Origin of the sequence: Legionella nagasakiensis, assembly GCF_900639915.1 — a bacterium.
Taxonomy (GTDB): Bacteria; Pseudomonadota; Gammaproteobacteria; order Legionellales; family Legionellaceae; genus Legionella_A; species Legionella_A nagasakiensis.
Window position 1 is genome coordinate 1 of sequence record NZ_CAAAID010000008.1, and the last position, 115,343, is coordinate 115,343.

The following is a 115,343-nucleotide window of genomic DNA, read 5'->3' on the forward strand; positions in this document are numbered from 1 at the left end:
AAGGCTGACACGGTTTGTGATGCGTTAACCATGGCAATTTGGCAAAGAAAGCCCAAAGCAGGCCTTATCGTGCATTCCGATAGAGGCTCACAATATGCCAGCAAACAATATCGTGACTTGCTCAATCAGCATGGTCTTGTGGGCAGCATGAGTAAAAAAGGCGATTGCTGGGATAATAGTGTTGCTGAGAGCTTTTTCAGCCGCTTGAAAAATGAATTAATTCATTGGCGTAATTATCAAACCAGACGCGAGGCAAAACAGGATATTCTGGATTACATGACCATGTTTTATAATAATCAAAGGTTGCATTCGTTTTTAGATTATCAAAGTCCGAATCAATTTGAAAACAGGTTCTGGGGGTTAATGAAAAACGTCGCTTAACTGGGGTGTACAAATTTGCTTGACCACATCAAAGTTTTCTCGGAATACCCTTCATCTCATCTAGCTTGAATTTAATACATAAAATAGCTTAAGCCTCAAAATTGTGGGCATCATTACCATTAGGACTTCTGAATCCGATACAAGACATGTTTCGATAATCGATGATCAGGCGGAAGTTTAGGATGGGTAAAAGAACCATCAATGTCTTGTACCATGCCAATTTTTTCCATGACTTTTCGCGAGCGGAGGTTGTCTGGTACTGTAAATGCGACTATTTCATTGATTCCAAGCTGATTAAACCCATAATCTAGAGAGGCCAAAGCCCCCTCCGTTGCATAGCCAAAACCCCAGTATTGAGAACCTAAACGCCAGCCAATCTCAACAGCTGGGGAAAAGTGTGCTGGCTTGTCAAAATAATTCAGTCCAACAAATCCAATGAGGTCGCCAGTGTCTTGTAATTCTGCTGCCCATAACATGTAATAACGGTTTTCTAATTGTTGATTTTGACATCTCATAAAGTCTTTGATTTGTTCCTTAGACATTGGTCCAGGCAAAAACTCAAGAACTTTATGATCCTGATTAATTTGAAAAAATGGCTTTCTATCTTTTTCATGCCATCGTCTGAGTATCAAGCGAGAGGTTTTGAGACATTGCATGAGTAGAGATTCCTATGTTTGATTTGCTAACCAATCTTCAAAAGTTAACGCAAAACGAAAATGATCTTGCCAGATGTCATTAATTTTTAAATAGCGAGGAGAAAAACCTTCTTTTAAAAAACCGTTTCTTGTTGCCAGATGGATGGACGCAGAATTGTCTGGTTGAATGTTTGCTTCAATTCGATGTAAATCTAAAGAGGTGAATATCTCTTTAAGGACAAGCCTTAATGCCTGACTCATTAGGCCCTTTTTAGCATGATCTACAGATGCATAATAGCCTAAGTAGGCACTTTTAAAGACGCCATGCATGATACCACTGATATTAAAAACCCCGATAATCTGTTGGTTGCTATCCCAGGCAATATAATATTGTTCGCTCTCCAGTTGGCTTTTAATTAAATAAGTTTGGAATTCTTCGGAAGAACAGGGAGCCGTTATAAAAGGAAAATGAAAATCGCGGCTATTTTGCATTGTAGAAACAAATATAGCTTCATCCTGGACGGAGGGTTCACGGAGTGTAATCATTTCTAACTCAGTTAATATTGAGAGGTTTTAGTCATATACTTTTTAAGAGCTATTTTTCCAGGTAATAAAAGGAGAATAGAATGTCTAAGAAGCGTAGTTATTATACTTTATCAAAAAAATCAAAAATAGCCGTAAACTAAATTCATCATTAAAATTGAATATATTAATTTGCGCTACAGGCTGACAAAAAAATCTCAAAAGACTTTTACTGAAACAATAGACTTGATTTGTAAAACGATGCTATTGTTTGTTGTTGTATAACACTTATTGTATAGTATATAATCAGTTTTTTAATGCATTATGGAAATAGTCTGAATGTATCACTGCCTTTCCTACCTCGAGCAATTATATGGCGCTGCATTAGTTCGAGCCTTTCACACCATTCCTGCTCAAGTGACAGAGCTTGATTTGAGGGATAATGAGCTCGGCAATAAAACCGGCGCCGAATTAGCTGAAGCCTTTCGTGCCATTCCTGATTCCGTGACGGTGCTTTATTTGGGCGAGAATGATCTTGGCAATAAAACCGGCGCCGAATTAGCCGAAGCCTTTCGTGCCATTCCTGATTCCGTGACGGTGCTTTATTTGGGCGGGAATGGTCTTGGCAATAAAACCGGTGCTGAATTAGCTGAAGCCTTTCGTGCCATTCCTATTTCCGTGACAATGCTTGATTTGACCGGGAATAATCTTGGCAATAAAACCGGCGCCGAATTAGCCGAAGCCTTTCGTGCCATTCCTATTTCCGTGACAATGCTTGATTTGAGGGATAATGAGCTCGGCAATAAAACCGGCGCCGAATTAGCCGAAGCTTTTCACGCTATTCCTGCTCAAGTGACAATGCTTGATTTGAGGTGGAATGATCTCGGCAATAAAACGGGCGCCGAATTAGCTAAAGCCTTTCGTGCTATTCCTAATTCTGTGACAATGCTTTATTTGGGGCAGAATAACCTCGGTAATAAAAAAACGGGCGCCGAATTAGCTGAAGCCTTTCGTACCATTCCTGCTCAAGTGACAGAGCTTGATTTGAGCGGAAATGGTCTTGGCAATAAAACCGGTGCCGAATTAGCTGAAGCCTTTCGTGCCATTCCTATTTCCGTGACAATGCTTGATTTGACCGGGAATGATCTCGGCAATAAAACGGGCGCCGAATTAGCCGAAGCTTTTCACGCTATTCCTGCTCAAGTGACAACGCTTTATTTGAGGCAGAATAACCTCGGTAATAAAAAAACGGGCGCCGAATTAGTTGAAGCCTTTCGCGCCATTCCTGCTCAAGTGACAGAGCTTGATTTGGGTTGGAATGGCCTTGGCAATAAAACTGGCGCTGAATTAGTCCAAATATTTGCTGCCATTCCTGCTCAAGTGACAGAGCTTAATTTGTGGAACAATGGCTTTGGTAATAAAACTGGCGCCGAATTAGCCGAAGCCTTCCGCGTCATTCCTGATTCTGTAAACGTGCTTAATTTGAGCGGCAATGCATTAAATCGCATGACTGTAGAAAGTATACAACAACTTCGGCTACCTTCTTCTGTTCGAAGGGTTTATTTAGACTTACATGAAATACAAGCAATGACAGTCGCACAACGCCATGCCTTAAGAGCTGCTATCCCCGAAAGCACAAAAATCTTTCTTACAGATAACGTAGGTTCTAAACTGCCATCAGTCAAGTCTGATTATGAGGTGGAGCGTCTTTTTAATAAAGGTTTGGTATCCCTTAAGACACAGGCTGCATTTTTTATTCATAACATGCTTAAGAACGCTAAGAGAAGTAGGCAAGATGGGGAAACTGTCGAGGATAGAGATGAAATTTTACCTGCAAAGAGAAGCAAACCAGAGGATGCATTAGAAGGAAAGCTGCCCGAGTCATTAAGAGCTTATGTCTGTGGTTTTTAGTCTTTTATTGTGTAAGATTTGTATTTCCAATTCATCCAATAAGCCTGGTAAATTCTAACTAGAAGTGCGACAAGCAAAGATGCTGTATATTCATGTTCTTCGGAAACTGAACAATTAGCAAATGAGCTTGCCGCATGATAGCCAATGATTTTATCCCGAAATTTCCATAAGCAGTTAAATCAAAATATTAGTCCCATTCAATTGCAGGTTTCTATTCTTTGCCGATAGATTAATAATTTATAAAAAATCAATGGGACAAGTGGGACAGATCCTGCCAGCAAAAGCTGACATGGAAAGCAAGGCGAAAGAGATGTCATTTTCTTTTCAGCCTCATTACTCAACCATTGAGAAGGGGTAGGTAACAGCGGCGTACGTTTAATATGCACCATCACCTCCTGGCGCCGCACCAGCTGCATGATCAGGATGTTGTGCCCGCCACTCAGCCATTTGCCTTATATCCCTATCTTCAGGTGGAGAGAAAAATCGTAGGCCAGCTCCAACTTGGTGAGGATCTCTATCATCAGGTACAACTACCGGCAGATCGGACATCATGAAGAACTGCAACATCATGGCTTGTAGTGTTTCAAGCTGGCTTTGTAAAGCCGCTTGATGTTTTTCATAACCCCACATCCATTTGACCTGGAGAAGAATATGTTTAATCTCATATTTTGCCAAAATGACTAATAAATATCTAATTTGTCGAAAGGCGAATGAGCAATTAAATGACTTGATTTAATTAACTGCATTAATCTTGCGCTTTATTTACCAGATATTGTGCACTATACAGAGCATGGACATTGCCTACATTTTAAAAAAGATCAATTGTATATAAAATGTACGGATGCGCCGTGTGTTTGATTACATTCTTATATCTATGTAACACTGAACTGAAACATCATTTCAGACTGAATTTGTTTCTATGTTTTTTATTTTCAAAGAGGCCTGGGAAGGACGAATGAAAGATAAATCAATATTGCTTGTAGAAGATAACGTTAAGTTAGCCAATTACCTCAAAGAAAGCCTACAAGAAGCAGGTTATGATGTATCTATTGAAAAACGTGGTGATAGGGCTGTCTATCGCATCGTTCGTGAGCAACCTTGTCTGGTCATATTAGATATAATGCTTCCTGGCATGAATGGAGATCAAATATGTCACACAATTAGAGAGGACTATTTGGGGAAAATACTCATGTTAACAGCAGTTAATGATATTGAAAGTGAAGTATCTTCTTTAAACTTAGGAGCAGATGACTACCTAACAAAACCTGTTGCAGACGAGGTTTTAAAAGCAAGAATCGACGCATTGTTACGTCGACCTAATTTAGTTAATAATCAAAATCAATTTCAATTTGGCAATTTTTCTATTAATTTTAGTACTAAGAGTGTTCATCTCTTTGATAAAGAAATTTCAATAAGTACCAGTGACTTTGAAGTTCTTGCTTTGTTGGTTAAGAATCATGATAGATTGCTTAGTAGAGATAGCATTATGTATGCTCTTTCTGGGCACGAATATGATGGGGTTGATAGAAGCATCGATTTAAAAATATCACGTTTAAGAAAAGCATTGAATGATAATAATAAAAAACCCTATCGTATAAAAACAATCCATAAAAAAGGATATGTATTTGTATCTGCGGCTTGGGAATAAACACAGATCACAGCCACCCATTTTATGTAGGACAAAAAAGCCCAATCTCTTTGTTAAAAAATTCTTTTGCCTCGACCTTGGGATTTTTCGTAAATCCTGTTATGAGAGCTTCGCGAAATATATTGCAAATCTATAATCATAGCCTTCGACAAAAGTATCATTTTAAAATGAGAATATTTGTACAATTTATATACATTTTGGCTGAGTATTCTTGATAAAATCAACCTATTAGCATGAAGTAATATTGTCGAGTTGAGTCATGAAAGATGCTGCAATAGAAATCTTAATATATAAACCAGATCCAGATCATCCACTGCCTGAAGAGCAAAGAGGCGTGGTGGTAAACCCGCGCCTAAAACAACGGTTTAAGCACTTTCTTCCAATTGGCGTCTATTTAGAGGGCTCCGATTTGAAGTATTATTTTTTCGATCAGTGTGATAAAGCCCCAAAAATCTATAGCAGTTGGGATGAACTCAAACGAGACTTACCAGATGAATTAAACAATATATTCGAAGAAAACCCGAAATTATTTATTATGGGGCATGGGAATGGTGGCTATTATGGTTTGGGTAATTGCCATGGCCCAAATGAGCATTTATATGATCAGAATTTTGATAAATTATTATCTGGTTTTAAACAAGCATTGCCCGAACATCATGGTGAGGTTTTTGTGACTTTAGAAGGCTGTAATACAGACAGTCAGCTTGATGCTGCAGCGAACCAACAAGAAAAAACCTTTTTAGAACGAGTATCAGCAAACCATCCGGAGATCACGTTTGGTGGAACTGGTCCATGGGACACTCAAGATGCGCAAACAGGCTTCCGATCAATTGCGCCGGAAGCCCCTATCACATCGATGGCAGGAAATATTTGGAAGGCTGGAAACAGTGTTATTTTTTATCATGGTCAAGATCAAGTTGCCGTTCGAAAATCTTTATTTGCCTCAACAAAAACGGCTAAGGAATTAAAAGTTAACACCATAGAATATGCACGTGCGCTGCTAGGTAAAGACGGCAGCGAGGAACTGATAGCGAAAATAGCTTTAAGTCGAGATATTCTAACTATTCAAGATTTAGAAAAAATTGATGGTTTTCCAGAATTACAACTTGAAGAAGAGAATGTTGCAAGGTTTGCTGAACAGGAACGTCGAATTTTAGGCAAAGAACAAGAAAATTACTTAACACGTGTCCGTGGTATCTTAGATCGAGCAGACCCTATAGAACAACTGACAGATAGAGACGTACTAGAACTTCTCTTAGGTTTAAAAGAACCGTCTGTATTTAAAGGCCATGAAGACATGCTAGAGTCAATTCTAGCTAATAAAGCCTTGTTGCAGTTAGCAATGGTAAGTTGTGGAAAAGTCCTTATTGGTGGCCCAAGTAATGCTAGTGTCATTGATTTATTATTAAAGCATGGTGCTGATATTAATAGTGCTGATGAAAAAGGCATGACTGCCCTGCACTATGCCGTACAGAATTTTTATAATTATAGAAAAGAGCCACTGAATCTCATTAACAAGTTATTGGACTGTGGTGCTAGTCTTGAAGTGCAAAATAATGAAGGACAAACCCCTATCGAGATAGCGCAAGAACATAGCAAAGATGGAAGGGTGACTGCTAGTGATAAACTTCTAGAATCTTTGAAATATGGCAATTCGCCACCAATTCCCATAGAACTGAAGCAATCCGTTAGACAAATATTTCAAATGAGTCAACACAAGGCGGATGAGCTACTCTCATTACCTATTGAGAAGCGTGAATATAGAAAATGTGGTGAAGGGACTCTTTATATTCCAGAAGATGTAGTGGAAAAATTGCATGAAGTCTTGCAATCTGCAAAGGGCAATAATGAGCTATTATCGACGTTTGAATCAGAGTTGAGTAAGGTTACAAGCGCGCTTGAAAGAGGCCTTGGGACTGGAGAAGTGATTAATGGCGATGAAGATGAATTTATCCCTAAACGTTTTGATGATGCAAAACTCAAACTAGCAGCGGCTATGGACACACTGGTTGATATGAAACAAGAGGTGGCTATATCAAAAGATACAGGAACCGCGTGTCCTCAATTTAAATCTCAATCTCAATCTCAATGTAAGGCCATTCTTAGACGATTGAGAGAAGAATATCAGCCTGGCTATATGAGATCAACAGAATCATCCAGGGCAAAAGAAAGAGAAAAATATAGTCCTTCGGACGACCCCAAACCCTCATGGAAACCATAAGGGAGTGTTCGGAAAAGAACATGTAGTTTTTATGGTTGCCATCGTGGAAGTACCATTGTGAATCTAGCGCCTTTTAATATCGGTGATTGTGTAGCCATGACCTTTCCTGCGTGGAGATTAACAACTTTCTTAACAATAGCTAATCCTAGCCCAATATGTTTATCTCCAATTCCGGCATCTTCGGCGATCGTATATTCAGAAAAAATGTCATCCACGCCATGATCCGGCAAGCCTGGGCCATCATCGTCTACGTGAATTAAAATATGACTATCATCCAGCGAAATGGTTAAAGAAATATGGTGTGCCGCAAATTTCATGGCATTTGTAATCAAATTAGTAACAGCATGCTTTAAAATATTTTCATCTATGTATGCTCTCAAAGAATTTAACCCATTAGCATGAAATGTAATTTCAAATATCGATGAAGAATAAGGCTCTAATAATTCTCTTAACCATAATATTATATCTGTCTTGGACTTTTTTAATTTTAATTCGCTTGAATGCATTTTTGAGTAAATCAAAAAAGTGCTGACGATGCGATCCATGTCTGCAATATCTTCTTGTATGCTGTTCATCTGTTTATTGAGTAGTACATCTTTCGCGTTTTTCCTTTTGATACTATCCATCGCCATTTGTATGGTTGACAAAGGAGTTCTAATTTCATGCGCGACAAAGCGGCACATTTGTTTATGGGATTCAATTAATTCTTTTAATCGCTCACCCATGTGGATGATATTTATATATAGGCCATACAAAACAGAGGTAGTGCCTATTTTCCGATGAAAGTCAAAGTTCCCTTGACTAAAATTTTTAGTTATCTGATATACCTTCTTCATATTCCTCACAAAAAGCAGTGAGAGAAATGTAATAAGACAAAGAGATAAGAAAAAGAAAGACAATATAAAATAATACATTACATCACTGATTCGTGCTGTAATTGGTAGGTAGCTAAGCGGGCCAATTTTGAGTATTCCACCACTAAAACCATAATAGAGAATACCAATTTGTGACGAGTTTTTATTTGTTTCAAATACTAGGCGCTTTGTTGATAACGAATTAATTATATTACTTGGCAAATGTTGGCTCTTGATTTTATAAACATGAAGAGGGAAGCCGTATATTTTTTCTAGCTTTACTATTTCTTTATTCCATGTATTTTTTGACTTTAATAATAAATGTTCAACGATTTGTTTTAAAGCAGGATTCATATAATGAAAAATAACTTGGCCTGGATCTGAAAAATAATAAGCTAATGCGTATGAGGTATTACCAATTTTTTTATACGCTGTATGTTCTACAATGACCAAGTTGAGAAATTGATAAGTTGTACCTGATAAGAAAATTATCTCACCATTATTTAATTGGTTATTCTGCGTCGAGGTAAGTTTTAGAGTGTCGATTGCTATAATATGAACAACATTATCTGTCTTTTTCTTTATTATTGCATCCCAGTTTGATTTCGGGTTGTTAATTAATTCATGTTCTAAACTAATTAAAAGTCCTTGTGACATTGTTTTCCCTGCATTAATAACTATCTTTGTCTCAACTGACTTTAAATATTTAAAAAATGCCAAAACAAAAATTAAAAAAATCACCAAGAACGCAGTCAAAATTTTAATATATACATTAAATTTCATTACTATGTACTCAAAATAAATAGATACCCTTTCACAAGAAAGGCTTTACTCTTTACATCGAATAGCTAATTTATCAAATTCTCCAGTTGCGCATTTGCAATTGAGCTATCATCACAATCAGTTACCAAAGCATAGCAAGGTTGAATTAAATTTGCTGAAACTCTTTATTACCGTCGTTGATATAGAATTCAAAGGCGAATAGGAAGCACGTATGCGACTTAGGGGCTCTACACCAAATAAGGGGCACTTTAATCTCCTTTTGATCGTCAAATCAAGGATTTAGTCTAGACTAAGTTGATTAAAGTGCCCCTTAAATGGGAAAGAGCCAAATTATAGAGTGCGTGTTAAGGTGCTCTGCGGGTGATTAATAGCTGCCCCCTTAAATGGGAAAGAGCCAAAATGTTTGGGATTTAAAATGCCTAAGGAACTGTTTATACAGCAGTATAAAAATGATTGTCGCACTTGGAGCTAGAATGCGCTGGGGCAAATCGATTGTAAGTTATTGATTTCATGGTGGCCAGAGGCAGAATCGAACTGCCGACACGAGGATTTTCAGTCCTCTGCTCTACCGACTGAGCTATCTGGCCCCAAGAGGTTGCTATTAAACTCCGAGAACGGATTTGAGTCAAGTAGGGATCTTCATTTTTTATAAATCTTATAAATTTTTCTGCTGATTTTACTTTTCTGGAGAAAATCCGGCTGGTTTTTCTGAACCTTCACCAAAAAAATAATGTTTCATTTCAGTTTGAAGAAATTCGCGCGCTTTAGGATCAAGAAGATTTAATCGATATTCATTGATCAACATGGTTTGATGATCCAGCCACATTTTCCAGGCTTGCTTCGAAACTTGGGCGTAAATTTTTTCACCCAATGGACCAGGAAAGGGAGGGGCATTCATGCCTTCAGCTTCCTGATTTAATTTAATGCAGAATATATTTCTCGACATAATCGTCTTTAACCAGTTAACAATTGGCACATTATGCGACAAGATGGCTGTATCAGCAACTTTACTGTGTTGATATAGCTTAATCCTATATCGCGCCCAGAGAGGGTAAGGGTATTGATGGAATTGAAGAGAGCAATGGTGTAGGTGGTTCGGAGGGATTCAGAATTTCACTAAGACTGACAAACTGATAACCATGGTCTTTATACATCTGAATAATATCTCCTAAAGCATGACTATTCAGCAAATTTGCATGAATAAGCAAGATCTGTTGAACCACTGGTTGGTCTTTCGCTTTTTTTTCAGCTCTTAATGTTTGTTGCCAGATATAATCAAGATATCGCTTTTTAATTTGATTCAGGTGCTTATCTCTTTCTCGCCAATGAATAGCCAGTAATTGCTCATTGAAACGAAAGTCCTTACTGTCGATTGTGACGGGCGCTATAATATAATCGTTTTCGATGAGAAAATTTTGTACTTCTTGTTTGGCCTCCCCTTTCCCTTCAGCTAGATATGGATATCGGAAATATTTAGGTTTTGACATTAAGGGGGCAAGGATTTGATCGGCACGCGCAATATCATTGATGTATTGTTTAGGAGCAGTACGATTCAAATTTGGATGAGAATACGTGTGGTTTCCGATAACAAATCCTGCTTTTTGAAAGTCTTCCAATAATTGCCATTGGCCTTGTTCAATGGTACCTCCAACCACAAAACCCGTGGCAGGGACACGATGGTCAATCAAACTCTGCATGATTTTCATAAAACGGTCGTGCTCTCGTTGTAAGTTTCCTGGCTTATTATGAGTGGTACCTACAAACGGTAAATCATCGATGGTGATTGCAATCTGACGTACTTGAGCAAAAGTAGTATAGGTAAGAAAATACAGAAATGCTAAAAGCAAAAACCGGTTGATTTTGACCATGGATATTCCCTCATCGCAATATATGTTATATTTAAATAGGTTAGCAAGTTTTATTCAACTTGTGCAATCATGCCATTGATTATTGACATATTTTTACATTTGGATATAAAATAAAAATACATATTGATTTATTATAAATCAATTATGGTCTAATATGGTAGTACCCCCAGTTAGAAATTTATTCAAGGAGGATTTTATGAAACAATCAAACAAGATCCATGGTTGCTTTTGGGTATATAGGTTTGAGATATTGGGGCTTATCCTGTTATTAATCGCAACCATTCTGACAATTCTTACTGCGAATGGTATTGGAATTGCAGCCATGTTTTTAGTTGGTTTGGTGCTTTGTGCTCATAAATGCCTTTGCCATAAGTCTTGTCCTACTTGCCATCCACAAGATGCAGAAACTGAGAAAGCACCTTGGGAAGAAAAAGAAAACACGACTGCGCTTAAAAAAGCAGCCGGTAAGAGAGAAACTGCTAAAAAGACAACTAAAACGCCATAACCAAGGGCAGTTATGATGCATGGTTTGGATTATGCCTTATCTTAGGTATGGTTAAATTCAGGCTATGTTTTTTTAATTGCAACCAGAAAAACCCGGCATTAATCCTGATAGTGGGTTTTCATGACTCTATGGCTCTCGTTAATGGCTGGTGGATTCTTTATGGAATATATCAAGCATTTTAATCAGCAAACAGAAAATTACTTAAGTTACCGGCCAAGTTATCCTGAATCGTTATTTGATTTTTTAGCGACCTTAGTTGGCGAGGATGCTCGTGTTTGGGATTGTGGCACAGGCAATGGCCAAGCTGCATTGTCTTTAGCAAAACGATTCAATTCGATTGTAGCAACGGATATTAATGTTGCTCCGCTGGTCATAGCACCTCGTTGTAAGCGTATTCATTATGTTTGTTGTGCTTCAGAACAAACACCTTTTCCTGAGCATTCTGTGAAATTAATTACGGTTGCTCAGGCATTGCATTGGTTTAATTTTGATAATTTTTATAGAGAAGTTAAACGCGTTGCTCAGCCTTCCTCTGTTTTTGTGGCGTGGTGCTATTCACTTGGTAGAATTAATGAAAAAATGGATGTGCTCATTCGCAAACTCTATGTGGATATTTTGGGTGAGCGTTATTGGCCTTTGGCGCGACATTATATCGATGAACAATATCAAAGTATTCCTTTTCCTTTTCAAAAAATGACAGCGCCTGAGTTTACAATAGAAAAAAATCTTGATTTGTATGCATTATTAGGTTATTTGAATACTTGGTCTGCGGTGAAAGAATATCAAAAGCGTAATCATGAAAACCCCATTGAGCTGATTATAAATGATTTGCAAACAGCTTGGGGAGATCCAAGGGAACAATATATTATGCGCTGGCCTTTGCATCTCCTTGTTGGCTTGATTCATTAACGATGACTGGATGAACTATATGAAATTGATAATAGGGTATTTATTATTTTGTTGTGCATTTATTACTAATGCTGCAGATACAATGACGATGGAAGCTAATAAATCACTCCCTCAATTTAGAGTAAGATTACCTGCCAATCCAACCACTGGTTATCAGTGGACGGTGAAGCAGTATGATAAAAAATTATTTTCATTGATTGACAGCACTTACATCGCGCCAAAAACTCAGCTAATAGGTGCAGGTGGCGAAATGGTGTTTACCTTTGTACTTCAGCCAGACAAAACTTATCCTCAAAAAACGGTGATGATTTTTAAATACGCCCGCCCTTGGGAGTCAAAAGGAGCCAGTTTCAAAAAAGTGATCATTCGATTCAAGTCAAGCATTTCAACAAATAAACAAACTGATTCTAAAGCTCAGAAAAAATTAAATGCTATGGAACCTACTCCAGAATAGGGGATTTTATGAGCTACTCCATACCTGTGGAATGAACATTGGTCTATATTCGTTTGTAGGGTAAATAGCGTGGCACCCAAAAGAATTCCTGCACGAGTTTATTAAGGTCTTTATCTTGGTTACATTGAGCAAGTCCGGTTTCAATGGCAGTGTGAGCTACAGCAACGGCGATGTGTTTTGCTACAATTTGTGCTTCATCCAGTGAAGGCAGAAGAGGCAGATAACTGTCTTTTTTGCTGGGCGAAAAATCACTTAATGCTTGGGTAGCTGCCCAAATCATTGCTTTACTTAACCTGGATGCACGAACTGCCAATATACCAAGGCCGATGCCAGGAAAAACCAAGGCATTGTTGCATTGGGCTATTTGCAATATGCGATTTTGATATTCAATTGCAGGAAATGCAGTACCAGTGGCGATAAGGGCCTTACCGTTGCTCCACGCTAATATATCAGCAGGTTGTGCCTCACATCGCTCATCAGGGTTTGAGAGTGGAAAAATAATTGGACGTTCGCAATGAGTGGATATGGATTCGATGATGTCTTGAGAAAATGCTCCCGGTTGAGCAGAGCAGCCAATCAAAATGGTCGGTTTAATATTGCGAACGGTATCAGCCAGAGAGATGTGTTTTTTATCATGCTCAAACCAGCTGATAATTTCATTTTGTGTGCGGGCATAAGGGAGTTGGGATTCTGTTAAATCTGGGTCGCCTTGAACTAATAATCCCTGGCGATCGATTAACCAGAAACGAGCGTAGGCTTCTTGTTGACTGATACCGCATCGCATCATTGCATCTATAATTTGATCACTAATGCCTGTACCTGCTGAGCCAGCGCCATAAACAACAATGCGGTGATGTTCAAGACTTGATCCAGTTATTTCACAGGCGGCAAGTAAAGCAGCTAGGGTTACTGCGCCGGTTCCTTGGATATCATCATTGAACGTACATAATTCATTTTGAAATTGATTGAGTATACGTCTGGCATTGCCGCGACCTAGATCTTCCCAATGCAAAAATGCATTGGGAAAGTGTTTGTGAATGGCATTTACAAACGTATGAACAAAAGCATCATATTTTTCAGCATTGATGCGTGGATGACGGCAGCCAAGATACATGGGATCAGCTAATAATTCTTGGTTATTGGTGCCAACATCAAGAAACACAGGTAACGTTCGCAGAGGATCGACACCACCACACAGACTGTAAACCATGAGTTTGGCAACAGGGATGTCCATACCACCTATCCCTTGATCGCCAATACCTAATACACCTTCGCCATCTGTTACTACAACCAAGTCAATATTCGGATTAGAACGGTTGCCAATAATTTCATCAATTTGATTTTGATCAGAATGGGCAATATAGAGGCCTCTTGGTTGACGATATTCCCGGCTATAGGATTTCACGGCTGTGCCAACAATCGGTGTGTAAATGATAGGGAGCATTTCTCCCAAATGACGGCTTAGAAGTTTATAAAATAGTATTTGATTTTTATCATGCAGATTATTTAGATAAATATGTTGTTGTAGCCGGGTGGTGTAACTTGCGTATTGCATGTAAGCGCGTTTTACTTGTTCATCCAATGTTTCGACGCGATTGGGTAGTTTCCCAAGTAGTCCAAAGGCTCGACGTTCTTCTTGGGTAAATGCAGTGCCTTTATTAAGCTGTGGGGTTGTTAATAAGAGTTTGCCGCAAATTGAGGTCTCAAGAAACCATTCACCGGTTTGTTCATCGCGAACCGTTTTAAAATCCAGCATGATTGTTTAGGGGATAATAAAAAATGCTACTACGATAGCCAATATATAAGGATCTGTCTATACATAGCCTTAGATAGCAACAGATGATAATATCGACCCAATTAAAGGCAACCTATTATAGGACAAATGATGATAAAATGTATTGCTCTGGCCATGGTTTCATTGGGTCTGACAAGCTGTTCAGCACATGATGAGCATTATTATATTACAAATCCTAAAGCGCTTCAGCAGGCAATGTTGGATTGTCCCGAACGCTCTCATGCAGCGTTGAGCTGTAAACAGTTAGAAGAAATTGCAGCAAGATTGCAGGATATGGGTTATCAACTCCGCGCAAACCCACAAGAATTTGGCAAACGTATTTTGGCTTTACAAGAGATAATAGCTAAGCAAGAGTTGTCTTTAACGCACAATCAGAACCAGCCCGAATTGAAAATTCAGCTTAATCATAATAAACAGCAGCTTAAAGAACGCCTTGCTGTTGTGAAATGGTTGGAATCACCTGAGGGTTGATATGAACATTTTGATAAGTAATGATGATGGGGTATTTGCCCCTGGCATTCGTTCTTTGGCAAATGAATTATCTATGGTGGCGGACATTGAGGTGATGGCGCCCGATAGGAATCGAAGTGGGGCCAGTAATTCTTTGACACTGTCACAGCCTTTGAGAGTAAAAAAGTTGGATAATGGATATCATAGTGTTGAAGGTACACCTACGGATTGCGTTCATTTGGCGCTGACAGGTTTTTTTGAGTTGCCTGCTGATATGGTGGTTTCTGGTATCAATGAGGGAGCTAATCTTGGTGATGATATCTTGTACTCAGGAACCGTTGCGGCAGCGATGGAGGGTCGTTACCTTGGCTTGCCGGCTATTGCCGTTTCAATGGTAGGTGATAATATTCAGCATTACGATACTGCTGCTGTCATAACCCGGCAATTGATTTTAAAGTTGCGAACCCATCGCCTGCCTGCACAAACGATCCTTAATGTTAATGTACCCGATTTGCCTTTAGATAAAATTCAGGGACTTGAAGTGACTCGATTAGGCACCCGTCATGGTGCTGAGCCGGTCATTAAGGAATATGATCCTCGTGGCCGTTCAATTTATTGGATAGGGCCGCCAGGAGTAGAAGCGGATGCAGGTCCTGGAACAGATTTTTTTGCAATCAGTCGAGGGTATGTATCTATTACCCCGCTGCATCTTGATATGACGCATTATAAGATATTTGAGCAGGTATCATCTTGGACGGATGGAATAAAGTGGACGTTATGAAGTTATTTTCTTATTTATATGATAAAACGCTGCTTTGGTCTGGACATCGGCATGCACCCTATTATCTTGCTAGCGTCTCATTTGCCGAGTCTTCTTTTTTTCCAATTCCTCCTGATGTCATGTTAGTTAGCATGGGATTAGCTGCCCCTCAACGGGCATGGTATTACGCTTTCATTGCCACACTCTTTTCGGTATTAGGAGGGGCACTGGGTTATGTAATTGGTTTGTACGGTATGGAGTTAATAGAACCATATCTGGTTTCTTCTTATGCATCTGGTTATTATCAAATTGCGCATTGGTTTGAACAGCATGGTGTTTGGATAGTCATTTTAGCAGGGTTTACGCCGTTTCCTTACAAATTATTTACGATTGCGGCCGGAGCAATGCACATGGCTTTTCTTCCTTTTCTATTTGGTTCTCTGATAGGTCGAGGTCTGAGGTTTTTTTTAGTGTCAGCCATATTGTATTTTATGGGGGCTAGAATTGAAACGCGACTTCGGCATTATATTGATGTGATTGGCTGGTCGACGATACTAATCTTCATTATTATTTATTTTTTAATACAGTGGATGCCTTAACAGCATGCGTTTACTAATGAGGCGATGGGTTTCATATTTGTTATTGCTGACTCTTTGTGCCTGCGCACAAAGAGAAGATTTGGCGCCAGTTGTGGAGTTGAATTGGAAGGCAGCAAGCGGTAAGCATCAACGGCATGTTGTTGTGCGTGGTGAAACGTTATACGCTGTGGCATTTCGTTATGATAAGGATTACCGCGAATTGGCCAGATTAAATCAATTGCAGAGCCCTTATATATTACATGTTGGTCAAGTGCTACGTTTGGCAGGAGCGTCTGTTCCCCCTGTAGTCAGCAAAACAAAGAAGCCTAATGTCTATAAATCAATGCCCAAGACAGTAGCGCCACCTAAGAAGGTAACAAGCACTCAATCTAAGTCATGGGTATGGCCTGTCTATGGCAGGGTGGTGGAAAAATTTATTCCTACTCGGGGGAAAAAAGGCATTAATATTGCGGGCAAGAAAGGCGATAAAGTGCGCGCTTCAGCGGCGGGTGTGGTTGCTTATGCCGGGAATGGCTTATCTGGTTATGGAAATTTAATTATCATCAAACATAATCATCAATTCTTGACAGCCTATGGAAATAATATACGAAATTTGGTACGTGAGGGGCAGTATGTTAGATCGGGCCAGATTATAGCGGAAATGGGGGTGGTAGACAGGCGTTATTGGGGACTTCATTTTGAAATTAGGAAAGCTGGGAAGCCTGTGAATCCGCTTAGTTATTTGCAAAAAGGTTGACAAATAACTTGTTGTTTTACAACAATATAAAATAGCATTATGTATCTGCTTGTTTTAGTAGGCATGAACTTAATTCATCAAGATCACAGGATGCTTTAGCATGAATAGAAAAGGAATTTTTTAAGAATTTCTGATATGCTTATAAATATCATCAATTTTTTCAAATTTTAGTACGTATAGGTCACTAGCGGTGATAATGTGACAATAGAATCAATGAGTTCGGGAGTAGTCGTGCAAATTTGTTAATAACCTCTAAGACCACAATAAAATGTAAAATTGGTTAAACTAAGTAGGTAGAACAATGTGCCCAAATGATGAACCCTTAGAAAAAAGATTAAATCCACAGGAAGAACAGCATCCTAATCATTCTGATGAGGATGAGTCTGTATTAGATGATGATAATCTTATTCTCGATGATGGTGATGAAGATGTGCCAGATTTTAGCGATGAGGAACTTTTTCCCAGTTATCATCGTGGTAAAAATGTGGCTAAGGTCATGGATGCGACGCAAATTTACCTCAGTGAGATTGGCTTTTCCCCTTTGCTTAGCGCTGAAGAAGAAGTGCATTATTCTAAATTGGCATTAAAAGGGAATATTGCGGCGCGTAAGAAAATGATTGAATCGAATTTGCGTCTTGTCGTCAAGATAGCTAGACGCTACTTAAATCGCGGTTTACCACTTCTTGATTTAATCGAGGAGGGTAACTTAGGATTAATGAAGGCCGTTGAAAAATTTGATCCAGATCGCGGATTTCGTTTTTCTACCTACGCCACTTGGTGGATTCGTCAAACAATTGAACGAGCAATTATGAATCAAACTCGCACGATCCGCCTGCCTATACATGTTGTAAAAGAACTCAATGTTTATTTACGAGCTGCAAGACAGTTAACCCAAAAGCTCGATCACGAACCTTCTGCAGAAGAAATTGCTGAGATGGTTGATAAGCCTTTGGAAGATGTTGAAAAATTATTGGGTTTAAATGATAAAGTGACGTCGGTAGATACGCCTATTGGATATGAAGAGAACAAATCATTGCTGGATACTATTCCTGATGAAAACAGCGTTAATCCAGCCGAACTACTGACCGATGAAAATCTGAGAGCACATATAGAATCTCTTTTGGGTGAGTTAACTGAAAATCAGCAGCAAGTTATTGCTAGACGATTTGGCCTCCGTGGTTTCGAAAAATCGACACTGGAAGAGGTCGGTAAAGAAATTAATCTTACACGTGAGCGTGTTCGTCAAATTCAAGTGGAAGCTTTGAAAGCTTTACGCGGATTACTTGAGCAGGTTGGTTTAACTCAGGAAGATTTATTTTAATTGTCTTACGCTCTAAAAATCCTCCTAACCTTTCTTTAAAAAGGGCGGATCATGTTTATGATTTATGCATGAATGTCCTTTGAAAAGAAGGATCTTTAAAATAAGTGTTGATTTTCAAAAAGCTCTTAGGCCAACGTTTTAAAGTTCTGTGTTAATCCTTGCCAACAAGCTGCATAATCCCGCTGGCGTGTTGGGTGATTAAGGGCTTGTTCAGTCACTTGCCAAGGTTTACGTGATTCAAACATAAATGCCAGTGTATTCTCATAGTATTCTGGCTCAAGTTTTTTGGTGGTTGCTTGTTGATAGGTATTTGCATCCGGACCATGCGCTGTCATGTAATTGTGAATGCTGACTCCACCAATAGAAAATCCTTCTTTTTTGGCATCGTATTCTCCTTTAATGAGTCCCATGAGTTCACTCATAATGTTGCGATGAAAATACGGTGGTCTAAATGTATGTTCGGCTACCATCCAGCGTGATGGAAAAATAACAAAATCAAGATTCGCAACACCCACCATTGTACTTTCCGAGGTTAGAACGGTAAATATTGATGGATCGGGATGATCGAAACTTACGGTATTTAAGGTGTTAAATAATGATAGATCATAGCAATATGGGGCGTAATTTCCATGCCAGGCAACAACATTTAAAGGAGAATGTTGGCCTTTTGCGATCCACCATTGGTGTTGGAATTTGCAAATCAATTCAACTTCTTCATTTATGTCTTCAAATGCAGCGTGAGGATAAAGAAAATGGCGTGGATTGGCTAATCCATTGGCGCCTATTGGACCTAGCTGTGGTAAGGTAAGAGGAGAAGCGCTGTTCTCACAAAGATAGCCCGCGGCATAGGGATTAAGCAATTCGACCTTAAATTTGATTCCACGAGGAATGACTGCTATTAATCCAGGAGAAATTTCCATTTTACCAAATTCTGTATGTAATCTTATGGAACCTAAATAAGGCACAAATAATAATTCTCCGTCGTTATCACTGAAAAAACGTGTGCTCATCGATAGGTTGCATTGATAGATGTAAGCGTTTAGCAGAGAATTCCCAGCAAAATGAAATAATCCATCAATGAAATCCTGCTTTTTTTCGAGCATGATTTGGGGTGACCAACGAAACGGTGTAGGGGGTAATGCGTCTGTGTATTGATTTTGAATACTTTGTGGATAAAGTACATAATCTTGTTGCACAACGGATGGTAAAATTCGGTACATCCAGCTAAAGAGATTTTGGTGTCTTGGGCGAGTGAATGCTGTGCCGCTTAATTGTTCGGCATACAGTCCTAGTTCACATCGTTGCGGTGAATTTTGTTTTTCGGGCAAAGCCCCTGGAATAGCTTCGCTTTGATGATGATTTCCAAATCCTGTTAAATACACCACCGTTCTCCTTTGTAAGCTGTAATTATACCCATCCATTTCTGATGGAGATAGTATGGATAGTTTATCATTGTAGTCCATATTAACGAAACGTAAGACGGACTACACTATGTTTTGATGGCAAGGTATAATTCTTTGGCATTATGTAAGATGAGGTTATTATGGCAGGTCACAGTAAATGGGCAAATATTCGGTTTCGTAAAGGCGCACAGGACGCAAAACGAGGCAAGATTTTTACTAAATTAATTCGTGAAATTACGGTTGCAGCGCGTATGGGGGGAGATGATGAAACGTCCAACCCAAGATTACGTGATGCGGTGACGAAAGCACTGAAAGCCAATATGAAGCGTGATACCATTGATAATGCTATTAAACGCGGAGCCGGCGGACTTGAAGGCAATAATATGATGGAGATGCGCTATGAAGGCTATGGGCCAGGTGGTGTGGCGATTTTAGTGGATTGTTTGTCAGACAATAAGAACCGCACCGTCTCAGAAGTACGTCATGCTTTTACTAAGCATGGTGGGAACTTAGGTACAGATGGTTCTGTTTCTTATTTGTTTACTAAACAAGGCGAAATTTTATTGGCACCATCTACACGGCAAGATGAGGTGATGGATATTGCCATTGAGGCTGGAGCTGAAGACGTGGTGGAAGTTGACGGCCAAATTGAAATCATTACTTCACCAGATGCTTATCATGCCATTCTTAACGCATTGCAAGACACTGATTTTGAAATTGAACATTCCGAAATCACTATGCAAGCAACTACGAAAGTTCAAATCAATAACGATACAGCGGAAACGTTAGAAAAACTGATTGATGCCTTAGAAGATTTGGACGACGTTCAATCTGTTCACAGTAATGCAGAATTTCCAGAAAACTACTTTACCACGGCTGACTAATGACAGTGATTCTGGGAATCGACCCCGGCTCACGCATCACCGGCTATGGGCTTATTCGGGAAAGCCAAGGTAGGCAGCTTTATTATCTTGACAGCGGGTGCATACGCACCTCTGAAGGTGAGTTAAGTCAAAAATTGTTGCAGATTTTTAATGGCATTTGTCAAATCATGGATGAATATCACCCACAGGAAATTGCCATTGAACAGGTGTTTATGCATCAAAATGCCAATGCGGCGTTAAAATTAGGTCATGCACGCGGGGTAGCAATGGTGGCTTGTGCTTCTCACCGTATTCCAGTAAGTGAATATTCGCCAAGAGAAATAAAGCAATCGGTGGTGGGTTATGGAGCAGCGCAAAAAGAGCAGGTTAAACACATGGTGGTAAATTTATTAAATCTTACTAGTGCTCCACAAAGTGATGCGGCAGATGCTTTAGCAATCGCCATTTGCCATAGCCACATGCGTCATGGTTTGTTTTCAGTGCGTCGTGGCTTGGCCGCAAACAGGAGACGAGCGCGATGATTGGTTGGTTACAAGGAAAAATTATTGATAAATCCCAGCCGGGAAAATTCGTTGTCGATGTGAATGGCGTGGGTTATGACGTAGAAACTTCGTTGCAAACGTTTGTGCAATTAGAAACACAGGAAGATCTGGTGAATCTTCATATCCATACCATCGTCCGTGAAGATGCACTTCTATTATACGGTTTTATCCATCAAGAAGAGCGTGCTTTATTTCGCGCATTAATTAAAGTCAATGGTATAGGCCCTAAAATGGCAATGACCATTTTATCGAGTATCACCCCGAAGGAATTCAGGCAATGCATTCAGCAACAAAATACGCAAGTATTAAATCGGCTACCCGGCATCGGTAAAAAGACCGCTGAGCGGCTGGTGGTGGAAATGAAAGATATGGTGCAGCATTTCTCTCAACTCACAGATCTGCCTGAGAAAGAGGCCATCAGCGTTCACGCTCAGGAGGAAGCCATCAAAGCTTTAGAGGCATTGGGCTATAAGTCGCAGGAAGCAGCCAAAGCAGTGAAGCGAATTGATGATGGGGAGCAATCCTGTGAGCAGTTAATTAGGCAAGCATTGCAGTTATTGGCTAGCCGCTAATTGCTTATTAGTCTTGTTTTGCGGTGATTGGAAAATAAACTTTTACTATTAAACCTGTTCCTTCTTTTGGTGATTCCAGGGTGACTCGACCATTATGTAAGGCGCATATCTGTTGTACGATGGCGAGTCCAAGGCCACTTCCAGGACTCTTATTGCCAAGTACGCGGAAAAACCGTTCGAAAACACGAGATTGCAGTTCGGCTGGAATACCTGGACCATTGTCGCGAACTTCAAGTATTGCTTCGTTCTGCTCTTGGTATACGCGCACGATGACTTGGCTGCGCTCTTTCGAGTAGCGTATGGCATTATCTACTAGATTACGAATCAATATACTGATTGCTGTGGGATTTCCTGTAAAATTGGGTGTTTGTTCATCATGTTCAAATTCAAGTTCAATTTGCTTTTCGACGGCAGTTGGTGCCAGCATCGCTAATACGTCACGAGCAATTTTTGCCATATTTACTTCATCGAGATCATTGATGGTTTCTGCTTCTGGAACTAACTTGCTCATTATTAATAATTGTTGAACAATATGAGTGCTGCGATTAACGCTGGCAATGAGCTTTTGTAGAGCCACATTTTTTTCATCCATATTATTTGTGTTTAGGGCAACTTGAGCTTGTGCTTTAAGGGCGGCAAGAGGGGTACGAAGTTCATGAGCTGCATCGGCGGCAAAACGTTTCTCACGCTCAAAGCCTTGCTTCAAACGATAAAATAGCTTGTTTAATTCATCAATGACCGGTTTTATTTCTTCCGGAACTTCTTTGATATTAACAGGCTCCAAATGATTTGGGGCGCGGTTAGCCACTTCCTGCGCTACTCTGTCTAAACTATCTAGTCCTCTACCAATAATAATCCAAATTAACAGGCCGGATAATGGGAAAGTGAGCAACATGATGTAGAGATCGTCCTGAGCGATCCGTTGTCCCAGCTCATTGCGGGTATCATAGCGTTCACCTAAGACAGTACGTATTCCTGCTTTATCATTATAAGTTGTGAAGACACGCCATTTTTGTTTATCAAGAAGTTTATCACTGAATCCATCCGTATCTTCAGTCAACGGAAGTTTTGGTGCACTGGATGAGTGCAGTAATAGTTTTCCACCATCAGTCCAGACTTGAAAACTGAATTTATCCAGGTAATGCTCAGGGGCATCATCTTTAATGAGCAGGCGATCGTAATAAGTTTTTACTTTTTTAGGAATCGTATTTAACGTATTTTGTATTTTAAATAAAGGACGTTGATGGACATCATCTCCTAACAGGGCTTGATAGGAGAGCGCTGAAACGGCCATTAATGTATCCAGATGCTCTTGAATGTCTTTTTGATCAAGATAATAGTTTCCTATAGCAGTCAGAGTCGTGGTGATTGTGATTGCCAGCAACAAGTTGATTAATAAAAATTTACGTATAGAAGATTTCACGACCAGGGCCTGTTATGATTTAACTAAATACTCCAAAAAAACAGGTTAAATCCCTTCACTTTTTTCGGTATTTTTTTCTGCCATATAGCCTACCCCTCGTATAGTACGAATATAATTGGCATTAAGTTTTTTCCGTAAATTATGAATATGTACTTCCAGGGCGTTACTGTCTACATCTTCATCCCATCCATAAATACTTTGCATTAACTGCTCCCGCGATAAAACATGACCACTGTTTTCCAATAGTTTTTGCAGTAAGGCAAATTCACGTCTTGGAACATTGATAATGACATCGTCTACGGTAACAGAATGCGCCGCCGGATCGAGGATTACATTGCGATATTGCAGAACGCTGTCTGCCCGCCCTTGCGAGCGTCTTATCAAGGCACGGACTCTTGCGCTGAGTTCATTCAAGTCAAATGGTTTAATTATATAGTCATCAGCACCACTATCCAATCCTTTAACGCGACTCTCTACGGATTCTCGTGCTGTTAAAATAATAACAGGTGTGGTATTTCCTTCATGACGAATCGATTGCAACAGGCTGATTCCTGATAGTTTTGGCAAGCCTAAGTCTAGAATAATCAGCTCGAACGATTCTGATTTCAAGGCGGCACGTGCGGCTTCTCCGTCTTTTAACCAGTCTACAACGTAGCCAAACTGAGTTAAGCCGGTCTTGACGGCATCGCCAAGTAATTCATCGTCTTCAATCAGTAGCAATCGCATTCATGCTCCTCATATTATTTGGTCAACTTAGTGTGAGTCTCTGGAGGGTTGTTGTTCCAGATCTTTCTCAATTAAGTGCCGTGTCAAATAAATTGCTTGAAGAAAGATAAAAAGCAGGGTAAAACCTGCACCACCGAATAGTTTGAAATTAACCCAAAAATCTGTATCGAAATAGTAGGCTACGTACAGATTAAGCGCTCCCATTACCATAAAAAATACGGCCCAGGCGACATTTAATCGACGCCATATTTTAGATGGCAAACTAATATTTCCATCCATCATTTTTTGAATGAGTGGTTTTTTACCAATCATAGATGACCCGAGAAATACCAGTGAGGAAAGCCAATAGATTCCCGTTGGTTTCCATTTAATAAACCAAGGATTATGAAAAAACAGGGTTGCTCCACCCAAGACCATGATTAAGACTAAGCTGATAAGGTGCATTTTTTCATAACACTGGTTTTTTATGCGGTAAAATATCACTTGGATAAGAGAGGCGATCATCGCTACGGCGGTAGCAGTGTATATTCCAAAAAATTTATAACAGACAAAAAATATCAGGATAGGAAAAAAATCAAGTAGTAATTTCATTGTGTTAGATAAGCTCTTATCAATATATTAAGTATAACACACGATTTTATGCCATCTTGCAAGTCAGTTTTTGTCAAAAAATATAGTTATTGCAAAAATAAATCGTTTTTTATTATTATATAAGTTAAATCATTGCACAACCAGACAAAGACAGGCGCCTATCTAACTTTAACCGAGTATTATTTTTTGTCCAGGTTTAAGCAAATGTTTTTTAAGCTGAGGATTTAGCTGCATTATCAAACTAACCTTTGTATGGAAACGCTTGGCGATGGAACTTAAAGTATCGCCTTTCTTAATGATATACGAACCTCTATTGTTGTGTTTCCAAATGATAAGTTGCTGCCCACGGTGCAAAGGATGTGCGCCCAAGTTATTCCATTTTCTGATGTCATGTTCAGTCACACCATATTTTTTTTCTAATTGTGAATATGAATCGTTTTTTTGAACAATATGAATGACCTTATAATAGTTTATTGCACCAAAATTTGAGCTATTTTTAGAAGACAAGGATGACCCCGAAGATGAGGGGAGTGCAGCATGTTTATTACCTGGTACGAGAACAAATTGGCCTTTTTTGACGGAGTTTGTTTTTAACTGATTTAATTCTTTTATCAAATTGACGGTAGTATGGTATCGTTGTGCAATAAGAGTAAGATTATCTCCAGCGCTGACTTGATGACGAGTCCAGCTGACACGTTTTTCTTCTGGCAAATTGGCTAGATTTCGACTGAAATCTTCCACGCGATCAACGGGAATCAATAATTTATAAGGTCGATAAGGTGCAGTAGCCCAACGGTTATACCCAGGATTTAATTTAATTAATTCCTTATAAGAAATGCCAGCAAGTTTTGCAGCATGGCTTAAATCAATTTGACTGCCAATATTGACTTCTTCAAAATAAGGTACATGAGGAATTTCTGGTAACTGGGCGTGATATCGTTGTGGATTTTGAATAATTGCTGCTAAGGCAAGCAATCTTGGGATATAGGCTTTCGTTTCCTGTGGAACCGGTAAGGACCAAAAACTGATATTGCGTTGTTGCCGGCTATTTTTAATAAGTCGGCCAATCGTTCCTTCACCAGAGTCATAAGCAGCGAAAGCAAGCAACCAGTTACCATTAAAAAATTTATTCAAATAGCTTAGATAATTAAGTGCCGCATCTGTAGCAGGGCCAATACTTCGGCGACCGTCATACCACCAATCCTGTTTTAATCCTAGTCCCGTACCTGTTCCTGGCATGAGCTGCCAAAGACCCGCAGCGCCTGCTCCGGAATAGGCAAAGGGATCATAAGCACTTTCTATCATAGGAATCAGTGCAATTTCTCCAGGCATCTTCCGTTTTTTGATTTCCGTGATTATGTGATAAATATAAGGTTCTGAACGCGCTAATTTTTGCAGATAACTTGGATGGGCGATGATCCAGCGAATTTGATTCTGTACTTCAGGACGGGTAACTTCATGGTTAAGTGAGAATTGCTTGCGTAAAACGTCCCATACGTTAGGAGCTGAGTAGGCAAAAGCCGCCGTAACAAAAACATTCAAACTGGATAGAGTGAGGCATAAGTAAAGTATAATAAGTGACTTAAACTTCAAATTAATAATCCAGACTAGAATAAGGAAAAAGCAGTCTACTAAAAAAGTAGGAAGCAATAAACCTTTTTTGAAAAATTTATGATCTTTAAGTGCAAAATTATATCTTTTTGATTGGTTTTATTATTGAAAATTATCCTTTTTTTTGCGTAAGTGCCTAAAGATTGCAAATTGGTCAAAGGGATTGATGCCTTCTTTTTGCGCAAATGTCTGTAATGCCTGAGTGTCTGTCCTTAAAAATGGATTAATTTTTTTTTCTAATCTCAGGGTTGAAGGTAATGAGCATTGATTAGGATGTTTCATAAGATGGGCTCGATAAGACTCGATTGTATGATTGTCAGGTTCAATGATTGCGGCAAATCGCAAATTTTGTCGAGTGTATTCATGAGCACAATAGATTTGGGTATCTTTAGGCAATTTCTTTAACAAAAGAAGAGACCGGTATAAATCTTCCATGGTGCCATCAAATACGCGCCCACATCCTGCTGAAAATAAAGTATCACCGCAAAATAACCAGTTTTTGCTTGGCTCTTGATAACAAATATGAGAGGAGGTATGTCCGGGCGTGCTTAAAATACGAAAATCGTAATGATCAATTGGAATGATGTCTTCATTGCGTACCATGAAATTGATTTGTGGCAGCCTTGCATCATTGGGGCCGTAAACAATCGTTTTTGGGAATACTTGCAATAATTCAGCAACGCCATCGATATGATCGGGATGATGATGAGTAATTAGAAGGTGCGTCAAACTCAGTTGATTATTTTTAGCATAAGATAATATTGGTTTGGCCTCACCGGGATCAATACAAATGAAAGTATGTTTTGATTCATTTATGATCGCCCATATGTAATTATCCTTAAAGGCAGGAAGTGCAATGATGGCCATATTTCCTCCAAGTCTTTTGTCCTAATTTGTGTATTTTTTGTTCATCGATATTAAGTATAACGTTCTGTCAATCCATTTGTAAGACAGATTCTAATTTATTGCACTATACTTTTTATAATCTATAAGAAAAATCCGGAGGCTGTTATGAGCTTGCATAAAGGTTATGATGAGAGCCAAGTTTTCTCTGATTTAAATCACGATGAAGAATTTGAGGAATTCAATCCGGTTGATGAGTCGGAGCATAAAAAACGTATTCGAAAAATGATTGAAGATAGACTGGAGCGTAAACGCCTGAGAGAAGAATTCGAAGACGAATTGGATGGCGAGTTTGATTGGGATGAGCTTGAGCGGTAGATTTTTCACACCGTTTAGGCTACTTATGTAAATCAGTTGTTGCGTACAATGTATTTTTTAATAAGGTGCTGATGGTCATTGGACCTACACCACCAGGCACAGGAGTTATCCATGCCACCTTGTCTTTTGCAAGGGCAAACTCAATATCGCCACGCAAACTTCCATCTTCTTTACGATGTATTCCGACATCAATGATAATTTGTTCTTTATTCAACCAGTTAGTATCAATGACATCGGGTATGCCTGTTGCTATGATAACAACATCTGCCATGCGCACATGACGTTCCAAATGGCGAGTGGCGCGATGACATATGGTGGCGGTTGCTTTAGCAAGTAAAAGTTCAAGTGCCATGGGGCGGCCTACAATATTTGATGCCCCAACCACAACGGCATGCTTGCCTGATACGGTTAATTGATAGTAAGCAAGCATTTGTATAATGCCATAAGGCGTACAAGGCCTAAGCTGAGGATTGCCTTGTGCAAGTCTTCCTAAGTTATAGGGATGGAATCCATCCACATCTTTTGTTGGGTTAATTCTTTCAATGACGGCTGTTGTACGAATGTGGTTAGGCAAAGGCAACTGCACCAAAATGCCATCAATATCCTTGGTTTCATTTAATTGATCGATGAGCGTTAAAAGATCTTCTTCGGTGGTTTGTTCAGGAAGATCATAAGCATAGGAATTAAATCCAACTTCAAGACATGCTTTACGTTTATTGGTAACATAAATTAGGGAAGCTGGGTCAGTCCCAACAAGAATCACAGCGAGGCCTGGTGGACGATGACCTAGCCGTGTGCGCGCTATAACAGCTTGCTTTATATTCTGCATCATAGCAGATGCAACTGGTTTACCAGCCAATAATGATGCGGTCATTTTCTGTACTTTGTGTTGATAAGCCACAGATTATGAAATATCTGCGAGGACTAAGCAACGATTAAAGTCATGCGATTCAATTGACTGATAGGCAAAATCGTATTGAATCTGCTTAATTAAAGCGTATGGTAGAGTTTGTTTGCGGCTGCTAATTCGTCTCATTCGAACGCACAGTGACATTCAATCATCCAACTTTTCGCTTCGCAAAATGAAATGTCAACAGACCCTAATGAATGAGAGTTGAATCGTACATCGTATAATGCTAATTTTATTGAACAATTAATGTGTTAATTGCTTTGAGGTCCAGGGAGCGCTGGTTGAAAAAAATTCTACTGCATACGTTTCTCCTCCTGTTAGCGTTTCCTATCGCTGTTTTTTCTATTGGTTTGGGAGAGATGACCGTCCATTCTTACTTAAACCAGCCATTTGATGCTGAAATCAATTTAATTGATGTAGGGAATACGCCATTAGCTGGAATCAGAGTAAACCTTGCTTCTGTTGAGGATTTTCAACGCATAGGTTTTGAGCGCAATTACATCTTGGATTTATTGACGTTTCGTATGGAAAAAAATCAGTCAGGAAAGCCTATTATACGGGTACAGTCATTAGAGAGAATCTCTGAGCCCTACTTGGAAATTTTGGTGGATTTGGCTTGGGCCAATGGGCAAGTCTATCGTGCTTATACGGTGTTACTTGATCCTCCCGCGTATCAGTTGGTTGCTACCAAAAACATAACGCGCAGTGCAGCAGGAAAACGTCAAACTTATCAATCTACTTCTCATCGCTCTGGAGTCTTGGAGAAAGAAGTTATAAGTTACGTTGATCATGCGCCTGATGCAAGTAAAAAATCACGTGAGACAATGGTGTATGGCCCAACAATGGCTGGAGAGAGTATTTGGCAAATCGCTCAGCGTTATAAAACACCAGATGTTACATTGCAGCAGATGATTCTTGCTATGGTTGGTGTAAATCCCCAGGCTTTTGAGCAAGGCAATTTAAATGGTCTTAAAGCAGGAATTAAATTAATCATTCCCGACAGTGAGGTAGTTAACAAGGTGCCGGAAAAACAGGCAAAATTGGAAGTTTATGCTCATGATAATGCATGGCAATTAAAACAGCCGATACAACATGTTTTATTGCCCCCATATATTGATGGGAAACTTGTTGAAACTGGATCAGTCAAAGAGGAAAGCCATCAAGTTTCAAAATTGCCATCTTTATCGATGACCCCCGAGCCTGCAGCAACCAATGCTTCTATAAATTATGTTTCTTCAATTCTACCTAAAGTGGCTTCATTTTTATCGGCTAGTGATGATGTGGCTCCAGGAACGTTGACTGGCATGAATCAGTCGACACAACGAGGTAATAGAAAGGTGGAGATGGATATTGCTGTGGCTGCGATTGAATCAGTTAGGGAGACGAATGCCTTACTGAATGAGCAATTACGCTTGCTTCAGGCAGAAAATAAACGTTTGCAACAACAGTTAGTGCAACGTGAACAAGAAATGCAGCAATTGCGAGAACAAGTCCGTTCTCTCATGATAAGACAAGGAGTTGCGGGACAGGTTAATGCTGTTCAGCATGAAACAGAAACAAGCTATCAATGGTTATGGTGGTTATTATTGTTAATGTTGGTTATTGCTGGCAGTGGTATCAGTTATTGGTGGTTTTGGTTAAAAGAAGACAAGAAGAATAAGGCGCAATTTTCTGTGGATAATGAGCCTGGTGTTGGTGTCAATGAAAAGGTTCCATCGGTAATGCCTGTGCCGGAGACTGATAAAGAAAAACCGTTATCTTTTGAGCCAGCCTCAGAAGAGAGCCTTGATATGGAAGAACCTGAAGTAAGTGCTGATCCTGAGGAACACTTGCCAGAAATATCCAAATACAATACACCATCAGAAGATTTGAATTTGCATGAAGATACGATGGATAAGCAAGAGAATGACACGCAAAAAGAAGAAGCAGTTCACGATTATGTTATTGAATACGAACCGGTACAGCCGCAAGAAATAAAACCAAGTGTTGATGAGGAACCTGTTCAATTAGCATCAAAGCCAGTAGGTGTCGTTGATGAAAAAGAACAGGATGAAAATACAATTGATTTTGATTTAAATCCGGTTGAACCAGAACCAGAACCAGAACCAGAACCAGAACCAGAACCAGAACCAGAACCAGAACCAGAACCAGAACCAGAACCAGAACCAGAACCAGAACCAGAACCAGAACCAGAACCAGAACCAGAACCAAAACCAGAGCTAGAGCTAGAGCTAGAGCCAGAGCCAGAGCCAGAGCTAGAGCCAGAGCCAGAGCCAGAGCCAGAACCAGAACCAGAAGATCAATTGACAGCTAATTCAGAGATCAAGGAATCAAAACCAGTAAAAAGTAAACGGGCTTTGGACACGTTGCTTGATTTAGCAAAAACCTACATCAGTATGGAAGATTATGCCGCGGCGCGACAATCTTTGCAGGAAGTATTGGATTATGGCAGCGAAGAGCAAAAACAAGAAGCTAAGCGTTTGTTGGATGATCTAGAGTCTAATTAAAAGGCCGTATGTTTCTGTGAATATCTGTTCAGTTTAGCGAAAATACTACAGAATCTAGACAAACTCTTTCCAGTGTTATACATTGGCCGTTTTTAGCGGGAATTGCGGATATGCGTATTGCCTTAATGGTTGAATACGATGGGAGCCAGTATCATGGCTGGCAAGCGCAAGCCGGCCTGCGTACCGTTCAGCAAGTATTAGAAAATGCATTAAGTAACGTCGCTGATCATGATGTCAGCGTGGTGTGTGCTGGCAGAACAGATACCGGCGTGCATGCAACAAGCCAGATTATTCATTTTGATTGCCAAAAAGAACGTGCCATTCGCTCATGGATTCATGGGGCTAATGCATTTTTGCCTAAAGATGTATGTGTGAAGTGGGGCAGAGAAATGCCTGAGCATTTTCATGCACGTTATTCTGCTTTATCACGGCGTTATCGTTATGTTATTTATAATTCTTCCATAAGACCAGCCTTATTGCGCGGCAATGTGACATGGCAGTACCGGCAACTTGATCATCGGTTGATGCATGAAGCAGGCCAGTACCTTTTAGGTGAGCAGGATTTCACTTCTTTTCGCTCAATAGAATGCCAGTCCAAAACTCCGATGCGAAATGTCCACAGTTTACAGGTTTGGCGTCATGGCGACATCATTATTATTGATATTTGCGCCAATGCTTTTTTGCATCATATGGTAAGAAATATTGCTGGCGTTCTTATTGCAGTGGGTTCCAATCGTAAGCCTGTTTCTTGGGTCAAGGATGTTTTACATGCAAAAGATCGAAAATTAGGTGCTGAAACGGCGCCTCCGTATGGTCTTTATATGATCGAAGTAACTTACCCCCAGGAGTTTGGGATCATTAAAAGTCCCTCAGGACCGATATTTCTGTGGGAGTCTTAATCGATGTATCGTACACGCATCAAAATGTGTGGCATGACTCGTGCTGAAGACATTGTTTATGCAGGCATGTTAGGTGTTGATGCAATTGGTTTGATTTTTTATCCACAAAGTGCGCGTTATATTAATCCGGAGCAGGGGAAAGCAATATTGAAAGCATTGCCGCTTTTTGTTGATGTGATTGCTGTATTTGTAAATCCTGAGATTGAATTGGTGAGGCATGTGCTTGCGGAGATGCCTGTCCATTATTTACAATTTCATGGTGATGAATCTCCTGAATTTTGCTCGCAATTTTCACGGCCATATATAAAAGCTGTGCCGGCTATTTCAGTTGAATACCTTCGACAAGAAGCGGAATGTCATCCGCAGGCGGATGCAATATTACTTGATACTCCATCGGGTTCAACCTATGGGGGAAGTGGCAAAACATTTGATTGGGAAATTATTCCGCAATCTTATTCCAAGCCATTTATTCTTGCAGGTGGTTTGAATGCCGAAAATGTAAGGAAAGCCACTTCTAGGGCGGCAATCTATGCGGTGGATGTGTGTAGTGGCGTAGAGTTATCTCCTGGCATTAAAGATCATGTCAAGATGAACCAATTTGTCCGTGCCTGCTGTTCAGCTTAAGCAAATTGACGGATTTAAAAAGATAGTACTCAATAAGAACTTGGTAAAAGAGAGAAGTATTCAACGCTTCTTATAAGTTTTGCTTGGAGTAATAACGTCTTTAATTGCGAGATGATCTATGACAGCCAGCATGAGATTATTGTGATGAGAAGTATAGGAGAAAGGATGAGCAAAATAGAGCTTCCTGATGAAGTGGGCCATTTTGGGCAGTATGGTGGTGTTTTTGTCGCAGATACCTTAATGTCTGCCATTCAGGAATTGCAAGAAGTGTATCAAGCGGTTCGTTGTGACTCAACGTTTTGGGCAGAGTTCACTGCAGAGTTAAAGGATTATGTAGGCCGCTCAACACCTCTTTATCACGCGCAAGGATTAACGAGCTATGCAAACGGCGCACAAATCTACTTAAAGAGAGAAGATTTGAATCATACAGGTGCCCATAAAATTAACAATACGGTAGGACAAGCTTTACTTGCTCAACGTATGGGTAAAAAGCGTATTATTGCAGAGACCGGCGCAGGTCAGCATGGTGTTGCTTCGGCAACCGTTGCGGCAAAATTAGGGCTTGAATGTGTGGTTTATATGGGCGCCGAAGATGTGATGCGTCAATCAAGTAATGTTTATCGTATGAAACTTCTTGGTGCGGAAGTAGTGCCAGTTCATGCAGGTTCAAAAACATTGAAGGATGCATTAAATGAAGCGATGCGTGATTGGGTGAGTCATGTTGATAATACATTTTACATTATAGGGACGGTTGCTGGCCCTCATCCTTACCCACAGATGGTACGTGATTTTCAATCCATTATTGGCCAGGAAGCACGTTCACAATTGTTTGAAAAAACAGGGCAATTACCGGATGCGTTGGTGGCTTGTGTTGGTGGTGGTTCAAATGCTATAGGTTTATTTTATCCTTTTTTACAAGATGAGACGGTGGCCATGTATGGTGTAGAAGCTGGTGGTAAAGGCATTGAAACTGGCCAACATGCGGCATCACTGTTGGGGGGAAAACCTGGTATTTTACATGGCAATCGAACGTATTTGCTATGCGATGAACATGGTCAGATTCAAGATACTCATTCTATCTCTGCAGGTCTTGATTATCCTGGGGTGGGTCCTGAGCATGCTTATCTTAAAGACATTGGTCGTGTGCAGTATGTCGCTATTAATGATGATGAGGCTTTAAGCGCTTTTCATCTTTTATCTAGGATTGAAGGCATTATTCCTGCGCTTGAATCCAGTCATGCAGTTGCGTATGCGTTAAAATTGGCAAAGCAAATGGATAAACAACAGCAAATTATTGTTAATCTATCAGGACGTGGTGATAAGGATATTCATACGGTAGCAGACTTGGAGAAGATATCTTTATGAATCGCATCGATCAAACACTTACCCGGCTGCGTGAATCAGGAAAAAAAGTATTAAGTCCATACATCACCGCTGGTGATCCTGAACCTGATATGATGGTGCCGCTTATGCACGCTTTAGTGGATGCGGGAGCGGATATTTTGGAAATAGGCATTCCTTTTTCCGACCCGATGGCAGAAGGGCCTGTGATTCAGGCCGCTATGGAAAGAGCACTTACTCATGGAATTCATTGCGCCAATGTATTGTCTATGGTGAAAGACTTTCGGCAAAAAGATAATGAAACTCCAATTATACTTATGGGCTATCTTAATCCGATTGAACAATATGGCTATGAAGCCTTTGCTACTCAAGCCAAAGAAGTTGGCGTTGACGGTACAATTCTTGTGGATTTACCTCCGGAAGAAAGCCATGATATTACACTTATTTGGCAAGAGGCTGATCTATATAATATTTATTTATGTTCACCGACAACGACGAATGAACGTATGAAATTGATTACGGCTTATGCTCGTGGTTATCTTTATTACGTCTCGTTGAAAGGTGTGACAGGGGCTGATACGTTTGAATTGAATTCGGTTCAAGAACAGTATCAACACCGAAAAACTCATAGTAAGCTGCCTGTCATGGTTGGTTTTGGTATTAAAACTCCTGACATGGCGGCCCGTGTTTCTCAGTTTGCTGATGGTGTCATTGTAGGGGCAGCATTGATTGAACAAATACAACAGGCATACCTTGAAAATAAAGATGCAATCAAGGCTGGTGCAGCGATCATCAATAACATGCGACAAGCAATGGATATTGGAAGTAAGTCATGAACGAACACAGTGAAAAACGACCTCATTTTATCAGACAATTAATTAATGAAGATTTAGCGAGCGGTAAACATAGAGAAATAGTAACCCGTTTTCCTCCTGAGCCGAATGGTTATCTGCATATAGGGCATGCTAAGTCAATTTGTCTGAATTTTGGTTTGGCAGAAGAATTTAGTGGGCGATGTTTTCTCCGCTTTGATGATACCAATCCCATCAAGGAAGAGGAAGAATACGTCCATGCCATCATTGATGATGTGCGCTGGTTGGGTTTTAATTGGTATGCTTTAACTCACTCGGCGGATTATTATCAGCAATTATATGATTTTGCAGTTATTTTAATTGAGAAAGGATTGGCGTATGTAGATAGCTTAAGCATGGAAGAGATTCGTGTCTATCGTGGAACATTGCAGGAGCCCGGACGTGAAAGTCCGTATCGAAACCGTTCAATGGCAGAAAATCTTGATTTATTTTCACGGATGAAAGCTGGAGAATTTGCGGATGGAACGCATGTGTTGCGTGCACGTATTGACATGCAATCCGGCAACCTGAATATGCGTGACCCCGTTTTATACCGAATTCGTCATGCACGCCATCAACGTACGGGGAATGATTGGTGTATTTATCCAATGTATGATTATGCACATCCGCTTTCAGATGCCTTGGAAAAAATTACCCATTCTCTGTGTACGTTGGAATTTCAAGATCATCGCCCACTGTATGATTGGTTTATTGATCATTTGCCGGTTCCTGCAAAGCCCGTGCAAACAGAATTTGCCCGACTCAATTTGTCGCATACGGTAACCAGTAAACGCAAGCTTAGGCAATTGGTTGAAGAAAAGGTCGTCAGTGGCTGGGATGACCCACGCTTACCTACTCTGCGAGGTATGCGTAAACGAGGCTACCCTCCGGCGGCCATTCGTCAGTTTTGTGAAATGATTGGTATTTCACGCAGCGATTCTATCATCGACATGTCATTACTGGAGGCTTGTGTTCGTGATGAACTGAATCAGACAGCAAAACGTGCTATGTGTGTTCTTGAACCGTTGAAAGTTGTTATTGAAAATTATCCTGAACAAACCGTGGAGAACCTGAGTGCACTAAGTCATCCGCAAAATCCTGAATACGGCAGCCGAGTGATTCCTTTTAGCCGTGAAATTTATATTGAACGCAGTGATTTTATGGAAGAAGCGCCCAAAAACTATTTCCGCTTATCTCCTGGCGCTGAAGTTCGTTTACGTCATGCCTATGTGATCCGTTGCAAAAAGGTCATCCGTAACACTCAGGGCGAGGTGGTTGAGTTACGTTGTACCTATGATGAACATACATTAGGGAAAAATCCTCCGGACAGAAAAGTTAAAGGGGTGATTCATTGGGTGTCCGCTGCGCATGCCCATGCAGTTAGTATTTATCAATACGACCGTTTGTTTAAAGATGAAAATCCGGGGCGCGAAGATGATTTCTTGCAATTTTTAAACCCTGATTCATTTCGGATCTTAAAGGGGTGGTGTGAGCCATCACTGGTTTCACAATCTTTGGGAGAAGTATTCCAGTTTGAACGTTTGGGTTATTACTCAGTCAATGAAATTGAACATGGCCGCGTGACAGCGTTTCATCGTGTAGTGGATTTGAAAGATACGTGGGGACAATCGTAGTTTGGAGCAAGTATGTTACAGATTTATAATTCATTAACACGAAAGAAAGAGGAATTTATTCCCATCTCTCCAGGGAAAATTGGTCTCTATGTGTGCGGCATTACGGTTTATGATCAATGCCATTTGGGACATGCACGCTCTATGGTATGTTTTGATGTGATTGTTCGTTTTTTGCGCACACAAGGATATGATGTTAAATTTGTACGCAATATCACCGACATTGATGACAAAATCATTACTCGTGCCCTTGAACGCGGAATATCCATTCAAGCATTGACAGCGCAATATATTGCTGAGATGCATACGGATACGAAGGCATTAAATATATTGCCTCCTGACCAAGAGCCTCGTGCTACGGAACATATTGCCAGCATCATTCGTCTGATTCAACGGTTGATGGATAATGGTCATGCTTATGTGAGTGATAATGGTGATGTTTGCTTTCAAGTCTCTAGTTTTGCCAGTTATGGCAAGCTCTCGCATAAGGATTTGGATGGTTTGATGGCAGGTGCTCGTGTTGATGTGGTTAAAGAAAAACGCTCCCCCCTGGATTTTGTTTTATGGAAAATGGCAAAATCGGATGAGCCAAGTTGGCCTTCGCCCTGGGGGGATGGACGTCCTGGTTGGCATATCGAATGCTCAGCGATGGCGATGGAAGAGTTGGGCGAGCAATTTGATATTCATGGGGGTGGGGCAGATTTACAATTTCCGCATCATGAGAATGAAATTGCGCAAAGCGAAGGTGCTACTGGACATGCATTTGCCAATTATTGGCTTCATGTTGGCATGTTGCAGGTCAATCATGAGAAAATGGCGAAATCAACTGGCAATTTTTTTACTATTGCCGACGTATTAAAAAAACACCATCCTGAAGTCATACGCTACTTTTTATTAAGCAGCCATTATCGCAGCCCGCTCAATTATTCAGAAGAAAATCTTTTGAATGCGAATAAGGCATTATTGCGTTTATATCAGTCTATTAAAGAAATAGATTGCACTGAGCAGCAACCAGATAAGGATTGGTTGGCGCAATTTGTGTCTGCGATGAACGATGATTTCAATACGCCTGAAGCATTATCCGTGCTTTTTCAGTTAAGTCATGAAATTAATAAAACAAAGTCGTCTGTGCTTGCTGCAACCTTGAAACAGCTTGCAGGAACATTGGGATTGCTGCAGGAGCCACCGGAATTATTTTTACAGGCTGGATTAGCTGACACAGATAAAGAGACTATTGAAAAGCTAATAAAAGAACGGAATGAGGCACGAAAAAACCGTGAATGGACAAGAGCCGATGAAATCAGACACGCGCTTTTAGAGCAAGGAATTGAGTTGGAAGATGGTTCGCAAGGAACCGCCTGGCGGCGCATGACGGAATAACTAATTTTTGCATAAATTATAAACTTATGGGCGTTGTAGAAAATGAAGTTTCTTTGCTGCGCTAGATAGCCTTACTCTGGCTAAGTGCTGGTTACACGCAGTATTTCTGCCAGAGAAGTGTCTCCTGCTAAAACGCATTTAAATCCATCCGTGCGAATGCTTGGCATCGTCGGGCGAATGTATGTTTCGATGGATTGTAGACTCTCATTTCTGTGGATCATGCCACGTAAGGTTTCATCAATGATGATAAGTTCATAAATACCGGAACGGCCACGATAACCGGTCTGATTGCAATGATCACATCCCTGAGGTTCATAAACGTGAGAGATATCTGTGCCTTTATCAATATTCATTAATTCCCGTTCATCATCCCGTAAAACATGCGGAATTTTACAGTGGCTACACAATTTTCTTACCAATCGCTGAGCAACTAGCCCAAGAATGCTTGAGGACAATAGAAAAGATTCTACGCCCATATCATGTAAGCGGGTGAGAGCACCCAAAGCAGTATTGGTATGCAGCGTTGAGAGTACCAGGTGGCCTGTAAGACTTGCCTGCACAGCAATTTCAGCCGTTTCCAAGTCGCGGATTTCTCCTATCATGACAACGTCAGGATCCTGGCGCAAGATGGCTCGTAAACCTTTGGCAAACGTCATTTGTACTTTGGGATTGACCTGAGTTTGGCCAATGCCGGGTAAATCATATTCAATGGGATCTTCAATGGTTAAAATATTTCGACTGACCTGATTTAATTCAGTTAGCATGGCATACAGTGAGGTGGTTTTTCCTGAGCCTGTTGGGCCGGTTACCAACAAAATTCCATGAGGTTGTGCAATTAAATGGCGAATTTTAGTTAAAATGGTTTCTGGCATGCCTAATAAGTTTAAATCAAGTTGGGCTGACTGTTTGTCTAGAATTCTCAATACCACTCGTTCTCCATGATTGGAAGGAAGTGTCGATACGCGTACGTCAATATTATGACCGCCAACGCGCAAAGCAATTCGGCCATCTTGCGGTATACGTTTTTCAGCAATGTCCAATTTTGCCATCACTTTTACCCGTGAAATAACGAGTGGGGCAATACCACGTTGTATCTCAAGTACTTCTTGGAGTACTCCATCGATTCGATTGCGTACTAGAACGCGATTTTCATAGGTTTCGATATGGATATCAGAAGCTTTTTGTTTAATGGCTTGAGTGAATAAAGCATTTAACAAGCGAATAATTGGTGCATCATCTTGATTGTCCAGTAGATCTTCACTGACAGGTAACTGCCCTGCCAGCTGGTTTAAATCCAGTTCATCCTGCATCCCTTCGGCGGCATCGAGGATAGAAGATTGAGATTGATAAAAATTGGCTAAGTGCTGTTGAAACTCTGTTTCGTTAACTTGATGAAGCTTCAAATCACATCCTAGCATGCGTCTGGCTTCAGAAAAAATCTGAAATGGTGTATTGGCTAAGTGATACACAAGTATAGTGCCGTCTTCCTCGACGGCGGCAGCCACAATGCCATGTTTTTTAGCAAATAAATAGGGTAAATGTTGTTCCCGAATATCCATAGCTATTTAGTAACCATCAATGATGGCGGTACAGGGGGTGGTACAGGCGGTTTAATGGGAGGATGACAGAATGGTTTAGGCAAGCGTGCTTCATGCAACGGCGGTAATACAATGTCTTTATTTCTTTCGTTATATTCTTCTTCACGTACAGATTCCAGTTGATACTGACGTACATCGTTGTACTTGCTGCCAGTGACTTGTACGGTATCTCGTTCTGTTCTGAGGATAAGAGGACGAATAAAGACCATGAGTACTTTTTTCTCACGACTGGTAATGTTATGTTGAAATAGTCGTCCAATGCCTGGAATGTCGCCTAAAATAGGTAGGCGATTGTCATCATTGCCTAAGCTGTCTTGCGCGAGTCCTCCGAGGACAACGATATTACCACTTTCCACATGGACGGAGGTGACAATAGCGCTGATGTTAAAGATTGGATTGGTAGAAGAATCAAGAGAACTGCTTGGGTCAAGAGTATCATTTCCCTGATCAATCTGCATTTGAATGCCTTGTCCTCGGGTAATTTGGGGCCTAACGTATAAATGCAAAGCAACGTTGATCCGATCAAACGTGGTAAATGGGCTGCCTGCAGCAGTGCCACCAGCGTTATTGGGATAAGACGATGTGGCGACGGAGACTTGTTTGCCAATAAGAATCTTAGCTTGACGATTGTCTAAAACAACAACGGAGGGAGTCGAAAGTATGTTTGCTTTACGTTCTCTGGCAAGTGCATGAATTTGTGCTTGAAACTGATCCAGAGAAGTTCTGGAATTAACAATGGCAAAGCCTGGTCGGAAGGTGGAATTTGATAATGTTTCCTGATCAACGGTTCCCCATTCAATGCCCAAGTTATTAACATCGCTTTCATTGATTTCTGCAACCAACGCTTCAATCAATATTTGCGCAGGTTTTATATCAAGCTGGCTAATGACGGATTTCAACATGCGAATCAGGGTAGCTGGTGCATTAATAATGATTGAATTTGTATTTGGTTCAGCAATAATCTGTACCGTTGGTTTTGTACTTCCTTCACTTTGAGTTACAGCTCCTGTCGTATTTGGCGTTGCTTGCGGATTAGTGGCCGGTGTAAAACTAGCGCTGGCCGCGGCCGTTTGTCCGCTGCTCGAGGAGCCACTGGCCATATTAGATGCAGGATTGGTGCTATCCAATGCCGGCCTGGTGATCGTACCAATGGTTGTTCCAACTGTACCGCTGAAACTTGCTTGAGCAATGCCTGCAAGGATGGGAACTAAGTCCTCGGCGCGCAAATAATTTAAATAAATAACTTGTGTATTACTGTTGTTCCCATAGGGACCTGATTTGTCCAGTTGAGAAATAAGCAGTCGTAAGCGAATGCGCTCGGTTTTACCGCCACTGATAAGAATTGCATTATTACGATCATCGGCGGCTATCATTGTTTGGCTATGAAGAGAACCAGGTTGTGTTTTAACCAGATCCTTTAATGTATTGGCAATGTCCATAGCCAGAGCATATTTGAGCGGCACCATGTCAATGCCATTCGCACTTGAGCTATCGACTTGCTTGATGATGTTGGCCAATTGCTTAATATTGTTTGCACGGCCTGATAGAATCAGCATGTTGGAAGGTGCGTAGGCGGATATGCTGCTCCATTGTGGCATCAATGGTCGCAATACTGGGACCAGTTGTTCGGCAGGCACGTAATGGACAGGGATGACTTGGACCATCATATCATCTCCTCGCGGCGGGCGGGCCATTTGACTAAGCAAATCTGGTGCTTGCGTTTTGGCATCAATATTCGGAATGATTTTAATCATATCACCCGATGGAACAGCAGCGTAACCGGAGACTTGCAACATGGAAAGGAACGCTTGATATAATTCTTTATCGTTCATCGGCGTGCTGGAAATAATTGAAATTTTTCCTTGAACGCGGGGGTCAATCAAAAAGTTTTTTCTTGTCAACCGAGAAACTTCGGCAATAACAGCACGAATGTCTGCGTTTCTCAGATTCCATATTTTCTCAGTGGATGAAGTCGTATCTGTAGAAGGTTTTGCAGCGATGGTTACTGGAGGCTTATCAACGGTTGAGGAAGAGGGATTCGATATTTTTTTAGTAGAACTCGCAATCATTTTTCTAAGATCAAGTGCAACGGCATAGTCGCTAATAGGTCCAATTTGAACGTAGTAGGTGCTCTTATCGTCTGAGGGCTCTGTTCTAACGGGTTGTCTTAGGGAGGCTGATAATCGTTTCTGAAGTTCTTCAGCTTCTTTTTTTTGCGCAAACGCACCTATTTCAACAAGATAAGCCTGTTTATTGCCTCTAGTGAGGGTTTTAATGTGAATGTCTGTTGCATGAATCACACAAGACCAGAACAGAATAATAAGATAAACAAAAAAAATTCGCATTGAACAACCGTCAAATTCTGATTATGTTCATAATAACTAAAATTAAAAATCTATAACAGCGATTCCTGCTATTGGGAATGAAATTCTTTAAATAGATATCCCGACATAAGGTTCAGTGTTTCTTTAATTAAGAATAAAAAGTATCAGCAGATTCTTTTTAGGTCGAAGGTAAGCAGATAGAAATGTTAGCGATGGTGGCTATGGGTGGACTCGAACCACCGACCTCAGCATTATGAGTGCCGCGCTCTAACCGGCTGAGCTACATAGCCACAAGTGGCGAGGATTTTGTCTTTTTCATGCAGGGATGTCAAGTCCAAAATTGAAAATTCATCCCTATAACAAATAGACATATGAGTAGATATATGAACACAGAATAGACAATTAGTAGTCAAGCTGATAATATTTTAATTTCGCATGTCAACAACGATAATTATAAACGCTTGTTAAAGCGCTTAAGTATCAGGCTTTTTTATAATGAAACAAGGGAGATATGACCATATGGCTTACAGCAATCCACAATCGGCAGCTTCTGATGCGTTGTGCTTTAAAGTACTTATGCCTTGGATTGTGTGGGGTTTAGGATGTCTCTTTTATTTTTATGAATGTCTTTTGCAGGTCTCTCCTAGTGTGATGAGCTCAGAGTTAATGCGCGATTTTGCAGTAACAAGCCATACGCTGGGAATTTTATCTGGAGTTTATTTTTATTCTTACGCGTCCATGCAGCTGCCAGGGGGGGTACTACTCGACTATTTTGGTCCCCGAAAATTGCTTACTATCGCCACGTCTATCTGTGCCGTCAGCACCATTGCGTTTGGATTAACGAATAGTTTTTATATGGCTTGCTTGGCGCGACTTATGATTGGCTTCGGTTCAGCTTTTGCCGCCGTTGGTACGATGAAGTTGGCTGCCAATTGGTTTTCATCGGAACGTTTTGCTTTACTCACTGGAATCATGGTGACGATTGGCATGCTGGGAGCAATTGGAGGTGAAACTCCTTTGGCACTCTTGATTGATGGCTATGGCTGGCGGCAGAGTATGCTTATTATGGGGAGTCTTGGGATTGTTCTTGCTTGTCTTATTTATATGGTTGCTAGAGATGTGCCCAAAGGTCATGGAGAGCGGCAGGCGGATAACTCGCCGCATGCGGATGAAGATCCATTGTTGAAGAGCTTATTGACGCTTTTAAAAAACAAGCAGTTGTGGTTAGTGGCTACTTATGGTGGCCTGATGTATATGGCTACTCCTGTCTTTTGTGGTTTATGGGGTGTGCCTTTTTTGATGTTTAAAATGCAACTTGCCAAGGCAACAGCTGCGAATTACATTTCATTGGTTTTTATTGGTTGGGCAGTCGCAAGTCCATTATGGGGGATATTTTCTGGTCGTATTGGTCGTCGTAAACCACCTATGTTCATTGGGAGTGTTGGTGCGCTTGTTTGCAGTGTTCTTTTCATTTATGCCCCAATTGAATCAGGTCTCATTATGCAGTTTCTCCTGTTTGTTTTTGGTGTCTTTTCGGCTGGATTTTTACCTGCTTTTGCTGTAGCAAAAGAGCTGTGTAATAAACGCTATGTGGCAACTGGTTTGAGTTTTATGAATATGATGAACATGATTGGCATTGCCATTGCCCAACCCGTGATAGGATATATGCTTGATTTACTGTGGAAGGGCGAAATCGTTCATGGTGTTCGAGTCTATCCTATTGAAGCCTATCATATCGCTTTGGCATTATTGCCTGTTGGTATGTTAATCTCCCTATTGGTTTTACCATTGATACGTGAAACGTACTGTAAAAGTGTAGAAGAATAACCAAAAATTAGTGAGCACGACAAAATTGCTCAATATCGAACTTAATTTCAGAATATGAACCGTTAATAAATGATTATGGCAAAAAAACTTTATATTAAAACAAATGGTTGCCAGATGAATGAATATGATTCGTCCAAAATGGCAGAGGTTTTACTGCAATCGCATGGATTGGAAAAAACCGATCAAGTCGAGGAAGCAGATGTTATTTTACTGAATACTTGTTCCATTCGTGAAAAAGCACAGGAAAAAGTGTTCTCCCAGTTAGGACAATGGCGTGAATATAAACGTAATAATCCGCATGTGGTGATAGGGGTTGGTGGTTGTGTGGCAAGCCAGGAAGGTGCTGATATTATTAAGCGCGCACCGTTTGTTGATTTGGTTTTTGGGCCACAAACGTTGCATCGTTTACCAAGCATGCTTGATGAGCGGATGAATACGAAAAAGCCGGTGGTTGATATCAGTTTTCCTGAAATAGAAAAATTTGACCATTTGCCTGCTCCTCGTGCCGAAGGTCCCGTTGCTTTTGTATCCATTATGGAAGGGTGCAGTAAATATTGCAGTTATTGCGTCGTTCCTTACACGCGTGGTGAAGAGATTAGTCGTCCATTTGATGATGTGCTTGCGGAATGTTATCAACTGGCTGTCCAAGGCGTGAGAGAAATCAATTTGCTTGGTCAAAACGTAAATGATTATCGTGGTGGGATGCACAATGGCGATATTGCCGATTTGGCGCTGCTGATTCATTATTTGGCTGCCATTGATGGCATTGACAGAATCCGTTTTACAACCTCCCATCCTGTTGCATTCTCTGATAATTTGATTCAGGCTTTTGCTGAGGTGCCTGAGTTGGCCAATCATTTGCATTTGCCCGTTCAAAGCGGTTCTGATCGAATTCTTGCCTTGATGAAACGTGGTTATACGGCAATGGAATATAAATCGAAAATTCGTAAACTGCGTAAAGTTCGCCCGGATATTCGTCTCTCAACGGATATTATTGTTGGTTTTCCTGGCGAAACAGAACGTGATTTTCAGGATACAATGGATTTGGTGCATGAATTGGGTTTTGATACTTCATTCAGTTTTATTTTTAGCGCAAGACCAGGAACTCCAGCGGCCAATTTACCCGACGACACCCCCGTGATGCTTAAAAAGCAACGGCTAAAGATTTTGCAAGATCGTCTTTTGTTGCAGGCATCACGATATAGTCAATCCATGGTGGGCAGTACACAGCGTATTCTGGTGACGGGTCCCTCTAAAAAAAATACCCAGCAGCTCGCTGGACGCACGGAATGCAATCGTGTCGTTAATTTTGATGGCCCTGTTAAATTAATTGGGCAATTTGCAGATGTTTTAATTACGGAAGCGCAACCTAATTCGTTGCGTGGACGATTAACTGTAGAACAATCTGAACTGGCGTAATACTATTTATAATGCTTATTTTATTCATTGAAACGTCTTATCTTTGCAACGCTGAGTGTTTTTTATCAATATGAATGACAGATTAGACAAAGAGATCATTGTGCCAGAACACTATTGTGGGCAACGTATTGATGTGGTTCTCGCGCAACTTTTTTCTGAGTTTTCCCGGGCCCAACTTAGTCATTGGTTAAAAGAGGGTGTGATTACTATCAATCAACGCTTATTCAAACCAAAAGATAAAGTATACGGTGGCGAGCATGTTTTATTGCGGGCACCAACGTTGCACTTTGAAGAAACATCCTGTTGTGCAGAGCAAATCCCATTAGATATTGTGTTCGAGGATGACTATCTGATTGTGATTAATAAGCCAGCTGGTCTGGTTGTTCATCCAGGCGCAGGAAATCCAAGACATACCTTGGTGAATGCATTACTTAACCATCATCCTGCATTACATCATTTACCAAGAGCAGGAATTGTTCATCGTCTGGATAAAGATACCACCGGCTTGTTAATTGTTGCGAAAACACTTGCTGCCCATGCCTCATTGATACGGCAAATGCAGGTGCGAGAGATACAGCGATGTTATTTGGCATTGGTTTATGGACACGTTATTGCAGGCGGTAAACTGGACACTTTTTATGGCCGTCATCCGAGAAACCGTTTAAAAATGGCTGTGCGCCAGCAAGGCAAGGAAGCCATAACCGAGTTTTCAGTGCGCACGCAATATCAATATTTTACCTTGCTGGAAGTCAAATTGTTAACTGGACGTACTCATCAAATACGTGTTCATATGGCACACATGAATCATCCTATTGTTGGAGACCCGCTTTACGGTGGACGAACACGTTTTCCTGCCGGGACGACTTCGGAGATGCGCCAAATGTTGCAAGCCTTTAAAAGGCAAGCATTGCATGCTTATTTTTTATCATTTAGGCATCCCGATTCACAGGAGGAATTGACATTTTCTGTGCCGTTGCCGGATGATTTTCAAAGATTATTAACACAAGTGGGTATTTATGCTAAATCTAGTAGCTGATTGGCCTGCCCCGGAAAGTATTCTTGCTTTAACAACCACTCGAATGGGTGGTGTCAGTCAGTATCCTTATGACAGCAATAATATGGCGCTGCATGTAGGAGATCATGATGCTCATGTGCAGCAGAACCGTTGTCAATTGATGGCAGCGCTAAGATTGCCAGGTGAACCTGTTTGGTTGGAGCAAACACATAGTAATCGTTGTGTTATCGTTGAAGAAGAGTCAGAGCGTGTAGCGGATGCTGCAATTACTCGGCATAAAATATATCCTTTGGTCATTATGACAGCGGATTGCTTGCCTATTGTATTATGTGATAGGCAAGGCACTGAGATTGCTGCTATTCATGCAGGTTGGCGAGGATTAGTCAGTGGCATTATAGAAAATACGCTTGCAAGAATGCGTAGTTCTCGTGAACATCTTATGGCATGGATAGGGCCCGCCATTTGTCAATCATGCTTTGAAGTGGGTGATGAAGTTCGAGAAGCCTATATAAACTGTTATCCTTATACAAAAGACGCATTTCGTAAACATGCTGAGCGATGGCTTACAAACCTGCCACAAATGGCAGAATTGATATTCAAGGCGTGTGGTCTTACAGCCGTTTATCATGCATCAGCCTGTACATTGGAGCTTAAAAAACAATTCTATTCCTACCGTCGGGAGTCGCAAACCGGTAGAATGGCAACTTTAATTTGGTTTAAACAGGAATAATAGTATGACTTGTAATTTCAGATATTGGTTGAGTGGCGTATTTTTGCTGCTTACCTCGCTGACGTATGCGGCAGACGATTTAAAGCAAATGCCCACTTTGGCTCCCGTTTTAAAATCTGCAATGCCTGCTATCGTTAATGTGGCCGTGCAAGGTATCATTCCAGGAAATGTCCCTTTACCTGATGAGGATGATAATCAGGACAAATCACAAGGTGGACCTGAAAAGCCAAAAAAATTTCAAAGCATCGGATCGGGTGTGATTGTTGATCCTGAAAACGGCATCATATTGACCAATGATCATGTCATTCGAAATGCAACGTTGATTACCGTTACCTTAAATGATGGACGGCGTCTGAAAGCAAAATTAATAGGTGGTGATAGTGAAACGGATGTTGCGGTACTTAAAATTGATGCCAAGAATTTAAAAAGCTTGCCTATTGGTGATTCCGATAAGATTGAAGTGGGTGATTTTGTTGTGGCCATCGGAAATCCCTTCGGCCTCAATAGCTTTGGTAACAGCCAATCGGCGACGTTTGGCATCGTCAGTGCAATGAAACGAAGTGATTTGAACATTGAAGGCATAGAAAACTTTATTCAGACTGATGCAGCTATTAATCCGGGCAATTCAGGCGGTGCTTTAGTGAATGCGAAAGGGGAACTAATTGGCATAAATACTGCCATCATCTCGCTTTATGGGGGTAATGTGGGTATAGGCTTTGCCATTCCAATTAATATGGCCAAAGACGTTGCCGAGCAGATTATTAAGTATGGTTCAGTGCATCGTGGCTTGATGGGAATTTTTGTGCAACATCTTACTCCAGAACTTGCTCAGGCACTTGGATATGAAGAAAATTTTCAGGGTGCTTTGATATCTCAAGTTAATGAAAACTCACCGGCAGAAGCGGCTGGTTTGAAATCAGGCGATGTCATTGTGCAAATTAATGATACCAAAATTACGCAAGCATCCCAGGTAAAAACAACCATCAGTTTGCTGAGGGTAGGTAGTACAGCCAAAATCAATATTAAACGTCAAGGTAAGGATATGACCTTTAATGTGGTGGTTACCGACGTCAAAAAACATGAGCAGAAGTTGCAGTCCAAAAATCCATTTTTGTATGGACTAGCCTTGCGGGATTTTGAACAAGACTCACCATTGCATGGTCATATCGTCGGGGTTCAAGTGGTTGGAGCGTCTGAAAATAGTTCAGGATGGCGGGCTGGATTAAGGCCGGGAGATATTATTGTATCCGCGAATCATCAACCAACAAGAACAACCCGCTCACTGCAGGTTGAGGCTCAAAAGAAAAACAAGCAATTGCTGGTCCAAGTGTTACGAGGAGCAGGAGCGCTTTATATTTTGATTATTTAGAGCATTTTCATCAAAGTGTAGCACTGGATAGTGCGAAGCAATATCCGGGATATAATGCCCAGACAAAAAACCCGGTTACCGCTGGCGTGTTAACCGGGCTACAATTCATCCAATCTATAGCCTGGTTATCATAAAGTGACGACCAGGTTTTTTTATGCCCCCCTGTCTTGATTAAAATGGTTTTAAAAAAGGGCTTAGATCCGGTTTTTCATGCATGCGATATTGATAAACAGCATAAAACGCTATGATGTTTTTCAGGTAATTACGTGTCTCGTGCCAGGGAAGCGTTTCGATCCAAATGTCAATTTGCTTGGGCGGATGATTCTTTAACCAATAATTAACTTGTCTTGGTCCGGCATTGTAGGCGGCCGCGATTAATACTGGATGATTGTCAAAGCGTTTTGCTAAATATTGGAGATAGGCAACGCCAATATTTATATTTTTCTGCGGTGAAAATAATTGTTTTTTTTCTTCATAAGGGATGTGTTCATGTTTGGCAATACTTTGGGCAGTCGTTGGCATCACTTGCATTAATCCATGTGCACCGGCAGCAGAAATGACTTGTTCACGAAACATGCTTTCTTGGCGGATAATAGAAAAAACTAATGTTTTTGGAATTTGATAATTTTTAGCGTATTTTGTTATGGTTTTTTGATAAGCAACTGGGAATCTTAGAGATAATTGATTATTAAGTTCATCATTATTACTAAGATACAGTGATTTGTCATACCATTGCAGCTCCTTTGCTAGCCAGTATGCCAGAGCGCTTTTTTCTTCTTTAGGCAGTTCGATAACAAAATCACTCAATAACCGTGAAGCTTCTAGGCTTTGATTTGAGGTATACAAATCCTTAATTTGGTCGGTAAAGGGTTGATATGGTTGTAATAACTGTAGATTGGTGACCGCGTTTTCATTTTCGAAACTGAATTTTTTATTAATTCGCAAGCTTGCAAGAAAGCCATAATAGTTTCTTGTTTTAGCAAGATGCTCATAAATAGGAAGTGCTTCAGCTTTTTTTCCTTGGGCTTCTTTCGCACGGGCAAGCCAATATTGCCAGGAGGGATTTTCGCCATCCTGTGATAGTTGAATCAAACGCTCAACATCTCGCCAGCGGTGTTGTTTTAAAGCAAAACGAATTTGCCAATCCAGTAATGCATCGTTGTAAAACTCAGGCTTTACCTTGGCAAACCATTGCAGGGTATCTTCATGATTTCGCATGGCTTTGTATAGTGCGACATGCACTAAAAAGGCTTGCTGTTGTCTTTTACTTAATAATTTTTTTGTTTTCACATGTTGCCAATATCGTATGGCCTGATCCATATTGATGGATACCATGCGTTTAAGACCGTACAAATAATAGTCATCATGTAACTCCCCCGTTTCCAGCTGGGTGATGCGGGAGGGGTTATGATAAATCTCATTAAGTATTTTAATATCATGATGCCGTGGATTTTTGTATTGTTTTAGAAGATATCGGGCGAGCGATAAATTACGTTTTTCCAAAGCCAAGACAATGCGCTGGGTTATTAAACTCTCATTTAGTTCATTGCTGTTTAATAACAATTTAAATAATTCATTGCATTCAGAAGGTTGGGAAAGTCCGATCAGCCATAGTGATTTTGCAGATTGCATGGCTTCTTGTTGTTTGCCTTGATGGTAAAGAGCTGTTAATGCATAACATTGCAGACTGACATCATCGAAGTTTTGATAATATTGCGTATATATCTCCCAGTTTTTATCTCGCGCCAATTGATGGAGCCATTTTTTTCTTAATTTTTGAGCAAGAGGTGTATTCGTATTAATGAAAGCAAGAAATTCAGGGTCGGGAGACGTTGGTAAGTTTTTGCTCCAATAGGTATAGGTTTGGAATTTTTCTAAATAAGCTTCTGCAGATGCGGCAAAGATCGGTATGTTTAAACATAATCCACATAAAATGAGTTGTATTTTATTCATGGTATTTCAACGGGATTTAATGCTACTTAATTGTTGCCGCATTTCCGCAATAATTTTAGTGTAATCAGTAGAATTAAATATAGCAGAACCCGCCACGAATTGAGTAGCACCTGCTGAAGCCAAACGTGTAATATTTTTTGTATTGATACCACCATCCACACAAATTGGCAATTGTGGGTATTGTTGACGAATAACAGCAATTTTTTTTATTACCTCAGGAATCAGCGTTTGTCCTCCAAAACCAGGATTAACGGTCATGACCAATAAAAAATCAAGCCGGTGAATGCACCATGGCAGATATTCGGTAGAAGTAGATGGATTTAACACAAGTCCAGCCTCGCACTTATATTCATGAATGAGTTGCAGACTGCGATCAAGATGGATGGTAGCTTCTGGATGAATACTGATGCGTGTTGCGCCAGCCTCAGCAAATTGCTGAATCAAGGCATCCACTGGCGATACCATTAGGTGAACATCGATGGGAAGGTTAGGGAAACGATCCCGCATTTTTTGGCAAATCACTGGACCAAAGGTAAGGTTTGGGACGTAATGATTATCCATCACATCAAAATGGATCATGTCTGCACCAGCCTGGGCTACAGCAGTTACTTCCTCACCAATGCGCATCATGTCAGCAGAAAGCAGAGAAGGCAGGATTTGGAAATGCATCAACTTCTCCTCAAACTCCTAAAACCCTTTAGAGACAATTAAATACACCATTAAATGAAAGATTGATGGTATGTACTTGTACTCGTGAGTCTAGAATGTTGTTAAGTTCTTTCGTGGTAATATAACGATAATCCAAACCAAACCAGGTGAAATCATCGAGATAATAAGCTGCGCCAACAATGCCTTGCCCTATAGGACTGTTGGTGTTGGAAGATAGGCTTGTACAGGATATCAACTGGTTATTGCAGTAAAATTTAATTGTATTTTGTATATAGGCATACCCCACACCGGCACCCAGATAAGGAACGAAATTTGAGGCTCCACCTGGTGTGTAAAAATCATAAAAACCATTCAGCATGACCCCTACGGTCGTAGTATCTCCTTTCAGACGTAAGCCAGCACTTTGATTTGGGCTTGTATAGGTTACTCCATTCACGGTTATATTCTGATAGGGGTTGTAATTGACAACGGGTTCTAATTCGGCGCGAAAATGATTACTGCGAAAACCGATTTGACCCCCTATATTGCCGTATCCAGAATAAGAAAAAGAACCAGTTGTATTGGTAGAACACGTGGCACTAAGAGAGCAAGAGCCAGAATTTGGTGTGTTTGGTAAATTGAAAGTTAGGTTTGCATTTGGTGCATAACTGCCGCCAAGAATAATGCCTGCATACCAGCCATTGATTGGGTTAAGGGCGTGTATGGGATTGTTATGCAGCATCAATACTGCCAAACCAATTTTTAACGACTGCTTCATATCCTATCCTTATTTATAACGACTTTCATCAAAACGATAAATGATCCCCACATTGGCCAGATGGGCTTGAAAGACTTTGCCTAAATCATCAGCTTTTTCCGTCGCAACGTAACGATATCCTATATTTAATGCATAATTTTCTGCAAAATTGTAAGTTAAGCCCGCTGTTGCCTGGTAGGCAAACACACTGTTTGAACCGGTAAACCGAGTTGCGCCATTAGGTCCTGCGCTGTTTAATTTTGCATTAACCCAGGCATAGCCAAGGCCTAGACCTAAAAAGGGTTGAATGGGGGCAACAATGGCCGGAAAATCATAATAGGCGTTGGCCATTGCTAAAATGGCATTTGAATAACCGCTTGGACTGATTTGACGAATGCCATTAATTTCGAAATTTTTAATGTTGGCATTGAGGTAAGTAAGCTCTCCTTCATAACGCATGGGATTACTTTTATAGCCAATACTTCCTCCCGCATCAAACCCTGCTTGATAAGAAGCATCTGTTCGTGTCAGGCCATATTCGGTTTTGCTGATGTTATTGGGGATATAGGCATAACCGCCGAAGACGCTTGTGTATAAGCCATCAATGGGGGTTGCTGCTGCCGCAATATGAGTGGCGAGTAATGCGGTAGAAACAAGAATAATTCTCATGACACTCCTTGTTATCCATTGTTAAGTTACTCCATGTTAGCGATTTGGCTTTTTTTTGCAAGCGGCTATGCCTGAGTTTTTATTATTTTGTTGTGAATATTGATTACGAGCAACAGAATTATTTCATAAATCCCGAAGTAATAGGGTAACGCCAATCACGTCCAAAGGCACAGGAGCTGATTTTAATGCCAGGAGCTGACTGGCGCCGTTTGTATTCATTGCGTGTGATAAGTTTAAGCACGTGTTGAACCATGTCCAATGGATAGCCGCGAGCACTAATTTCTTCAGCGCTTAAATTGTATTCCATGTAATAGGTAATGATGCCATCCAGAATTTCATAATCAGGTAAGGTATCTTGATCGGTTTGATTTTCAGCGAGCTCTGCAGAGGGAGGGCGAGTCAGCACTCGTTCTGGAATGACGGGTGAAATGGAATTACGATAGCGGGCTAGGGCGTAAACTTGAGTTTTCAATACATCCTTTAAAATGGAAAAACCGCCCACCATGTCGCCGTATAGGGTTGCATACCCTACTGCGGCTTCACTTTTATTACTTGTGGTGACGACCATTTTACCCGTTTTATTAGAAAGTGCCATTAACAAAAGTCCACGTATACGCGCTTGGATGTTTTCTTCAGTAACATCGGGCGGTAACCCTATAAAAGAACTTGCAAGGGTTGTAAGAAGGGTATTGAAAGCAGGTTCTATGGATAATGTGGTGTGCTCTACTTGCAATACGTTCAGTTGCTGTAAGGCATCTTTCGAGCTGATTGATGCAGTATAGCGTGAAGGCATCATCACGGCATGAACTCGGGCTGCACCAAGAGCATCAACAGCAATGGCAAGTGTGAGAGCCGAATCAATCCCTCCCGATAAACCAAGAAGTACACCAGGAAACCCATTTTTTTCAACATAATCACGTAAGCCGCAGACTAAAGCCTGATAAATTAATGCTTCTTGTGCCAAGAGAGGTGTGATGGTGCCATCCAATTGTTTACCTTGAAGTTTAACGGATTGCAGTTGTTCTAGAAAGGCAGGTGCTCGGCCTATGACCTGTCCCTCCCGGTTCATAGCCACTGATTGACCATCGAACAAAAGCTCATCTTGCCCACCTACCTGATTGACATAAATAATGGATAGGCCTTGTTGTGCATAGTGGCGGAGTAAAAGCTCGCGTTGCATGTATTTTTCATAATCAAAAGGAGAGGCATTAATACAAATCATGACGTCAGTTTTAGCCTGAATCAGTTGTTCAACAGGCCCTGTTTGCCATAAGTCTTCGCATATACACAACCCTAAGCGGTAGCCCTTGACGGTAAAGACACAGGGCTTTGCTTCTCCTGCTATAAAATATCGCTCTTCGTCAAATACGCCATAATTAGGCAACATTTGTTTATGATAAGTGGAAATACGCATTTTTTTATACAAGATACTGGCAGCATTAAAGCGATTATTATTCTCCAGTGATGGATGACCGATCACAACATAGCAATGATTGGTTTTTTCCTGGATAGCTTGCAATGCTTGTTCAACTCGTTTGTATAATTCATGACGAAAAAGAAGATCTTCAGGTGGATAACCAGTGATGGCCAGTTCCGGAAAAACAATAATGTCATGTTGGTGTTGATGGTCGGCGATGATGTTGATTATTTTTTCAGTATTGGCTGCTATGGCACCCACTGTAGGATTTATTTGAGCCATGAGTAGAGTTAATGCTTGAGACATGCTGTATTATCAAATAATGAAATTGCTTATTTTATACTAAACAGAATTAATTTACCCAAGGATGTCTATTTTTTGTTAAAATAAATGGTTTGACTTAGAGTCCATTTTAGAGCCTGTTCAAAGTCTCCAATCTTGGCCATAAACCGTTGATTTTTTATACTCCGCTGCTCATGTACTTCTATGTACACTGCGCTTCGGTGCTCAAAAATTAACACTTTCTGGCTCAAGCTCGAAGACTTTGGTCAGGTTCAAAGGCTCTTTAATTCAGGTTTTTTTGTTATGTTGAGAGCAGCTTTGGCCCGGATGGCTGATGTATTTCCGCATTTTATATTAAGTCGGGGACAAGATTATCAGAAAAAAGGTTATGTGCTAAACGTGCGTTTAAGCGATGGTCTAATCAAGGCGCGTGTCAAAGGGGATTCCAATCAAATTTATAATGTGCATTTTGATTTAAAAAACTGGCCTGGTAGTTCTGCTCAATGCGGTTGCTCTTACCACACGAACTGTGAGCATGCAGCTGCTTGTCTATTTGAGTTGCAGGTTAAAGAAAATCAAAACATCGTACCTTCGTTGCCATCATTGAATTATTCGGTTGATAATGAAGTTTTTAATGCTGAGGACGTCGAGTGGTATTCTCGTCTTGATGATCATGGCCATGATTTTTTTTCTTATCAGTTAGGCATTCTCATCGAAGGGAAACCGTTCAGTATTGTGCCATTAGTGACTGATTTAATTACTCGTTGGGATGAAAAAACGCTTGATGATTTATCCGATAATCTGATCGTTAAATTGCCATTAGGAGAAGGAAGAACATTAAAAATTAAGTTGGGACGTGTCAAACCTTTATTACGTATTCTGTTGCAATACAGTTTAGATAGGACAACCGGACAACAAGATTTATCCATCAAACGATACCAATTATTGCTGATGTTGGAAGCAGAGCAGGCATTAGTTGTAGCAAAAGGTCGGTGGCAGGCAACTGAAGCGTTGCGAGAGAAACTACAGCAGCTGGCGAATGTTAATTCTTTGCCTGAAATATCCATTCCTGCAGGATTAAAAGCAGCATTACGAGATTATCAACAACAAGGGTTGAATTGGTTGCAATGTTTATCTAGATATCAGTTTGGTGGTGTGCTTGCCGATGATATGGGATTGGGGAAAACGGTACAGACACTTGCTCTTTTACAATACGAAAAGGAACAAGGCCGCCTTAAGAGAGCAAGTCTTATTCTTGCACCAACGAGTCTTATGGGAAATTGGCATAACGAGGCAAAGCGCTTTACGCCAGATTTGAACGTTTTAATATTTCATGGAACGGAGCGTCATCGAGATGATTTTGATGATTATGATTTAGTTGTTTCAACCTATGGTTTGGTGCAGCGTGATAAAAAGCGTTTTCTTAATTATCCATTTTATTATCTTATTTTAGATGAAGCTCAATTTATTAAAAATGCACGAGCGAAAACGACTCAGATCGTTCAACAGTTTCAAGCAACTCATCGACTTTGTCTATCGGGTACGCCATTGGAAAATCATTTAGGTGAACTGTGGTCGCTTTTCCATTTTTTAATGCCTGGCTTCTTAGGAAGTGCGAGACAATTTAAGCAAATCTTTAGAACCCCGATTGAAAAATACGGTGATCATGAGAAGAAAGAATTATTAACTGGCAGGATACAGCCCTTTTTATTACGTCGTACAAAAAATGAAGTAGCGAGCGAATTACCGCCGAAAACAATTATGACTCGCATCGTGGAGCTAACCGGTTCACAGCGGGATTTGTATGAAGCAATCCGATTGAGTATGGAGAAAAAAGTAAGAGATGCCATTGCAAAACAGGGCTTAGGTAAAAGTCATATTATTCTGTTGGATGCTTTATTGAAATTACGCCAGATATGTTGTGATCCAAGATTGTTATCATTGCCCCAGGCGGAAATTGCTTATGGACAGTCTGCTAAACTTGAGGCATTAATGGTATTGCTTGAAAATCTCATGGAGGAAGGACGAAGTGTTCTGGTTTTTTCGCAATTTACTTCAATGCTTCAACTGATTGAGAAAGAGTTACAGAAACGTCGGTTTGGATATTTAAAACTGACTGGCAATACTCGCAATCGCTCTCATGTTGTGCAAGATTTTCAGCAAGGTAAAGCAGCCATTTTTCTCATCAGCTTAAAAGCGGGTGGCACAGGATTAAATTTAACTCGAGCAGATACAGTCATTCATTATGACCCATGGTGGAATCCTGCGGTCGAAGATCAGGCGACGGATCGTTCTCATCGTATTGGCCAGGAAAATCCGGTATTCGTTTATAAGTTGATTACCGAAGGAACGGTAGAGGAAGCTATTTTGCGAATGCAGGAAAAAAAACGAACCCTGGCTGAAGGTATTCTGTGCATGCAAGATTCAGGAAAATTGATCCTTACAGAAGACGATATTGCTGCCTTTTTTTCTCCACTTTGAATATTGGTTCTGAGAATCTGTCTTCAGAGTCTAGGAGTTTTGGGTTTTCAGATTGAAAAAAAATCCATCATCATCTATTCTCTTATCTCTATCCTATTCTTCTGAAGAACACTTGGAGATTACTTTATGAAACAGTGGAAACGATGCGCTTTGCTGGTTTTGGCTGTGTTATATCTGCCAGCTGGTGTTGCCCAGTCTCTGGCTGGTCTTTGGACAACAATTGATGATAAAACGGGTAAGAAAAGAGCAGTGGTTCGTCTTACTGTTTCTAATGGTATTTTAAGCGGTACAATTGTTCGCGTATACAAGCAATCGGGTGATACAGGCATTTGTTCTAAGTGTCCTGGTAAATTTAAGAATCAACCCATTAAGGGACTAACATTTCTCTGGGGGGTGAAAGACAAAGGTAAAGGTGTTTGGGACGGTGGCGAAATTCTTGATGCGAAATCTGGTAAAATATATAAAGTGAAGCTTACCGAGAAAGGCAACAAGTTATATGTTCGTGGATACGTTGGCCTTTCTATGCTTGGACGAACCCAGGTTTGGTTACGTGCAAAGGAATGACTTGGATGTATTTGTTCCTAAGGTGAAACGGTTCAGAAAAAGATAGAATTCAGGTTACAATAGCTTATGTTCGCTATCAGTAGTCATTAATGTCATGTTAGATGTGCAAGCGCGGAAAAAAACATCCAACCCCTTGAAACGGCCACCTCATTCAATGGAGGCTGAACAATCAATCATCGGCGGTTTGATGCTTGAGAACCAGGCATGGGACAAGGTTAACTCTAAATTATGTGAAACAGATTTTTATCGCACGGAACATAGAATTTTGTTTCGTGCTGTTCTTGATCTTGCCAATAAAAATCAGCCCTTTGATGTTGTTACCTTATTGAATGCATTAAAGTCAAATAATGCTTTAGATGAAGCAGGTGGCGAAGCTTATCTATTTGAACTGGCAAATAATACACCTAGTGTTGCAAACATTTCGGCTTATGCCGATATTGTTCGTGAAAAATCCGTTCATCGTCAATTAATAGCTATTGCTAATGAAATTGCTGATTTAGCCTATAATCCTGTGGGAAGGGAAGTCGCTGAGTTGCTAGACTTTGCAGAAACCAAAGTCTTTGCGATTGCCGAACAAACAGCGGCTGAGGGAGGTCCTGAACCTATTAAATCCATTCTGGTGAAGGCCGTTGAGCGAATTGATGAGCTTTATCATAGTGGTGATTCAATTACGGGATTGGCGACGGGACTCGCTGATTTGGATAAACTGACCTCAGGATTACAACCCTCCGATCTCATTATTGTGGCTGGCCGTCCTTCGATGGGAAAAACAACGCTTGTTATGAATATGGCTGAACATGTTGCTATTAAAGCTGGTAAACCAGTTCTTGTGTTTTCTATGGAAATGCCTGCCGACTCATTGGCTATGCGTATGATGTCGTCGCTGGGGCGGATTGACCAGCATCACATTCGTACTGGTAAACTCGATGATGATGATTGGCCTAGGGTGACGTCCGCTGTGCATATGCTATCGGAGGCGCCACTATTTATTGATGATACACCTGCATTAAGCCCAGTGGAAATGCGTGCGCGGGCTCGGCGTTTAATGAAAGAGCATGGGCAGCTAGGATTAATTGTTGTTGATTATCTGCAGCTTATGAAAGTCCCTGGCTTTAAAGCCGATAACCGCACGGCAGAGATTTCCGAAATCTCCCGTAGTCTGAAATCCTTGGCTAAAGAGCTCAATGTACCAGTCATTGCCTTATCCCAGCTTAACCGCAGTCTGGAACAACGGCATGATAAACGTCCCATCATGTCTGATTTGAGGGAATCTGGTGCGATTGAGCAAGATGCTGATTTGATTTGTTTTATTTATCGGGATGAAGTTTATAATGAAGACAGCCCTGATAAGGGTACAGCGGAAATTATTGTGGCAAAACAGCGTAATGGCCCGATTGGTAAAGTCCGTGTTGCTTTCTTGGGTAAGTATACCCGATTCGAGGATTTAGCGTTTAATGGTTATCAAGGGATAGACTAACGTGACTAGACCGACCCGTGTTTATATTGATTCCATGGCATTATTACATAATGTCCGACGGGTAAAAGCGTATGCACCAGGTAAACAAATCATTGCAATGGTGAAAGCCAATGCTTATGGTTGCGGATTGGCTTCTGTTTTACCTGTTCTTGATGGGCGGGTTGATGCATTTGGTGTCGCTTCATTGGAAGAGGCAATGAAACTTCGAAGCTTAGGAAGTCGCAGCGAATGTGTGCTTTTCCAGGGTGTTTTCGGTGTTGATGAATTGCATTATGTTGCCAGCCAGCGATTGCAATGTGTGATTCATCAGGAGCAGCAGTTGCAGTGGATTCTTAATACACCGCTTTCTGCAAAAATCCGTGTATGGGTAAAAGTAAATACTGGCATGCATCGTTTGGGATTTTTCCCCGGTGAAGTGCCTGATATTATGGCCGCTTTGCTTGCTTGTCCGTGGGTTGATACAAACATTGGTTTAATGACTCATTTAGCTTGTGCTGATGAGCCTGCTAAAGACAGTAATCATCAACAACTGCAAGTATTTCAGGGGTTATCTTTGGCTTTTTCGCAGTATTCGCGAAGTATTGCTAATTCTGCAGCAATCATGGCTTTGCCGGAATCCCATGCAGACGTTGTACGTCCTGGCATCATGTTATATGGGGTTTCGCCTTTTGCTGATAACACGGGAAGGGAGCTTGGGTTGATGCCAGTCATGCATTTTATCTCTTCAATCAGTGCAATTCATAGGTGTCCTCCTGCATCCCCTGTTGGTTATGGAGGTACATGGCAAAGTGATAAGCCTTCCATGATTGGTGTTGTGCCAGTGGGTTACGGGGATGGTTATCCACGTCATGTCATACAGGCGTCAACCTGGGTGAACGGTTTTACGGCACCGGTGGTTGGACGTGTTTCAATGGATATGTTGACGATTGATTTGACTGACTGCCCTAATGTTCAAGTGGGTGATGCGGTGGAGTTATGGGGCAAAAATATTGCGGTTGAACGAGTGGCACAGGTTGCGGGAACAATTGCCTATGAATTGCTTTGTCAGGTGTCTCCGCGGGTGCGTTTATAAGTGGAAAAATTTCTCAAAAATTGTCTATAGTTCAGCATTGCACCCTTGCTTAAGGTGATGGATAATTTCTATCCTTGATGCTAGAATGTCCATCGTTTTTGCAAACAATTAAACAGGTGAACTAAAATGAAAAAATTAATAGTAGCCTCATTGTCTTTATCAGTCCTTCTTGCCGGTTGTGCGCAAGTGACCAATGAAGGCGTTGGTACGGTAACTGGCGGCGTGGTAGGTGGTTTGTTAGGCAGTCAATTTGGCGGAGGTTCCGGTAAAGTGGCCGCGGCCGCGGGTGGTGCCTTACTAGGAGCGTTTCTTGGTGGGAAAATAGGCCAATATATGGATCGTCAGGATAGAATGGAAATGCAACGTGCGTTGGAAACAGCACCCACCGGCAAAGCAATATCCTGGAAAAATCCGGACACAGGCAATAAATACACAGTGAAACCAACTCGTACTTATTACAGCAATCAGCAACCTTGCCGTGAATACATAACCAATGCAATCATTGGTGGCAAGAGCCAGCAAATCTATGGAAAAGCTTGCCGTCAGGCAGATGGTTCATGGCGAGTTGTTAGCTAAGTTCGTCGTTGAGTTTTCTGTTATGAAGCAAAAGTTCCTGATTTTATTTAACGTAATGTTCAAAAAAATCAGGAACTTTTTATCTTGTGTGTATCCTTCTTTTCTTTTCTCAAACAGTCATCGTTGCAATGTGATTACTTAGCTTGTATTTTGTGCTAAAATTTAAACATTAAGATTAATTATTTTTCATTTTTTGTTTGGACTAAGTTTGGTATTGGTTCAATCCACTTTTGTTGATGCAGTGTTAATCCATTACTGATTCATACAAGGAGTATGGCATGTCTCAGTTATTACATTCAATTTTGCCACAGCCAAGACGTCCTATTGTTTATATTCATCCCGATGTAAATGTTGCCCAAGGTGTGGAGTTAATGGTGCAGGAAAATATTGGTGCGCTCGTTGTCACCGATGATGAAAATTTACTTGGTATCATGAGTGAAAGGGATGTTGTTCGTTCTCTTGTTTATCAGGGCCGTTCTCCGGAATCAACCATAGTCTCTGAAATTTTATGCGCAGACATCAGCGTATTAGACGTCACTGATACGGTAGAAAAAGCGATGGAAGTGATGACCTTAACGAAACGCCGTCATATTTTGGTGACAGAAGAGGGACAACTGGCAGCCATTGTGTCTATTGGTGACCTCTTGTTTAGCTTGTTGGCTGATAAAACTCGGATGATTGAAGAGTTGCAGAATTATATACACACTTATTAGTTAGACAAAATTATGACATGGAATCTACAAAGCAAGGATATAGGGGGCTGTTTTGAAACCGAATGAGATACCAGATATTCCTCAGGAAATACCAGATACAATACCCGTTGAATCACCGTCTTTACCGGAGTCAACAGAGCCATTATCACCCGAGACACCTGAGCCCGAACCTGTCGATACCCCGGAACCTTCTCCTATAGAAACACCAGAAGATCCCGGCTAGTAGACTGAAAATAAATTGAAGACATCCCCTAAGGTAAGGCGAAATGCCAGTTCATGGTTTTGGATAATTCTTCCAGCATCATTTCCCCTCGAATGCTGTTGCCTTTGGCGTTTACACGCGGGCTTAAGACAACAATACCGGCTTTGCCAGGAAGTACGGCGATGATGTAACCTGAGACTCCGCTTTTGGCAGGCATGCCTGTGCGTACCATATGAGTGCCTGTTTCATCGTATAATCCGCAGGTTGCCATAATGGCCAGAGTAATTTTACAAGTCTCTACGGATATGATTTGTTTGCCGGTGATGGGATCTTTGCCATAATTGGCGAGTAAGCTTGGTAGATACAAGACTTGTTCTATAACTGCTTCATAAGAACATAAAGAAAAATATAAATCGAGCGTTTCATGAACGTTGGTTGCTAAATTATGGCGACTATGTAGCAAATAAGCGAGAGAGCGGTTACGATCGCCGGTGCGTTTTTCGGAAGCAAACACCAAAGGATTGATTCGTAAACGCTGATTGAAGAGTTTTTCGGTCCAATGCTCCAACCAGGCAAATTGTTGTTCCCCTGTGCCTGGAATGTGTGAGCAAAGAGTAATTGCCCCGGTATTAAGCATTGGATTAGATGGCTTGGGTCCAAACTGTTCCAGACGTGTGATGGATGCAAAATCATCGCCTGATGGTTCTACCTTCACCCATTCAAATAATTGTTCGGCGCCAACGTCTTCAAGAAGCCCAATCAGAGGGATCAATTTGGCTGTGCTTTGCAAGGTCACCGCGGGCAAAGGTGCATTGCTGTAGACTATCGGTTCACCGCCAACGGGGGTCACGGCAATCGCAGTCATTTCGTTATCCACATTGGCCAGTTCAGGAATGTAATTTGCTACATGACCTTCCTGGTTTTTCTCTGCGTGATTGACTAATTTCTTAAGCAGTGTTGTCGTGAGTTTGTACTGCGTCATAACCCCTCGATGTTCAAAATGTTTTAGTTTGATGTGAAAGCAATGTCTGTAGTAAAGCACCAATATCGTTAGATCGCATGAGCGTTTCACCAATAAGAAAGGCATGTATGCCATGAGATTGTAAATGCTCAATGTCTTTATGGGTATGAATACCGCTTTCGCTTATCACTATTTTTTCAGAAGGAATGCAAGATTTTAAATCAATGCTGCGTCTAATATCGGTATTAAACGTGTGTAGACTACGATTGTTTATCCCTATCAGTGGGGTGGGCAACAGTAATGCTCGTTCCAGTTCTTCCTGTGTATGACTTTCAACAAGTACTGCCATATTTAGTTCTAATGCCAGTTGACAATATTCTTGCAGTTGAACATCATCCAGCATGGCTACAATCAATAAGATGCAGTCTGCTCCTAACGCACGGCTTTCATATAATTGATAAGGATCAACAATAAAGTCTTTGCGAAGTATGGGCAGAGAGCAATGAGACTTGGCAATAGCCAGATAAGAAGGGTCACCCTGGAAATAATGAATATCGGTTAGCACCGACAGACAGCTGGCGCCATGTTGTGCATACAGTTTTGTAATAGTGGCTACATCAAAGTCTTCACGAATGACTCCTTTACTTGGTGAGGCTTTTTTTATTTCGGCAATGATGGCTGGTTTGTTTGACTGCAGTGCGGTCACAAAATCACGCACGGGCAGAGGTGTATTATCAATGAATGTTGCAAGTGGTCGAAGACACTTGGCTTTTGCTACTTCTTCTTTCTTATGAGCCGCAATTTTATTAAGAATGCTATTCATGGTTATTATCACATTGAGTTAATGCTTTTAATTGCATAAATCGTTTATAAGCTAAGCCGCTATCAATAGCTTCTGCGGCTTTATGGATGGCTTCCTCATAGGTCGGGCAGTGGTTAGCACAATACAAAGCTGCGGCGCTGTTTAGTAAAATAATGTCGCGGGCGGGTCCTGGTTCTCCTGCAAAAACAGATTCTGCCAATGTCAGACTTTGCGCGGGAGTTTCAATCACAATGTCATCCAAACTGGCATGTGCGCAATGATATTTTTTGGGATCAATGCTCCATTCTTTAAATTCTCCATGCACGTATTCTACGACGTCGGTGATGGCACAGATACTGATTTCATCCAGATGATCTTGAGAATGGATGACCAAGGTATGCTCACTGCCTAAATTGGCCAGTACGTTCGCCGTAGGTTTCAGCCAATGATGGGCATAGACGCCAACGACTTGTTTTTTTACTCTGGCTGGATTTAATAATGGACCCAGCAAATTAAACAAAGTACGTATGCCTAATTGTTGGCGGGCATGGCGCGCATGTTTTAAAGCCTGATGAAAATGGGGGGCAAATAAAAAAGCAATGCCGCATTCTTGCATGCATCGTTTTAACCCATTGTCTGATAGATTGAGTTTAAACCCCGCCTGCAATAATAAATCTGCACTGCCGCTTCGGCTTGAGACAGAATGATTGCCATGTTTGGCAACGGGCACGCCTGCGGCGGCTGCCACAAAACTGCTGACGGTTGAAACGTTAAATGTATTGCGACCATCGCCACCTGTGCCAACAATGTCAATGAGATCATTGCCTAAATCAATGGAGTGGGCGAATTGCTGCATGACATGAGCTGCCGCGGTTAATTCTTCGGCGGTTTCACCCTTCATCCGCATGAGTGCCAGGAAGGCAGCGATTTGGATATCTTGTAACTGTCCTTCCATGCAATCTTTGATGATCTCTTGCATCTGAGATGTCGATAAGTGTTTGCCGCTGATCAATTGTTCAAATACTTGCTTTATGTTCATACTGCAAAAAATTGGTTAATAACTGCATGCCATATTCACTTAAGATGGCTTCTGGGTGGAATTGTAGACCATATAATGGATATTGACGATGAGAAATTGCCATAATAGTTTCATCGGCCCAGGCGTCGATAGCAAAGCATGTCGGTAATGTATTGATATCAGCGATCAGGGAATGATAGCGAGTTGCACGAAAATGATTGGGAACTCCTTGAAACAAACCTTGTTTGTGATGATAGATATTGGATGTTTTACCATGCATAATGGAGGGTGCTTGGATGATTTTTCCACCAAAAGCGTGTGCAAGGCATTGATGGCCGAGGCAAATACCAAGAATAGGAATTGTTTGATAAAAATGTTTAATGGCAGGTAAAGAGATACCAGCATCTTCCGGTGCTTTTGGACCAGGTGAAATCACTAAATAATCAGGGGATAAACGTGCAATGTCGCTAATGGCGATTTTATCATGCGGGTAAATGACTACCTCTTGTTCAAGGCATTGAAAATATTGAACAAGATTATAGGTAAAAGAATCATAATTATCGATAATCAATAGCATGATTTAATTAAAGATATCACTAATGTCTATAGGGTAATAAGCATTCCATAACTGGATGATTAAGTCATCCAGATAGGCAGGGAAAGCATGGTATCCATTGGCGTAATTATTCTCAAGGAGCAGTTGAGCCGATAGATTATGAGCATAAAAAATAGGGTCAATAAAATGCAAGAGAGTAGGGTGTTTTAAGGAAAAATTAATGGCCATGCGCTGACAGAGCACTTTTTCGCCGCTAAAGGCTTCTCCTATTTCATCATCAGCGCCCATATTGGCAAGATAGGCATGTTTACAATCTTCCTGTGTTAAAAATTGTGATAATACCTTGGGACTTCCTGTAGCGGTAACAATACAAAAAGCTTCTTTTGCGCTATCTTTAATGGCATCGAAGTGAGAGGTATGCAATGTTTGCACGTCTAAATTCTTTGCTTTTTCCAAGCGCTCCCATGATTGGTCAATGACTGTAATTCGTGATGTTTCTTTTGAAAGATACTTAACGATGCCGTGACCAACTTTACCAAAACCAAATACTACAAATGATTGATGGGTAATATCTTGCTTGGTTTTTTCTTTGATGGCACGTATAAATCCTTCACCCGTACCGTACATGCCTTCCAATTTTTTTAAATTAGAATCATCTATATTGATAACTGGAAAAGGAAGAGTCATTTGTTTATAACGTTCACCGCCGCTTTGTGTTAGTTCAACGACGCCTTTCTTTATGGTGACTTTTGCCATTTCCAGGACTTCAGCACAACAATCCAGAGCAATATCAAATTCTCCTTCCACGTTGGCATGATCCTCAATAAAAGGAATGCCAAGTTGTGTGAGCAAGTTAACAATGGATTGTTCTGGAGGAATGGGTAAAAACTTCGTGTGTGTCACAGTTAGCTGTGCTCCTGCAACCAAAAGAGATTCCAGTTTTACAAGTGTTTCGTAGGTTAAAGGAATATTATGTAATATCTTCACACCAGTTAAAGGGGATGTCTTTGACCACTGTTTTTTTAAGTTGGCTAAAAATCTTGCTTCTTTTTCGGGAAAAATGGCGAGATTATGCTGAGTCAATAAAGAAAAATCATTCTGCTGATGCATACTAAATGGCCTTACTAAATATTGATTGCAAATTATATGTTCTTGCAATTGTTTAGGCAAATAAGCTGGAAACCCTTATGATACTATCGTCATTTTCTATTTTAAAATAGCAAGGGATTATAGTGAAAATTCTTCACCAAGATACACGGAGCGCACTTGTTGGTTGGCAAGAATGGTTTCAGGAGCACCCTCGCAAAGAATTCTCCCTTGACTGACAATATAAGCCCGCCCACAGATATCCAGTGTTTCACGGACGTTGTGATCGGTGATTAATACGCCAATATTTTTATCACAAAGATGTAGAATAATTTTTTTAATATCGAGTACAGAAATGGGGTCAACGCCTGCAAAAGGTTCATCAAGCAGAATAAACGCAGGTTCTATGGCTAGCGCGCGGGCGATTTCAACGCGTCGTCGCTCGCCTCCCGACAAACTCATGCCAAGACTTTTTGTTAAGTGAGAAATATGAAATTCCTGTAGTAACTGTTCCAGTTTATCCTGGCGTTGCTTGTCATTTAAATCGCGGCGCAGTTGTAAAATGGCCGTAATATTTTCAGCCACGGTCATTTTACGGAAAATGGATGCTTCTTGCGGCAAATAACCAATACCTAGACGGGCACGTTGATGCATCGCTGTTTTGGTGATGTCTTCTCCATTTAAAAGAATCTGTCCTTGATCACAAGACTGTAAGCCGACAATCATGTAAAAACAGGTGGTTTTACCTGCTCCATTAGGACCCAATAATCCTACGCATTCTCCTCGGTCAATACGTATGCTTATATCATTGACTACAGTCCGGGATTTGAATGATTTTTTTAAATGCAATGCTAATAATTCACTCATGACTTTTTCTCTGGATAAATCGTAATAACCGTACGGGCTTTTTTATCGCGTTGAGTAAGTACATGTTGACGCTCGGTATCATAAGTGATTTTAGGCGCTGAGAATGAGTTTTGACCTTGCTCAATGCGAGCCTGGCCAATGAGTTCAATAAGATGGCTCTCCGGATAATAGTAAATTTTATCAGCATAAGCATGAAGCGGAGGTTTATCTTCGGCAGTAAGCGTCCAATAATGGGCTTGTTCCTCTTGGTTGCCTTTTGCAATGGCCCGTATTAATTTATTGTCTGAATTGCCTTCGGTGATGGCTTCGGCGGCGCGTAAATGAGTGCTGCCCTGATCTAACTCCACATGACCAATATAAATTCCACGGTGCTTTTCCTGATTGAGATCAGCGGAATCTGCTTGTAGCTGCAATACTTGCTGGCGATCTTCGGGCAAGGCGAAAACGACGTTGGTCATGATAAAAAAGAGAAAAAAAAGTAGACTTACTGTTCGGGATTGTACGAAAATCCCATGGGCATTCGAGATGGCTATACAGAATCTAGCCATGTTTGGGGTCATAGATACCTCTGGCTCGGTTTAATAATTGCACACGCTTTTCTGCAAGGTAAGCTTTCATTCCTGTTGATTGCACAATATTTCCTGGTTGTTCGTACGTTACTTCTTTTTCGGTCATTGCCAATTTTTCTTTCGGGAAGTAAATCATCTCTTCTGTTTTCAAGGTGCTTTCCGGGGTGTGCCCATCTTTAGGTTGATGGATAACCACACTTTTACTAAAAGTAATTTTTTCGCCGCCATGCAGTGAAATCGCTTGTTTGGAGCGAATTTCCCAGGGAGGCTCTTTTGCTTGGGTAATAATAATATGAGGTGTTTTTAACCAATGCTTATTGTCTTGTGGAATATGGCGTAATAAGGGGGTTTGTAAATAATTGACCAACTTCCCATGGGCATCGTATTGATAAACGGTCAATTGATGGATGGTGGTGTCAACGGTCGTGGATAATGTTTTATCATCCAGTTTTTGGGTGGCAGGTGTGCTGGCAAAATACCAGCCTGAGCACGCAAGAGAAATGAGTGCTATAAATAACCATGCAGCCTGTTTGCTGGCATTCATGAACTAAAATATCCTTTTAATGCGTCGTCAAGTTTGCCTTGCGCATTCAGAATATAATCACAAACTTCACGCACGGCACCAAGTCCGCCATGTTGCTGAGTCTGCCATATAGCAAATTCTTTCACTTGATTGACCGCATTGGCTACGGCAATGCCCAAACCAACCTTGCGGATGATGGGTACATCTGGAAGATCATCGCCAATATAGGCAAATGCTTCATCATCTAGACCAAGTGAAATTTTTAGTCGTTGATAGGCATCTTGCTTTTCAACCTGGCCTTTAAAATAGTGATGTATACCTAGCTGTTGCATTCGGTGTTCAATCACCGCATTTTGGGAGGTGGTAATCACCGCAACTTCAATCCCTGCCGCCATTAATAATTTTAAGCCCATGCCATCTTGGACATGAAATGCTTTTAATTCATTCCCGTCATTATCAACATAGAGACGTCCGTCCGTTAAAACACCATCGACATCACAGATAACACATTTGATTTTTTTCGCTTTTTCCAGTAATTCTTTCATCTCATTCTCATTGGTTTAGAATACACCTGCTCGCAGCAAATCGTGTAAATGTACAACGGCTAATGGTCGTTTTTCTTCACTTACGACAATTAACGAGGTGATGCTGTATTTTTGCATGATGGCCAGCGCTTCAGCAGCGAGCATGCCAGGGTGGATCGTATGGCAGTTTTGGGACATGACATCCTTTAACAGGGTAGTATTGATATCACGTTGTTGGGTTAGCGTTCGGCGCACGTCCCCATCCGTATATATGCCAGCTAAATATCCCTGCGCATTCACCACACAAGTCATTCCTAATTTTTTGGCGGTTACTTCTATCAATGCTTCACATACCGTGGCATCTTCATGGACAATAGGCAGTTCATCTCCCTGATGGCTAATTTCATCGATGCGTAATAAGAGACGCTTGCCAAGAGTGCCGGCAGGATGAGATAAGGCAAAGTCTTCAGCGGTAAATCCCCTGGCCTGCAATAAGGCAATGGCCAGTGCATCTCCCATGACTAAAGAGACGGTTGTACTGGTAGTAGGAGCGAGTCCAAGTGGGCAAGCCTCCTGGCGAATACTAATATCCAGATGGACATCTGCTGCTTTTGCTAAGGTAGAATCCGGATTGCCACTAAGAGTAATCAGAGGAATTTCCAGGCGTTTCAATAAAGGAAGCAAAACAACAAGTTCGGCTGTATTTCCCGAATTAGAAATGGCAATAACGGTATCTTGGCGAGTGATCATACCAAGATCACCGTGGCTGGCTTCTCCTGGATGCATAAAAAAAGCGGGGCTGCCTGTACTTGCAAAGGTGGCAGCAATTTTACTGCCAATATGGCCTGATTTCCCCATGCCGGTTACAACGATTCGGCCTTTACAGGCAAGTAATAATTCACATGCTTTTTCAAAGCGTTCATCGATACGCTGGGTTAGATCGAATACAGCCTGTGCCTCGGTTTCAATAACCGCAAGTCCAAGTTTGCAAAAATTCATACCTTCATCTAGCTTATAAGCGCTGATTGAAGATATTAACATAGAATCCAAAAAAAAGCAGTGATTGAGGACATGCCCTAATAACTCTTAAAGGTAAAAATTAAGTTGAATTTGCTATCTCAGAAGAATTCTCGCTATAAATGACATTCAGGGTATATAATTGCCAAAGATGATAATTCGGAAGAAACACACTCATGCGCGATAACTTGGTGGAAATCACAAATCTGACGTTTTCTCATTTTCATGAGAATCGAGTGATTTTTAAGGATATAAATATTCATGTACAACGCGGAAAAATAACTGCAATCATGGGTCCAAGCGGTAGTGGTAAAACTACTTTATTGCGTTTGATTGGTGCGCTTTTAACGCCGGATAATGGACAAGTTTTGGTGGATGGTCACGATATTCACCGGCTTTCACGTAAAAAACTATATAATGTTCGGCGAAAGATGGGGCTATTGTTTCAGACGAGTGCTTTGTTTACTCATTTGTCTGTTTATGACAATGTGGCGTTTCCTCTGCGAGAACATACTAATTTAAATGAATCCATCATCCGTGATGTTGTTTTAATGAAACTTGAAGCAGTTGGTCTACGTGGTGCCGCTCATTTGATGCCCGATGCATTATCAGGCGGCATGGCAAGACGTGTTGCTTTAGCCAGAACCATTGCTCTTGACCCTCAATTAATGATGTATGATGAACCATTTACTGGGCAAGATCCGATTTCTATGGGCGTCTTGGTGCGATTAATTAAACGTTTAAATCAACTGTTGGGAACGACAACGATCATTGTTTCACATGATGTGGATGAAACCTGTTCTATTGCCGATTACGTTTATTTAATTGCTGCAGGGCAGGTGATAGGTCATGGCAAGCCACAGGAACTGCAACAATCTTCGAATCCACACGTCAGACAATTTATGCATGGTGAAGCCGATGGCGTTGTCCCGTTTCATTATCCGGCGCGGCCTTATATGGAGGAATTATTCGATGCTTGATATGATCGCGCGCATTGGGCAAAGCAGCCTCGGAATGATTCAAATGATTGGTCATTCTGCTCGATTTTTACTGCAAGTTTTGCTTAGAAAGCCAGATGTTTCACGACTTTGGCCTGATTTAAGAGCCCAGCTTTATTACGTTGGTGTTTTATCTTGTCTAATCGTCATCGTTTCTGCTTTATTTATTGGTATGGTCGTTGGCTTGCAGGGTTATAACACACTCGAAAAATTCGGTGCTGGCAGCCAATTGGGTCAATTGCTTGCTTTAAGTATTGTGCGTGAGTTAGGGCCTGTAATCAGTGCTTTATTATTCGCAGGGCGTGCTGGTTCGGCATTAACGGCTGAAATTGGCTTAATGAAAGCCACGGAGCAAATCGCAAGCATGGATATGATGGGGGTTGACCCTTTAGGACGTATTATTTATCCACGATTTCTTGCCGGACTTATTGCATTACCAGTGTTGACTTTAATCTTTTCCGCCGTTTCTATCTATGGTGGGTATTTAATTGGAGTAGAATGGTTGGGCGTTGATGGAGGTAGTTTTTGGTCTAATATGCAAGCGGCAGTGAATTTTCACATGGATGTGGTCAGTGGAATGATTAAAAGTGTTGTGTTTGCTTTTTTAGTCATATGGATTGCAGTGTATCAAGGGTTTATATGCATGCCAACGGCAGAAGGGATTAGTCAAGCAACGACGCGGACTGTGGTTTTTTCTTCGCTGGCCATATTAGGATTTGATTTTTTATTGACTGCGATGATGATTGGAGATTGGTAAATGAATAAGCAGCGATACATTGATATCAGCGTAGGTCTTTTTATACTGCTCGGTTTGTTGGCTATGTTAGTTATGGTAATGAATGTTAGTGGCATGTCTGATTTTTCTTCTACGAATGATTATCAGGTTACAGCTGATTTTACTGATATAGGTGGTTTAAAAGTACGTGCACCCGTGACTGTTGCAGGCGTTAAAATTGGTGAAGTGACTGCAATCGAGTTGCAGCCTCAGCAGCTCAATGCCAAAGTGACCATGTCTTTACGTCGTGATAAACCCATCCCTTATGAAGACACTTCTGCACGTATCTTAACGGAAGGTTTGCTTGGCTCAAACTATATTAGTATTGTGCCCGGTTTTGAGGACGATGGTAACAAGGAACATCCCTATTTACGCGACGGTGATGTTATTGGCAAAACACAGGAGGCCATTATACTTGAAAATTTGATTGGCCAGCTTTTATTTAATATAAAAAAATAACCAGCAACAATTTAGAAAAATAGGTGATCCATGAAGCAAATTAAAACCATGATAAGCATTCTAATTCTATTATTTGTGTCAGGAGTTTGGGCACAGACTTCACCGATTCCCATGCTTGAGAATGCTGCCAATCAAATTATTGCAACGTTAAATCAACATAAATCTAGCTTGAAAAATAGTCCGACGGTTATCTATCAAGCGGTGGAACGCCATTTGTTGCCTATCGTTGATGTCCAGGGGATGTCTCGTTCTGTTCTTGGTCGGCAAGCTTGGAATAAGGCAACAGCTAGCGAGAAAAAACAATTTACGCAAGAATTTACGCAATTGGTTATTCGCACTTATGCGAGTCCATTGGCCGAATATACCGATGAAAAAGTCAAGTTTTTGCCCATGCGTGGTCCTGTGGATGGACGTTTTGTTCGGGTAAATAGCGTTATTGTTCGTTCAAATGGTCAGAATATACCTTTAAGTTACAGCTTAGTGGCAAAACAAGGTCAATGGAAGATATATGATTTGAGTGTTGAAGGTGTTAGCTTGTTGCAGAGTTTTCGCTCTCAATTTGGCCAGGTTTTGCAAAACTCAAACATGAAAAATTTAATCACTCAAATGCGTCAACATAAGGCCGCCTGAATATGCAGCAAGTGCTCGAATTTAAGTTTTCAAATAAATTAACATTTGATACGGTGCAGTCAGACTATAAGCGCTTGGTTAAAGCAATACAAGACAGTGATACAGAACGTTTTCAACTTGATTTGCAACAAGTGACTGAATGCGATAGCGCTGGATTGGCTTTACTAATTGAAGCTAAAAGATTGTGTAAGCAATATCGCAAGTTGCTGTCGATCGAAGGCATGTCACAGGACATTTATGCATTGGCAAAATTTGGTGGTGTGGAAGTAATAATAAATGATAAGTAACGAACAATTAGAGCAGTGTTTACTTGCGACCGGTGAAGTAGATTATGTGCAAGCGAAAGGAGATGGTTATCATTATCAGCTTACCATTATATCCGACGTGTTTCTTGGCAAATCAAAAGTCGCTAGGCAACAATGGGTATATAGTCAACTTAAAGATTACATTACGACAGGTCATTTGCATGCATTAAGTATGAAGACTTGGACGAAAAAAGAATGGGAGAAGCAACATGGATAAGTTAATCATCAATGGCGGTAGAGTATTACAGGGCGATGTGTTGATTTCAGGCGCTAAAAATGCGGCCTTACCCATTATGGCAGCCACCATATTAGCCAATGATAATGTGACCATCTCCAATGTACCTCATCTTAAAGATGTGACAACCATGATGGAGTTGTTGGGTCAACTAGGGGCGCACTTAACCATTGACGAAAAAATGAATGTTCAGGTTGATGCCAGCCATATTAATGAATTCGTGGCGCCTTATGAATTAGTCAAGACTATGAGAGCTTCTATTTTGGTGTTAGGTCCATTACTTAGTCGTTTTGGTCAGGCTGATGTTTCTTTACCAGGGGGGTGTGCCATTGGAACTCGGCCCGTTGATTTGCATTTAAAAGCATTGAAAGCCATGGGAGCCGATATTACGGTTAAAAATGGATTTATCAAGGCACGATGCCGACAGGAACGCTTACAAGGGAAAACCCTGGTGTTTGATACCGTTACTGTAGGGGGCACAGAGAATATTATGATGGCTGCGGTGCTTGCAAAAGGGAAAACAGTTATAAAAAATGCAGCTCGTGAACCTGAAGTTGTTGATTTGGCTCATTTTCTAAATCAAATAGGGGCCAGTATTTCTGGTGCTGGCACCTCAACCATTGAAATTGAAGGGGTTGAATCTCTTGGTGGCGGTACTTACTCTGTTATGCCTGATCGCATTGAAGCAGGTACTTACCTTGCAGCGGGTGCCGTGACTCGAGGCCAAGTGACGGTTCGGCGGGTAAAACCGGATAATTTATTGTCTTTGCTGTGTAAATTTGAAGAAGCGGGTGCATCGATTACAATTGGCGAAGATTGGGTGACGTTAGATATGCATGGACTACGGCCTCAAGCTGTAAATATTGCCACGGCTCCGTATCCAGCATTTCCTACGGATATGCAAGCACAATTTATGGTACTGAACTCGATTGCAGACGGTTCATCAACCATTGTTGAAACCATTTTTGAGAATCGTTTTATGCATGTTCAGGAGTTGCAGCGGATGGGTGCTCATATTCGATTGCATGGAAACACTGCAATGATCACGGGCATTGAAAAATTAACTGGAGCCCCAGTGATGGCTACGGATCTTCGTGCCTCGGCTAGCCTTATTCTCGCAGGATTGATAGCAGAGGGAGAAACAAGTGTTGAGCGTATCTACCATGTGGATCGTGGCTATGAACGAATTGAAGAAAAACTTTCAACATTGGGGGCAGACATCAAAAGGTGTTCATTGTCGTGATTACACGTGAGGAATTGACAGGATATTTGCAAGATTATCTTGCGTGCGATGATTTCAATGATTATGCCCCAAATGGGTTGCAAATTGAGGGCAAAGAGAACATCAGTCTGATTTGTACTGCCGTTACTGCTGCTGAGGACATTATAAGCAAGGCTCTAGCTTTGCAAGCTGATGCGCTTTTGGTACACCATGGATATTTTTGGCGGGGAGAAGCTCTGCCGATCATTGGTATGAAAAAGCGACGTATAGGGCAGCTGTTGAAGGGAGAAATTAATCTGTTTGCTTATCATTTGCCATTGGATTGCCATGCCGATGTAGGGAATAATGCATGTATTGCTGAACTATTAAGCATAGAAGCAGTCGAAAAGCATTACGCTGGAAAAGTCTCTAATCTTTTGTGGTCAGGAAGGTTCTCACACCCAATGGCACCTGATGAGTTGTCTCATCGTATTACTGAAAAGTTGAAGCGAGAGCCGTTATTAATCACAGTGAATGATAAACCGATTACGCGGTTAGCATGGTGTACTGGTGCTGCGCAAGATTTCATTGAGGAGGCGTCTCGGTTGGGCGTAGATGCTTACTTAAGCGGTGAAATTTCCGAGAGAACTTATTATCAGGCTCAAGAGTTGGGAATTCATTATTTTGCATGTGGTCATCATAGCAGTGAGCGTTATGGAATACAGGCTTTAGGTCAACATTTAAGTACAAAATTTGGTTTGCGGCATCAATTTATTGATAGTGCTAATCCAGCTTAAGAATGTGTTAACAAGCTCTAAATCATTGTGTATTCTACAGGCGGCGTTAAAGCCTATGGGTTGCAATAAAATACCTATAGGACAATACATGTTATCCCTATGATAATAGTTTCTAGTTCTTTGTATCATGGTCATGTTTTAATATGAAAAAATCGATTTCCTTTTGGCAAAAAATCTATGCAAAATTACCTGTTTTGGCTTTTGATGCAGCCTCGATTCCAGTCGCGTGGTATGCTGCTTATTGGCTGCGCTACAATATGCAACCTTTCCCAAGCCATCTTACCACTCTGTATTCACTAGCCTCTTTGTCTGTTCTTACGATTGTCCAAATTATCTGTTATTACCATTTTAAAGTATATCGTGGACTTTGGCGGTTTTCTTCACTGGACGATGTGGTACGTATTATAAAAGCAGTTCTTTGCGCAACGTTTATCATTATTCCTGTTTTTTATTTAACCGCACTACTTCAGCATATTCCACGTTCTGTTTTGCCTTTATATAGCTTGATTTTGATCACACTGCTTTGTGGCGGTCGAATGTTCTTGCGGCAATATTGGGACAAGCGCAACCGATATGGTGATGTAACAGACATAAAACGTGTGCTAATTATTGGTGCTGGACAGGCAGGAGAAGGATTGGTTAGAGACTTAAAACGAACTCGTTCTTATTTGCCCATTGGCTTGATTGATGACAATGTGGGAAAGCGAGGACTTGAAGTTCATGGTGTCCGTGTTTTAGGGACGGTTCGTGAAATGTCGGATTTGGTGGCGGAGCATGAGGCTGATTTAATTTTCATTGCCATCCCTTCGGCACGTTCTGCTGCAATGCGACGAATGGTCAGTCATTGTGAGCGTTGCAACATTCCTTTTCGTACTTTACCAAGTATCCAGGCCTTGGCATCTGGGCGAGTGGAAGTCAATGCATTGAGAGAAGTCAATATTGAAGATTTATTAGGTCGTGATCAGGTGGCCCTGACTTGGGATAAAATTGCAGCCAGTATACAAGGTAAGTGTGTACTCGTGACCGGTGGCGGTGGTTCTATTGGATCCGAATTATGTCGACAGATTATGCAGTTGAATCCTAAAAAGCTTCTTATTATAGATAATAGTGAATTTAATTTATATAAAATTGATTTAGAGTTAAAAGAACGTTTTCCCAAGATTCCCATTGAACTGTCTCTAATCAGTGTTACGGATTTGGTAGCGATGGAAGGATTATTTCAACGATTTAAGCCCGAGCTTGTTTTTCATGCAGCTTCTTATAAACATGTGCCCATGCTTGAACATCAAGTGCGCATCGCTGTGCAAAATAATGTCATTGGTACGAAAATTGTGGCTGAAATCAGTGTGGCTTTTGGCGTGGAAAAATTTATTCTTATTTCTACAGATAAAGCAGTTAATCCGACCAATGTGATGGGTACGACCAAACGTGTGGCAGAAATTTATTGCCAGAATCTAAATGCTCGAGTCAATACACAATTTATAACAGTACGATTTGGCAATGTTTTAGGATCAGTCGGCAGTGTTGTGCCTTTATTTCAAAAGCAGCTACAACATGGCGGTCCTTTAACCGTAACACATCCAGATATTCAGCGTTATTTTATGACGATCTCAGAAGCTTGCCAGCTTATCTTGCAGGCTATGGTAAATGGTCGAGGAGGCGAAATATTTGTATTGGATATGGGGGAACCTATTAAAATCCGCTATTTGGCTGAACAAATGATACGTCTAGCGGGGAAAGAACCTGAAAGAGATATTCAAATTAAATACACCGGATTACGCCCAGGTGAGAAATTGTATGAAGAATTATTTCATATTTCTGAACGATTGGAACAAACTGAGCATGAAAAATTATTCAAGGCAACCTTCCGGCAAATGGATTGGGATGAATTGATGGAGGCAATGCGTATGCTAGATGCATCATGCACATCCTACCAAAATGATGAGCTGTTGGTCTTATTAAGAAATCTCGTACCGGAATTTCGTTGTGATGCCCTGGCAGCAGTTTAAGTGTTCACATTTAAAGGAGTAGCCATGACAATAAGTTACGACGAATTTACCAGCGTTGATCTGCGAGCTGGTACTGTGGTCAAAGTCGAAGAGTTTCCACGGGCAAAAAAGCCTGCTTATAAGGTTTGGGTTGACTTTGGCCCTGTCTTAGGAGTTTTACAGACCTCTGCACAAGTTACCGCTCATTACACACCAGAATCTCTTTTAGGAAAGAAGATCATTGGCTGTGTCAATTTGGGTGAAAAAAATATCGCAGGATTTACTTCACAATTTTTATTGGTAGGGTTTTCCGATGTAAATGGGGATATTTCACTTGCCACTGTTTTACATGATGTGCCCAATGGCAATAAATTGCATTAGCGCTTTGGAAATATGTTGTTGAAATGGGCATGTTCATTTTCTTCCATTCGACTTTCTCTATGTTTGTGCAAGCCAAAATATTTGTAGATGAATATCGGCGCAACCAAGCTAATAAATCCGATAAAGAAAGCCACTTTATAGCTTGGATCCTCATTCATCACTAAAAAAATCAGGCAAGCGAGCATCAAAATGATAGCGACAATGCCTGTATAGGGTGAGCCGGGGGTCTTATAGCGAAGATCGGCGGTTGTATAGCCAGCTTTATACAGACGCCGACGGAAATTAATTTGCGACCAACATAGAGAGATCCAGGCAATAGCTCCGGTGAATCCTGAAACCAGCAAGAGAGCAATGTATAACATGGATTGGCCGAAAAAATAACCCATGAGTAATAAAATCCAGATGGCAATTAAGGTAACAATACCAGCATTTTGCGGTACAGCATTGTGGTTTAGTTTAGCCAGTTTTTTAGGGGCCATGCCATTGCGGGCCAGGGCATGTAATGAGCGAACAATGCCATATACTCCAGAGTTCGAGCAAGATAGAGTCGCTGTAAGCGTGACAAAACTGGTTACCGCACCAGCCCATTTTAAACCGTAAAAATTAAGAGCTTCAGCAAAGACAGAATTGCTTAAATTAGCTTTTTGCCAGGGGAAAATTAATACTAGGCAAAATACAGGAATGATATAGATAAATAAAATACGAAACGTGACATTACGTATGGCACTGGGAATCATACGGGCGGGATCAATGGATTCACCGGCGGCAAGCCCAATAATTTCTGAACCCTGATAATTGACTAACAGAAGAACCATCGCTGTGAGAAAGGCCATACCACCATTAGGAAAGAGGCCACCTTGGCCAAATATATATTTTCCGCCAATAATCCCTGGGGGTTGTGGGCCATGAATGAGCCCAAAGAAAATTAATAGAGAAAGAACCACAAAGCTGAAGAGAGCAAGAATTTTAATCAGAGCCAACCAGAATTCAATTTCACCGAAGGTTCCCACTTTAGCGATGTTAATGTAAGTAATTAATAACCCAAATCCTACAGCCCATATATACCCATTAATGCCGGTAAAATGCTCCATGATAATTCCGCCGGCAACACATTCAGCCGGAATGTAAGCAACCCAACTGATCCAATAAGACCACCCAACTCCGCAAGCCAGCGCGGGAGATATAAAATCAGCGGTGTAATTAATAAAAGAACCGGAAATCGGAATTGCAACAGCAAGTTCTCCCATGCATAACATGGTTAAATAAATAATTAATCCTCCTAGCATGTAAGCAAGGAAGACGGATGGCCCTACCTGGTTAACCACTTCTCCTGTTCCCAGAAAGTAGCCAGATCCAATGATTCCACCCAATGCGATTAGTTGCACATGACGGATCTTTAATGCCCGTCGAAATTCTCCATCAGGAAGTGGTTTAGTATCGTTCTTTTTTCTATAGGTCACTGGCTGTTTTATTCCTTAAAAATAGATATACTTTTTGGAGTTGCAGAGGTATTTTTTTCAATTGCCTGAAGCTTTAAAATCAAAGCACGAATTGTAAAATATTTTTATTTTTTGTCCATATTTTTAAATAGAGTTTTCTAAAAAATTTTACAGTATGTAATTTATTAGATTGACGAAACAAATTCTAAGTTCTGTGTACCTACCAACAGGTCTTAGTAAAAAATTAAACAGAATATTTGTTAAGGTTAAATCAATGAAACGATGTAGATGGGCAGAAAACGTTAAGCCATATTATGAACAGTATCATGATACAGAATGGGGTGTCCCTGTGCATGATGACAACAAATTGTTTGAAATGCTCGTACTTGAGGGGGCCCAGGCTGGTTTAAGTTGGGAAACAATATTAAAGCGGCGTGATGAATATCGCAAGGCATTTAAGCAATTTGACCCCCAGAAAGTAGCTAATATGACGGATGAAGAATTGGAAATTTTATTGAACAATCCTGATATTATCCGCAATCGCCTTAAACTATTTTCTGCCCGTAAAAATGCTTTAGTATTTTTATCGATTCAAAAAGAGTTTGGTTCGTTTGATGCTTATGTCTGGCGTTTTGTGGGCGGAAAGCCAAAAGAAAACGCTCCTTTAAAAGATGATGAAGTTCCGACTCGAACACCGGAATCAGATGCGTTATCGAAAGATTTAAAAACACGTGGAATGAGTTTTGTAGGTTCTACTATTATATATGCTTATATGCAGGCTATTGGCATGGTAAATGACCATACCATGGATTGTTTCAAAGCGCATAGCCGAACAACGTGAGGGGGTAACTGGCGGAGAGAGAGGGATTCGAACCCTCGATACGTTGCCGTATACACACTTTCCAGGCGTGCGCCTTCGACCGCTCGGCCATCTCTCCCAAAGTGGGAAGAGTATACTTGAATATAGAAAAAATCAACTTGAAGTAGTACACTTTTGCTTAAAATTAGAAATTGCCTATACTTTTATAAAAGCCACACAGGATGTGAACGATGATTAGAGGCTTGGTATTATTGCTTAGCATGAGTTGCGCGGTTGCAGTCTATGCATTTCCATGCTTTGTTACCGTTGTAAAAGACAATTGCTGGGCTGACTATAATGTTACTGTCAATGTTCTTGATGCCTCAAATAATAATAATCTGTTGGTGACGGTCATTGTCCCGCAGGGTAGCTCATGGGATAGACAAAAATTCACTTGCCAGCCTGGCCAAAAATTAAAGTTTCAAGCACAATTTACACCAGTATTTTGGGAGAAAGACGAGGGTAAAACTTATGATGGACAGCATTATTGGATACTTCCTGACCAAGTAAAAAAAGATGAAACGGCCTGGAACCTAACGATTTGTTACCCAGAACAGTTTTCAGAAGTACCTTTTCCGCCGACAGCCACTGCACAATGTAAATGCGATACTAAAAACATTCCTCCTGTGCCGCCGCAATAATGTTATTTTTCGCAACAATGTATTATTTTATTGTCTGCAGATTTCTGCGTCAGCTATTCAATGTTTTTATTCTGAGGTACACATGGCTAGTTTAAGAAATAAAATTGGTCAAATGCTCATCATGGGGTTTTCAGGGTGCGTAATAAATGATCATAGTCCGGTTGTGGAATGGCTGCAATCTGATGGTCTGGGTGGTGTGTTATTATTTGACTTTGATTTAATGACAAAGTGTCATGGGAAAAATCTTAAGGACAAGATGCAAATTAGGCAATTAAACAAGCAATTAAATGATTATTCCAAAGAGATAAATACAGGAAAAAGTTATCTGCCTCTTTTTATTGCATTGGATTATGAAGGAGGTGCAGTTGATCGTTTGGCAACGATTGATGGATGTATGAGCACATTAAAAGCCTGTGAGCAGGCCACTCTTGCAAAAGATGCTTTATACACTGAATTTGAAAAAATGGCTCTTACCTGTAAGGATCTGGGATTTAATCTTAATTTTGCTCCGGTTGTTGATCTTAATTTAAATCAAACACAAGGAATTATTGGCAATCTTGGTCGTAGTTATTCTGAGGATCCGAATGAAGTTATTCGTGTAGCCAGCCAGTTTGTAAAAGTATTTAATCAACATGGGATTGTTTGTGCCTATAAGCATTTTCCAGGTCATGGCAGTGCTGTGGGAGATACTCACGAGGGATTTGTTGATGTAACTGCTCATTACCAGCCGTGCGAACTTAAACCCTATGAAACAGTGTTAAGAGATAATGCTCTCATGATGGTGATGACAGCTCATGTTATTAATCGTCATTTGGATGCTGATGGTTTACCGGCGACTTTATCATTTCCAATTCTAACAGGTCTTTTGCGGCAGAAACTTGGATTTAATGGGGTTATTGTCAGTGACGATTTGCAAATGCAGGCAATCAGTAACCATTATTCAATGGAAGAAGCTGTTCGTATGACTATTAACGCTGGCGCTGATATGTTGATATTTGCGAATCAACTAGGAGAGGTTACCGCTGTGGAAGTGATTGATTGTATTGAGCAACTCGTGCAATCAGGTGCAATTAAAAGGTCGCGGATTGATGAGTCGTACCAGCGGATATGTCATTTAAAAACAAATACAAGTTCTGAGTAGGAGTTTTATGGAATAAACAGAGGCATATAACGTTGACATGACGAAAAATTATGTTAAAATGTAAACTTAATGTTCAAAATTAATACTAAAATACATGGCTTATTTAATTCCTGCAATAAACTATACAACTCCGTCTGTTTTTTCTTGTGGCGCAATTCATCCTTGTTGTTGCTGTTAAAGATAACAAATTTATTTTTCCAATTGTTTGATGGTTATCAGTTATTATTTAAGGATTGCAAATGTGCGCACAACACTCAATTCAAAAAAGGAAGTTTTTATTTAGTACCCCTGTTTTGTATTTTTTGATGATCTTATTAGGTATTTTCAGTGGACTATCTGATATCGGCTTGTTAAAAAATTTGGGTCTTTTTATTGCAGATGTGTTTATTAAAATTTTCAAATGCATTAGTCTGCCGATTATCGCACTATCAATCATTGTTACTTTATCCGGTTATCGAACGGATGGAATGATGAAAAGCATTTGGCGTCGAACCATGTGTTATACGCTAGGTACGACATTAATTGCCGCTGCGGTTAGTTGCTTATTGTATGTATTGATTCATCCAGCAATGACGGGTGTTGTTTCTCATTCTGTTTCCCTGCCAACAAGCCAGGTCAATTATTTTCAGCATGTTGCCAATCTTATTCCTTCTACTATTTTTTCACCATTTCTTGAACATCAAGTCTTAAGTGTCTTGTTTTTAGGAATTGTTATTGGTATTGCCATACGATTTATTCCAGATGCCGAAGCAAGACAAACAATTACGCAGTTTTTTCGTGGCGCGCATGGGTTATTTATGGTGATAACTCGATGGATAATTGCGATTATTCCTCTTGGGCTATATGGTTTTATCACGACATCCGTTGTGCAATTACGTGGCGGTACTCCCATCAAAGGCATAGGAGAATATCTATTAATTATTGTGCTGGCCAACTTAATTCAAGGCTTTGTCGTTTTACCTCTTTGGCTAAAATCACATGGTATCAAACCCTTTGTTGCCATGCGCGGCATGCTTCCGGCATTATCCTTGGCTTTTTTCTCTAAATCATCGGTAGGCAGTTTACCAGTGACCATGGATACCGTCGAAAAATCATTAAATGTAAAACCGGAAATCAGCCGTTTTGTATTGCCTCTATGCACGAGCATTAATATGAACGGGTGTGCAGCATTTATTTTTGTTACCGTTATTTATCTGATGCAAAATAATGGTATGGATATATCACTCGCTTCGATGGTATTGTGGGTTGTGGTTGCTACGGTGGCAGCCATTGGTAATGCTGGCGTGCCTATGGGTTGTTTTTTCCTCAGTGCAAGTTTGCTTGCCAGCATGAATGTACCAATTACTCTGATGGGAATTATTTTACCTTTTTATAGCTTGATTGACATGTTGGAAACCTCTCTTAATGTGTGGTCTGATTCTTGTGTGGCTAAGGTGGTGGATGAGAAACATAAGGCAATGGCGATGGGCGAAGTGCAAGAGGGAACACCGATGCAAGTTGCTTCTTGAACATTGGATAACTTCCCCTTTTTAAAGCGCTGTGTTGTTAATACGCCCTAATTTCTCTCTTTTAGTAAAGAAGACGGCTTATACATCTTGATTACACTAAGAGTTCTTTGCAGATTAAATAATATATCTCAGAAAGCGTTGTTAAATCGGCAAGAGCAACGTTTTCATTGATTTGATGTATGGTTTTATTAACTGGCCCAAGCTCAATGACTTCTACCCCATAGGGTGAAATAAAACGACCATCCGAAGTGCCGCCACTGGTTGATAACTCTGGTTCTTGACCGGTTCGTGAGCGGATGGCCTTTATACAGGTTTCCAATAGACGACCTTGTGAGGTTAAAAAAGGCTCACCGTTTAATCGCCATTCAATAGAGGGTTGAATGCTGTAATGTTTAAAACACGCTTCCACAGCCTGTTTTAATGTATCGGCATTTTGTTCCGTTGAATAACGGAAATTAAATTGCAGAATAAGTTCACCAGGAATAATATTACTGGCTTGTCCGCCGGACTGAATATGGGTGACTTGTAATGAGGTAGGGGGGAAAAAATCATTTCCTTTATCCCATTCAGTGGATACTAATTCCGTTAAAACGGGGCTTAATCGGTGAATGGGATTTTCGGCCAGATGCGGATAAGCGACATGACCTTGTTTGCCATGCAGCGTTACTTTGGCGGTTAATGAACCGCGGCGGCCAATTTTGATAACATCTCCAATCTGCTTGCTGCTCGATGGCTCCCCCACAATGCAATAGTTCGGATGAATGCCTTGTTGCTGTAATTGTGACATTACATAAGGCGTGCCTAAGTCAAAATAGTCCCCTTCTTCTCCGCTGGTTATAAGAAAGGCAAGCCGGCCAGAAAAGGTGGGGTGTGCTTTCACAAATCGAGAGGCAGCGATAAGCATGCAAGCAAGACTGCCTTTCATGTCAGCGGTACCACGACCATATAAAAAACCATCACGCTGATGCAACACAAATGGATCGTGCAACCATTTTGCCGGATTCCCGCATGGCACAACGTCTGTATGCCCGGCAAACATCAATAAGGGTCCACTATTGCCAATGACAGCAAAGAAATTAGCAACAGGAGAATTGTCAAATTTCTGACAATGAAAACCAGCCGCTTGCAAATAGCGAATCATGAAACCCTGACAGCCTTCGTCTTGGGGTGAAACGGATGGATAGTGAACCAGGGAGGCCAATAGTTCTTGAATGGCGTTCATGTTTTAATATCTCTTAATAACTCATTAATACTGACTTTAGCACGTGTTTTTTCATCCACTTGTTTAACGATAACTGCGCAATATAAGCTATGGCTTCCATCTTTACTGGGCAAGTTGCCTGGCACAACCACCGAACCGGCAGGAATCCGGCCGTAACTGATATTTCCGGTGAGACGATTGTATATTTTCGTACTTTGTCCTAGGAAAACGCCCATAGAAAGAACCGAACCGCGTTCGACAATGACGCCTTCCACGACTTCAGAACGTGCACCAATAAAACAATCGTCCTCAATGATGGTGGGATTTGCTTGCAAAGGTTCTAATACGCCTCCAATCCCCACGCCACCGGATAAGTGAACGTTTTTGCCGATTTGTGCGCAAGAGCCGACGGTTGCCCATGTATCAACCATCACATTCTCATCAACATAAGCACCAATGTTGACGTAAGAGGGCATGAGTACGCTATTTTTCCCAATAAATGCACCACGACGAACCATGGCATGCGGGACAATTCTTACTCCAAGCTTATTATATTCTTCAGTGCTTAATTTATTAAATTTAAGAGAAATTTTATCATAAAATTGACAGAAACCTGATTCAATGATTTGATTTGGATAGAGTCTGAAAGACAAAAGCACGGCTTTTTTTATCCATTGATGAACAGCCCATTCTTGATCTATTTTTTCGGCAACGCGCAAATGTCCAGTATCGAGGCCGTTTAAGACTTCTTCAATGGCATTGATAAGTTCAGGAGAAGTTGTGGCTTTTGAGAGTTGTTGCCGTTGTTCGAAGTAGTATTCAATGATTTGTTGTAATGATGACATCTTTTGACCTTCATGGCGGTAAAGATGCAAGTATAACCGTATATGAGCCAACTTTTAAATGGAGCGAAGTTACGAAAAACCGTCAATTTTAACGTTAATAAAGAAACTTTACTGCATCAAAATTTCTTTTTGCTTTAACCTTAGCGATTTTTGTAAGTTCTGTTGATATAAGAAGTTTGCACAGAAGATAAGAGGGGGTATACTGCAAGGATTATAAGTATAAGGTTTTATAATGCAGTTGTTAATTACTGGAAGTGCAGGATTTATTGGTTATCACTTGGCTCAAGAGCGTTTACAGCAAGGGGACCTTGTTGTTGGTATTGATAACCTGAATGATTATTATGACGTTCGTCTGAAGCTGGCGCGCTTAGAGCAATTACAGCAATATGAACAGTTTATTTTTTATGAAGCAGATATTAGTGAGCAAAGAAAAGTCGATGAAATTTTTGCGAACCATCGGCCACAACGGGTTGTTAATTTGGCAGCCCAGGCAGGCGTTCGTTATTCTCTGAAAAATCCACATGCTTATGTTCAGTCCAACGTCGTTGGTTTTACCAATGTCATCGAAGCTTGCCGTCATCATCAGGTTGAACATCTTGTGTATGCATCAACCAGTTCTGTCTATGGTGCTAATAGTAAGCAGCCTTATTCGGAAAGTGATGGGACAAATCATCCGTTGGCTATTTACGCGGCGACTAAAAAAGCGAATGAATTGATCGCACATTCTTATGCCCACTTGTATCAATTACCAACCACAGGACTTCGTTTTTTTACGGTATATGGGCCATGGGGAAGACCCGATATGGCGTTTTTTTCATTTACTCGCGATATTCTTGCCGGTCATCCAATTAAAATTTATAACCATGGCCATATGCAGCGTGATTTTACATACATTGATGATATTGTGGCTGGTATTTCTTTAGCGATTAATAATCCGGCGACGTCTGATCCAAGTTGGTCGGCTGAAATACCTGATCCGGCAAGCAGTCATGCGCCGTATCGAATTTATAATATTGGTCATGGAAATCCTGTAAATTTAATGGATTATATTCATGCAATTGAATTAGCAACTGGGAAAGAGGCTATTAAAGAATTCCTGCCTATGCAAGATGGCGATGTATTGGCAACGCATGCAGATACAGCGAAACTAGAACGAGATTTGGGATATTTGGCGAAAATCGATATTAAGGAAGGCATTGCACGTTTTGTAAAATGGTATTTGGATTTTTATCACTAAACAGGAGAGGTTTTACATGAAGTTAACAACACTATTTGTTTCTATGGCATTTGCAAATGGCAGTGTATTTGCAAGCAATGTTGAAATTGTGGGGACTATCCATCAGCCAATCCAACCTGCTCAGATTCGTAGTCATTCAGGTTCAGAAGAAGTGACCTTATTAAAAATTAAGTTGTCCAATGAGGCATTGCAAGTCATTCATAATCGCGCACAAAATCAAAGCAAGCATCATGACTATCTTCTTTCCTCATCGAAGTACCCACCTAGAATTCAGTTAGGGATGAATGACGTTCCCGTCTTAAATCAAGGAAATCATGGTTCCTGTGTTACCTTTGCCAATACAGCAGCGGTTGATGCGGCGTTGGGTAAGGGTGATTATGTGAGTCAATTATGTCAATTGCAATTAGGTCGTCATCTTGAATACAACGCCTATGGGCGCAGTGGTTGGAATGGTTCTTATGGCGCGAATGTATTAAATCAAATGGTGTTATTTGGCATTGTTAATAAAGAGCAGCAAAGAGCCTATGGTTGCGGTGGTTTAACGGAATATCCTCTTTTGGATGCTGATCCAGAAACAGAAATGTCTTTATCCGATTATCATAAAATTAGTGAACCGCTGCCAAGAGAGCAGATTACGTGGTCGCCGATTCTTGATGTTGACTCTGCCACGAGAGATAGAACAGATACAAACAAAACGCTTGAACATATTAAGAAAGCCCTCAATGCAGGTGATCGAGTGACTTTTGGTTCTTTACTGATTGACGTTGAGTTAGGAACAGCAGGTGCTGTGGGTAAATATCATGCAAATAATGATACTTGGGTGTTAACTACAGAAATTGCACGTGATGTCTATTTAAGTGATAGTGTGGCAGGGCATGAAATGGTTATTACTGGTTATGATGACGATGCCATTGCCATCGATGAAGAAGGACGTGAATACCGAGGTTTACTCACTTTGCGAAATTCATGGGGAGAAAAGCGAGGTAATCATGGCGACTTTTACATGTCTTATGATTATTTCAGAACGTTTGTATTGGAAGCGCAGCGGATTAGAGATCTAAAGAAAGATTGGATCGATTTGTGAGCAAATGTCTCTTTACGCAAATTAAACTTATTCCTCCCTTTCATTAAAGGGAGGTTGGTATTTTTTAGGAAAGAGAAAAATCAAGTCAAAGCATAGGCAAGGTCAGCCTTAAGATCTTCTATATATTCAATACCAACTGACAGACGGATGAAGCCGTCTTCAATTCCTAATAATTTACGTTTTTCAGCGGGTATGGAAGCATGAGTCATGATGGCTGGATGCTCGATTAGGCTTTCGACTCCACCTAAACTTTCCGCTAAAGTGAATAATTCACATCTGGATAAGAAGTGCTTTGCACGCTCAAGACCTCCATCAATGACCATAGAAATCATACCACCAAACGCATGCATTTGCTCTTTAGCCAGAAGGTGTTGTGGATGACTTGCAAGACCCGGGTAGATTACTGTTTGAATGCCTGGATGGCTCTCTAACCACTGAGCTAAAGCCATGGCATTTTCGCAATGCCTTTGCATGCGCAGCGACAGTGTTTTTAAACTTCTGAGGACCAAAAAACTATCAAATGGTGCCGCTATTCCACCGCAGGAATTCTGGAGAAAGGCCAATTTTTCAGCCAGTTCCGGATTATCTCCTACGATAATGACGCCACTAATAACATCTGAATGACCATTTAAATATTTTGTCGCAGAATGCAATACCAAATCATAACCCAATTCTAATGGTCGTTGAATCCAGGGGGTGGCAAAGGTATTGTCAACCACGCTAATAAGATTATGGCGTTTGGCAATGGCTGCAATTTTGCGTAGATCAGCAAGCTTAAGCATGGGATTTGAAGGGGTTTCCAGCCAGATCATTCGAGTTTGTGGGCAAATGGCTTGCTCAATATATTCTGGATGACGCATGTCTACAAAAGAAAAAGAAAGATTGGATGTACGGGTTTTTACTTTATCGAATAGACGATAGGTGCCTCCGTAGAGATCATCCATTGCAATGACATGATCACCTGCATCAAGTAGATCAATCACCGTATTAATGGCCGCCATGCCAGAGGCAAAAGCAAATCCTCTGAAACCTGATTCAAGACTAGCGATACAGGCTTCATAAGCAGTACGAGTCGGGTTTTGTGTGCGTGAATATTCATATCCCTGATGGACCCCTGGCGAAGTTTGTCTGTAAGTTGATGTTGCGTAAATTGGTGTCATGACTGCACCTGTGTTGGGATCTGGTTCTTGACCGGCATGAATTGCACGTGTATCAAAGTGTTTGTTGTCCATAAAAACTCCATTCTGAGATCTATTATCATTCAAGATGTTTAAAAATAGTATAAAATTAAATCAAGTATATTTGTTTTTAATCACTAAAGTGTGACTGCTCGTGCACCTTTAATAGTTAAAGAATATCATTCTAGGGAGGGATGAATGGGTAAGCAAGAAATCAATTTTGAAAAAGTTGCAGCCATTGCTGCACGTATAAAAAAGCAAGGGAAAGAGCCTTCATTAATAAACATTTGTGAAGAGATGGGGTTATTGTCAATTCTTTCGGAAGTCGCTTCTTTGCTAGAACAATGGTATGACAAATCGGAACTGAAACAAGGACACGATGAATCATTGAGTGAACGTTTGTCGATTAATTCACTGTTCCCAGTAAACACGCCTGAACTTGAACATTCCTTATTGCTGTTGTGTACTTTTTTTGAATCAACAGTCAATAGCATAGAAACCAATCGATGCACAACAAATCAAATGCAAATAGAACATGCTTTAAAACACGCCTTGCAAAATTCTGAATTTTATCTTGTTTATCAGCCGCTGATTGACATAAAAAAACATTGCTTAATCGGCTTTGAAGCGTTACTGCGCTGGGACAATCCAGTTCTTGGGAATATTTCTCCATTAAATTTTATTCCTGTTGCAGAAAAAAATGGTTTGATTATCGATATTGGTGAATGGGTGCTTGAGGAAGCTTGTATGCAAATCATGCATTGGCATAAACAAGGCTTTACTGATTTAACCGTGGCCGTAAACATTTCAGGTCGACAGTTACACCAACCGAGTTTCCCACAGTTGATTGATCATATGTTGCAAAAAACAGGACTGTCACCAAAATATCTTGAATTGGAGTTGACAGAAAGTTTGTTTATCAAAAATATTGCTCAGGCAGTTAAGGTCATGCATCAGTTTAAAGAGATTGGACTTAAGCTTGCGATAGATGATTTTGGCACAGGTTATTCTAGCTTGGCTTATTTAAAGCAATTTCCTCTTGATAAATTAAAAATTGATAAATCGTTTATTCATGATTTAGCGAGTGATGTACATGACGCAGCAATTGTTAAAGCCGTGATTAATCTCGGACACAAACTTAATTTACAGGTTCTGGCAGAAGGTGTGGAGAATGAACGTCAAAAAAGTTTTATTATCAAACATGGCTGTGATTTTGCGCAAGGATTTTATTTTAAGTCACCGACCAGACCAGAAGCACTAAACGATTATTTAAACAATAGTAACGTCTAAAAGTTTCTTTGCATACCAATCTGATGGCAAGTGGGGTATGATGAGAGTGTTCTCCAAGATCTTTATATCGGGATGAGCAGTTACGAGCTTGTTAACAAATTCCAAAGGAAAAATAGGTGTTCTCAGAAATAAAAGCAGTTTTATTGAAACCTGAGGTGCCCAAATTATTAGCGATTGGTTTTATCGTATTGATTGCGTGGCAAATAATAGTCGGTATTAGGCCTGTTATCTTCCCTAAAGACTCCACGAGTTTTCAGATGATAGCACCTCAAATAAAACGTGGTGAAGTCAACCAAGACTCGTTAGCAAACCGGTTAAATACGCCTTTTTTTGGTGAATACGTTCCTGCTAATTTAAACGATGCTGACATTAAACAGTCGATGTTAAATCTTAATGTGGTTGGTATTATTTTTGCTGAAAACGAGCAGGATTCAAAGGTAATTATCAGTACAGCAAGTGGTAAGGAGCAAGTGTATCATATAGGAGATTCTTTACCAGGCGGCGTTGTGATTAAACGGATTACACCTCAGGGAGTTTTAGTCAGTCATCATGGAACAATTGAAAGTTTAAGTTTACCTAAAAATGAATTAATCTTTGAACCACCTGCTAAGCCGCTAATAAAGGAATAGAGTGTATGTTTCCTAGATCCCGGATTTTTATTTTTATCAGTTTTGTGTTTTTGTTAAATGGTTGTACGGTGACTCAACTTAATTTGCAAGAAGGAATTAAAAGTTTTCAAGTTCAGGATTACCGCCAGGCATTTATACGACTAAAACCAGAAGCCGAAAAAGGACAGCCAGATGCCCAGTACGCTGTTGGGTATATGTATTATTATGGACAAGGTGTTGTTGAAGATAGGAAAAAGGCGATTTATTGGATTAGGTGTGCTGCCAATGCCGGCCAGCCAGATGCGATTGCCGCCTTGAAAATATTAAGCCAAGCAAAATAATTCTAAATATATTTACATATTAGAGCCAAGTATATTGCCAACTGCAATATCATCTAAGCGTTTAAATGCCGCTACTAATGACCTGGGATAAAAAATATTGTCATGCTCACTCCCACAAAAAATCATCACCATTTTTCGCCTCATGCACATGGTTGTCAACAGGTTCTGCAAATGATCAACTAATTTTACAAATTGGTTTTTATAGACTAGATGTTAATTATGTCATCAGAGAATTATTGAATGTGCTATGGTGCTTTCTAGGCAAGATGTTCGTGCAGAATTGGAAGTTACAGCTGAAGCTACTTCATCTCGTATTCCTAAACCAAAAGCTATTTTAATTGCAGTAAGTGATGGTTTTGGTGGTTATGGAGATTTTTTATTTGCCTTAAAATTATCGGAGCAATTAAGAAAGCAGTATGCTGATGCTGGTGCAACCGTACCGCCTGTTTATCTGGTTACTCAGCCAAGTGGACAACAAAAAATTCGCTCTCTCAAGGGTGATGTTGAATTTGGCGTGGATGTTTTAACACCAGATGAATTGCGAGTAAAAGTAGACACAAAAGAAATTGAAGTGGGCACGCTCATCGAAGCGCCCGTTTTTCAGGCTGAGTTGATGGAAAGAATTGATGGCGCCTTAGAGAATACGGACGGTCGAGTACCACTTATTATGATACCAGAATATGGCTATAATAGTGAATCAAACAGGGCGGGAATTGCTTTTCATCGCCGCTATCGTCAACGGCAGTGTTCTCACCTTGAATACGCTAGTACCATTTATTCAGGATTTAAAGAAGACGCTGCCGAGTGTGGAATCTTGCTTAGTGACGCCTTGGTTCATCCTGCGCCTCCTGAAGAATTGGTAAGCCAATTAGATGAAAAGGTTCGTAGACCTCTTTTATGCGCCGTAGACATTGCTCGCTATCAGGAAACAACTGAACTGTGTATGCAATACAGTCATGATACTTATACCTCTGGTAAAAAACCAGCTGCCCATTTTCTGCAAATTCATCGTGAATTCTGTAAAACCAGCGACAAAAACCAAGACGTTGTGATGGTGGGTAAAAGCCAGGCTGATAAACGCGCTGCTTTGGAAAGCATTAAAGACAAACTTATTGCCGATGGGTTTAAACGCATTAGCTTTTATAATTCAGAGAGCGGTGCAGAAGAGGTTTTGTATGATGCCGGAGAAGGCGGCAAAGCCTATCGGGTTATTTATGCCAGTGGTATGTCACATACCTCTATGATTGCTTGTAATGCTTTATCTGGTCCTTTAACGGGTGCTACTGGAGACCAATCTTTTGGTGAAGCATTAAGTAGCGGTAAAATGATGGTGTATGAATGTCTCAGCCATAAGCAAACCCTAATACAAAATTATGATGCAGCAATACGGGAAGCATCTAGAAATGACCCAGATATTGATGAAACATTGCGCCTTTTACGCGAGGCAACCACAGAGGCTGAGTATCAACGTTTAGGTGAACAGTTGCGTTCTTCTGCAATCCAGGAAAAATTTCAACGGCTTAATAGAGACGTCTTAGAAAAATTTGATTTTGTATCACAGGTGGTTCGTGCAAATTACCACTGTGAGGTAATTCGTCTTTTAAAAGCAGGAGAGCAAAAGAAGGCGCTGGATATTATGATGGCTCATGAGAGCCTCATAAACATGGATGATGAATTTGCAGGAAAACCCCTTTGGCAACATGCCAAAGACTATGATCAAGAAGGTGTTTTTGTTCACTACTATTATCAATCAGAAGTTGTCCGCTTTTTACAATCCGGGCAAGAAAAGGAAGCGTTTGAGTTGATTGTTAAACATAACATAGGCATGTCCAGTGAATTTAAAGGAAAATCCCTGCACCAATATGTCATAGATGATTATCCACGTGGTCTTATTGTTCAGCATCTTAAACGGCAGGAGTTTCTCTGGCATGTTTCAGTTAAGCAATTTGATAAGGCATTAACACTATTAGAAGAATTTAAATTTGACCCTTTTTTCAAGCTTGGGAAAAAAACATTATTAGCTAAGCTTTTAACGGCTGGAGCATATGAAATTACAGATCGCATGATACTAGAGGTTAAAACGGCAGAGGAACAGCAGAAATTATGTGCGGTACTGCAAAGCAAAAGTCATAATGGTGAAACTTATCTTGCAAAACTCAGGCGCGAGCATCCAGTGGTTGATTACCCTGCTACGGGGCAAGCAAGCTTTTTATCTACTTTAAATCAGCTTGCTAAATACCATCCAAAACCAGGAACAAAAAGGGCAGAAATGCATCAGTCATTTCAAGAGCTTGTTAAAACTTTTACTGATTTATCCACTTATGATGATAAAGCGTTTATTGGTCTTTTGTTGCTTAATAAAAAAAATATTGCTTCAGAATATGGATGGCTTTCACCGAGGAAAGGAGTTTTCTTTGGCAGTCGGCTTTATTCAATCTGCGAGGATGCACTGAAAGATTTGGGCGTTGATCTGCGGCATATTACACCAGAACAAGAACAGGAATACTATCAGGCATTAGCGAATGTCATCCATAAAAAGCCGGAGTATCTTGCTAATGACTATATTTTGCAATCGTTAAGCGAGCAAGCGGGAATTGAAGGACTTCCCAGGGTTGAACCTTTAGTTTCTGAGACAGCAGCAAGGAAAATATTGGCAGAAAGCCCTAGAAAAGATGATCCCACAATTTTGCGTACTAGTACAGGATTTTATAAATTAAATCCTGAGCCACTTGGTGCAGGTAATTGGGGTAGTGTGTATGCTGGTCGGCATTATTCTCTTGTTGATGATAAAATTGTCATTAGCGAGCCAGTTGCAGTCAAAAAAACAAGCATTGAGAATGCCCTCAGCCTAGATAAAGAACATCAAAATTTTAGAGCAGCTTATCCAGATGGTCATTTTGAGCGCTTTGAAAAGGGGCGTTATAGTTATTTGGCGATGCCACTCATTCCAGGCGTGCAATTGGATAAGTACTTAAGTTCTCATCAGGGATTAACACGTCATGAAAGATTGTGTATGGCCAAAGATCTTTTGGCAAATTTAAAGAGCGTTCATGACGGAGGTATTACTCATAATGATTTAAAATTACCTAACATATTATTTGATCCTGTCGAGAAGAAAATGCGTATTATTGATTTTGGCTGTGCTGAAACTCATGGTACTCATATGAAATATGAGAATATTTATACTTCTATTTTTGCGTTTGAAATGCCTCCTGAATATTTGAGAGGTACAATTTCACAGCCACAGTTAGATGTATTTGCCGTGACCTCTATTGTCGCCGAAATATTGGGTCTTGATAAAAATGAATTGGTTAAAACTAGAATGTTAAAAGTATTTGAAACGCTCGATGATCCAATATTGCGGCGGGATATGCAAATCGCTTTTGAAAGAGCAAAAAATTTAGGCGATGCGTTTTTCACATCACCATTATCGAATCACCATTCTAATCCTAATTTAGAATTATTTGTTGCACAGTATGTTTCACAACCTTATGATTTTTCACCTTATCAAGATCAGCTTGGGGATGACATCATTGACTTATTAAATGGCATGCAGGCGCAAAATCCGGATGAGCGACCATCGTTGACTCATTGTCTTGCACAACTGGAGCATGCAATTGCTTCATCACCAGCGCCTATTTTGCAGGAAGGTGATGAACTTGATTATCGAGCTGAAATGGAGAGAATGCATCGTGAGGATGAGTTGCGCTATGAAGATGTTGGATTATCTGCTCGTCATTAAGGAATAATGTTTAATAATAGCAAAGAGAGAGCTTTCATGATGAATATTCGAGATACTGTAAGACAAGTAATAAGAAATACATTTAATTTAAGTGAACGTGATGACATGCAGGCATTAAGAGATGATGCCAGAGTCAAGTATACAACGCACTTACCTGAATTAATTTCCCTAGTCACTGCCGATCGCTTTGAGCCAAAGGTCGTCGCAGAAAAATTAGAAGCAGTTGTATTACACATTAAGATGGAAGATGAACAAACAGAAAGTGAGCGAAAATTTTTAAGAGAAGTTGCGCGGCTTGTTTATGAACCACAATATACTCTTGAAGCAAGCGCTACTCCTGAAGAAGATCATAGTCCTGACCATCGATTGTAATTTATTTTTATCATTTTTTATTTTTTAATCATTCTATTTATGATGAAATTTGGTCATTAAAAATGATCAATAATAATTCGTATAGGTTTTGCAAGTCCGAGGTGATTGATGTCTTGCGCTGCAAACTAATGTCCAGGAGATTCTGCAAGAATCGTATTATTGGATTAGGTGTGCTGCCAATGCCGGCCAGCCAGATGCGATTGCCGCCTTGAAAATATTAAGCCAAGCAAAATAATTCTAAATATATTTTATCGCTCATCATGCATGAACAATGAGCGATAAAATATAGCATCCATAAATGAGAAGCAGTAAGCCGCCATGCCAACGAGTCATCGTTTTTTTCTCCCGATAATTCAGTACTAGCAATATTCCAGTAATAAAAAACATAATAGGAATGTCCCGCCAAAGAATGGCATGATTAATGGCCGATGGATTTAGAATTCCAGGAAAAGCCATCACTAATAGCAAGTTATACATATTAGAGCCAAGTATGTTGCCAACTGCAATATCGTCTAAGCGTTTAAATGCAGCAACTAATGACGTGGTTATTTGCGGTAAGCTCGTACCAATGGCAATAATCGTCAGGCCAATTTTCAATTCATTAATACCAAACCAGGTTGCTAATTGTACTGTACTACTCACAACAAAGTGAGCGCTAAGGGGAAGTACAATTAATCCCAGCAAGAAACTTAGTATATTTGCTTTCATGGAACGGGTGGTGACCATGTGTTGTTTGAATTCCCTGGCAAATACATCATGACTTGAATGTTGTGCCATAAAAACAAAATAACCAATTAAAATAATACAAGCCAGTATTAATAAGCAACCATCCAAAACACTAAAATAGCCGTCAATCATTAAAGAATAAGTAAACAGCATGCTTAAAAAAAGCAGTGGATATTCGCGCCGTAAAAGCAAAGAACGTGTTGTCAAAGGCCTTAACAAGATAATAATACCCAGAATCAAACCTATGTTGGCAATATTGGAGCCTACCGCATTCCCTAGTGCCAAATCGTTACGGCCCTCCATAGAAGAAAAGATAGCAATCGTCATTTCCGGGGCAGATGTAGCGAGGGCAACGATCGTTAAGCCCACAACCAATGGTGTGATGCGGTAATGAATAGCGATGCCGCTCGCACCAGTAATCAGATGATTCGCGGCCCAGATTAATCCTGTAAGGCCAAGTAGTAGGATAAAAAATATTGTCATGCTCACTCTCACAAAAAATCATCACCATTTTTCGCTTCATGCACGTGATTGTCAACAGGTTATGCAAATGATCAACTCATTTTACAAATTGGCTTTTGCTTTAGATTGGCATTTTTTATTAGACAAACATATAAATCATTTTTTATTCAAAATGATTTTTTATAAATTATTATGTATATATATTTATAATATAAAATAAATCATAGGAAATCTCATGCCTGGGCACCATATTCAATTAGATGTACCGATGATAGTAGGAACAGATGGTAAACGGTACCCCACCACTGACCATCCACCGATGATTCAAAATACGGCCGTTGGTACCATCGCAACCATGAATATCCTAAATCCCGGGTCGCCTTTGGCGCCTCCAGTAGCACAAGCATTATTTGGAACCACACGTGCATTAGAACCAACCGTTGACGGCAATGAGCGCATGAAACAAATGGCGAGGTATATCTACAAGATGGCTCAGCAGGGTGTTGGATTATTGGCTTTACAAGAAGTTCCTCCTCCAGGTTCTCCAGAATTCACTGCTTTAAAAAAGGAATTAAACCAATTAAATCAGCAAACCGTACCTCCTTTAATTAATGTTGAAAATTTACAAGCCCAATGGAAACGAACAGTTCCCCATAAATTCGGCACCACTATTCTTTGTAACAACTGGCGAAGTGAAATAACAAGTATATTTCCTTACCCAAACAAAGCTCGGAAACAAGCAAAACTTGACGCATTAGAACGATTGTTAAAAATTGAGAATGGTAGGGCTAAAACAGCTGCGAAGGCAGTAGAGCGGGCATTAAGTCCGCTCAGCCATCAACAAAGAAAAGAAATCATGGTTGGGGTCATTAGTACGAGAACCAAAAAACTTCTCGATAAAATTAAGGCAGATAACCCGTCCTCAGATAGAGATTCCTTAATGCCGAACATTTAATAAAAATGAAAATCATTATAGTCTAAGTTATTAAACCATCGCTTTGCTTTTTAGAATGACATTTGGTTGTTAAAAAATGATTGATAATCACTTGTATGGGTTTTGCGAGTCCAAGGTGTTTGATGTCTTGCACTGCGAACCAATGTCCGGGAGATTCTGCGATGCTGTTATTAACCAGTGGCTTTACTTGTAAGGAAAAAGCTTCAATGTTTAAATGAAAATGACTGAACGTGTGCTTCATGGTTAGAAGTTCGTTCATCGTTTCAGTTTCTAAGCCGTAAGTCGTAAGAACATGATTGACTGGACAACTTGTTTTATCAATTCGTGGCATGCACCATAAACTACCCCATAAACCTGAAGGTGGTTGTTTTTCAAGATAAAGTAAATCGTTTTTGGTATGCATGAGTAAGAATTGTTGTTCTTTAACTGGTTTTATCTTTTTTAATTTTTTATGCGGGTAACTGGTCGCTTTATTGGTTTGATACGCTCGACACGTCTTATGTAATGGACAATTTGCGCAATTTGGATTTTTTATCGTGCAGCATGTTGCTCCTAAATCCATAATGGCTTGCGTGTAAGCGGCACAATCATGAGATGGCATGCATTGCTGGGCAAGTTGCCAGAGTTGACGGTTGACGGCAGTTTGCTCTATGGGGCCTGCAATTAAAAAATAACGGCATAAAACTCGTTTGACATTGCCATCCAAAATAGCGGTAGGCTTGTTAAAGGCCAGGGAAGTAATGGCGGCAGCAGTCGATGGACCAATGCCGGGTAGTTTTATTAATGCGTCTACTTGCTCAGGAAAATGACCTTGAAAATCGTTGCAAATGATTTTAGCCGTTTTATGTAAATTTCTTGCACGACTGTAGTAGCCAAGACCAGACCAATGGGCTAATACGTGGTCTTCCATCGCCGCGGCTAGAGCATGCATATTGGGGAAACTATCCATAAAGCGCAGAAAATAAGGAATGACGGTTTTGACTTGGGTTTGTTGCAACATGATTTCGGAGATCCAGACGGCGTAAGCATCTCCTGGCTTTTGCCAAGGCAGATTCTTGCGTCCATGGTGATGAAACCAGGTAAGCAGCGGAATCGTAAAATGCTCGTGGATTTTTTGAGAGTTCATAATGTCTTAATGGTTCGGTTTGAGCATAAATGAAATACGGCCATTGCTCCCGCCACAGCAAATAGGAGTGGCACAAGAAAGCTGAGTTTCATATGAGTGAATTCAAATATGAGTACGATCGCTGTGAGCGGCATCTTTTGTGCGGCTGCGAGAAAAGCTGTGGCACCTACGATTGCAAAAGCATTCATTGAAGAACCAGGCCATAATAAACTCCATAAACCACCAAGGACTACGCCCAATAATGCTCCATTGGCCAATGAAGGGGTCAGTAGGCCACCATGACTGCCTGCTCTGAGACTTGACCAAGTAATTAACACTCTAAGTATGAGCAGTGTGCAACTGAGTCCAATACCTATGGCATCGTCGAATTCCAGTTGTACCGGACTTTTGCCATTTCCGAGGATAGCAGGAAAATAAACCGCCAAAAAACCAATCGCAATAAAATTAAGCAGACATAATAAGGGCAAGGACCACTCGCCTTTGGGTGCTTGGTGACGAAAGACGTTGGCGATGCGAATAAACCAATAAGCAGCCAGGCCAAATACAGGGCCAGAAAGAATCGACCAAATGGTCAAGGTATGACTAACCGTATAAGTCGTGAGGAAATATTGGGGGTTATTTCCAAGACCAATCCAGGATACGACGACAGCGATGGTTGAGGTAGCAAAGGCCGGGATTAAAACGGACCAGTTAAGTGTGCATAACAACACCTCCAAAACAAATAAGGCACCAGCCAGTGGAACGTTATACACTGCTGCGAAACCTGCACCAGCGCCACAGGCAAGCATGATTTTTGTCTCTTTGATACTGAGCCCAGCTTTGGCTGAAAGTTGTTCGGCAAAAACGGCACTGATTTCTCGGGGGGCTGTTTCACGGCCAAGAGGGGAACCCAATGCGATGGTAATGATTTGTAGTAGTGCATGGATGATGGTTGTCCATCTTGGCATGGATTGTTTATTTTTTATCGCATCTCCTATACTGACTAAAGGTTTGCCATAGCGGTATAGTAACCACCATCCGCCGCCAGCAATGATGCCACACAAGGTAAGAATGAAAACTCGTCGTTGGGGAGAGGAAGCAAGGACACCTTCTAGAAAGGTTTCATTGCTGATGACTTGCCAAGGACTGTAACCATATGCTAGATGTTGAATAGAGCGAAGAAGTAAAGCCAACAACATACCACCAATCCCTGAACTGATTCCGACTAGGATAGTGACAACAATAAGAGCAGGTATTCTAGAGTTTGTTTTCATAATCCCTTATCGCAGCCAATCTTCGAGCCCTTTTCTTAGTTGTTTTATTGGTTTATCAAATGATTTTTTAAATAGGTATTTTGATAGGACTGGACTAATTTTATGCAAATCTGGATAAACCATGGGCATTGACAGTTTACCACTGAGTTTAAATGGTAGGCTGTTATCGAATAATTCTTGAATTTTATTAATCGACTTGTCTGCAGTAATTAATTTTACTGACAAGTCGTTGTCAATTGAATGATTGTTTAAATTAATTTGACCATGGCCTTTAACTTGCAATTGTTCCGCTTGTAAGAGTAGGGCATCATCAAATAAAAGCGCATGTTTTAGCTTATATTGCACGCTTAATAATTGAAATTTTGTTTTGCCTTGTTGATGGGCGATGAGATTCATATTATCCAGGAGCGATGTCAGTGTCTTATCAAAGGATGGCTGGGTCATTAAGAGATTAATCTTGTTCGTGATATGGTTCATTAGTTTTTGTATATCGACGAAATTTAAAGTTCCGTCTTTAATGATTATGTTTCCTTTGGTTTGCAGGTTGTTCTGCCAATCGGGTTTGCTTAAATTACCACTGGCATGAAGAGAGAAGTCCAGCTTACCTTTCAGAAGTGTATTGCCCATTAAATCATTGACGAGTTGCTCAGCATTTAGACTTGTAGCTGTTTGGCTGACTGTAAATGTTTTTGAATTTATTTGATAACTTAAATGACCTATTGATTCTCCATGATATAGTGAGAGATTTAAGGGATTGAGGATGAGTTCGCCCGATTTTGATAGGGTATTGGCATTGAGTTTGGTAATTTTCAACTGATTAAATTGCAAATCCTGCATGAAGAGTTGCCCATCCAATGATAGGTTTTGTATGAGTTGCGGCTGTTCTAATAATTCACTGGTTAGACGGGATCTTCCTTTAAAATTAATGGTGGTACTGAATTTGTTGTCGAGCAAAGAGCCGACAACATGACCTTTTAGTTGAATTGAGAAATAATCATTTTTTAAATTCAGTTTATCTATCCCAATTTGCAAATCGGTCAGTACAATTTGATGTTGATGTTCTGTAATCACTAGTTGGCCATGAGTTAAAAGCAGCGTATCAATAGTGAATCTTGTCGCGAGGTGACTGGAGGATTTTATGGCTGATGATATTGGTTTTTTTTCTTTTTTGTCTGGGTTTGATACTTTTATTGCTTCAGGATTAATATTGGCAATGAAACCATCTACTTTAATTTCATTAAAGATCAGTTGACCTTTCATCAATGAAGTTAATTGTAAATTAAAATGCAAGTTATCTATAGACAATGAATAATAAGGGTTTTTCTTGCTTTCGCCAATCTGAATATTGGTTGCTTTTATTCCTGGTTGAGGAAATAATTGCCAATTAACATCGCCATTGATATGACTGTCTTGTCCTGTGAGTGAGGTGAGTTGCTTATTCAGTAATTCTTTGACTGATTCTGGCTTGATGAAGTGAACGAGGGCCCACAATGCAACAATGACCATCACAAGGAACATCAGTAAAATCAAGAGGGCTTTTTTAATCAGTTTCATCATGGCTACAGCAATTAAAAAATACTCATTACAAATAATAGGAAAGAGTTCTGGAATCAAATCACAAGCATATAGCTATAAACGTCGTAAATCAATTTGATCAAAATGATTTTTAAGATTAGGTATATTGCAATTTTCCGTAAGAAAATGTTAATCTGATAGCCTTCCCCAATGAAAAAAGTAGTTGATTTAGCTTTTCAAGTTGTACTCAGGACGAGACAATAAATTAAGGAGAGCATTATGCAACCAAGTCAATGGGAAGTTGTTATCTTAAAACCAACATCCGTTTTCCAATCTTTTTTGGCTTCACAGTTATCAGACATTGAATTACCAGCCCTCAAAGTATTGCAAACAGATACGACAGCCTACACCATCCGTAAACATGATAATGAAGAAGCGACCCTGGATGAAATTGAACGACATTTTTCCTCTATGTTTCAACATGAAATTAGCCGATGGCTAGGAAAAGATGCGCGCAATGAAATTGAAGGTAGTTTTCTCGACTTTCTCTGCTGTTTCAAATTTGAATTACACTCACAAATTGTACTGATGGAACCATCCATTCAGGAAGGGCAACAACTGATTTGCATCAAACCAAGATCGGTCTTGTTAAAATGGATGAAGTCTGCTGTAGAAGAACAAAGCGATTTAGCAACGGTGTTGGAGCAGGTCAATCTTTCGCGTTTGGCCGAAAATGCAACGGTTGTCGTGAAAAATTTTAAGGAACTGTCAGAAATTAAACCTTTTATTAAACATTATTATCGACCCATCTATAAGGCCGAAATGCTCCGTATGTGTGATCGAGCAGAGCAGTGGCCTGAGGTGGATTCATTTCAGGCATTTAGTCGATATTTTGCCGTGGAAATACATACCCAGTTGATTCATTTGCACTAAGGAGGGTGGAGCTATGGAACCAGTCACTATAGCTATCATTGGTACGGTGGTATTTGGTGCGGTGACCGCTTTATCCATATTTGTCCGTCAGCTTTTGTTGAGCCGGGATAAAATGTTAAATGATAAAGCACAACAGAGGGCACTGGCACAAGAAACCCACGAATTGGAAAAAATGCGGATGCAGATGGAAAACGGCAGACGGTTCGATTCTCATTACCAGGTTCTTGGAGCAAATAAGGATGCTATCCAATATCTTGATCAAAAAATTGAAGAAGTTCTAAATAAAAAATTGGCTTTGATTCATCGCTATTCCGAGATGGCAGCGAAGCAGTCCTCCGCTATTGTTGAGGGTGAAACATTTGCAGATCGTAAAGCCATCTGTGATAGATTAAGGCAGGAAGTTGATTATGAGATTGAATTTTATAATAAAGAATTAGAGCAATTGCAGGCACGTCGTGCTTCTATATGGGATTCGCACGCTGATCTACAGGAATATTTATTGGAGCAGGAAAAATCCCGTAATCGTCAACTGGATGGTATTTATCGTCGCCACACAAGTGTTCTGGAGAAAATCTATATTCGTCATAATGAAAATGCAGAACATGTAGCGACCACGTCCATTGATGCAGGAACACAATCTTTTAAACTGTTGACTGAACCATTGCAGTTCTTGTTGCAATTTTTCAGGCTATCTTCAAATATTACCCCACAAAAAGCGAAAGATGAGGCCGCATCTAGGCATGATGTTGAAGATGCTGAAAGTGATATTAACTCGGATGATTATGAGGATGATTATGAGGATGATTATTATGCATCTGAAGAATCTGCTTCAGAATTGGTGACTTGATGCATGACTACTGTCTGTTCATGTTATCTTCCGGCTTAGCCGGAAGATTTACAAGACTGTTCTCTGTTTTTTAAAATTGTTGCGTGCAGTATTAACTCCTCCCTTTTGGTCAGTTTCTAAAAAAATTAACGATTTGACAGGTTGCTTATTATTAAAGCATAATCAAGCTGTTTTTATTGTTTAAGAGCTTGTTAAAAAATTCTACTAAACATGAACACTATTCGTCATTGTCCTGTGCTCCGCTGCTCATGTACTTCTATACACACTGCCACGTGCTCGAAAATCACGGCTATTATTCTATCTTTAGCGAATTTGCTAACAAGCTCTAAGATTGTACCTAATTCACGCCATAATCTTTATGATGGAGGATTATAATGAAACTCAATGGATTACGTTTTCTATGCCTGCTATTTGCCTATTGTGTTTCCATGTCTGCTTCCGCTGCCAAAATGGATGAATTGCTTCCTAATGAGAGAAATACCATTGATATCTTTCAAAAGGCTTCCTCTAAGGTTATTTATGTTCACCGCATAAAAACGGTGGTGAATGGTTCTTATGAGCTGTTGCATATTCCTTCAGGAGCAGGGTCAGGAATTATCTGGGATAAACAAGGACACGTGGTGACTAATTTCCATGTCATTAATGGGGCTGACAATTTAGCCGTCAGCATTGGAAAATATACGTTCCCGGCAAAAGTTATCGGGGCAGAACCACGCAAGGACATCGCAGTACTTGCTTTAACCTCACCAAAAGCGATTGAACTGTTGCAGTCATTTTCACCGTTTGCAATCGCCCATACTGATGAGTTATTGGTGGGGCAAAAAACTATTGCTATTGGTAACCCTTTTGGCTTGGATCACAGCTTAACCACAGGAGTAATTTCAGCCCTTGGTAGGCAAGTGCCAGGTATAGGTGGGGTGACCATTCGGGATATGATTCAAACGGACGCTTCTATTAATCCTGGCAATTCGGGTGGACCATTGTTAGATAGTTCAGGACGACTTATAGGATTAAATACAGCCATTTATTCGCAATCTGGATCTTCTGCGGGCGTGGGATTCGCTGTTCCTGCTGATGAGATTTCACGTATTGTCAGTCAGATTATAAAAAACGGGCGAGTGGCTTTGGCAGGCATTGGGGTGCAACGTGTTGAGCCCAATATGGCTGCGCGCTTAGGCGTTAAGAAAGGTATCTTAATTTCTGATGTATTGCCTAACTCACCTGCAGCTCGTGCAGGATTACGTGGTACATACCGCGATCGATGGGGGCGTATTCATTTAGGTGATGTCATTGTGGCTTTAGATGGGCATCCAGTAGGAAATTACGATACTTTATATAACTTGCAGACGAAATTGAACATAGGCCAGGAAATTACGTTAACGGTATTGCGGAATGGGAAACGTATTAATTACAAGATGAAAACCATCGATATTGCTGCCTATTGAAAGATAAGTTAAGAATTTTTAAACGGGGAAAATGAATGAGACATGAAGAATTATTGGTTACATTGGATGGTAAGCCGCAAGGATTGTCCGCAGATGCTATGCAATTATTTGCGGCACTAGATGCCGCTGAATTGCGGGCGATGGCTCAATATCGTTCGCCTAAAATGAATCGAACAATTTTGCATCGTTTGGTGTTGACAGAAGGTGCTTGCCCTGAAGAAATAAAAGAACAATTTTTTAGGAATCTTGCAACATTATTATCTTTAATGAAGCCGTTATTAACGGAGGATGATGCAAAGCGCTTGACTCATTATGTTCTTGGGACGGCTAATGCACCCTATGTGAAGGAACTCGTTCGTATAGGTGCTGAATATGGATTAGAGGTATTTTCGAATCGAGCGGTTATTGCAACCTATTTGGATTCACAAGAGTATTCCCATCGAGCAATACGATGTAGGGAGCTTGGTATAGTCATTCCCTCAAGGGAGGCAATCAGACAATATAGTCAAAAAACGTCTCGCACAGAAGTTTCTGTAGCCAGCACTGCGGCTGCATCATCAATAGTCGCGCAAAAAGAGCCTGAGTTTCTGCGCGAAATGTTATATTCTGTAGAAAGAAAACTCGCTCGCGTCGAAGGAGAAAGAACGACGGCCGTAGAAGCGCTTAAAAGGCTACAAGCACAATACGCTGAAACCCAGGCTTTATTAATACAGGCGCAAGAACGTCTGGCTAAATTAGATAGTTTGGAAGGTGATTTGGCAAGCGAAAAAGAGCAACGAGAAGCATTGCATGTACAATTACAGAGAACACGGGTAAGACTGCAACAAACCAAAGACAGGGAGGCACTTCTTAATGAAAATTTGGATAAAGCTAACGAAAAAGCAGCCAGCCTGGAGGAAGAATTGAGCCAGGTAGTAGCTGAAGCCAGGGAATTGCAACAATTGAATCAACAGTTAACGTCGGAACGCGGTGAGTCTCGCCGTCGAGAAAGAGCCGTTTCCATGCAATTGGAGCATGCCCAGCGAGCGCAGACTTTATTCCGGCAAGGCATGAGTGCCTTGGCTATGGCCAATGGTGCCAGACCTGACATTTCGGAAGCTGATGTTGTGTCCGCGGCAACAGGCGCAGTACATGAAGCAGCCCACTCTGAGGTCGCACAGTCTCCAGACAGAAGGCCTTCGCATAAACGTCATGCTGAGCAACCATCTGATGCGTTAGAAGCGGCTAGCAGACGAGCTCCTACGGCTGCGGCGGCATCTGCTGCTCATTCTGTAAGCGGTATATTTGCTACTCGTAAACGCACTGCAACACCTCTGGCATTGCCTGGCGCACCAGAATTTAAGCGAGCTTCTGGCCCCAATTGACAAGAAGTGCTTGAAGAACTTATAAGCCGATACTCCGTTTATACGGAGTATGCGGTCAATAGCCATATTGTCTTTGATAAGAAAGCAATTTTTCAACCTGCTGATTTTCTTCTTGTTTTTTCAAATAATCAATCAAGTCAAAAAGGGTGATGATGGAATATACTTGTATTCCTTGCTGCTGAATTTCCTGTATTGCTGATTGATTGCTTATGCCTCGTTCGCAGCGGTCAAGGGCAATCATAACCGTCGTTAATTGACCGCCATGCTCCTTAATGAGTTGCTGAGCTTCGCGAAATGCAGTGCCGGCGGTGATAACGTCATCAACAATCACCGTTTTGCCGCTCAGTGGCGCTCCAATCAATTGCCCACCCTCTCCATGATCTTTGGCTTCTTTGCGATTAAAGGTTACTGTGGCAGCAACGTTCATTTCTGCAAGTGCAATGGCGGTTGCTGTAGCCAACGGAAGCCCTTTGTAGGCAGGACCAAAAAGATGTTGAAAATCAACTTTATGTTGGATCAAAACATTCGCATAAAATACCCCAAGACTGCGTAATGCTTGACCTTGGTAAAATAGGCCGGCATTGAAAAAATAAGGACTCAAGCGGCCTGATTTCAAAGTGAATTCACCAAATTTTAATGCATTACATTTCAATGCTAATTTTATAAAGGCTTCTTTCGATGTGTCCATGGTTTGTCCTTTAGCGTTGTGGATTGTCTCTATGGATTCAAAGAATATTGTCCCATATTAAGAAAAATCATTAATAATCAATAAAAAAAATGATATGCTGGCATTGTTTAAGTCGTAATAAAAATGGTATTTTAACGCAAATTTGTTCATTGTTTTAAATTGAGCGAATTAAAATGGAATTTATAATTTCGAAGAGGCAATTAAAGTATAAGGAAAGACATCTTTGTAATCAGTCTTTATAGCTTATAATCTTGTTTTCTTAGATAATTATACCTAGGAACTATTTGTAGTTTTACTTTTAGCAGATTCAAGATCAAAAGAAGGGGAATAGCGAAATGTCGCAGAGAGAAACTGGACAGGTAAAATGGTTTAATGAAAAAAAAGGATTTGGTTTTATCATTAATCAGCAGGGAGATGATATTTTCGTACACTACAAAGATATTCAAGGCGTTGGTTTTAAAACTCTGCGTGAAAATGATATAGTAAGCTTTGTTCTTGATAAGGGCCCGAAGGGCTTAAAGGCTCAAGACGTTATAATTATGAATGAATGATAATAAACAGGTTGCGGTAATCACTGGTGCTGCAAGCGGCATTGGTTTGGCTCTGGCAAAAATTTGTCTGCAGAAACAAATGCATGTGGTCATGGCAGATCGCGCGGAAGAAAGTTTGCTTGCTCAAGTCAAAGCGTTGGGTCACCAAGCTACGACGGAAATTATTAGTGTTGTTTGTGATGTTAGCCAGCAAGATGATGTTAGACGATTGGCAGAATGCAGCATAAACCACTTTAAGCATATTGATTTGCTTATTAATAATGCTGGGATCAGTGGCCGTTTGGCACCAGTATGGGAGTTGCCTGCAGCAGAGATTCATCAGGTACTGGATGTTAATTTATTCGGCGTGATTTATGGAGTACAAGCCTTCCTGCCGTATATGCTTCAACAACGGTGTTCTTCTCATATTGTTAATATGGCAAGTCTTTATGGGTTATGTAGTGGGTCAAATTTGTCTGCCTATGCCATGTCTAAACAGGCCGTAATTGCTTTATCAGAGGCATTGTATTTTGATTTGCAAGCAGTGAACCAATCCGTTTATGTCTCAGTTGTATGTCCTTCATTTGTAAGCACCAAATTATTGGTTAACTCCTTTTCTTCCAATTCAGATTCTGTACATAAAAAAATGATGGGGCTGATGGAGCGTAGCCGACCAGTAGAAGAAGTAGCCCAGCATATTATGAATGAAATAGATAAAAAAACGTTTTATATTTTGCCGGATAAAGAAGTAAAGGATTATTGTACGCAACGTACTCAAGCCATCATCGATCAAACCATGCCTTACGAGCATAATCTGGAAAAAATTATGAAAGCGTTAATGAAGCGGAATATCTTGTAGCTTCTTTCTCATGGTCAAAGGCGTTATTGCTCAAATCAAATAATCACTCTCTTTTTTAAGGGGGGGAGGTTAAGAGGGATTTTAAAAACCATCCGTCAAAAATGAATGGTTTTGTTATAAATTAATCAACAGATACTATAGCACGGAATAGGCATGGGACTATTGCAGCTTTTAAGAAAGAAAAATTTCTTTCCTCTTTTTTGTACTCAATTTTTTGGCGCATTTAATGACAATGCTTATAAATTGGCAATGTTAACCCTCATTAGCTATTTTTTAAGTTCCTCACAAGCGCAATCTGAGAGTTATCAGGCGATTGCTGGAGGATTGTTCATTTTACCCTTTTTTCTGTTTTCGGCTACTGCTGGTCAAATGGCGGATAAGTTTGATAAAGCGCATATGACACGTATTCTTAAATGGTTTGAAATGTTATTAATGGTTATTGGTGGTTTCGGTCTTTATTTGGGTAATGTCATGATAATGATGGTTATTTTGACTGGTATGGGGATTCATTCAACTTTTTTTGGACCGATTAAATATGCCATTTTGCCTACCCATTTGCCCAAAAGGGACTTGCTAGGAGCAACGGCGTTGATTGAAGGAAGCACGTTTCTTGCCATACTTCTTGGCACCACTTTAGGGACGTTAAGTATTGGTGGTCCAAAAGGAGGAGCAATCTATGCTATTGTTTTAACTTGCATGGCGGCGATTTTCGGATTAATTGCAAGTCTTTTTATTCCGCCAGCGTCATCGAAAGCAAAAGATTTACAGATTGATTGGAAGTTACTGCGCGCTACCTGGCGAATGCTTAAAGATATAGTACGCAATAAGCGAGTCATTCCTGCACTTTTAGCCATATCCTGGTTTTGGTTGATAGGGACAGTGATTCTGACTAAATTGCCTGATTATACAAATTATGTTTTAAACGCTGAAACCTCCGTATTTGCAGTATTTCTTGCTTTATTTTCTATCGGCATTGCGGTTGGTTCTCTGGTCATCAGCCAATTGTTAAAAGGTGAGATAACGTTAAAATATGTCCCTCATGCCATGGTTATATTGTCGATTTTTGCCTGTGATATATATTGGGCAACGCCACCAGCCGAAACAAGAGATTCTTTACAATTACTTTATGAGTTTTTTAGCCAGGCAGCTCATATACGGGTGGCGGTGGATTTGTTTTTTATTGCGTTTTCAGGGGGAGTATTTATCGTCCCGTTGTACACGTTTCTGCAAGTTGTCAGCGAAGAAGGGTTTAGGGCGCGAACCATTGCGGCAAATAATATCTTAAATGCATTATTCATGGTAGCAGGTACTTTATTGGTGATGATACTCTTATATTTTCGTATTGCAATTGCAGAAGTATTTCTCATCCTGGGCATTTTAAATGCTTGTGCAGCCGCAATCTATTGGTATTTATTTACGAAATCCGCCTGAGCATCATAGACTACCCTTAGGTTTTCCAAGTTGCCAATATTCTATTATTCTATTGATAACCAGTTGCGTGCAGGCAAGAAATCGGTATACAGTGCTGCTTCGGCACTATTTTCTTCCGGTTGCCAGTTATAATGCCAGTGTACTTGCGGAGGCAGAGACATTAAGATCGATTCTGTGCGTCCGCCTGATTGCAAACCAAATAATGTGCCTCGGTCATAAATAAGGTTAAATTCTACGTAACGTCCACGGCGATAGAGCTGAAATGCTTTTTCTTTTGCACCGAAAGGTAGTGATTTACGTTTTGCCACGATAGGAGCGTATGCTTTAATGAAATGTTCACCTATGCTTTTCATCAAACCAAAGCTTTGTTCGAAGCCCTGCTCATTGTAATCATCAAAGAAAAGACCGCCAATTCCACGTGCTTCGTTGCGATGGCGAAGATAAAAATAGCGATCGCACCATTCTTTAAAACGAGGATAAATGTCTTGGCCGTAAGGTTCGCATGCCTGGCGTGCTATGGTGTGCCAATGTTGACAGTCTTCTTGAAAGCCATAATAGGGCGTTAAATCAAATCCACCACCAAACCACCAAACGGGAGGACTATCTTTTTTTTCAGCAATAAAAAAGCGAACATTGGCGTGTGAAGTGGGCACGTAAGGATTATCGGGATGAATAACAAGAGAAACGCCCAACGCTGAAAAGTGGCATCCAGCCAGTTCTGGACGAATGGCACTGGCTGAAGGAGGAAGTTGTTCACCATTGACATGGGAAAAATTTACTCCGGCTTTTTCGAATGTTGCACCTGCAGAAAGCACACGTGAAATACCTCCCCCGCCTTGTGCACGAGTCCAGGAGTCTTCCATAAATTGAGCGACTCCATCCAGTGTTTCCAACTCACTACAAATGCTGTTTTGTAAATGTAAAAGATAACTTTTAACTAAATCGATTGCATTATTCGGTAAATGATGTTCGCAAGTCATTGTCATATAACCCCTAATGTAAAATCAATTTTTAAAACATACATGTCTTGAGCGGTCAAATAAACCTCAGTGCTGCTCCTGCCATTATACCATGTTTAACTGCAGTAACTCTCTTTGTTTATTATTCATAAAAGAATTCTTCGCTGCGCCTGTATTTATACGCAATAAGTATATATTTTAGCCAAAAGAGGAATGATGTATAATCGTTTATTTGTTGGAAATTTATTTCGTGTCCACCGAATTTTGTTCGCAGTTTTCCCTAATCTCTTCTCTGGCCATTGCGCCAATGATTGATTGGACTTATACCCATTTTAGGGTTTTTATGCGCATGCTTGCTCCCAAAGCGCTTTTATATACGGATATGCAAACACCAGGGGCTGTTTTTAATCATTCATCCCGAGCTTTAGGATTTCATCCCATGGAAAATCCTTTGGCTCTTCAGCTTGGTGGCGCTGATAAAGAAGCTTTGGTTTTATGTGCAAAAAAAGCAGAACAGCAAGGCTTTAATGAAATAAATTTAAATTTGGGATGCCCTAGTGATCGGGTTCAGGCGGGACGTTTTGGTGCCTGTTTGATGTCGGAGCCTGAGCATGTTGCCGATTGTATTGCAGCGATGAAACAAGCGGTATCAATTCCAGTGACTGCCAAGACTCGTATTGGTATTGATAATCAGGATAGTTATGATTTTTTTTCAGCGTTTGCACATGGCTTGATTGAAGCTGGATGCGATAAATTGGTGGTTCATGCACGCAAAGCATGGCTGCGGGGATTAAATCCGAAACAAAATCGCACGATACCCCCTCTGCATTATGAGTATGTATACAACATCAAAGAAGCGCTGCCTTTAGTGCCTATTGTAATTAATGGTAATATTAATACATTAGAAGAAATTAATGCACATCTTCAACGAGTGGATGGTGTTATGTTGGGAAGATTGGCTTGCCAAAATCCTTATGCAATTGCCCTGATTCACCATGGTTTGTATCCGCAAATCCCTTTACTAAAGCGCTCGGTTATTTTGCAATGTTATTTTGAATATCTGCAAACGGATTATGCATGTGATGTACCAATGAGTGTTTTGCTCAAACCCATCTTAGGGTTAGCTCATGGGTTGCCAGGTGCGAAATCATGGAAGGAACTCCTCATGAATGCCCAGCGTTTTGGGATGATCCCAGAGATTAAAAAAGCGATTTTAATGCTCGAGGAAATAGAGCAGCACGATGTCAGCTATGTATAGGTAGTAAGTCAAACAGTCATGCGAAGCGATGAATAGCAGCATATTTGTTAACAAATTCTTAGTCGATAATTGTTTTAGGAACGTACCCTTTCAATCGCTGGGCAAATTGGTGCAATACATCTAGCCCTGATTCTTCCGCCTGCTTGCACCATTGTTGTAAAGCGTCAATCAGCTCAGTCTGTGAGGAGGCGGTTTTTAACCATGTATGCTGTAGAGACTGCCGAAATGTATATACAAGTCGTAATTGTTCAAAACGATTTAACAAGGCTTGCAAACGAGAGTTAGCTCGCGGCGATAACAGCGCTTCTTGTCGTCGCAGCAGGCGTCCAGCATGGTGAAATAAGTGTTTATCTACTTTGTTTTCAATGTTGTTGCGTTTTTCATGATACAAAATTGGACATACCACACGTTTGTAATAATCAGACATAATTTGAAAGCGGTTTGCAATGACTGCTTTTACGGTATCCAAGTCAATATGCAGTTTCTCTTCATCTCTTGCTAATTTTGGGGGTAATTTTTTAACTTTAGCAAGCCCTAAGAAAGACAGGCAGCGGATATAAAGCCAGCCTAAATCAAACTCCCACCATTTGACTGAGAATTTCGCAGAGGAAGCAAAAGTATGATGATTATTATGTAACTCTTCACCACCAATCAAAAATCCCCAGGGGAAGACGTTGGTTGATGCATCAGAGCATTCGAAGTTACGATACCCCCAAAAATGACCTATCCCATTGATAACTCCAGCTGAAAGGGGAATCCACATCATTTGTATTGCCCATAGGGTAATGCCAGGAATTCCAAATAACAGCACATCAATTAAGAGCATGAGGAATACGCCTTTGGAGCTATAACGTGAATACAAAGTACGTTCAATCCAATCGTTGGGTGTACCATGTGAATATTTGCCAATCATTTCTTTATCATGACGTGCTTTACGATATAATTCAGGGACTTGCCAAAATACTTTTTTCAGGCTGAGTACAATAGGGCTGTGGGGGTCGCCTTCAACATCGGTGGTTGCATGATGTTTTCGGTGAATGGCAACCCATTCTGCAGTAATCATGCCTGTGGTCAGCCAAAGCCAAAAGCGGAAAAAATGGCTGATGATTGGATGTAGAGTCAAGGCTCGATGGGTTTGACAACGATGCAAATAAAGTGTGACTGATGCCGTAGTGATTTGAGTCAATATAAGGCCGGCTATAATATAACCCCAAATGGATAAGTTTAAAGCACCAAAAATCATGAATACTCCGCAGGCTATTAATTACATTCCATCAAATAAATGACCACTTGTATGGTAACATGATTTATCCAATTTTGTATTACTTATATCCATGAGTGCGATTAAAAGAGCTCTATTTTTCCTCCAACACTGGGTAATCCGTATAACCTTTTGCAGCGCCTCCATAGAGCGTTGTTCGTTCAAGCCCATTGAGGGGTGCGTTTTTTTTAAACCGTTTGACCAAATCCGGATTGGCAATGAATGGTCGGCCAAAGGCGACTAGATCGGCATAGCCTGAGGAAATGGCATGAACAGCCATGTCGCGCGTGTAATTATTATTCACCATCCATGGACCATGAAATTCTTTGCGTAATAAGTGAAAATCAAACTCATGAAGTTCGCGCGGGCCTTGAGTCGCTCCTTCAATCACATGAATATAAGCAAGATTGAATTGATTCAGTTCACGCACCAGTGGGAAATAAACTGCGGTGGGGGATGAGTCCGAAATACCATTGGAAGGAGTGACTGGCGATAGGCGAATGCCTGTGCGATGGCCACCGATTTCTGTTGTGATTGCTTCGACCACTTCTAGGGCAAAGCGTAAACGATTGGTGATGGAGCCACCATAGCGATCAGTACGATGATTGGAACCATCCGATAGAAATTGTTGAATAAGGTAACCATTTGCTGCGTGGATTTCGACGCCATCAAATCCTGCTTGCAATGCATTGTTCGCTGCTTTGCGATAGTCTTCTACGATGTGTGGAATTTCTGCTAATGCAAGTGCACGTGGTTTTCCAATGTCTGTAAACATACCGGTTTCTATAAACGTTTTTTGGCCGGTTGGCATAATCGCAGATGGTGCGACCGGTAGTGTACCCTCTGGCTGCAGTGTAGGGTGTGAAATACGCCCAACATGCCATAATTGTGCATAAATTGCTCCGCCTTGTGCATGTACAGCGTTGGTTACTAATTTCCATCCGGCAATTTGCTCAGGGGAATAAATGCCTGGTGTCCAAGCATATCCTTTTGCGGTTGGTGAAATTTGAGTGGCTTCAGAAATAATCAGTCCGGCAGAAGCGCGTTGACCATAATATTCAGCATTTAATGCGTGTGGGGCATCGGTACCATGAATCGCACGATTGCGGGTAAGAGGAGCCATGACTATACGATTTTGCAGTGTTAAGCTTTGTAAATTAAAGGGGGTGAATAAAATATCGGCGTTGTTATGATTCATTTGAATATCCTTGCAGAAATTGCCTGAAAGACTTAAATAGTGGCGATAATGATTTGTATTATGGTTATTCTTCCCGAGATATAGCATACTGAATAATATGATCTTAAATGGTTTGTTGCATGTCAAATAGGCACTTTTAAAAAGAAGTATGGTAAGGAGAAGTCCAGGATTTACGTAACAATGTTTGCTGAAGAGAGAGGATATGAGAGAAGAATTAAAAATGATTGTACTGGCTTTAAGGAGTATAGCTATGAGATGGATTCATTGGGGGGTATTGATAGGTTTTTTCTCATCCGTTGTTTTCGCTGCTAATCATCAGACTATTCAGCCCAATCTTAATTTAAAGCAGATAAAAGTGATCAAAGAAGGGGAGTGGCTTGGAGACAATTTATATTTTGATATAAGCGTTTTAAAAGCTAATCAGCCAACCAAATATCTTCGGGTGCCTAAATTTCCGTTGCGTTGGCCATCTGCAAAAATAGATTCTCTTAAGCCAATTACGTTATGGTCTGAGCCTATTAAAAATAGAGAAAAAGTTTCTCTAATTGTTTCTCTTGTGGATCAAGATTCAAAACCCATGAATCCTGATGATGTCATTGGCTTGATTCGAGTTGAACTAAAAAATGAAAATGGCAATTTGCAAGCTCGCTGGAGCATGCCTAATCAAAAATGGACACCAGTGGTTAGTGGTGTTAATAGCATGCAAAAATTTGATTTATCGAATGTCAATGGTCATTATGAAGTGTTTTTATCTTTAGACAAGTCGTGAAAAAGTACTTTGACTGAGTAGTGGCTTGCAAATGAAAATACGTTATTTGTTACTGCTTCTATTTTTTTTATTTTCTGATTTTGTTTTTACTAAAACATCGGAAAAAATCCGTGAGTCTCACTTTAAAAGCAGTATCAAATCTATAACAACAAGTACTAAAATGCAGATGATGAAATCCACCTGGAATTCACATTGCCCTGTATCATTGAACGATTTGCGAGAAGTTGAATTAACTTATTGGGGCTTTGATGACAAGTCTCATCAAGGTATTTTGATTGTCCATAAAGAATTGGCAAAAGAAATTGTTGCTATTTTTCGCATGCTTTATGTTCATAAGTTTCCTATCCAGCGAATGGAATTAATGGACGTTTATTATGGTGATGATGTTGCTGCCATGATGGCAAATAATACTTCGGCTTTTAGTTGTCGGGAAGTCACTGGCCAGCCAGGTGTTTTTTCTCAACACAGTTATGGACGTGCTATTGATATTAACCCTTTAATTAATCCGTATGTTAAAGGAGAGCAAGTATTGCCAATTGCTGGTAAACCATTTATGGCAAGGAATAAAACGCATCGAGGGAAAATTACAAAAAATAGTATTATATACAATGAATTTATTAAATATGGTTGGGATTGGGGAGGGGATTGGTTTGACGTTCAAGATTATCAGCATTTTGAAAAAAGAGCTCATAATCAAAAAAGAAATCGATACGGCTACCAAAAATAAAATGGGCACTAGGTTATTCCCAAACATCAAAACAGAATGGTAAAAATCATCAATAATCGCTAGAATTATTTTTTATATAAAACATATGGACTTGGAATGAATTGTCTACACAATAATAAAATAATGGTATGTTCCATCGTTTTTTTATCTATTCTGTGCCAAGCGGCCATGGCCAGGCCTGTTGTGCTGATTTCTTATTATCCTACGAGTTCGATGGATGTGATGGCCAATGCGATTGCTCAGGGAGTAAAAGCAGTCTCCGGGGTTGATGTTAGAATTTTGCCCATTGAGAAAGTAACCTTTAGTGATGTCAAGAATGCCTCTGGTGTGATTCTTGGCAGTCCTGTTTATAATGCAAATGTAGCGCCGCAAGTTCAGCAATTTATTAATACTTGGCCTCTTCATGATCCTTCTTATAAAGACAAAGTGGGTGCAGCCTTTGTCACAGCTGGTGAAATCTCTGCCGGTGAAGAAGCAACCCAGATGAATCTTCTTCGAGCCATGATGATTTTTAATTTTATTATTGTGGGGGGAGCAAGCCAGCATCAGCCTTTTGGCGCATCTGCTATTGTTAATAATTCGTTGATTCGCGGTGAAACCCCTCAGCGGACGATTAACTCGAAGTTTTTAAAACAAGGAGAAGCATTGGGACAACGAGTCGCTGAAATTGTTCTGCGTCTTTATCTGACAAAATACAGCAGCAGAAAAAGCACCACACTGGTTTTTTAGAGAATTTTATAATCCTAACCAGCGGATAAATTGATTGGTTGTTTTCAGGCGAATCGAAGGATGTTCTTGAAAGTGAATCGTATAATTCGAGTGGTGTTGTTGTGATGTTTCGGTATTGGGGGCAACTTCTTTTATTTTTCCAAGTTGCACAATTTGCATTTCTGTTGCGTAGTAACCGCGCACTTTCTTAACAACGGGTATTACAAAGCATATTTCATTCAAACCATCTTTTTCCACTGAATTTAAACGTTCAGGATTATCCGCAATGTTTTTAAATTCCTCATTATTTAATGCAACGTATTCTGTATGATTAATTTGACGACGGAGCATACGTTTTAAGGGAACTTTTGTATTAAATATTCGTTGATAACTGTCGGCGGCCATAACGACGATCGGTTCGTTTTCTTCACGTTTATTATTGTTATTTTTTTCTGCAAAGAGAATGTCATCCCTGTTTTCCAATGGTTCTATTGAGTTGGTTTCCAATTGAGCTACTTTTGGAAGATGAGAGTAATTATCGCAATTGAGATATTTTGATTTTAAAAACCAGTTTTCATTTGGATAATAGG

At 40.5% G+C, this 115,343-nt stretch carries 111 protein-coding genes, 3 tRNA genes and 1 pseudogene (1 of these 115 running past the window's edge); 68 read left to right on the plus strand and 47 right to left on the minus strand.

Annotated features, from left to right (window positions below; all coding sequences use genetic code 11):
* Nucleotides 1–381, plus strand: a 381-nt coding sequence (locus tag E1O52_RS07815) for an IS3 family transposase (protein ID WP_133128158.1), incomplete at its 5' end; no start/stop codon positions are given.
* A gap of 119 nt (nucleotides 382–500) precedes the next feature.
* On the opposite strand, the gene E1O52_RS07820 is transcribed toward E1O52_RS07815, so the two are convergent.
* Nucleotides 501–1,037 (minus strand): GNAT family N-acetyltransferase, encoded by a 537-nt coding sequence (locus E1O52_RS07820; protein WP_133128159.1) that lies wholly within the window; start codon nucleotides 1,035–1,037, stop codon nucleotides 501–503.
* Nucleotides 1,038–1,049: 12 nt separating this feature from the next.
* A complete protein-coding gene (locus E1O52_RS07825) occupies nucleotides 1,050–1,562 on the minus strand; it encodes a GNAT family N-acetyltransferase (protein WP_133128160.1) in 513 nt (170 codons plus the stop codon).
* Between the two features lie 315 nt (nucleotides 1,563–1,877).
* Here E1O52_RS07825 and E1O52_RS07830 point away from each other — a divergent pair, with 315 nt between their 5' ends.
* A complete protein-coding gene (locus tag E1O52_RS07830; RefSeq protein WP_133128161.1) occupies nucleotides 1,878–3,449 on the plus strand; it encodes a leucine-rich repeat domain-containing protein in 1,572 nt (523 codons plus the stop codon).
* 375 nt (nucleotides 3,450–3,824) lie between these two features.
* Here the strand turns inward: E1O52_RS07830 and E1O52_RS07840 are convergent, their stop codons facing one another.
* The gene (locus tag E1O52_RS07840) at nucleotides 3,825–4,079 is read right to left on the minus strand and encodes a hypothetical protein (protein WP_133128163.1); all 255 of its coding nucleotides are present in this window, start codon (nucleotides 4,077–4,079) and stop codon (nucleotides 3,825–3,827) included.
* Nucleotides 4,080–4,404: 325 nt separating this feature from the next.
* Between E1O52_RS07840 and E1O52_RS07845 the strand changes: the two genes are divergently transcribed.
* Together E1O52_RS07845 and E1O52_RS07850 are read left to right on the plus strand one after the other, a co-directional pair.
* Nucleotides 4,405–5,097 carry a response regulator gene (locus E1O52_RS07845; RefSeq protein ID WP_133128164.1) on the plus strand — a complete coding sequence of 231 codons (693 nt, stop codon included), beginning with the start codon at nucleotides 4,405–4,407 and terminating at the stop codon, nucleotides 5,095–5,097.
* A 259-nt stretch (nucleotides 5,098–5,356) separates the two neighbouring features.
* Nucleotides 5,357–7,318: an ankyrin repeat domain-containing protein gene (locus tag E1O52_RS07850; RefSeq protein ID WP_133128165.1), complete on the plus strand. Its 1,962-nt coding sequence runs from the start codon at nucleotides 5,357–5,359 to the stop codon at nucleotides 7,316–7,318.
* Between the two features lie 29 nt (nucleotides 7,319–7,347).
* Here E1O52_RS07850 and E1O52_RS07855 read toward each other — a convergent pair whose 3' ends face one another.
* From E1O52_RS07855 to E1O52_RS07875, 4 genes are all read right to left on the minus strand, one after another.
* Complete coding sequence (locus tag E1O52_RS07855; RefSeq protein WP_133128166.1) at nucleotides 7,348–8,955, minus strand: sensor histidine kinase; 1,608 nt, start codon at nucleotides 8,953–8,955, stop codon at nucleotides 7,348–7,350.
* A gap of 511 nt (nucleotides 8,956–9,466) precedes the next feature.
* Nucleotides 9,467–9,542 (minus strand) — tRNA-Phe (locus E1O52_RS07865).
* An 89-nt stretch (nucleotides 9,543–9,631) separates the two neighbouring features.
* Nucleotides 9,632–9,901 (minus strand): oxidative damage protection protein, encoded by a 270-nt coding sequence (locus tag E1O52_RS07870; protein ID WP_133128167.1) that lies wholly within the window; start codon nucleotides 9,899–9,901, stop codon nucleotides 9,632–9,634.
* An 85-nt stretch (nucleotides 9,902–9,986) separates the two neighbouring features.
* On the minus strand, nucleotides 9,987–10,823 hold the full coding sequence (locus E1O52_RS07875) for a polysaccharide deacetylase family protein (protein ID WP_133128168.1): 837 nt from the start codon (nucleotides 10,821–10,823) through the stop codon (nucleotides 9,987–9,989).
* Between the two features lie 196 nt (nucleotides 10,824–11,019).
* Between E1O52_RS07875 and E1O52_RS07880 the strand changes: the two genes are divergently transcribed.
* The 3 genes from E1O52_RS07880 (at nucleotide 11,020) to E1O52_RS07890 (ending at nucleotide 12,691) form a co-directional block, all read left to right on the plus strand.
* Nucleotides 11,020–11,328: a hypothetical protein gene (locus E1O52_RS07880; RefSeq protein WP_133128169.1), complete on the plus strand. Its 309-nt coding sequence runs from the start codon at nucleotides 11,020–11,022 to the stop codon at nucleotides 11,326–11,328.
* Between the two features lie 120 nt (nucleotides 11,329–11,448).
* Complete coding sequence (locus tag E1O52_RS07885; protein WP_133128170.1) at nucleotides 11,449–12,237, plus strand: class I SAM-dependent methyltransferase; 789 nt, start codon at nucleotides 11,449–11,451, stop codon at nucleotides 12,235–12,237.
* A gap of 19 nt (nucleotides 12,238–12,256) precedes the next feature.
* Nucleotides 12,257–12,691, plus strand: a complete 435-nt coding sequence (locus tag E1O52_RS07890; RefSeq protein ID WP_133128171.1) for a protease inhibitor I42 family protein — start codon at nucleotides 12,257–12,259, stop codon at nucleotides 12,689–12,691.
* A 43-nt stretch (nucleotides 12,692–12,734) separates the two neighbouring features.
* On the opposite strand, the gene E1O52_RS07895 is transcribed toward E1O52_RS07890, so the two are convergent.
* Nucleotides 12,735–14,447 carry an NAD-dependent malic enzyme gene (locus tag E1O52_RS07895; protein WP_133128172.1) on the minus strand — a complete coding sequence of 571 codons (1,713 nt, stop codon included), beginning with the start codon at nucleotides 14,445–14,447 and terminating at the stop codon, nucleotides 12,735–12,737.
* A gap of 126 nt (nucleotides 14,448–14,573) precedes the next feature.
* Between E1O52_RS07895 and E1O52_RS07900 the strand changes: the two genes are divergently transcribed.
* The 5 genes from E1O52_RS07900 to rpoS all read left to right on the plus strand — a co-directional run bounded on the left by E1O52_RS07900 (nucleotide 14,574) and on the right by rpoS (nucleotide 18,352).
* On the plus strand, nucleotides 14,574–14,957 hold the full coding sequence (locus tag E1O52_RS07900) for a hypothetical protein (RefSeq protein ID WP_133128173.1): 384 nt from the start codon (nucleotides 14,574–14,576) through the stop codon (nucleotides 14,955–14,957).
* A 1-nt stretch (nucleotide 14,958) separates the two neighbouring features.
* A complete protein-coding gene (surE, locus tag E1O52_RS07905) occupies nucleotides 14,959–15,717 on the plus strand; it encodes a 5'/3'-nucleotidase SurE (RefSeq protein WP_133128174.1) in 759 nt (252 codons plus the stop codon).
* Nucleotides 15,714–16,295 carry a YqaA family protein gene (locus E1O52_RS07910; protein ID WP_133128175.1) on the plus strand — a complete coding sequence of 194 codons (582 nt, stop codon included), beginning with the start codon at nucleotides 15,714–15,716 and terminating at the stop codon, nucleotides 16,293–16,295. Before surE ends, E1O52_RS07910 begins: the two co-directional genes overlap by 4 nt.
* A 4-nt stretch (nucleotides 16,296–16,299) precedes the next feature.
* Entirely contained in the window at nucleotides 16,300–17,031 is a 732-nt protein-coding gene (locus tag E1O52_RS07915) for a peptidoglycan DD-metalloendopeptidase family protein (RefSeq protein WP_133128176.1), read from the plus strand.
* 301 nt (nucleotides 17,032–17,332) lie between these two features.
* On the plus strand, nucleotides 17,333–18,352 hold the full coding sequence (rpoS, locus tag E1O52_RS07920) for an RNA polymerase sigma factor RpoS (RefSeq protein ID WP_133128177.1): 1,020 nt from the start codon (nucleotides 17,333–17,335) through the stop codon (nucleotides 18,350–18,352).
* 125 nt (nucleotides 18,353–18,477) lie between these two features.
* On the opposite strand, the gene hmgA is transcribed toward rpoS, so the two are convergent.
* On the minus strand, nucleotides 18,478–19,734 hold the full coding sequence (hmgA, locus tag E1O52_RS07925) for a homogentisate 1,2-dioxygenase (protein ID WP_133128263.1): 1,257 nt from the start codon (nucleotides 19,732–19,734) through the stop codon (nucleotides 18,478–18,480).
* Between the two features lie 161 nt (nucleotides 19,735–19,895).
* Between hmgA and E1O52_RS07930 the strand changes: the two genes are divergently transcribed.
* The 3 genes from E1O52_RS07930 to ruvA are packed head-to-tail and all read left to right on the plus strand — an operon-like array spanning nucleotide 19,896 to nucleotide 21,753.
* Nucleotides 19,896–20,639: a YebC/PmpR family DNA-binding transcriptional regulator gene (locus E1O52_RS07930; RefSeq protein WP_133128178.1), complete on the plus strand. Its 744-nt coding sequence runs from the start codon at nucleotides 19,896–19,898 to the stop codon at nucleotides 20,637–20,639.
* Entirely contained in the window at nucleotides 20,639–21,160 is a 522-nt protein-coding gene (ruvC, locus tag E1O52_RS07935; protein WP_133128179.1) for a crossover junction endodeoxyribonuclease RuvC, read from the plus strand. The genes E1O52_RS07930 and ruvC overlap by 1 nt, the downstream gene beginning before the upstream one ends.
* On the plus strand, nucleotides 21,157–21,753 hold the full coding sequence (gene ruvA / locus E1O52_RS07940; protein WP_133128180.1) for a Holliday junction branch migration protein RuvA: 597 nt from the start codon (nucleotides 21,157–21,159) through the stop codon (nucleotides 21,751–21,753). Before ruvC ends, ruvA begins: the two co-directional genes overlap by 4 nt.
* A gap of 7 nt (nucleotides 21,754–21,760) precedes the next feature.
* Here ruvA and E1O52_RS07945 read toward each other — a convergent pair whose 3' ends face one another.
* The 5 genes from E1O52_RS07945 to gloB form a co-directional block, all read right to left on the minus strand.
* The gene (locus E1O52_RS07945; protein ID WP_133128181.1) at nucleotides 21,761–23,176 is read right to left on the minus strand and encodes an ATP-binding protein; all 1,416 of its coding nucleotides are present in this window, start codon (nucleotides 23,174–23,176) and stop codon (nucleotides 21,761–21,763) included.
* A gap of 45 nt (nucleotides 23,177–23,221) precedes the next feature.
* Entirely contained in the window at nucleotides 23,222–23,902 is a 681-nt protein-coding gene (locus tag E1O52_RS07950; RefSeq protein ID WP_133128182.1) for a response regulator, read from the minus strand.
* Between the two features lie 27 nt (nucleotides 23,903–23,929).
* Nucleotides 23,930–24,493 carry a septation protein A gene (locus E1O52_RS07955; protein WP_133128183.1) on the minus strand — a complete coding sequence of 188 codons (564 nt, stop codon included), beginning with the start codon at nucleotides 24,491–24,493 and terminating at the stop codon, nucleotides 23,930–23,932.
* 168 nt (nucleotides 24,494–24,661) lie between these two features.
* Nucleotides 24,662–26,095: a lytic transglycosylase gene (locus E1O52_RS07960; RefSeq protein ID WP_423202723.1), complete on the minus strand. Its 1,434-nt coding sequence runs from the start codon at nucleotides 26,093–26,095 to the stop codon at nucleotides 24,662–24,664.
* Between the two features lie 111 nt (nucleotides 26,096–26,206).
* The gene (gene gloB / locus E1O52_RS07965; protein ID WP_133128184.1) at nucleotides 26,207–26,971 is read right to left on the minus strand and encodes a hydroxyacylglutathione hydrolase; all 765 of its coding nucleotides are present in this window, start codon (nucleotides 26,969–26,971) and stop codon (nucleotides 26,207–26,209) included.
* 144 nt (nucleotides 26,972–27,115) lie between these two features.
* Between gloB and E1O52_RS07970 the strand changes: the two genes are divergently transcribed.
* A complete protein-coding gene (locus tag E1O52_RS07970; RefSeq protein ID WP_133128185.1) occupies nucleotides 27,116–27,325 on the plus strand; it encodes a PA3496 family putative envelope integrity protein in 210 nt (69 codons plus the stop codon).
* A 19-nt stretch (nucleotides 27,326–27,344) separates the two neighbouring features.
* On the opposite strand, the gene folD is transcribed toward E1O52_RS07970, so the two are convergent.
* Entirely contained in the window at nucleotides 27,345–28,199 is an 855-nt protein-coding gene (gene folD, locus E1O52_RS07975; protein ID WP_133128186.1) for a bifunctional methylenetetrahydrofolate dehydrogenase/methenyltetrahydrofolate cyclohydrolase FolD, read from the minus strand.
* A gap of 317 nt (nucleotides 28,200–28,516) precedes the next feature.
* Between folD and E1O52_RS07980 the strand changes: the two genes are divergently transcribed.
* The 7 genes from E1O52_RS07980 (at nucleotide 28,517) to cysS (ending at nucleotide 37,468) form a co-directional block, all read left to right on the plus strand.
* Nucleotides 28,517–30,742 (plus strand): motility hub landmark protein FimV, encoded by a 2,226-nt coding sequence (locus tag E1O52_RS07980; RefSeq protein WP_133128187.1) that lies wholly within the window; start codon nucleotides 28,517–28,519, stop codon nucleotides 30,740–30,742.
* 110 nt (nucleotides 30,743–30,852) lie between these two features.
* Complete coding sequence (truA, locus tag E1O52_RS07985; protein ID WP_133128188.1) at nucleotides 30,853–31,641, plus strand: tRNA pseudouridine(38-40) synthase TruA; 789 nt, start codon at nucleotides 30,853–30,855, stop codon at nucleotides 31,639–31,641.
* 3 nt (nucleotides 31,642–31,644) lie between these two features.
* Nucleotides 31,645–32,265: a phosphoribosylanthranilate isomerase gene (locus E1O52_RS07990; protein WP_242602202.1), complete on the plus strand. Its 621-nt coding sequence runs from the start codon at nucleotides 31,645–31,647 to the stop codon at nucleotides 32,263–32,265.
* A 165-nt stretch (nucleotides 32,266–32,430) separates the two neighbouring features.
* A complete protein-coding gene (trpB, locus tag E1O52_RS07995; protein ID WP_133128189.1) occupies nucleotides 32,431–33,630 on the plus strand; it encodes a tryptophan synthase subunit beta in 1,200 nt (399 codons plus the stop codon).
* Nucleotides 33,627–34,442 carry a tryptophan synthase subunit alpha gene (trpA, locus tag E1O52_RS08000; protein WP_133128190.1) on the plus strand — a complete coding sequence of 272 codons (816 nt, stop codon included), beginning with the start codon at nucleotides 33,627–33,629 and terminating at the stop codon, nucleotides 34,440–34,442. The genes trpB and trpA overlap by 4 nt, the downstream gene beginning before the upstream one ends.
* The gene (locus E1O52_RS08005; RefSeq protein ID WP_133128191.1) at nucleotides 34,439–36,091 is read left to right on the plus strand and encodes a glutamine--tRNA ligase/YqeY domain fusion protein; all 1,653 of its coding nucleotides are present in this window, start codon (nucleotides 34,439–34,441) and stop codon (nucleotides 36,089–36,091) included. Before trpA ends, E1O52_RS08005 begins: the two co-directional genes overlap by 4 nt.
* A gap of 12 nt (nucleotides 36,092–36,103) precedes the next feature.
* A complete protein-coding gene (cysS, locus tag E1O52_RS08010; RefSeq protein ID WP_133128192.1) occupies nucleotides 36,104–37,468 on the plus strand; it encodes a cysteine--tRNA ligase in 1,365 nt (454 codons plus the stop codon).
* Between the two features lie 80 nt (nucleotides 37,469–37,548).
* Here cysS and lspE read toward each other — a convergent pair whose 3' ends face one another.
* From lspE to E1O52_RS08025, 3 genes are all read right to left on the minus strand, one after another.
* Nucleotides 37,549–39,027 (minus strand): GspE family T2SS ATPase variant LspE, encoded by a 1,479-nt coding sequence (lspE, locus tag E1O52_RS08015; RefSeq protein ID WP_133128193.1) that lies wholly within the window; start codon nucleotides 39,025–39,027, stop codon nucleotides 37,549–37,551.
* A 2-nt stretch (nucleotides 39,028–39,029) separates the two neighbouring features.
* On the minus strand, nucleotides 39,030–41,411 hold the full coding sequence (lspD, locus tag E1O52_RS08020; RefSeq protein WP_133128194.1) for a GspD family T2SS secretin variant LspD: 2,382 nt from the start codon (nucleotides 41,409–41,411) through the stop codon (nucleotides 39,030–39,032).
* A gap of 192 nt (nucleotides 41,412–41,603) precedes the next feature.
* A tRNA-Met gene (locus E1O52_RS08025) sits at nucleotides 41,604–41,680 on the minus strand.
* A gap of 229 nt (nucleotides 41,681–41,909) precedes the next feature.
* On the opposite strand from E1O52_RS08025, the gene E1O52_RS08030 reads away from it, so the two are divergent.
* From E1O52_RS08030 to E1O52_RS08050, 5 genes are all read left to right on the plus strand, one after another.
* Nucleotides 41,910–43,217, plus strand: a complete 1,308-nt coding sequence (locus E1O52_RS08030; RefSeq protein WP_133128266.1) for an MFS transporter — start codon at nucleotides 41,910–41,912, stop codon at nucleotides 43,215–43,217.
* Nucleotides 43,218–43,292: 75 nt separating this feature from the next.
* On the plus strand, nucleotides 43,293–44,636 hold the full coding sequence (gene miaB / locus E1O52_RS08035; protein WP_133128195.1) for a tRNA (N6-isopentenyl adenosine(37)-C2)-methylthiotransferase MiaB: 1,344 nt from the start codon (nucleotides 43,293–43,295) through the stop codon (nucleotides 44,634–44,636).
* Between the two features lie 70 nt (nucleotides 44,637–44,706).
* A complete protein-coding gene (gene rluD / locus E1O52_RS08040) occupies nucleotides 44,707–45,672 on the plus strand; it encodes a 23S rRNA pseudouridine(1911/1915/1917) synthase RluD (protein WP_133128196.1) in 966 nt (321 codons plus the stop codon).
* On the plus strand, nucleotides 45,653–46,381 hold the full coding sequence (gene pgeF / locus E1O52_RS08045; RefSeq protein WP_133128197.1) for a peptidoglycan editing factor PgeF: 729 nt from the start codon (nucleotides 45,653–45,655) through the stop codon (nucleotides 46,379–46,381). The genes rluD and pgeF overlap by 20 nt, the downstream gene beginning before the upstream one ends.
* A gap of 88 nt (nucleotides 46,382–46,469) precedes the next feature.
* Nucleotides 46,470–47,750 (plus strand): Do family serine endopeptidase, encoded by a 1,281-nt coding sequence (locus E1O52_RS08050; RefSeq protein ID WP_242602209.1) that lies wholly within the window; start codon nucleotides 46,470–46,472, stop codon nucleotides 47,748–47,750.
* A 171-nt stretch (nucleotides 47,751–47,921) separates the two neighbouring features.
* Here E1O52_RS08050 and E1O52_RS08055 read toward each other — a convergent pair whose 3' ends face one another.
* From E1O52_RS08055 to E1O52_RS08075, 5 genes are all read right to left on the minus strand, one after another.
* Nucleotides 47,922–49,703, minus strand: a complete 1,782-nt coding sequence (locus tag E1O52_RS08055; RefSeq protein ID WP_133128199.1) for a transglycosylase SLT domain-containing protein — start codon at nucleotides 49,701–49,703, stop codon at nucleotides 47,922–47,924.
* A gap of 6 nt (nucleotides 49,704–49,709) precedes the next feature.
* Entirely contained in the window at nucleotides 49,710–50,372 is a 663-nt protein-coding gene (rpe, locus tag E1O52_RS08060; RefSeq protein ID WP_133128200.1) for a ribulose-phosphate 3-epimerase, read from the minus strand.
* Between the two features lie 28 nt (nucleotides 50,373–50,400).
* Nucleotides 50,401–51,129, minus strand: a complete 729-nt coding sequence (locus E1O52_RS08065) for an outer membrane protein (protein WP_133128201.1) — start codon at nucleotides 51,127–51,129, stop codon at nucleotides 50,401–50,403.
* A 9-nt stretch (nucleotides 51,130–51,138) separates the two neighbouring features.
* Nucleotides 51,139–51,777 carry an outer membrane protein gene (locus E1O52_RS08070; protein WP_133128202.1) on the minus strand — a complete coding sequence of 213 codons (639 nt, stop codon included), beginning with the start codon at nucleotides 51,775–51,777 and terminating at the stop codon, nucleotides 51,139–51,141.
* Between the two features lie 118 nt (nucleotides 51,778–51,895).
* Complete coding sequence (locus E1O52_RS08075) at nucleotides 51,896–53,500, minus strand: NAD+ synthase (protein ID WP_133128203.1); 1,605 nt, start codon at nucleotides 53,498–53,500, stop codon at nucleotides 51,896–51,898.
* A 492-nt stretch (nucleotides 53,501–53,992) separates the two neighbouring features.
* Between E1O52_RS08075 and E1O52_RS08080 the strand changes: the two are divergent.
* From E1O52_RS08080 to E1O52_RS13175, 7 genes and pseudogenes are all read left to right on the plus strand, one after another.
* Nucleotides 53,993–55,957, plus strand: a pseudogene (locus E1O52_RS08080) (DEAD/DEAH box helicase); the annotation flags it as partial.
* A gap of 126 nt (nucleotides 55,958–56,083) precedes the next feature.
* Nucleotides 56,084–56,521, plus strand: a complete 438-nt coding sequence (locus E1O52_RS08085; protein WP_133128205.1) for a DUF2147 domain-containing protein — start codon at nucleotides 56,084–56,086, stop codon at nucleotides 56,519–56,521.
* Between the two features lie 94 nt (nucleotides 56,522–56,615).
* Entirely contained in the window at nucleotides 56,616–57,998 is a 1,383-nt protein-coding gene (dnaB, locus tag E1O52_RS08090; protein ID WP_133128206.1) for a replicative DNA helicase, read from the plus strand.
* A 1-nt stretch (nucleotide 57,999) separates the two neighbouring features.
* The gene (alr, locus tag E1O52_RS08095) at nucleotides 58,000–59,070 is read left to right on the plus strand and encodes an alanine racemase (protein ID WP_133128207.1); all 1,071 of its coding nucleotides are present in this window, start codon (nucleotides 58,000–58,002) and stop codon (nucleotides 59,068–59,070) included.
* 126 nt (nucleotides 59,071–59,196) lie between these two features.
* On the plus strand, nucleotides 59,197–59,646 hold the full coding sequence (locus E1O52_RS08100; RefSeq protein WP_133128208.1) for an RT0821/Lpp0805 family surface protein: 450 nt from the start codon (nucleotides 59,197–59,199) through the stop codon (nucleotides 59,644–59,646).
* A 278-nt stretch (nucleotides 59,647–59,924) separates the two neighbouring features.
* On the plus strand, nucleotides 59,925–60,359 hold the full coding sequence (locus tag E1O52_RS08105; protein WP_133128209.1) for a CBS domain-containing protein: 435 nt from the start codon (nucleotides 59,925–59,927) through the stop codon (nucleotides 60,357–60,359).
* 52 nt (nucleotides 60,360–60,411) lie between these two features.
* Nucleotides 60,412–60,582 (plus strand): hypothetical protein, encoded by a 171-nt coding sequence (locus E1O52_RS13175; RefSeq protein WP_165474747.1) that lies wholly within the window; start codon nucleotides 60,412–60,414, stop codon nucleotides 60,580–60,582.
* Nucleotides 60,583–60,610: 28 nt separating this feature from the next.
* On the opposite strand, the gene glsA is transcribed toward E1O52_RS13175, so the two are convergent.
* The 10 genes from glsA to E1O52_RS08155 all read right to left on the minus strand — a co-directional run bounded on the left by glsA (nucleotide 60,611) and on the right by E1O52_RS08155 (nucleotide 68,466).
* A complete protein-coding gene (glsA, locus tag E1O52_RS08110; protein WP_133128210.1) occupies nucleotides 60,611–61,543 on the minus strand; it encodes a glutaminase A in 933 nt (310 codons plus the stop codon).
* A gap of 13 nt (nucleotides 61,544–61,556) precedes the next feature.
* Nucleotides 61,557–62,345 carry an indole-3-glycerol phosphate synthase TrpC gene (gene trpC, locus E1O52_RS08115; RefSeq protein WP_133128211.1) on the minus strand — a complete coding sequence of 263 codons (789 nt, stop codon included), beginning with the start codon at nucleotides 62,343–62,345 and terminating at the stop codon, nucleotides 61,557–61,559.
* Nucleotides 62,338–63,363, minus strand: coding sequence for an anthranilate phosphoribosyltransferase (trpD, locus tag E1O52_RS08120; RefSeq protein WP_133128212.1), 1,026 nt, complete (start codon nucleotides 63,361–63,363; stop codon nucleotides 62,338–62,340). Before trpD ends, trpC begins: the two co-directional genes overlap by 8 nt.
* Nucleotides 63,341–63,919: an aminodeoxychorismate/anthranilate synthase component II gene (locus tag E1O52_RS08125; protein ID WP_133128213.1), complete on the minus strand. Its 579-nt coding sequence runs from the start codon at nucleotides 63,917–63,919 to the stop codon at nucleotides 63,341–63,343. The genes trpD and E1O52_RS08125 overlap by 23 nt, the downstream gene beginning before the upstream one ends.
* Nucleotides 63,920–63,922: 3 nt before the next feature.
* Nucleotides 63,923–65,008: an NAD(P)-dependent oxidoreductase gene (locus E1O52_RS08130; protein WP_133128214.1), complete on the minus strand. Its 1,086-nt coding sequence runs from the start codon at nucleotides 65,006–65,008 to the stop codon at nucleotides 63,923–63,925.
* A gap of 117 nt (nucleotides 65,009–65,125) precedes the next feature.
* Nucleotides 65,126–65,851, minus strand: a complete 726-nt coding sequence (gene lptB / locus E1O52_RS08135) for an LPS export ABC transporter ATP-binding protein (protein WP_133128215.1) — start codon at nucleotides 65,849–65,851, stop codon at nucleotides 65,126–65,128.
* Nucleotides 65,848–66,309 (minus strand): lipopolysaccharide transport periplasmic protein LptA, encoded by a 462-nt coding sequence (lptA, locus tag E1O52_RS08140; RefSeq protein ID WP_242602210.1) that lies wholly within the window; start codon nucleotides 66,307–66,309, stop codon nucleotides 65,848–65,850. Before lptA ends, lptB begins: the two co-directional genes overlap by 4 nt.
* A gap of 82 nt (nucleotides 66,310–66,391) precedes the next feature.
* Nucleotides 66,392–66,964, minus strand: a complete 573-nt coding sequence (lptC, locus tag E1O52_RS08145; protein WP_133128217.1) for an LPS export ABC transporter periplasmic protein LptC — start codon at nucleotides 66,962–66,964, stop codon at nucleotides 66,392–66,394.
* Nucleotides 66,961–67,488, minus strand: coding sequence for a KdsC family phosphatase (locus E1O52_RS08150; protein ID WP_133128218.1), 528 nt, complete (start codon nucleotides 67,486–67,488; stop codon nucleotides 66,961–66,963). The genes lptC and E1O52_RS08150 overlap by 4 nt, the downstream gene beginning before the upstream one ends.
* Nucleotides 67,489–67,503: 15 nt before the next feature.
* Entirely contained in the window at nucleotides 67,504–68,466 is a 963-nt protein-coding gene (locus E1O52_RS08155) for a KpsF/GutQ family sugar-phosphate isomerase (RefSeq protein ID WP_133128267.1), read from the minus strand.
* A gap of 194 nt (nucleotides 68,467–68,660) precedes the next feature.
* On the opposite strand from E1O52_RS08155, the gene E1O52_RS08160 reads away from it, so the two are divergent.
* The 10 genes from E1O52_RS08160 to E1O52_RS08205 all read left to right on the plus strand — a co-directional run bounded on the left by E1O52_RS08160 (nucleotide 68,661) and on the right by E1O52_RS08205 (nucleotide 76,253).
* On the plus strand, nucleotides 68,661–69,464 hold the full coding sequence (locus E1O52_RS08160) for an ABC transporter ATP-binding protein (RefSeq protein WP_133128219.1): 804 nt from the start codon (nucleotides 68,661–68,663) through the stop codon (nucleotides 69,462–69,464).
* Nucleotides 69,457–70,239, plus strand: coding sequence for a lipid asymmetry maintenance ABC transporter permease subunit MlaE (mlaE, locus tag E1O52_RS08165; RefSeq protein WP_133128220.1), 783 nt, complete (start codon nucleotides 69,457–69,459; stop codon nucleotides 70,237–70,239). Before E1O52_RS08160 ends, mlaE begins: the two co-directional genes overlap by 8 nt.
* Nucleotides 70,240–70,716, plus strand: a complete 477-nt coding sequence (gene mlaD / locus E1O52_RS08170; protein WP_133128221.1) for an outer membrane lipid asymmetry maintenance protein MlaD — start codon at nucleotides 70,240–70,242, stop codon at nucleotides 70,714–70,716.
* A 30-nt stretch (nucleotides 70,717–70,746) separates the two neighbouring features.
* Entirely contained in the window at nucleotides 70,747–71,346 is a 600-nt protein-coding gene (locus tag E1O52_RS08175; RefSeq protein WP_133128222.1) for an MlaC/ttg2D family ABC transporter substrate-binding protein, read from the plus strand.
* A 2-nt stretch (nucleotides 71,347–71,348) separates the two neighbouring features.
* Nucleotides 71,349–71,633, plus strand: a complete 285-nt coding sequence (locus tag E1O52_RS08180; RefSeq protein ID WP_133128223.1) for an STAS domain-containing protein — start codon at nucleotides 71,349–71,351, stop codon at nucleotides 71,631–71,633.
* Nucleotides 71,623–71,868, plus strand: a complete 246-nt coding sequence (locus E1O52_RS08185; protein ID WP_133128224.1) for a BolA family protein — start codon at nucleotides 71,623–71,625, stop codon at nucleotides 71,866–71,868. Before E1O52_RS08180 ends, E1O52_RS08185 begins: the two co-directional genes overlap by 11 nt.
* Nucleotides 71,861–73,129, plus strand: coding sequence for a UDP-N-acetylglucosamine 1-carboxyvinyltransferase (murA, locus tag E1O52_RS08190; protein ID WP_133128225.1), 1,269 nt, complete (start codon nucleotides 71,861–71,863; stop codon nucleotides 73,127–73,129). The genes E1O52_RS08185 and murA overlap by 8 nt, the downstream gene beginning before the upstream one ends.
* On the plus strand, nucleotides 73,126–73,884 hold the full coding sequence (locus E1O52_RS08195) for a Nif3-like dinuclear metal center hexameric protein (protein WP_133128226.1): 759 nt from the start codon (nucleotides 73,126–73,128) through the stop codon (nucleotides 73,882–73,884). The genes murA and E1O52_RS08195 overlap by 4 nt, the downstream gene beginning before the upstream one ends.
* Nucleotides 73,885–74,027: 143 nt before the next feature.
* A complete protein-coding gene (locus E1O52_RS08200; RefSeq protein ID WP_133128227.1) occupies nucleotides 74,028–75,893 on the plus strand; it encodes a polysaccharide biosynthesis protein in 1,866 nt (621 codons plus the stop codon).
* A gap of 24 nt (nucleotides 75,894–75,917) precedes the next feature.
* The gene (locus E1O52_RS08205; RefSeq protein ID WP_133128228.1) at nucleotides 75,918–76,253 is read left to right on the plus strand and encodes a tRNA-binding protein; all 336 of its coding nucleotides are present in this window, start codon (nucleotides 75,918–75,920) and stop codon (nucleotides 76,251–76,253) included.
* Here the strand turns inward: E1O52_RS08205 and E1O52_RS08210 are convergent.
* A complete protein-coding gene (locus E1O52_RS08210; protein ID WP_133128229.1) occupies nucleotides 76,250–77,713 on the minus strand; it encodes an amino acid permease in 1,464 nt (487 codons plus the stop codon). The genes E1O52_RS08205 and E1O52_RS08210 overlap by 4 nt on opposite strands.
* 253 nt (nucleotides 77,714–77,966) lie before the next feature.
* Between E1O52_RS08210 and E1O52_RS08215 the strand changes: the two genes are divergently transcribed.
* Entirely contained in the window at nucleotides 77,967–78,533 is a 567-nt protein-coding gene (locus tag E1O52_RS08215; RefSeq protein ID WP_133128230.1) for a DNA-3-methyladenine glycosylase I, read from the plus strand.
* Between the two features lie 9 nt (nucleotides 78,534–78,542).
* Here E1O52_RS08215 and E1O52_RS08220 read toward each other — a convergent pair.
* Nucleotides 78,543–78,630: transfer RNA gene (locus E1O52_RS08220), tRNA-Ser, on the minus strand.
* 112 nt (nucleotides 78,631–78,742) lie between these two features.
* Here E1O52_RS08220 and E1O52_RS08225 point away from each other — a divergent pair.
* The 3 genes from E1O52_RS08225 to E1O52_RS08235 all read left to right on the plus strand — a co-directional run bounded on the left by E1O52_RS08225 (nucleotide 78,743) and on the right by E1O52_RS08235 (nucleotide 81,841).
* Complete coding sequence (locus tag E1O52_RS08225) at nucleotides 78,743–79,192, plus strand: hypothetical protein (protein ID WP_133128231.1); 450 nt, start codon at nucleotides 78,743–78,745, stop codon at nucleotides 79,190–79,192.
* Nucleotides 79,193–79,274: 82 nt separating this feature from the next.
* A complete protein-coding gene (locus tag E1O52_RS08230; protein ID WP_133128232.1) occupies nucleotides 79,275–80,333 on the plus strand; it encodes a glycoside hydrolase family 3 N-terminal domain-containing protein in 1,059 nt (352 codons plus the stop codon).
* A 239-nt stretch (nucleotides 80,334–80,572) separates the two neighbouring features.
* Nucleotides 80,573–81,841: a dicarboxylate/amino acid:cation symporter gene (locus tag E1O52_RS08235; RefSeq protein WP_133128233.1), complete on the plus strand. Its 1,269-nt coding sequence runs from the start codon at nucleotides 80,573–80,575 to the stop codon at nucleotides 81,839–81,841.
* A gap of 91 nt (nucleotides 81,842–81,932) precedes the next feature.
* Here the strand turns inward: E1O52_RS08235 and dapE are convergent, their stop codons facing one another.
* Nucleotides 81,933–83,063 carry a succinyl-diaminopimelate desuccinylase gene (gene dapE / locus E1O52_RS08240; protein ID WP_133128234.1) on the minus strand — a complete coding sequence of 377 codons (1,131 nt, stop codon included), beginning with the start codon at nucleotides 83,061–83,063 and terminating at the stop codon, nucleotides 81,933–81,935.
* Nucleotides 83,060–83,887 (minus strand): 2,3,4,5-tetrahydropyridine-2,6-dicarboxylate N-succinyltransferase, encoded by an 828-nt coding sequence (dapD, locus tag E1O52_RS08245; RefSeq protein ID WP_133128235.1) that lies wholly within the window; start codon nucleotides 83,885–83,887, stop codon nucleotides 83,060–83,062. The genes dapE and dapD overlap by 4 nt, the downstream gene beginning before the upstream one ends.
* A gap of 232 nt (nucleotides 83,888–84,119) precedes the next feature.
* On the opposite strand from dapD, the gene E1O52_RS08250 reads away from it, so the two are divergent.
* Nucleotides 84,120–85,124, plus strand: a complete 1,005-nt coding sequence (locus E1O52_RS08250) for an NAD-dependent epimerase (RefSeq protein WP_133128236.1) — start codon at nucleotides 84,120–84,122, stop codon at nucleotides 85,122–85,124.
* A gap of 16 nt (nucleotides 85,125–85,140) precedes the next feature.
* Nucleotides 85,141–86,208: a C1 family peptidase gene (locus E1O52_RS08255; RefSeq protein WP_133128237.1), complete on the plus strand. Its 1,068-nt coding sequence runs from the start codon at nucleotides 85,141–85,143 to the stop codon at nucleotides 86,206–86,208.
* 80 nt (nucleotides 86,209–86,288) lie between these two features.
* Here E1O52_RS08255 and E1O52_RS08260 read toward each other — a convergent pair whose 3' ends face one another.
* Nucleotides 86,289–87,440 (minus strand): trans-sulfuration enzyme family protein, encoded by a 1,152-nt coding sequence (locus E1O52_RS08260; RefSeq protein ID WP_133128238.1) that lies wholly within the window; start codon nucleotides 87,438–87,440, stop codon nucleotides 86,289–86,291.
* A 144-nt stretch (nucleotides 87,441–87,584) separates the two neighbouring features.
* On the opposite strand from E1O52_RS08260, the gene E1O52_RS08265 reads away from it, so the two are divergent.
* The 5 genes from E1O52_RS08265 to E1O52_RS08285 all read left to right on the plus strand — a co-directional run bounded on the left by E1O52_RS08265 (nucleotide 87,585) and on the right by E1O52_RS08285 (nucleotide 93,739).
* Nucleotides 87,585–88,676, plus strand: coding sequence for a putative bifunctional diguanylate cyclase/phosphodiesterase (locus tag E1O52_RS08265; protein WP_133128239.1), 1,092 nt, complete (start codon nucleotides 87,585–87,587; stop codon nucleotides 88,674–88,676).
* 116 nt (nucleotides 88,677–88,792) lie between these two features.
* Nucleotides 88,793–89,305 carry a type II secretion system protein N gene (locus E1O52_RS08270; protein ID WP_242602206.1) on the plus strand — a complete coding sequence of 171 codons (513 nt, stop codon included), beginning with the start codon at nucleotides 88,793–88,795 and terminating at the stop codon, nucleotides 89,303–89,305.
* Nucleotides 89,306–89,310: 5 nt separating this feature from the next.
* On the plus strand, nucleotides 89,311–89,625 hold the full coding sequence (locus E1O52_RS08275; RefSeq protein ID WP_133128240.1) for a tetratricopeptide repeat protein: 315 nt from the start codon (nucleotides 89,311–89,313) through the stop codon (nucleotides 89,623–89,625).
* A gap of 247 nt (nucleotides 89,626–89,872) precedes the next feature.
* Nucleotides 89,873–93,367 (plus strand): protein kinase domain-containing protein, encoded by a 3,495-nt coding sequence (locus E1O52_RS08280; RefSeq protein WP_133128241.1) that lies wholly within the window; start codon nucleotides 89,873–89,875, stop codon nucleotides 93,365–93,367.
* Nucleotides 93,368–93,403: 36 nt separating this feature from the next.
* Complete coding sequence (locus tag E1O52_RS08285) at nucleotides 93,404–93,739, plus strand: hypothetical protein (RefSeq protein WP_133128242.1); 336 nt, start codon at nucleotides 93,404–93,406, stop codon at nucleotides 93,737–93,739.
* A gap of 258 nt (nucleotides 93,740–93,997) precedes the next feature.
* Here the strand turns inward: E1O52_RS08285 and E1O52_RS08290 are convergent, their stop codons facing one another.
* Nucleotides 93,998–94,948 carry a calcium/sodium antiporter gene (locus E1O52_RS08290; RefSeq protein WP_133128243.1) on the minus strand — a complete coding sequence of 317 codons (951 nt, stop codon included), beginning with the start codon at nucleotides 94,946–94,948 and terminating at the stop codon, nucleotides 93,998–94,000.
* 214 nt (nucleotides 94,949–95,162) lie between these two features.
* Here E1O52_RS08290 and E1O52_RS08295 point away from each other — a divergent pair, with 214 nt between their 5' ends.
* The gene (locus E1O52_RS08295) at nucleotides 95,163–95,882 is read left to right on the plus strand and encodes a hypothetical protein (RefSeq protein ID WP_133128244.1); all 720 of its coding nucleotides are present in this window, start codon (nucleotides 95,163–95,165) and stop codon (nucleotides 95,880–95,882) included.
* 22 nt (nucleotides 95,883–95,904) lie between these two features.
* On the opposite strand, the gene mutY is transcribed toward E1O52_RS08295, so the two are convergent.
* Genes mutY through E1O52_RS08310 form a run of 3 tightly spaced genes read right to left on the minus strand, consistent with a single transcriptional unit; the run spans nucleotide 95,905 to nucleotide 99,818 of the window.
* Nucleotides 95,905–97,008: an A/G-specific adenine glycosylase gene (gene mutY, locus E1O52_RS08300; RefSeq protein ID WP_133128245.1), complete on the minus strand. Its 1,104-nt coding sequence runs from the start codon at nucleotides 97,006–97,008 to the stop codon at nucleotides 95,905–95,907.
* A complete protein-coding gene (locus E1O52_RS08305) occupies nucleotides 97,005–98,261 on the minus strand; it encodes a chloride channel protein (protein ID WP_133128246.1) in 1,257 nt (418 codons plus the stop codon). Before E1O52_RS08305 ends, mutY begins: the two co-directional genes overlap by 4 nt.
* Before the next feature lie 6 nt (nucleotides 98,262–98,267).
* Nucleotides 98,268–99,818 carry an AsmA family protein gene (locus E1O52_RS08310; protein WP_133128247.1) on the minus strand — a complete coding sequence of 517 codons (1,551 nt, stop codon included), beginning with the start codon at nucleotides 99,816–99,818 and terminating at the stop codon, nucleotides 98,268–98,270.
* Between the two features lie 237 nt (nucleotides 99,819–100,055).
* Here E1O52_RS08310 and E1O52_RS08315 point away from each other — a divergent pair, with 237 nt between their 5' ends.
* The 4 genes from E1O52_RS08315 to E1O52_RS08330 all read left to right on the plus strand — a co-directional run bounded on the left by E1O52_RS08315 (nucleotide 100,056) and on the right by E1O52_RS08330 (nucleotide 104,365).
* Nucleotides 100,056–100,709 (plus strand): hypothetical protein, encoded by a 654-nt coding sequence (locus tag E1O52_RS08315; protein ID WP_133128248.1) that lies wholly within the window; start codon nucleotides 100,056–100,058, stop codon nucleotides 100,707–100,709.
* Between the two features lie 13 nt (nucleotides 100,710–100,722).
* Entirely contained in the window at nucleotides 100,723–101,556 is an 834-nt protein-coding gene (locus E1O52_RS08320) for a hypothetical protein (RefSeq protein WP_133128249.1), read from the plus strand.
* Between the two features lie 374 nt (nucleotides 101,557–101,930).
* Nucleotides 101,931–103,001 carry a S1C family serine protease gene (locus E1O52_RS08325; RefSeq protein WP_133128250.1) on the plus strand — a complete coding sequence of 357 codons (1,071 nt, stop codon included), beginning with the start codon at nucleotides 101,931–101,933 and terminating at the stop codon, nucleotides 102,999–103,001.
* A 35-nt stretch (nucleotides 103,002–103,036) separates the two neighbouring features.
* Nucleotides 103,037–104,365: a hypothetical protein gene (locus E1O52_RS08330; protein ID WP_133128251.1), complete on the plus strand. Its 1,329-nt coding sequence runs from the start codon at nucleotides 103,037–103,039 to the stop codon at nucleotides 104,363–104,365.
* Nucleotides 104,366–104,420: 55 nt separating this feature from the next.
* On the opposite strand, the gene pyrE is transcribed toward E1O52_RS08330, so the two are convergent.
* On the minus strand, nucleotides 104,421–105,053 hold the full coding sequence (gene pyrE / locus E1O52_RS08335) for an orotate phosphoribosyltransferase (RefSeq protein ID WP_133128252.1): 633 nt from the start codon (nucleotides 105,051–105,053) through the stop codon (nucleotides 104,421–104,423).
* A gap of 335 nt (nucleotides 105,054–105,388) precedes the next feature.
* On the opposite strand from pyrE, the gene E1O52_RS08340 reads away from it, so the two are divergent.
* From E1O52_RS08340 to E1O52_RS08350, 3 genes are all read left to right on the plus strand, one after another.
* On the plus strand, nucleotides 105,389–105,604 hold the full coding sequence (locus E1O52_RS08340) for a cold-shock protein (protein WP_133128253.1): 216 nt from the start codon (nucleotides 105,389–105,391) through the stop codon (nucleotides 105,602–105,604).
* The gene (locus E1O52_RS08345) at nucleotides 105,597–106,442 is read left to right on the plus strand and encodes an SDR family NAD(P)-dependent oxidoreductase (protein WP_133128254.1); all 846 of its coding nucleotides are present in this window, start codon (nucleotides 105,597–105,599) and stop codon (nucleotides 106,440–106,442) included. The genes E1O52_RS08340 and E1O52_RS08345 overlap by 8 nt, the downstream gene beginning before the upstream one ends.
* A 147-nt stretch (nucleotides 106,443–106,589) precedes the next feature.
* On the plus strand, nucleotides 106,590–107,873 hold the full coding sequence (locus E1O52_RS08350; protein WP_133128255.1) for an MFS transporter: 1,284 nt from the start codon (nucleotides 106,590–106,592) through the stop codon (nucleotides 107,871–107,873).
* Between the two features lie 44 nt (nucleotides 107,874–107,917).
* Here E1O52_RS08350 and hemF read toward each other — a convergent pair whose 3' ends face one another.
* Nucleotides 107,918–108,853, minus strand: coding sequence for an oxygen-dependent coproporphyrinogen oxidase (gene hemF, locus E1O52_RS08355; protein ID WP_133128269.1), 936 nt, complete (start codon nucleotides 108,851–108,853; stop codon nucleotides 107,918–107,920).
* Nucleotides 108,854–109,082: 229 nt separating this feature from the next.
* On the opposite strand from hemF, the gene dusA reads away from it, so the two are divergent.
* On the plus strand, nucleotides 109,083–110,090 hold the full coding sequence (gene dusA, locus E1O52_RS08360) for a tRNA dihydrouridine(20/20a) synthase DusA (protein ID WP_278043947.1): 1,008 nt from the start codon (nucleotides 109,083–109,085) through the stop codon (nucleotides 110,088–110,090).
* A gap of 58 nt (nucleotides 110,091–110,148) precedes the next feature.
* Here dusA and E1O52_RS08365 read toward each other — a convergent pair whose 3' ends face one another.
* Together E1O52_RS08365 and E1O52_RS08370 are read right to left on the minus strand one after the other, a co-directional pair.
* Nucleotides 110,149–111,333 carry a DesA family fatty acid desaturase gene (locus E1O52_RS08365; protein ID WP_133128256.1) on the minus strand — a complete coding sequence of 395 codons (1,185 nt, stop codon included), beginning with the start codon at nucleotides 111,331–111,333 and terminating at the stop codon, nucleotides 110,149–110,151.
* A gap of 112 nt (nucleotides 111,334–111,445) precedes the next feature.
* Nucleotides 111,446–112,549: an alkene reductase gene (locus tag E1O52_RS08370; protein WP_133128257.1), complete on the minus strand. Its 1,104-nt coding sequence runs from the start codon at nucleotides 112,547–112,549 to the stop codon at nucleotides 111,446–111,448.
* 250 nt (nucleotides 112,550–112,799) lie between these two features.
* On the opposite strand from E1O52_RS08370, the gene E1O52_RS08375 reads away from it, so the two are divergent.
* From E1O52_RS08375 to E1O52_RS08385, 3 genes are all read left to right on the plus strand, one after another.
* Nucleotides 112,800–113,318 carry a hypothetical protein gene (locus E1O52_RS08375; RefSeq protein WP_133128258.1) on the plus strand — a complete coding sequence of 173 codons (519 nt, stop codon included), beginning with the start codon at nucleotides 112,800–112,802 and terminating at the stop codon, nucleotides 113,316–113,318.
* 31 nt (nucleotides 113,319–113,349) lie between these two features.
* Complete coding sequence (locus E1O52_RS08380) at nucleotides 113,350–114,045, plus strand: M15 family metallopeptidase (protein ID WP_133128259.1); 696 nt, start codon at nucleotides 113,350–113,352, stop codon at nucleotides 114,043–114,045.
* Between the two features lie 96 nt (nucleotides 114,046–114,141).
* Nucleotides 114,142–114,774 carry a flavodoxin family protein gene (locus E1O52_RS08385; RefSeq protein WP_133128260.1) on the plus strand — a complete coding sequence of 211 codons (633 nt, stop codon included), beginning with the start codon at nucleotides 114,142–114,144 and terminating at the stop codon, nucleotides 114,772–114,774.
* Nucleotides 114,775–114,780: 6 nt separating this feature from the next.
* Here E1O52_RS08385 and E1O52_RS08390 read toward each other — a convergent pair whose 3' ends face one another.
* Nucleotides 114,781–115,343 carry the end of a murein L,D-transpeptidase catalytic domain family protein gene (locus E1O52_RS08390; protein WP_242602207.1) on the minus strand. The gene runs 706 nt beyond the window's last position, so 563 of the gene's 1,269 nt are visible here — the last part of the coding sequence; the start codon falls outside the window, past its right edge — the gene reads right to left on this strand; it ends in the stop codon at nucleotides 114,781–114,783.

What these genes read in the sequence shown, in the direction of transcription:
- E1O52_RS07820 (WP_133128159.1), bottom strand. Translation starts at nt 1,037, where the DNA reads ATGCAATGTCTCAAAACCTCTCGCTTGATACTCAGACGATGGCATGAA.
- E1O52_RS07825 (WP_133128160.1), bottom strand. Translation starts at nt 1,562, where the DNA reads ATGATTACACTCCGTGAACCCTCCGTCCAGGATGAAGCTATATTTGTT.
- E1O52_RS07830 (WP_133128161.1), top strand. Translation starts at nt 1,878, where the DNA reads ATGTATCACTGCCTTTCCTACCTCGAGCAATTATATGGCGCTGCATTA.
- E1O52_RS07840 (WP_133128163.1), bottom strand. Translation starts at nt 4,079, where the DNA reads ATGTGGGGTTATGAAAAACATCAAGCGGCTTTACAAAGCCAGCTTGAA.
- E1O52_RS07845 (WP_133128164.1), top strand. Translation starts at nt 4,405, where the DNA reads ATGAAAGATAAATCAATATTGCTTGTAGAAGATAACGTTAAGTTAGCC.
- E1O52_RS07850 (WP_133128165.1), top strand. Translation starts at nt 5,357, where the DNA reads ATGAAAGATGCTGCAATAGAAATCTTAATATATAAACCAGATCCAGAT.
- E1O52_RS07855 (WP_133128166.1), bottom strand. Translation starts at nt 8,955, where the DNA reads ATGAAATTTAATGTATATATTAAAATTTTGACTGCGTTCTTGGTGATT.
- E1O52_RS07870 (WP_133128167.1), bottom strand. Translation starts at nt 9,901, where the DNA reads ATGTCGAGAAATATATTCTGCATTAAATTAAATCAGGAAGCTGAAGGC.
- E1O52_RS07875 (WP_133128168.1), bottom strand. Translation starts at nt 10,823, where the DNA reads ATGGTCAAAATCAACCGGTTTTTGCTTTTAGCATTTCTGTATTTTCTT.
- E1O52_RS07880 (WP_133128169.1), top strand. Translation starts at nt 11,020, where the DNA reads ATGAAACAATCAAACAAGATCCATGGTTGCTTTTGGGTATATAGGTTT.
- E1O52_RS07885 (WP_133128170.1), top strand. Translation starts at nt 11,449, where the DNA reads ATGACTCTATGGCTCTCGTTAATGGCTGGTGGATTCTTTATGGAATAT.
- E1O52_RS07890 (WP_133128171.1), top strand. Translation starts at nt 12,257, where the DNA reads ATGAAATTGATAATAGGGTATTTATTATTTTGTTGTGCATTTATTACT.
- E1O52_RS07895 (WP_133128172.1), bottom strand. Translation starts at nt 14,447, where the DNA reads ATGCTGGATTTTAAAACGGTTCGCGATGAACAAACCGGTGAATGGTTT.
- E1O52_RS07900 (WP_133128173.1), top strand. Translation starts at nt 14,574, where the DNA reads ATGATGATAAAATGTATTGCTCTGGCCATGGTTTCATTGGGTCTGACA.
- surE (WP_133128174.1), top strand. Translation starts at nt 14,959, where the DNA reads ATGAACATTTTGATAAGTAATGATGATGGGGTATTTGCCCCTGGCATT.
- E1O52_RS07910 (WP_133128175.1), top strand. Translation starts at nt 15,714, where the DNA reads ATGAAGTTATTTTCTTATTTATATGATAAAACGCTGCTTTGGTCTGGA.
- E1O52_RS07915 (WP_133128176.1), top strand. Translation starts at nt 16,300, where the DNA reads ATGCGTTTACTAATGAGGCGATGGGTTTCATATTTGTTATTGCTGACT.
- rpoS (WP_133128177.1), top strand. Translation starts at nt 17,333, where the DNA reads ATGTGCCCAAATGATGAACCCTTAGAAAAAAGATTAAATCCACAGGAA.
- E1O52_RS07930 (WP_133128178.1), top strand. Translation starts at nt 19,896, where the DNA reads ATGGCAGGTCACAGTAAATGGGCAAATATTCGGTTTCGTAAAGGCGCA.
- ruvC (WP_133128179.1), top strand. Translation starts at nt 20,639, where the DNA reads ATGACAGTGATTCTGGGAATCGACCCCGGCTCACGCATCACCGGCTAT.
- ruvA (WP_133128180.1), top strand. Translation starts at nt 21,157, where the DNA reads ATGATTGGTTGGTTACAAGGAAAAATTATTGATAAATCCCAGCCGGGA.
- E1O52_RS07950 (WP_133128182.1), bottom strand. Translation starts at nt 23,902, where the DNA reads ATGCGATTGCTACTGATTGAAGACGATGAATTACTTGGCGATGCCGTC.
- E1O52_RS07955 (WP_133128183.1), bottom strand. Translation starts at nt 24,493, where the DNA reads ATGAAATTACTACTTGATTTTTTTCCTATCCTGATATTTTTTGTCTGT.
- gloB (WP_133128184.1), bottom strand. Translation starts at nt 26,971, where the DNA reads ATGGCCATCATTGCACTTCCTGCCTTTAAGGATAATTACATATGGGCG.
- E1O52_RS07970 (WP_133128185.1), top strand. Translation starts at nt 27,116, where the DNA reads ATGAGCTTGCATAAAGGTTATGATGAGAGCCAAGTTTTCTCTGATTTA.
- folD (WP_133128186.1), bottom strand. Translation starts at nt 28,199, where the DNA reads ATGACCGCATCATTATTGGCTGGTAAACCAGTTGCATCTGCTATGATG.
- truA (WP_133128188.1), top strand. Translation starts at nt 30,853, where the DNA reads ATGCGTATTGCCTTAATGGTTGAATACGATGGGAGCCAGTATCATGGC.
- E1O52_RS07990 (WP_242602202.1), top strand. Translation starts at nt 31,645, where the DNA reads ATGTATCGTACACGCATCAAAATGTGTGGCATGACTCGTGCTGAAGAC.
- trpB (WP_133128189.1), top strand. Translation starts at nt 32,431, where the DNA reads ATGAGCAAAATAGAGCTTCCTGATGAAGTGGGCCATTTTGGGCAGTAT.
- trpA (WP_133128190.1), top strand. Translation starts at nt 33,627, where the DNA reads ATGAATCGCATCGATCAAACACTTACCCGGCTGCGTGAATCAGGAAAA.
- E1O52_RS08005 (WP_133128191.1), top strand. Translation starts at nt 34,439, where the DNA reads ATGAACGAACACAGTGAAAAACGACCTCATTTTATCAGACAATTAATT.
- cysS (WP_133128192.1), top strand. Translation starts at nt 36,104, where the DNA reads ATGTTACAGATTTATAATTCATTAACACGAAAGAAAGAGGAATTTATT.
- lspE (WP_133128193.1), bottom strand. Translation starts at nt 39,027, where the DNA reads ATGGATATTCGGGAACAACATTTACCCTATTTATTTGCTAAAAAACAT.
- lspD (WP_133128194.1), bottom strand. Translation starts at nt 41,411, where the DNA reads ATGCGAATTTTTTTTGTTTATCTTATTATTCTGTTCTGGTCTTGTGTG.
- E1O52_RS08030 (WP_133128266.1), top strand. Translation starts at nt 41,910, where the DNA reads ATGGCTTACAGCAATCCACAATCGGCAGCTTCTGATGCGTTGTGCTTT.
- miaB (WP_133128195.1), top strand. Translation starts at nt 43,293, where the DNA reads ATGGCAAAAAAACTTTATATTAAAACAAATGGTTGCCAGATGAATGAA.
- rluD (WP_133128196.1), top strand. Translation starts at nt 44,707, where the DNA reads ATGAATGACAGATTAGACAAAGAGATCATTGTGCCAGAACACTATTGT.
- pgeF (WP_133128197.1), top strand. Translation starts at nt 45,653, where the DNA reads ATGCTAAATCTAGTAGCTGATTGGCCTGCCCCGGAAAGTATTCTTGCT.
- E1O52_RS08050 (WP_242602209.1), top strand. Translation starts at nt 46,470, where the DNA reads ATGCCCACTTTGGCTCCCGTTTTAAAATCTGCAATGCCTGCTATCGTT.
- E1O52_RS08055 (WP_133128199.1), bottom strand. Translation starts at nt 49,703, where the DNA reads ATGAATAAAATACAACTCATTTTATGTGGATTATGTTTAAACATACCG.
- rpe (WP_133128200.1), bottom strand. Translation starts at nt 50,372, where the DNA reads ATGCATTTCCAAATCCTGCCTTCTCTGCTTTCTGCTGACATGATGCGC.
- E1O52_RS08065 (WP_133128201.1), bottom strand. Translation starts at nt 51,129, where the DNA reads ATGAAGCAGTCGTTAAAAATTGGTTTGGCAGTATTGATGCTGCATAAC.
- E1O52_RS08070 (WP_133128202.1), bottom strand. Translation starts at nt 51,777, where the DNA reads ATGAGAATTATTCTTGTTTCTACCGCATTACTCGCCACTCATATTGCG.
- E1O52_RS08075 (WP_133128203.1), bottom strand. Translation starts at nt 53,500, where the DNA reads ATGTCTCAAGCATTAACTCTACTCATGGCTCAAATAAATCCTACAGTG.
- E1O52_RS08085 (WP_133128205.1), top strand. Translation starts at nt 56,084, where the DNA reads ATGAAACAGTGGAAACGATGCGCTTTGCTGGTTTTGGCTGTGTTATAT.
- dnaB (WP_133128206.1), top strand. Translation starts at nt 56,616, where the DNA reads ATGTTAGATGTGCAAGCGCGGAAAAAAACATCCAACCCCTTGAAACGG.
- E1O52_RS08100 (WP_133128208.1), top strand. Translation starts at nt 59,197, where the DNA reads ATGAAAAAATTAATAGTAGCCTCATTGTCTTTATCAGTCCTTCTTGCC.
- E1O52_RS08105 (WP_133128209.1), top strand. Translation starts at nt 59,925, where the DNA reads ATGTCTCAGTTATTACATTCAATTTTGCCACAGCCAAGACGTCCTATT.
- glsA (WP_133128210.1), bottom strand. Translation starts at nt 61,543, where the DNA reads ATGACGCAGTACAAACTCACGACAACACTGCTTAAGAAATTAGTCAAT.
- trpC (WP_133128211.1), bottom strand. Translation starts at nt 62,345, where the DNA reads ATGAATAGCATTCTTAATAAAATTGCGGCTCATAAGAAAGAAGAAGTA.
- trpD (WP_133128212.1), bottom strand. Translation starts at nt 63,363, where the DNA reads ATGAACATAAAGCAAGTATTTGAACAATTGATCAGCGGCAAACACTTA.
- E1O52_RS08125 (WP_133128213.1), bottom strand. Translation starts at nt 63,919, where the DNA reads ATGCTATTGATTATCGATAATTATGATTCTTTTACCTATAATCTTGTT.
- E1O52_RS08130 (WP_133128214.1), bottom strand. Translation starts at nt 65,008, where the DNA reads ATGCATCAGCAGAATGATTTTTCTTTATTGACTCAGCATAATCTCGCC.
- lptB (WP_133128215.1), bottom strand. Translation starts at nt 65,851, where the DNA reads ATGAGTGAATTATTAGCATTGCATTTAAAAAAATCATTCAAATCCCGG.
- lptA (WP_242602210.1), bottom strand. Translation starts at nt 66,309, where the DNA reads ATGACCAACGTCGTTTTCGCCTTGCCCGAAGATCGCCAGCAAGTATTG.
- lptC (WP_133128217.1), bottom strand. Translation starts at nt 66,964, where the DNA reads ATGAATGCCAGCAAACAGGCTGCATGGTTATTTATAGCACTCATTTCT.
- E1O52_RS08150 (WP_133128218.1), bottom strand. Translation starts at nt 67,488, where the DNA reads ATGAAAGAATTACTGGAAAAAGCGAAAAAAATCAAATGTGTTATCTGT.
- E1O52_RS08155 (WP_133128267.1), bottom strand. Translation starts at nt 68,466, where the DNA reads ATGAATTTTTGCAAACTTGGACTTGCGGTTATTGAAACCGAGGCACAG.
- E1O52_RS08160 (WP_133128219.1), top strand. Translation starts at nt 68,661, where the DNA reads ATGCGCGATAACTTGGTGGAAATCACAAATCTGACGTTTTCTCATTTT.
- mlaE (WP_133128220.1), top strand. Translation starts at nt 69,457, where the DNA reads ATGCTTGATATGATCGCGCGCATTGGGCAAAGCAGCCTCGGAATGATT.
- mlaD (WP_133128221.1), top strand. Translation starts at nt 70,240, where the DNA reads ATGAATAAGCAGCGATACATTGATATCAGCGTAGGTCTTTTTATACTG.
- E1O52_RS08175 (WP_133128222.1), top strand. Translation starts at nt 70,747, where the DNA reads ATGAAGCAAATTAAAACCATGATAAGCATTCTAATTCTATTATTTGTG.
- E1O52_RS08180 (WP_133128223.1), top strand. Translation starts at nt 71,349, where the DNA reads ATGCAGCAAGTGCTCGAATTTAAGTTTTCAAATAAATTAACATTTGAT.
- E1O52_RS08185 (WP_133128224.1), top strand. Translation starts at nt 71,623, where the DNA reads ATGATAAGTAACGAACAATTAGAGCAGTGTTTACTTGCGACCGGTGAA.
- murA (WP_133128225.1), top strand. Translation starts at nt 71,861, where the DNA reads ATGGATAAGTTAATCATCAATGGCGGTAGAGTATTACAGGGCGATGTG.
- E1O52_RS08200 (WP_133128227.1), top strand. Translation starts at nt 74,028, where the DNA reads ATGAAAAAATCGATTTCCTTTTGGCAAAAAATCTATGCAAAATTACCT.
- E1O52_RS08205 (WP_133128228.1), top strand. Translation starts at nt 75,918, where the DNA reads ATGACAATAAGTTACGACGAATTTACCAGCGTTGATCTGCGAGCTGGT.
- E1O52_RS08215 (WP_133128230.1), top strand. Translation starts at nt 77,967, where the DNA reads ATGAAACGATGTAGATGGGCAGAAAACGTTAAGCCATATTATGAACAG.
- E1O52_RS08225 (WP_133128231.1), top strand. Translation starts at nt 78,743, where the DNA reads ATGATTAGAGGCTTGGTATTATTGCTTAGCATGAGTTGCGCGGTTGCA.
- E1O52_RS08230 (WP_133128232.1), top strand. Translation starts at nt 79,275, where the DNA reads ATGGCTAGTTTAAGAAATAAAATTGGTCAAATGCTCATCATGGGGTTT.
- E1O52_RS08235 (WP_133128233.1), top strand. Translation starts at nt 80,573, where the DNA reads ATGTGCGCACAACACTCAATTCAAAAAAGGAAGTTTTTATTTAGTACC.
- dapE (WP_133128234.1), bottom strand. Translation starts at nt 83,063, where the DNA reads ATGAACGCCATTCAAGAACTATTGGCCTCCCTGGTTCACTATCCATCC.
- dapD (WP_133128235.1), bottom strand. Translation starts at nt 83,887, where the DNA reads ATGTCATCATTACAACAAATCATTGAATACTACTTCGAACAACGGCAA.
- E1O52_RS08250 (WP_133128236.1), top strand. Translation starts at nt 84,120, where the DNA reads ATGCAGTTGTTAATTACTGGAAGTGCAGGATTTATTGGTTATCACTTG.
- E1O52_RS08255 (WP_133128237.1), top strand. Translation starts at nt 85,141, where the DNA reads ATGAAGTTAACAACACTATTTGTTTCTATGGCATTTGCAAATGGCAGT.
- E1O52_RS08260 (WP_133128238.1), bottom strand. Translation starts at nt 87,440, where the DNA reads ATGGACAACAAACACTTTGATACACGTGCAATTCATGCCGGTCAAGAA.
- E1O52_RS08265 (WP_133128239.1), top strand. Translation starts at nt 87,585, where the DNA reads ATGGGTAAGCAAGAAATCAATTTTGAAAAAGTTGCAGCCATTGCTGCA.
- E1O52_RS08275 (WP_133128240.1), top strand. Translation starts at nt 89,311, where the DNA reads ATGTTTCCTAGATCCCGGATTTTTATTTTTATCAGTTTTGTGTTTTTG.
- E1O52_RS08280 (WP_133128241.1), top strand. Translation starts at nt 89,873, where the DNA reads ATGGTGCTTTCTAGGCAAGATGTTCGTGCAGAATTGGAAGTTACAGCT.
- E1O52_RS08285 (WP_133128242.1), top strand. Translation starts at nt 93,404, where the DNA reads ATGATGAATATTCGAGATACTGTAAGACAAGTAATAAGAAATACATTT.
- E1O52_RS08290 (WP_133128243.1), bottom strand. Translation starts at nt 94,948, where the DNA reads ATGACAATATTTTTTATCCTACTACTTGGCCTTACAGGATTAATCTGG.
- E1O52_RS08295 (WP_133128244.1), top strand. Translation starts at nt 95,163, where the DNA reads ATGCCTGGGCACCATATTCAATTAGATGTACCGATGATAGTAGGAACA.
- mutY (WP_133128245.1), bottom strand. Translation starts at nt 97,008, where the DNA reads ATGAACTCTCAAAAAATCCACGAGCATTTTACGATTCCGCTGCTTACC.
- E1O52_RS08305 (WP_133128246.1), bottom strand. Translation starts at nt 98,261, where the DNA reads ATGAAAACAAACTCTAGAATACCTGCTCTTATTGTTGTCACTATCCTA.
- E1O52_RS08310 (WP_133128247.1), bottom strand. Translation starts at nt 99,818, where the DNA reads ATGATGAAACTGATTAAAAAAGCCCTCTTGATTTTACTGATGTTCCTT.
- E1O52_RS08315 (WP_133128248.1), top strand. Translation starts at nt 100,056, where the DNA reads ATGCAACCAAGTCAATGGGAAGTTGTTATCTTAAAACCAACATCCGTT.
- E1O52_RS08320 (WP_133128249.1), top strand. Translation starts at nt 100,723, where the DNA reads ATGGAACCAGTCACTATAGCTATCATTGGTACGGTGGTATTTGGTGCG.
- E1O52_RS08325 (WP_133128250.1), top strand. Translation starts at nt 101,931, where the DNA reads ATGAAACTCAATGGATTACGTTTTCTATGCCTGCTATTTGCCTATTGT.
- E1O52_RS08330 (WP_133128251.1), top strand. Translation starts at nt 103,037, where the DNA reads ATGAGACATGAAGAATTATTGGTTACATTGGATGGTAAGCCGCAAGGA.
- pyrE (WP_133128252.1), bottom strand. Translation starts at nt 105,053, where the DNA reads ATGGACACATCGAAAGAAGCCTTTATAAAATTAGCATTGAAATGTAAT.
- E1O52_RS08340 (WP_133128253.1), top strand. Translation starts at nt 105,389, where the DNA reads ATGTCGCAGAGAGAAACTGGACAGGTAAAATGGTTTAATGAAAAAAAA.
- E1O52_RS08345 (WP_133128254.1), top strand. Translation starts at nt 105,597, where the DNA reads ATGAATGATAATAAACAGGTTGCGGTAATCACTGGTGCTGCAAGCGGC.
- hemF (WP_133128269.1), bottom strand. Translation starts at nt 108,853, where the DNA reads ATGACTTGCGAACATCATTTACCGAATAATGCAATCGATTTAGTTAAA.
- E1O52_RS08365 (WP_133128256.1), bottom strand. Translation starts at nt 111,333, where the DNA reads ATGATTTTTGGTGCTTTAAACTTATCCATTTGGGGTTATATTATAGCC.
- E1O52_RS08370 (WP_133128257.1), bottom strand. Translation starts at nt 112,549, where the DNA reads ATGAATCATAACAACGCCGATATTTTATTCACCCCCTTTAATTTACAA.
- E1O52_RS08375 (WP_133128258.1), top strand. Translation starts at nt 112,800, where the DNA reads ATGAGATGGATTCATTGGGGGGTATTGATAGGTTTTTTCTCATCCGTT.
- E1O52_RS08380 (WP_133128259.1), top strand. Translation starts at nt 113,350, where the DNA reads ATGAAAATACGTTATTTGTTACTGCTTCTATTTTTTTTATTTTCTGAT.
- E1O52_RS08385 (WP_133128260.1), top strand. Translation starts at nt 114,142, where the DNA reads ATGAATTGTCTACACAATAATAAAATAATGGTATGTTCCATCGTTTTT.